Origin of the sequence: Prevotella sp. tc2-28 (assembly GCF_900107705.1) — a bacterium.
Taxonomy (GTDB): Bacteria; Bacteroidota; Bacteroidia; order Bacteroidales; family Bacteroidaceae; genus Prevotella.
This window is the reverse complement of record NZ_FNRE01000001.1, coordinates 115343-230685: the sequence shown is the minus strand read 5'-3', so window position 1 is coordinate 230685 and position 115343 is coordinate 115343. Positions and strand designations below refer to the sequence as shown.

At 47.9% G+C, this 115343-nt stretch carries 90 protein-coding genes and 1 tRNA gene (1 of these 91 cut by a window edge); 45 read left to right on the top strand and 46 right to left on the bottom strand.

Translation table 11 applies throughout. From position 1 onward, the window contains the following. Positions 1–83: 83 nt before the first annotated feature. The 3 genes from BLU47_RS00885 (at position 84) to BLU47_RS00875 (ending at position 4205) form a co-directional block, all read left to right on the top strand. Positions 84–1622, top strand: a complete 1539-nt coding sequence (locus BLU47_RS00885; protein ID WP_091957271.1) for a TonB-dependent receptor — start codon at positions 84–86, stop codon at positions 1620–1622. 791 nt (positions 1623–2413) lie between these two features. Continuing rightward, positions 2414–3664, top strand: coding sequence for an AAA family ATPase (locus BLU47_RS00880; RefSeq protein WP_091957270.1), 1251 nt, complete (start codon positions 2414–2416; stop codon positions 3662–3664). A 1-nt stretch (position 3665) separates the two neighbouring features. Next, the gene (locus tag BLU47_RS00875; protein WP_091957268.1) at positions 3666–4205 is read left to right on the top strand and encodes an RloB family protein; all 540 of its coding nucleotides are present in this window, start codon (positions 3666–3668) and stop codon (positions 4203–4205) included. A 57-nt stretch (positions 4206–4262) separates the two neighbouring features. Here BLU47_RS00875 and dnaK read toward each other — a convergent pair whose 3' ends face one another. Beyond that, positions 4263–6179: a molecular chaperone DnaK gene (gene dnaK / locus BLU47_RS00870; RefSeq protein WP_091957267.1), complete on the bottom strand. Its 1917-nt coding sequence runs from the start codon at positions 6177–6179 to the stop codon at positions 4263–4265. Between the two features lie 168 nt (positions 6180–6347). Here dnaK and BLU47_RS00865 point away from each other — a divergent pair, with 168 nt between their 5' ends. Then, positions 6348–7754 (top strand): hypothetical protein, encoded by a 1407-nt coding sequence (locus tag BLU47_RS00865; protein WP_091957265.1) that lies wholly within the window; start codon positions 6348–6350, stop codon positions 7752–7754. Positions 7755–7815: 61 nt separating this feature from the next. On the opposite strand, the gene recA is transcribed toward BLU47_RS00865, so the two are convergent. From recA to BLU47_RS00845, 4 genes are all read right to left on the bottom strand, one after another. Continuing rightward, positions 7816–8841 carry a recombinase RecA gene (recA, locus tag BLU47_RS00860; protein WP_091957263.1) on the bottom strand — a complete coding sequence of 342 codons (1026 nt, stop codon included), beginning with the start codon at positions 8839–8841 and terminating at the stop codon, positions 7816–7818. 50 nt (positions 8842–8891) lie between these two features. Further along, positions 8892–10130, bottom strand: coding sequence for a saccharopine dehydrogenase family protein (locus BLU47_RS00855; protein WP_091957262.1), 1239 nt, complete (start codon positions 10128–10130; stop codon positions 8892–8894). A 17-nt stretch (positions 10131–10147) separates the two neighbouring features. After that, positions 10148–10756: a DUF6621 family protein gene (locus BLU47_RS00850; protein ID WP_091957260.1), complete on the bottom strand. Its 609-nt coding sequence runs from the start codon at positions 10754–10756 to the stop codon at positions 10148–10150. A gap of 106 nt (positions 10757–10862) precedes the next feature. After that, positions 10863–12008 carry a hypothetical protein gene (locus BLU47_RS00845; RefSeq protein WP_143025414.1) on the bottom strand — a complete coding sequence of 382 codons (1146 nt, stop codon included), beginning with the start codon at positions 12006–12008 and terminating at the stop codon, positions 10863–10865. A 282-nt stretch (positions 12009–12290) separates the two neighbouring features. Between BLU47_RS00845 and BLU47_RS00840 the strand changes: the two genes are divergently transcribed. Next, entirely contained in the window at positions 12291–14969 is a 2679-nt protein-coding gene (locus BLU47_RS00840; protein ID WP_091957257.1) for a pectinesterase family protein, read from the top strand. A gap of 10 nt (positions 14970–14979) precedes the next feature. On the opposite strand, the gene mnmA is transcribed toward BLU47_RS00840, so the two are convergent. Continuing rightward, positions 14980–16089 carry a tRNA 2-thiouridine(34) synthase MnmA gene (gene mnmA / locus BLU47_RS00835; RefSeq protein WP_091957256.1) on the bottom strand — a complete coding sequence of 370 codons (1110 nt, stop codon included), beginning with the start codon at positions 16087–16089 and terminating at the stop codon, positions 14980–14982. A gap of 119 nt (positions 16090–16208) precedes the next feature. On the opposite strand from mnmA, the gene BLU47_RS00830 reads away from it, so the two are divergent. Genes BLU47_RS00830 through BLU47_RS00825 form a run of 3 tightly spaced genes read left to right on the top strand, consistent with a single transcriptional unit; the run spans position 16209 to position 18210 of the window. Continuing rightward, positions 16209–17165 (top strand): SPFH domain-containing protein, encoded by a 957-nt coding sequence (locus BLU47_RS00830; protein WP_091957254.1) that lies wholly within the window; start codon positions 16209–16211, stop codon positions 17163–17165. A 3-nt stretch (positions 17166–17168) separates the two neighbouring features. After that, the gene (locus BLU47_RS14455; RefSeq protein WP_143025413.1) at positions 17169–17333 is read left to right on the top strand and encodes a type II toxin-antitoxin system antitoxin; all 165 of its coding nucleotides are present in this window, start codon (positions 17169–17171) and stop codon (positions 17331–17333) included. Positions 17334–17355: 22 nt separating this feature from the next. Then, entirely contained in the window at positions 17356–18210 is an 855-nt protein-coding gene (locus tag BLU47_RS00825; protein ID WP_091957253.1) for an aldose 1-epimerase family protein, read from the top strand. A 22-nt stretch (positions 18211–18232) separates the two neighbouring features. Here the strand turns inward: BLU47_RS00825 and rsgA are convergent, their stop codons facing one another. Both rsgA and frr read right to left on the bottom strand, forming a co-directional pair. Beyond that, the gene (rsgA, locus tag BLU47_RS00820) at positions 18233–19156 is read right to left on the bottom strand and encodes a ribosome small subunit-dependent GTPase A (RefSeq protein ID WP_091957251.1); all 924 of its coding nucleotides are present in this window, start codon (positions 19154–19156) and stop codon (positions 18233–18235) included. Beyond that, a complete protein-coding gene (gene frr / locus BLU47_RS00815) occupies positions 19157–19717 on the bottom strand; it encodes a ribosome recycling factor (protein ID WP_091957249.1) in 561 nt (186 codons plus the stop codon). Positions 19718–19846: 129 nt separating this feature from the next. Between frr and BLU47_RS00810 the strand changes: the two genes are divergently transcribed. Together BLU47_RS00810 and BLU47_RS00805 are read left to right on the top strand one after the other, a co-directional pair. After that, positions 19847–21931, top strand: a complete 2085-nt coding sequence (locus BLU47_RS00810; RefSeq protein WP_091957248.1) for a PAS domain-containing sensor histidine kinase — start codon at positions 19847–19849, stop codon at positions 21929–21931. A gap of 10 nt (positions 21932–21941) precedes the next feature. Beyond that, the gene (locus BLU47_RS00805; RefSeq protein ID WP_091957246.1) at positions 21942–23963 is read left to right on the top strand and encodes a PAS domain-containing sensor histidine kinase; all 2022 of its coding nucleotides are present in this window, start codon (positions 21942–21944) and stop codon (positions 23961–23963) included. A 1-nt stretch (position 23964) separates the two neighbouring features. Here the strand turns inward: BLU47_RS00805 and BLU47_RS00800 are convergent, their stop codons facing one another. Continuing rightward, entirely contained in the window at positions 23965–25032 is a 1068-nt protein-coding gene (locus tag BLU47_RS00800; protein ID WP_091957244.1) for a GTP pyrophosphokinase, read from the bottom strand. Between the two features lie 29 nt (positions 25033–25061). Beyond that, positions 25062–26393, bottom strand: a complete 1332-nt coding sequence (nhaD, locus tag BLU47_RS00795) for a sodium:proton antiporter NhaD (protein WP_091957242.1) — start codon at positions 26391–26393, stop codon at positions 25062–25064. Between the two features lie 209 nt (positions 26394–26602). On the opposite strand from nhaD, the gene uxuA reads away from it, so the two are divergent. The 6 genes from uxuA to BLU47_RS00765 all read left to right on the top strand — a co-directional run bounded on the left by uxuA (position 26603) and on the right by BLU47_RS00765 (position 33690). Further along, a complete protein-coding gene (gene uxuA, locus BLU47_RS00790; protein WP_091957241.1) occupies positions 26603–27862 on the top strand; it encodes a mannonate dehydratase in 1260 nt (419 codons plus the stop codon). An 83-nt stretch (positions 27863–27945) separates the two neighbouring features. Next, the gene (locus BLU47_RS00785; protein WP_091957239.1) at positions 27946–29436 is read left to right on the top strand and encodes a rhamnulokinase; all 1491 of its coding nucleotides are present in this window, start codon (positions 27946–27948) and stop codon (positions 29434–29436) included. A gap of 25 nt (positions 29437–29461) precedes the next feature. Next, entirely contained in the window at positions 29462–30892 is a 1431-nt protein-coding gene (locus BLU47_RS00780) for an arabinose isomerase (RefSeq protein WP_091957237.1), read from the top strand. Between the two features lie 16 nt (positions 30893–30908). Continuing rightward, the gene (locus BLU47_RS00775) at positions 30909–32237 is read left to right on the top strand and encodes an MFS transporter (protein WP_091957236.1); all 1329 of its coding nucleotides are present in this window, start codon (positions 30909–30911) and stop codon (positions 32235–32237) included. 55 nt (positions 32238–32292) lie between these two features. Then, positions 32293–33114, top strand: a complete 822-nt coding sequence (gene rhaD, locus BLU47_RS00770; RefSeq protein ID WP_091957234.1) for a rhamnulose-1-phosphate aldolase — start codon at positions 32293–32295, stop codon at positions 33112–33114. Beyond that, positions 33115–33690 carry an epoxyqueuosine reductase QueH gene (locus tag BLU47_RS00765; RefSeq protein ID WP_255402036.1) on the top strand — a complete coding sequence of 192 codons (576 nt, stop codon included), beginning with the start codon at positions 33115–33117 and terminating at the stop codon, positions 33688–33690. It begins immediately after the preceding gene. Between the two features lie 79 nt (positions 33691–33769). Here the strand turns inward: BLU47_RS00765 and BLU47_RS00760 are convergent, their stop codons facing one another. The 8 genes from BLU47_RS00760 to BLU47_RS00725 form a co-directional block, all read right to left on the bottom strand. Continuing rightward, the gene (locus BLU47_RS00760; RefSeq protein ID WP_091957233.1) at positions 33770–34393 is read right to left on the bottom strand and encodes a polysaccharide deacetylase family protein; all 624 of its coding nucleotides are present in this window, start codon (positions 34391–34393) and stop codon (positions 33770–33772) included. A 35-nt stretch (positions 34394–34428) separates the two neighbouring features. Continuing rightward, a complete protein-coding gene (locus tag BLU47_RS00755; protein WP_091957231.1) occupies positions 34429–37821 on the bottom strand; it encodes a protein O-mannosyl-transferase family in 3393 nt (1130 codons plus the stop codon). A gap of 86 nt (positions 37822–37907) precedes the next feature. Then, a complete protein-coding gene (locus BLU47_RS00750; RefSeq protein ID WP_091957230.1) occupies positions 37908–38360 on the bottom strand; it encodes a YqaA family protein in 453 nt (150 codons plus the stop codon). After that, on the bottom strand, positions 38348–39277 hold the full coding sequence (locus tag BLU47_RS00745; protein ID WP_143025412.1) for a hypothetical protein: 930 nt from the start codon (positions 39275–39277) through the stop codon (positions 38348–38350). Before BLU47_RS00745 ends, BLU47_RS00750 begins: the two co-directional genes overlap by 13 nt. Beyond that, on the bottom strand, positions 39278–40546 hold the full coding sequence (gene purD / locus BLU47_RS00740; RefSeq protein WP_091957227.1) for a phosphoribosylamine--glycine ligase: 1269 nt from the start codon (positions 40544–40546) through the stop codon (positions 39278–39280). It lies immediately after the preceding gene. 15 nt (positions 40547–40561) lie between these two features. Further along, positions 40562–41791, bottom strand: a complete 1230-nt coding sequence (gene serB, locus BLU47_RS00735; protein WP_091957225.1) for a phosphoserine phosphatase SerB — start codon at positions 41789–41791, stop codon at positions 40562–40564. Between the two features lie 34 nt (positions 41792–41825). Further along, a complete protein-coding gene (locus tag BLU47_RS00730) occupies positions 41826–43931 on the bottom strand; it encodes a S9 family peptidase (RefSeq protein WP_369796947.1) in 2106 nt (701 codons plus the stop codon). Between the two features lie 25 nt (positions 43932–43956). After that, the gene (locus tag BLU47_RS00725) at positions 43957–45408 is read right to left on the bottom strand and encodes a THUMP domain-containing class I SAM-dependent RNA methyltransferase (protein ID WP_091957222.1); all 1452 of its coding nucleotides are present in this window, start codon (positions 45406–45408) and stop codon (positions 43957–43959) included. Positions 45409–45536: 128 nt separating this feature from the next. On the opposite strand from BLU47_RS00725, the gene BLU47_RS00720 reads away from it, so the two are divergent. The 5 genes from BLU47_RS00720 (at position 45537) to BLU47_RS00700 (ending at position 54472) form a co-directional block, all read left to right on the top strand. Continuing rightward, on the top strand, positions 45537–46796 hold the full coding sequence (locus BLU47_RS00720; protein WP_176780402.1) for a sensor histidine kinase: 1260 nt from the start codon (positions 45537–45539) through the stop codon (positions 46794–46796). An 81-nt stretch (positions 46797–46877) separates the two neighbouring features. Next, a complete protein-coding gene (locus BLU47_RS00715) occupies positions 46878–49385 on the top strand; it encodes a DUF5686 and carboxypeptidase-like regulatory domain-containing protein (RefSeq protein ID WP_369796943.1) in 2508 nt (835 codons plus the stop codon). A gap of 243 nt (positions 49386–49628) precedes the next feature. Further along, positions 49629–50651, top strand: a complete 1023-nt coding sequence (locus BLU47_RS00710) for a LacI family DNA-binding transcriptional regulator (protein ID WP_091957217.1) — start codon at positions 49629–49631, stop codon at positions 50649–50651. Between the two features lie 137 nt (positions 50652–50788). Further along, positions 50789–52405, top strand: coding sequence for a transporter substrate-binding domain-containing protein (locus tag BLU47_RS00705; RefSeq protein WP_176780401.1), 1617 nt, complete (start codon positions 50789–50791; stop codon positions 52403–52405). A gap of 3 nt (positions 52406–52408) precedes the next feature. After that, positions 52409–54472 (top strand): PP2C family protein-serine/threonine phosphatase, encoded by a 2064-nt coding sequence (locus BLU47_RS00700; protein ID WP_091957214.1) that lies wholly within the window; start codon positions 52409–52411, stop codon positions 54470–54472. A gap of 12 nt (positions 54473–54484) precedes the next feature. Here BLU47_RS00700 and BLU47_RS00695 read toward each other — a convergent pair whose 3' ends face one another. From BLU47_RS00695 to BLU47_RS00660, 8 genes are all read right to left on the bottom strand, one after another. Further along, positions 54485–57457: a TIM-barrel domain-containing protein gene (locus BLU47_RS00695; RefSeq protein WP_369796942.1), complete on the bottom strand. Its 2973-nt coding sequence runs from the start codon at positions 57455–57457 to the stop codon at positions 54485–54487. An 87-nt stretch (positions 57458–57544) separates the two neighbouring features. Then, positions 57545–60586, bottom strand: a complete 3042-nt coding sequence (locus BLU47_RS00690; protein WP_091957213.1) for an AraC family transcriptional regulator — start codon at positions 60584–60586, stop codon at positions 57545–57547. A 2-nt stretch (positions 60587–60588) separates the two neighbouring features. After that, positions 60589–63711, bottom strand: coding sequence for a ligand-binding sensor domain-containing protein (locus BLU47_RS00685; protein ID WP_091957211.1), 3123 nt, complete (start codon positions 63709–63711; stop codon positions 60589–60591). Positions 63712–63870: 159 nt separating this feature from the next. Beyond that, entirely contained in the window at positions 63871–65244 is a 1374-nt protein-coding gene (locus tag BLU47_RS00680; protein WP_091957209.1) for a glycoside hydrolase family 5 protein, read from the bottom strand. Further along, entirely contained in the window at positions 65241–67352 is a 2112-nt protein-coding gene (locus BLU47_RS00675) for a hypothetical protein (RefSeq protein WP_176780399.1), read from the bottom strand. Before BLU47_RS00675 ends, BLU47_RS00680 begins: the two co-directional genes overlap by 4 nt. Before the next feature lie 33 nt (positions 67353–67385). Beyond that, on the bottom strand, positions 67386–69221 hold the full coding sequence (locus BLU47_RS00670; protein ID WP_143025411.1) for a hypothetical protein: 1836 nt from the start codon (positions 69219–69221) through the stop codon (positions 67386–67388). Between the two features lie 27 nt (positions 69222–69248). Continuing rightward, on the bottom strand, positions 69249–70946 hold the full coding sequence (locus BLU47_RS00665; protein ID WP_091957206.1) for a RagB/SusD family nutrient uptake outer membrane protein: 1698 nt from the start codon (positions 70944–70946) through the stop codon (positions 69249–69251). A 12-nt stretch (positions 70947–70958) separates the two neighbouring features. Further along, positions 70959–74096: a SusC/RagA family TonB-linked outer membrane protein gene (locus BLU47_RS00660; RefSeq protein ID WP_255402034.1), complete on the bottom strand. Its 3138-nt coding sequence runs from the start codon at positions 74094–74096 to the stop codon at positions 70959–70961. Positions 74097–74381: 285 nt separating this feature from the next. Between BLU47_RS00660 and BLU47_RS00655 the strand changes: the two genes are divergently transcribed. The 5 genes from BLU47_RS00655 (at position 74382) to BLU47_RS00640 (ending at position 78446) form a co-directional block, all read left to right on the top strand. After that, positions 74382–75032: an HAD family hydrolase gene (locus BLU47_RS00655; RefSeq protein ID WP_091957205.1), complete on the top strand. Its 651-nt coding sequence runs from the start codon at positions 74382–74384 to the stop codon at positions 75030–75032. Between the two features lie 548 nt (positions 75033–75580). Next, the gene (locus BLU47_RS00650) at positions 75581–75946 is read left to right on the top strand and encodes a DNA-processing protein DprA (protein WP_091957203.1); all 366 of its coding nucleotides are present in this window, start codon (positions 75581–75583) and stop codon (positions 75944–75946) included. 115 nt (positions 75947–76061) lie between these two features. Continuing rightward, on the top strand, positions 76062–76229 hold the full coding sequence (locus BLU47_RS14945) for a hypothetical protein (RefSeq protein WP_218131524.1): 168 nt from the start codon (positions 76062–76064) through the stop codon (positions 76227–76229). A gap of 19 nt (positions 76230–76248) precedes the next feature. Beyond that, the gene (locus BLU47_RS00645) at positions 76249–77133 is read left to right on the top strand and encodes a hypothetical protein (protein WP_091957202.1); all 885 of its coding nucleotides are present in this window, start codon (positions 76249–76251) and stop codon (positions 77131–77133) included. Then, positions 77130–78446, top strand: a complete 1317-nt coding sequence (locus tag BLU47_RS00640) for an MBL fold metallo-hydrolase (RefSeq protein WP_091957200.1) — start codon at positions 77130–77132, stop codon at positions 78444–78446. Before BLU47_RS00645 ends, BLU47_RS00640 begins: the two co-directional genes overlap by 4 nt. 114 nt (positions 78447–78560) lie before the next feature. Here BLU47_RS00640 and BLU47_RS00635 read toward each other — a convergent pair whose 3' ends face one another. Then, positions 78561–78830, bottom strand: a complete 270-nt coding sequence (locus BLU47_RS00635; RefSeq protein ID WP_176780398.1) for a DUF2442 domain-containing protein — start codon at positions 78828–78830, stop codon at positions 78561–78563. 906 nt (positions 78831–79736) lie between these two features. On the opposite strand from BLU47_RS00635, the gene BLU47_RS00630 reads away from it, so the two are divergent. Continuing rightward, positions 79737–80390: a ParA family protein gene (locus BLU47_RS00630; RefSeq protein ID WP_091957197.1), complete on the top strand. Its 654-nt coding sequence runs from the start codon at positions 79737–79739 to the stop codon at positions 80388–80390. 12 nt (positions 80391–80402) lie between these two features. Further along, positions 80403–80741, top strand: a complete 339-nt coding sequence (locus BLU47_RS00625) for a hypothetical protein (RefSeq protein ID WP_091957196.1) — start codon at positions 80403–80405, stop codon at positions 80739–80741. 240 nt (positions 80742–80981) lie between these two features. Here BLU47_RS00625 and BLU47_RS00620 read toward each other — a convergent pair. From BLU47_RS00620 to BLU47_RS00605, 4 genes are all read right to left on the bottom strand, one after another. Continuing rightward, a tRNA-Ser gene (locus BLU47_RS00620) sits at positions 80982–81069 on the bottom strand. A gap of 27 nt (positions 81070–81096) precedes the next feature. Then, complete coding sequence (locus BLU47_RS00615; RefSeq protein ID WP_091957486.1) at positions 81097–81876, bottom strand: TatD family hydrolase; 780 nt, start codon at positions 81874–81876, stop codon at positions 81097–81099. Further along, complete coding sequence (locus BLU47_RS00610; protein ID WP_091957194.1) at positions 81876–82853, bottom strand: polyprenyl synthetase family protein; 978 nt, start codon at positions 82851–82853, stop codon at positions 81876–81878. Before BLU47_RS00610 ends, BLU47_RS00615 begins: the two co-directional genes overlap by 1 nt. A gap of 28 nt (positions 82854–82881) precedes the next feature. Next, positions 82882–83589, bottom strand: coding sequence for an energy transducer TonB (locus tag BLU47_RS00605; protein WP_091957193.1), 708 nt, complete (start codon positions 83587–83589; stop codon positions 82882–82884). A 93-nt stretch (positions 83590–83682) separates the two neighbouring features. On the opposite strand from BLU47_RS00605, the gene porQ reads away from it, so the two are divergent. From porQ to BLU47_RS00560, 9 genes are all read left to right on the top strand, one after another. Beyond that, entirely contained in the window at positions 83683–84627 is a 945-nt protein-coding gene (gene porQ / locus BLU47_RS00600; RefSeq protein ID WP_091957478.1) for a type IX secretion system protein PorQ, read from the top strand. Continuing rightward, positions 84624–85310, top strand: a complete 687-nt coding sequence (gene cmk / locus BLU47_RS00595) for a (d)CMP kinase (protein WP_091957191.1) — start codon at positions 84624–84626, stop codon at positions 85308–85310. The genes porQ and cmk overlap by 4 nt, the downstream gene beginning before the upstream one ends. 34 nt (positions 85311–85344) lie before the next feature. Further along, the gene (locus BLU47_RS00590; protein ID WP_091957476.1) at positions 85345–86424 is read left to right on the top strand and encodes an AI-2E family transporter; all 1080 of its coding nucleotides are present in this window, start codon (positions 85345–85347) and stop codon (positions 86422–86424) included. Beyond that, positions 86421–87518, top strand: a complete 1098-nt coding sequence (locus BLU47_RS00585) for a porin family protein (RefSeq protein WP_143025410.1) — start codon at positions 86421–86423, stop codon at positions 87516–87518. The genes BLU47_RS00590 and BLU47_RS00585 overlap by 4 nt, the downstream gene beginning before the upstream one ends. A gap of 14 nt (positions 87519–87532) precedes the next feature. Next, positions 87533–89050: a sodium:solute symporter family transporter gene (locus BLU47_RS00580; protein WP_091957188.1), complete on the top strand. Its 1518-nt coding sequence runs from the start codon at positions 87533–87535 to the stop codon at positions 89048–89050. Between the two features lie 102 nt (positions 89051–89152). Beyond that, positions 89153–90469: a uracil-xanthine permease family protein gene (locus BLU47_RS00575; protein ID WP_218131523.1), complete on the top strand. Its 1317-nt coding sequence runs from the start codon at positions 89153–89155 to the stop codon at positions 90467–90469. Between the two features lie 14 nt (positions 90470–90483). After that, on the top strand, positions 90484–91326 hold the full coding sequence (locus tag BLU47_RS00570) for a MotA/TolQ/ExbB proton channel family protein (RefSeq protein ID WP_091957184.1): 843 nt from the start codon (positions 90484–90486) through the stop codon (positions 91324–91326). Between the two features lie 116 nt (positions 91327–91442). Further along, the gene (locus BLU47_RS00565; protein ID WP_091957183.1) at positions 91443–91967 is read left to right on the top strand and encodes an ExbD/TolR family protein; all 525 of its coding nucleotides are present in this window, start codon (positions 91443–91445) and stop codon (positions 91965–91967) included. Continuing rightward, positions 91964–92443 carry an ExbD/TolR family protein gene (locus tag BLU47_RS00560; protein WP_091957181.1) on the top strand — a complete coding sequence of 160 codons (480 nt, stop codon included), beginning with the start codon at positions 91964–91966 and terminating at the stop codon, positions 92441–92443. Before BLU47_RS00565 ends, BLU47_RS00560 begins: the two co-directional genes overlap by 4 nt. Positions 92444–92452: 9 nt before the next feature. Here BLU47_RS00560 and BLU47_RS00555 read toward each other — a convergent pair whose 3' ends face one another. Further along, positions 92453–92932 (bottom strand): dihydrofolate reductase, encoded by a 480-nt coding sequence (locus BLU47_RS00555; protein ID WP_091957180.1) that lies wholly within the window; start codon positions 92930–92932, stop codon positions 92453–92455. A 153-nt stretch (positions 92933–93085) separates the two neighbouring features. Between BLU47_RS00555 and BLU47_RS00550 the strand changes: the two genes are divergently transcribed. After that, positions 93086–93775, top strand: a complete 690-nt coding sequence (locus tag BLU47_RS00550; RefSeq protein ID WP_091957178.1) for a queuosine precursor transporter — start codon at positions 93086–93088, stop codon at positions 93773–93775. Continuing rightward, on the top strand, positions 93772–94233 hold the full coding sequence (gene queF / locus BLU47_RS00545; protein WP_091957177.1) for a preQ(1) synthase: 462 nt from the start codon (positions 93772–93774) through the stop codon (positions 94231–94233). Before BLU47_RS00550 ends, queF begins: the two co-directional genes overlap by 4 nt. Positions 94234–94236: 3 nt before the next feature. On the opposite strand, the gene BLU47_RS00540 is transcribed toward queF, so the two are convergent. Next, complete coding sequence (locus BLU47_RS00540) at positions 94237–94926, bottom strand: porin family protein (RefSeq protein WP_091957175.1); 690 nt, start codon at positions 94924–94926, stop codon at positions 94237–94239. 35 nt (positions 94927–94961) lie between these two features. Next, entirely contained in the window at positions 94962–95717 is a 756-nt protein-coding gene (locus tag BLU47_RS00535; RefSeq protein WP_091957173.1) for a lipocalin-like domain-containing protein, read from the bottom strand. Positions 95718–95835: 118 nt separating this feature from the next. On the opposite strand from BLU47_RS00535, the gene BLU47_RS00530 reads away from it, so the two are divergent. Beyond that, positions 95836–97608: an oxaloacetate decarboxylase gene (locus BLU47_RS00530; protein WP_091957172.1), complete on the top strand. Its 1773-nt coding sequence runs from the start codon at positions 95836–95838 to the stop codon at positions 97606–97608. Here the strand turns inward: BLU47_RS00530 and BLU47_RS00525 are convergent, their stop codons facing one another. Further along, positions 97609–98547, bottom strand: a complete 939-nt coding sequence (locus tag BLU47_RS00525) for an esterase-like activity of phytase family protein (protein WP_255402031.1) — start codon at positions 98545–98547, stop codon at positions 97609–97611. It abuts the gene before it with no gap. A 152-nt stretch (positions 98548–98699) separates the two neighbouring features. Between BLU47_RS00525 and BLU47_RS00520 the strand changes: the two genes are divergently transcribed. Beyond that, on the top strand, positions 98700–99194 hold the full coding sequence (locus BLU47_RS00520; RefSeq protein ID WP_091957169.1) for an HD domain-containing protein: 495 nt from the start codon (positions 98700–98702) through the stop codon (positions 99192–99194). Between the two features lie 74 nt (positions 99195–99268). Further along, positions 99269–102121: a putative LPS assembly protein LptD gene (locus BLU47_RS00515; protein ID WP_091957167.1), complete on the top strand. Its 2853-nt coding sequence runs from the start codon at positions 99269–99271 to the stop codon at positions 102119–102121. Here the strand turns inward: BLU47_RS00515 and BLU47_RS00510 are convergent. The 6 genes from BLU47_RS00510 to BLU47_RS00485 form a co-directional block, all read right to left on the bottom strand. Further along, positions 102118–104376, bottom strand: a complete 2259-nt coding sequence (locus BLU47_RS00510) for a cation:proton antiporter (protein WP_091957166.1) — start codon at positions 104374–104376, stop codon at positions 102118–102120. The genes BLU47_RS00515 and BLU47_RS00510 overlap by 4 nt on opposite strands. 28 nt (positions 104377–104404) lie before the next feature. Further along, entirely contained in the window at positions 104405–105628 is a 1224-nt protein-coding gene (gene pepT, locus BLU47_RS00505; protein ID WP_091957164.1) for a peptidase T, read from the bottom strand. A gap of 88 nt (positions 105629–105716) precedes the next feature. Continuing rightward, positions 105717–107117 carry an aldo/keto reductase gene (locus tag BLU47_RS00500; protein ID WP_255402030.1) on the bottom strand — a complete coding sequence of 467 codons (1401 nt, stop codon included), beginning with the start codon at positions 107115–107117 and terminating at the stop codon, positions 105717–105719. A 4-nt stretch (positions 107118–107121) separates the two neighbouring features. Then, positions 107122–108600, bottom strand: coding sequence for a 4Fe-4S binding protein (locus BLU47_RS00495; RefSeq protein ID WP_091957162.1), 1479 nt, complete (start codon positions 108598–108600; stop codon positions 107122–107124). 11 nt (positions 108601–108611) lie between these two features. Then, complete coding sequence (tatC, locus tag BLU47_RS00490) at positions 108612–109358, bottom strand: twin-arginine translocase subunit TatC (RefSeq protein WP_091957160.1); 747 nt, start codon at positions 109356–109358, stop codon at positions 108612–108614. Continuing rightward, positions 109351–109518, bottom strand: a complete 168-nt coding sequence (locus BLU47_RS00485; protein WP_091957159.1) for a Sec-independent protein translocase subunit TatA/TatB — start codon at positions 109516–109518, stop codon at positions 109351–109353. Before BLU47_RS00485 ends, tatC begins: the two co-directional genes overlap by 8 nt. A gap of 82 nt (positions 109519–109600) precedes the next feature. On the opposite strand from BLU47_RS00485, the gene BLU47_RS00480 reads away from it, so the two are divergent. Continuing rightward, the gene (locus tag BLU47_RS00480; RefSeq protein ID WP_091957157.1) at positions 109601–110059 is read left to right on the top strand and encodes an MgtC/SapB family protein; all 459 of its coding nucleotides are present in this window, start codon (positions 109601–109603) and stop codon (positions 110057–110059) included. Here BLU47_RS00480 and coaW read toward each other — a convergent pair whose 3' ends face one another. From coaW to BLU47_RS00465, 3 genes are read right to left on the bottom strand one after another with little or no spacing between them, the layout of a single operon-like run. Beyond that, entirely contained in the window at positions 110060–110890 is an 831-nt protein-coding gene (gene coaW / locus BLU47_RS00475) for a type II pantothenate kinase (protein ID WP_091957156.1), read from the bottom strand. Positions 110891–110893: 3 nt separating this feature from the next. Beyond that, positions 110894–111364 carry a 6,7-dimethyl-8-ribityllumazine synthase gene (ribH, locus tag BLU47_RS00470; protein ID WP_091957154.1) on the bottom strand — a complete coding sequence of 157 codons (471 nt, stop codon included), beginning with the start codon at positions 111362–111364 and terminating at the stop codon, positions 110894–110896. 3 nt (positions 111365–111367) lie between these two features. After that, entirely contained in the window at positions 111368–112024 is a 657-nt protein-coding gene (locus BLU47_RS00465; protein ID WP_091957153.1) for a tetratricopeptide repeat protein, read from the bottom strand. Between the two features lie 190 nt (positions 112025–112214). Between BLU47_RS00465 and BLU47_RS00460 the strand changes: the two genes are divergently transcribed. Both BLU47_RS00460 and BLU47_RS00455 read left to right on the top strand, forming a co-directional pair. Then, positions 112215–113330 (top strand): DNA replication/repair protein RecF, encoded by a 1116-nt coding sequence (locus BLU47_RS00460; RefSeq protein ID WP_091957151.1) that lies wholly within the window; start codon positions 112215–112217, stop codon positions 113328–113330. Then, positions 113323–113613, top strand: a complete 291-nt coding sequence (locus BLU47_RS00455) for a DciA family protein (protein ID WP_091957149.1) — start codon at positions 113323–113325, stop codon at positions 113611–113613. Before BLU47_RS00460 ends, BLU47_RS00455 begins: the two co-directional genes overlap by 8 nt. On the opposite strand, the gene BLU47_RS00450 is transcribed toward BLU47_RS00455, so the two are convergent. Continuing rightward, on the bottom strand, positions 113600–114118 hold the full coding sequence (locus BLU47_RS00450) for a 5-formyltetrahydrofolate cyclo-ligase (RefSeq protein ID WP_091957148.1): 519 nt from the start codon (positions 114116–114118) through the stop codon (positions 113600–113602). The two genes, BLU47_RS00455 and BLU47_RS00450, sit on opposite strands and share 14 nt — an antisense overlap. Beyond that, positions 114115–115343, bottom strand: partial view of a S41 family peptidase gene (locus BLU47_RS00445; protein ID WP_091957147.1) — the 3' portion only. The gene runs 427 nt beyond the window's last position; the window shows 1229 of its 1656 coding nt (coding positions 428–1656); its start codon lies beyond the right edge, outside the window; it ends in the stop codon at positions 114115–114117. Before BLU47_RS00445 ends, BLU47_RS00450 begins: the two co-directional genes overlap by 4 nt.

The following is a 115343-nucleotide window of genomic DNA, read 5'->3' as shown; positions in this document are numbered from 1 at the left end:
CGTGTAATGTAATAGGTATGTTCAAAAATCGTATGCATCGACAATTTCTCATACTCATTAGCATTCTGCTCTGGTCAGTCCCCATGTCTGCAGAAGATAGTCTGCCCATCATTGAGATAAAAGCAGACAGGACAATCATTTATCCTCAGCGAATGGAACTGACAGGAGAAGAAACATTGATGGATATCCTCCAGATGATGCCGGAGATGATGATTGGCGGATACGAGGATGTCATAGCCAGCTATAACCTCCGCATTAACAACGTCCCAATGAATGGTGACATCAGGTTGATTCTAAGCCAGATGAAAGCCAAGGACATTGCCAAGATTCAGGTTTGTGACAATACGGGTGTTGCGAAGGGAACCATTGGAATAGCCAAGGTGTTGGATATCAACATGAAGATGCCTGACACGCTGAAAGGTTTCGTGGAAGGGCAGGGAGACTTCGGGAAGGACATTGCAGGTCTTGGCACCGTGAATGCCTTATACGGCAGTAAAAGTACTGATCTCTATGCCAATGTGTCTTATCGTCATCAGGAATGGAATGAGGAGTTTCTGACGCTTCACATGACGAATCGGTTTGATGACAAGAACAAGTTACTGACCTATTTCACCCAGCAATATCTTGACCAGCCTTTAAATATGTCACGAAGAGTCATGGGCAGGGCGCGATTCTTCCATACCTTCAATGAACAGGGCACCGAACTGCTCATTACGGGTGGTTACCAGTATAATAGTAATCCGCTCTTATCCAACAAGTTGCCATTGTATGTCGCTGAGCTGAATACGCCCTTGTTTTCTGAGCGACTGTCCATGATGCTGGGTGTTGAGGGCGATTTCCTGATGACCGAACAAAAGGTGACGGGCAGGAACTGGGATGTATTCAATCATGATGTCTATCTGCAGTTCACCTACTCCTTGCCTAAGTGGAAGTTGACAGTGGGCAACCGTGTGATGTTCTATCGCTATAAGTTAAGGGATTTTGGCATTACTCAAAAGCATTCTGACACCCGTTACAATACAAATGCCTGCGTCGTCTTTGTACCAGATAGCCGCAATCAGGTACAGCTGGGCTATTTTCGCAAATACTATAATCCTACCTACTTAGTTCTCTTTATGGAAACCAATACACCGTTCAGTGAGGAATGGGCGAGGGCTAAGGGTGTGCTGGATGAATGGGATATTCACCAGGTAAAGCTGGCTTATGCCTATAGTCGGCAGAAGTTGACTGTGCAGACGGAAGCCAGCTATTATGATATTGAAGATGGCGAGAATTTTACAGAACTGGATGTGTCGGCCTATTGGAAAACGAAAGGGTTGACACTGACTGGCGGGTCTAATCTCTATATAGCCAAGAGTGCTACCTTTGCCTCATTTAGATTTGTTCCGAAAGCCTATCTCCCTTACGACTGGCAAATTGGAATGCAAGTGATTTATTATACCAGGAATTCACCAACACGTGAGATGTTTGGCACCCCTGTCTATGGTTGCTTGTCCGTGAATAAACAATTTGGCAAGAGATGGAATCTGGGTGTTGACTGGCATGATATGTTTGATGCATTCTGTGGTGATGCGGAACTCAACAGACACGCCGCAAACATCAAGTTGCAGTATAGATTCTAACAATGGTACGTATCATCTGAAACAAAATGTGGTGCAGACGATAAATCTGCACCACATTTTGTTTTATGTTAATAAGTTACTTCACCTCCTCGAATGAGACATTCATTGATTTACAACTACTTGCGTGAGCTTGGTGTCAAAATGTTGCAAAATGCTTATAAGCATCCGTGTAGCAAACATCTAATAACCAGTGGCAAAGGTACGATTTTCTATCGAAACAGCCATAAGAAAACCAATAAAAGTTTGGAAAAGATCCAATTTTTAACAGAAAGCTTGTGTGATTCGGAAAGAATTCGTATCTTTGCATCGCTAGAACCCGCCAAGCCTCTCCGCTCGACTTAGGTCGCTTGCCTAAGCCAAGAACGATGCTCAAATGTGCGGGTCGTTTTATAATTTGTCGGTCATGACCGATGAAATTATTCTTATCTGTTACTATCCAATTCTTCCAGGACATCTTATAGGACATCTTTCTGTACATTTATTGAGTAAACTTTTCCGAAGTCTTTTCCGACATCTTTTCCGACATTAGCATTGTCATTGTCCTTGGTTCACGTACAATGACACTAAATGCTGTAACAAGATTGACATTGAACTCGGCAGCGGTACTTTGGTTCTCCTTTAATGCTATACTTGCTGTCGTACAACAGTAAGTAGACTATTCATGCCCATGGGACTGAGTAGTTACCTTGATTGATCTTTCATGTTAATTATGATTAAAAGATAAGATTGAAACTTGTGTTATTCTATTTTAATCACTATATTTGCAGAAATTTTGCAAAATTGAAGTCAAGATGGTATTACAAATTCGATTAAGTAACTTTTTCTCTATTAACGAAGAAGTGATTTTGGATATGCAGGCAGCGAGTCTTCAGACTAAAGAATCCAAGGACCTGTTGGGTAATACTTTCGTTTGCAATGACGAAAGGCTATTGAAGACTGTTGCTATCTATGGAGCTAATGCATCAGGAAAGAGCAACATTATCAAAGCGATAAGAGCTTGTGTGCAGATGATCTTCGAGTCGCATAATTATAATGAGAACACAATCTTTGCTTTTACTCCATTTAAATTCGGTGGGATAGGTAAGCCCAGTAAATTTTACATTCGATTCTTAATCGAGGGTGTTGAATACGAGTATAGTTTCTCCTTGACAAAAACTGAGATTATAACAGAGGAACTGTATTATTACCCTGTCGGTAGAAAAAAGTTGGTGTTTTCACGAGATGAACGCAAAGGCCCAGACAAGAAGGATATCTATGAGTTCCGTTCTGCTATTCGCAGACCTATGGACGTGGCTGGTAATACATCGAAAAAAACGCTCTTCGTATCTCGTGCCAGTCAGATGGATCGTGATGTAGCTAAGGATGTGTTCCGCTATTTTAATGAGCGTTTTATTTTGAACTATTTTGGCTATAATAGTTATTCCATAGAGTCGCTTTTGAATGAGAACAAGGACTTGATTTTGAGGGTGCTCAAGGCTGCAGATAGTGATATTATAGATATTCGCAGTCAGCACGAATTGAGGTCGCTGACTACTGCAGTGTTTGACCCTCTGAGTAACCAGTTACTTTCAAGGGATGATATACAAAAGCCTCAGTTGAAGATTACGACTTTCCATAGGAATAATCCGGAAGTCCCATTTGATTTTTATTCAGAGGAGTCGAGTGGTACTCAAGAGTTCTTCCACATGATGTTGACTATTCTGAATATCATCAAGGGCAACAAAGTTCTTCTGATTGATGAAATATCGATGGGACTACATGTGAATCTGGTGGAGTATATTCTTAATCTGTTCCATCAAAGTGAATCGGCTCAGCTCATATTCTCTACGCATAATACTAATCTGCTCAACATGAGAAAGTTGAGGAAAGACCAGGTGTATTTCGTTAACAAGCGTGATGACGGGTCTTCAGATTTGTATTCTCTCTTTGATTTTAAGGATTTCCGTGAGAATATGGATGCTGAAAAGGCATACCTTCAGGGTCGTTTTGATGCAATCCCCTATATTGACGAATCGTCGACAAACTTAAAACGACTTGGCTAAGATGGGAAGAAAAGTTCGTATATCTAAGGGAAAACAAATGAAGCCCAACTTCTTTGTTTTCTGTGAGGGTGAAACGGAGATCGCATATGTCAAATTCCTGCGTTCATTGTATCGGGCTCCCATTCAGGTCATAGTAAAGAAAGGCAAGTCGAATATTTCGGAAGACTATATTGAACGCTCCCAAAATGAATATGTAAGAACTGAGCAAGATAAAGTCTTCTTGATGTATGATTTGGACGTTGATGGGATGTTGGAACAACTGCAAAAGATACCTAATGCAGAACTGATAGTCTCTAACCCGTGTATAGAACTATGGTTCTTGTTGCATTATCAGGAGCAAAAATCTGAGATTTCGTCTGTTAAGTGTGTTCAGAAATATCAGAAGGTATCGAAAGGATACAAAAAGGGTGTCTTGTCTGAAGAAGAGAAGGCTGTGTTTACTAAAAATAGAGAGTCGGCTGTAGAAAGGGCAAAGAAACTTGCAACATTCCAAAATCCTTCTACAACGGTATTTAAACTATTGGAGGAATTGAAAGGATAGTAAAAAAATCCGTGTAATCGAAAGACTACACGGATTTTAATTAAGATTTTAAAATCCTTACTTCACCTCCTCGAAATCAGCATCCTGGATGTTGTCATCCTTGGGGGCTTCCTGCTGACCACCGGCCTGCTGACCATTGAATGGGTTGTCCTGACCAGGCTGAGCACCCTGGGCACCCTGATACATCTGCTGTGAGGCAGTCTGCCAAGCGGTGTTAAGAGCTGCCATTGCGGTGTCGATGGCATTGACGTCGCCAGCCTTGTGGGCATCCTTCAGCTGTTGCAGGGCCTGCTCGATGGCGGGCTTGTGCTGAGCAGGAATCTTGTCGCCGAGTTCTTGAAGCTGATTCTCGGTCTGGAAGATCATAGAGTCAGCCTGGTTCATCTTGTCAACGCGCTCGCGCTCCTTCTTATCGTTCTCAGCATTCTGCTCTGCCTCAGCCTTCATGCGGTTGATCTCGTCCTGTGACAAGCCAGATGAAGCCTCGATGCGGATGGCCTGCTCCTTGCCAGTAGCCTTATCCTTGGCAGATACCTTCAAAATACCGTTGGCATCGATGTCGAAGGTTACCTCAATCTGAGGAATACCACGACGGGCAGGTGCGATACCAGTCAGATTGAACTGTCCGATAGACTTGTTCTGTGAGGCCATAGGACGCTCACCCTGCAGTACGTGAATGGTAACCTCTGTCTGATTGTCAGCAGCGGTAGAGAAAGTCTCACTCTTCTTGCAAGGAATAGTCGTATTAGCATCAATCAGCTTGGTCATAACACCACCCATTGTCTCGATACCTAGCGTCAGCGGAGTAACGTCAAGCAGTACGATGTCGCCTACACCACCTTCCTTATTCAGGATGGCACCCTGGATAGAAGCACCAACGGCTACCACCTCGTCAGGGTTAACACCCTTTGAAGGCTCCTTACCGAAGTAGTTCTTTACCAACTCCTGTACGGCAGGGATACGGCTAGAACCACCTACGAGGATGACCTCGTCGATATCTGCAGTGCTCAGCTTGGCATCAGCAATAGCCTTCTGACAAGGAGCCAGACAAGCCTGGATGAGTCCGTGAGCCAACTGCTCGAACTTAGCACGGGTGAGGTTCTTTACCAAGTGCTTGGGCACACCAGCGACAGGCATGATGTAAGGCAGGTTGATCTCTGTGCTTGTGCTAGAAGACAGTTCAATCTTTGCCTTCTCAGCAGCCTCCTTCAGACGCTGCATAGCCATTGGGTCTTGTGTCAGGTCGGCACCCTCGTCGTTCTTGAACTCCTGTACCAGCCAGTCGATGATAACCTGGTCGAAGTCATCACCACCCAGGTGAGTATCACCATTGGTAGAGAGCACCTCGAACACACCGCCACCGAACTCAAGGATAGAGATATCGAACGTACCACCACCGAGGTCGAAGACAGCAATCTTCATATCCTTGTTGGCTTTGTCAACACCATATGCCAAAGCGGCAGCTGTAGGTTCGTTGACGATACGGCGTACGTTCAGGCCGGCAATCTGTCCGGCCTCCTTGGTAGCCTGACGCTGAGAGTCAGAGAAGTAGGCAGGTACGGTGATGACGGCGTCTGTCACCTCCTGTCCCAGGTAATCCTCGGCAGTCTTCTTCATCTTCTGCAGTACCATAGCAGAAATTTCCTGCGGTGTGTACTTGCGTCCGTCGATGTCGACGCGAGGATAGCCACCCTCGTTGACTACAGAATAAGGAACGCGAGAAATTTCTTTCTCCGTCTGCTGCCAGTTCTCACCCATGAAACGCTTGATAGAGTAAACCGTCTTCTTGGGGTTTGTGATAGCCTGACGCTTGGCAGGGTCGCCAATCTTGCGTTCACCATTCTCTACGAAGCCTACTACAGAAGGTGTAGTACGCTTACCTTCGCTGTTAGCGATAACAACTGGTTCGTTGCCTTCGAAAACGGCAACACAACTGTTAGTTGTTCCTAAGTCGATTCCAATAATCTTTCCCATAATTTATCTGTTTTTTAATTGTTAATAATCAAAATATGTCATCCGATATATAGCAAAGCACGTGCCAAAGTGATTTTTTTTGAATATTATGGTGACATTTTGGCACAAGTATGAAAAAAAAATCTTATCTTTGCACCCAGATATTGATCAACAGTAAAATTTCATGTCATGAAAAGAATCATTTTAATGATTGGAATCGCCTTCGCGATGCAGTCAGCCATAGCCCAGGACAACCCTTACATCGTCAAGACGAAGGGTGTGAAGAAATCTATTGTCAAGCCAGACCAGTTAGCTCCTGTGGAGCAGAATGCAGCGCCTGAGAATGAAGACTTCTTGAGTAAGAACTTCCGTTTCCAGAGTATGTGTGACTGGAAGGAAGGTATGCGTTTTATGGTGATACCCGAGAAATACGACTTGTTGGTAAACACATTCCGTGATGCCACAACGAATAAAGAGGTGAGCAGCGGAAAGTTGCGCCATTGTATCATGATTTATAAAGGTCATGAACTCTTGTCAAATGGACGTACCCATGTCAACTTCACTTGTGCAGATGACAACCGCAACTATTATTATGAGTTGCCTAACGGTACGTTTGAGGACTATTGTTTCGGTAAGTTAGGTGTTCCCACACTGGCTTACCTGGGTGATGTTGACAAGGCCCGCGAACTGTTGCTGGGTAAGCTGTTGCTGACCCGCACTCAGCATTTCCGTGTTGACACCGACTATGATGGCGATGGCTATCGTGAGGTGACGGAGGAGAAGAACAAGGTGGTTGAGGTAAAGGCCATTGGCGTCGGAACCCGTTCGTTCCCTGTAAAGATTATCGTTGAAGATGAGAATGGTCATCAGTTCTACCAGAACGTAGCAATGAGTAAGACCAACAGTGGTATGCGTGACGACGAGTTCATTGTTGACAACGAGAAATTCCTGTTTAAGGGATCTTTCGACTTCACGGATGACAATATGGCAGTATCTCAGGACATTAAGGAATATTTGGGTCAGACCGTATTCACCAAGATTAAGACCAGCATGAGCAGTAAGGGTTCTGGTAAGGTTCGCGATATTGTTGTACCTCGCTTCACTGGTTTCATCATCGACGAGATTACTCCTATCAAGGGCAATTTCTATACGCTGACCATGCGTGACACGGAAACCCGTCGTGTCTATTATAAGGATATCACTTTCTCACAAGTTGACGAGCAAGGTGGTCTCAACGACAAGAACGACGACTACTTCGGACGTGTGTTTGGCTTGGGTGAAGGTATGGCTCGTACCACTAGCAAGGAAACGCGTGCTGCTATCCGCGAAGGTCGTGTCATTCCCGGTATGACAAAGGACGAAGTCCTGATGGCTGTGGGTGAGCCTAACTCCAAGATTTCAGACAGCGAGGGTAATGACATGTGGCTGTATGCCCGTTCTAATGGTGTTATCCTCGATGTGAAGTTCAACGAGCAAGGATCCGTTGCTTCTGCCAAAGCCCGTCAGGGTTCCAAGAATGCAAAAGGCAAGCATTCAAGAAGAGGCGGTGGTATTGCTGGTGGAAAAATGAAAACAGGAACACCGATAAACGAATAAGTGATATCGCATAAAAAAGGGGCTCTTCTCGAGAAGAGCCCCTTTTTTATGCCTTATAGTGTTATTGTGCTTTGATAGCTTCCATAATCTTGGCTTCCAGTTCATCGCACAGCTCAGGATTGTCTTTTAACATATCCTTCACGGCATCGCGCCCCTGTCCAAGTTTTGTCTCGCCATACGAGAACCATGAGCCACTCTTCTTGATGATGTTATACTCAGTAGCCAGGTCGACGATTTCGCCAATCTTGCTGATACCCTCACCAAACATGATTTCAAACTCAGCCTTGCGGAAGGGAGGAGCCACCTTGTTCTTGACGACCTTGACGCGTACCTGGTTGCCAATGATGTTGTCACCATCCTTGACAGATGTCACCTTGCGGATGTCCAGACGTACAGAGGCATAGAACTTCAGGGCATTACCACCAGTGGTGGTCTCAGGATTTCCAAACATGACACCAATCTTCTCACGCAGTTGGTTGATGAAGATACAGGTTGTCTTGGTTTTGGAGATGGTACCTGTCAGCTTACGCAGAGCCTGTGACATCAGACGTGCATGCAGACCTACTGCTGAGTCGCCCATGTCGCCCTCAATCTCCTTCTTAGGAGTCAAGGCGGCTACAGAGTCGACAATCAGTAGGTCAACAGCGCTGGAGCGTATCAGCTGGTCGGCAATCTCCAATGCCTGTTCACCATTGTCGGGTTGTGAGATGTAAAGGTTGGCGATGTCGACACCTAACTTCTCTGCATAGAAGCGGTCGAAGGCGTGCTCTGCGTCGATGAAGGCTGCTACACCACCGGCTTTCTGAACCTCGGCAATAGCGTGGATAGCCAGAGTTGTCTTACCTGAAGACTCAGGACCATATATCTCGATAATTCGTCCCTTGGGGTAGCCACCAACACCCAGTGCGGCATTCAGACCGATGGAGCCAGTGGGTATAACCTCTACGTTTTCTATCTTCTCGTCGCCCATCTTCATGATAGCGCCCTTGCCGAAGTCCTTTTCAATCTTCGCCATTGCAGCCTGCAGGGCTTTCATTCTTTGTTCTTGTGGAGACAACTGCTCCTCTTCTTTTTCTTTCTTAGCCATATCTTAATATAAAATTTAACGATTTACTGTTGATAGGATCACCTCTTTTTTTATAACTCCAAGTCGCCATCGTGGATTTCGTGCCAAGGAAGCCCCTGTTTGTTGAGTTGTTCCATGAAGGGATCAGGATCGAATTCCTCAACGTTGTGGACACCAGGCTTCTTCCAAAGTCCCTTGCAGAACATCATGGCACCAATCATGGCAGGCACACCTGTTGTGTAGCTGACGCCCTGCATACCAGTCTCCTCGTAGGCTGCACGGTGTGAGCAGTTGTTATATACATAATAGGTATGTTCCTTGCCATCGTTTCCGATACCACGGATGCGACAACCGATAGAGGTCTCGCCCTCATAGTTCTCGCCCAGATCCTGAGGATTAGGCAGAACGGCCTTCAGGAACTGCAGGGGAACAATCTTCACTTTGGCAGTACCTGTGCCATCGGCTAGTGGCGCTTCGTATTCCACCTCATCAATACGGCTCATGCCGATGTTCTGTATCACCTCAAGGTGCTTCAGATACTGCTGACCGAAGGTCATCCAGAAGCGTGCACGCTTGATGGTGGGATAGTTGATGACGAGTGACTCGATTTCCTCGTGGTGCAGCAGGTAGCTGTCGCGCGGACCGATGTTGGGGTAGGTGAGGTCTTTGTGAATCTCCAGAGGTTCCGTTTCTACCCATTTCCCATTTTCCCAATAGAGTCCTTTCTGGGTAATCTCACGGATGTTAATCTCTGGGTTGAAGTTGGTGGCGAAAGCCTTGTGGTGGTCGCCTGCGTTGCAGTCGACGATATCGAGATACTGGATTTCCTTGAAGTGGTGCTTAGCAGCATAAGCCGTATAGATGCTGGTTACTCCTGGGTCGAAGCCGCATCCGAGGATGGCAGTCAGTCCGGCCTTCTCGAACTTCTCACGATAAGCCCATTGCCAAGAGTACTCGAAGTGAGCCTCGTCCTTGGGTTCGTAGTTGGCAGTGTCCAGATAAGAGCATCCACAGGCCAGACAGGCCTCCATGATGGTCAGGTCCTGGTAGGGCAGTGCGAGGTTGATAACCAGCTCGGGTTTGTAGTCGTTGAACAACGCCTTTAGCTGCTCCACATCGTCAGCATCCACCTGTGCCGTCTGGATGTTCAGCTTGTAGCCAGCCTTCTTGATGTCCTCTACTATCTTGTCGCATTTCGCTTTACGACGAGATGCAATCATGAACTCAGTAAACACGTCAGCATTCTGTGCTATCTTGAATGCTGCTACTGTTGCGACGCCACCGGCGCCAATCATTAGTACTCTACTCATTTGACTATTTTTCTATTTCACGATTTACTATTTATTTCGTCTGCACGGATGCCCAATGCTGCCATCAGCGAATAGCCCAGTATTTCCTGTCGGAAATTTCCTCCCTGCATAGGTTGCATGGTCAGTACTGTGATGTGTTTCTCTTCGTCAGCATGGCGAAGGCCCTCGCGTACATTATTATATATATGTTCTGCATCGGGCACCACGATGAGGCGCTTGACTTCTGCGGCATTGGCGATAATCTGCATTGAGTCGACGAAGAGGTCTTCCATTGTCGTCAGGTCCTCGACGGGTACACAGCTGATTTGGAATTCGCCCAGTGGACCTATGAATGCTTTTCCGTCCAGTTCGTCGAACGCGCCAGGAATAAAGTTCTTCATCTGCTGATGCTTGTGTAAAAGCACCACCTGAACATTTCTCTCACCTCTCACCTCTGGCCTCTCACCTCTGTCTATAGGTCTGAGTCCTCCGTCCAGTGCTACGCATTCCAACCATTTGGCCATATCTGCCTGTGGAATCCGTCGTCCTATCATGCGCTCGAAATTCACCGTCAGGCCGAATGCCACCTTGTCTACATAGTCGGCGTCAACAAGGATAACATGCTCGTTCCATTTGCTTTCTTTCATACTTTGCAAAGTTACGCAATTCCCTTCAATCCTCCAAACTTTTCAGAGAAAAAAGCGAGGCTGTCCGTTATGGGCAGCCTCGACAGTTATTTGTTAGAGAGTCGTATTACTTCTGAACCATCTTCTTACCGTTCTGGATTACTACGCCCTTGTAGCTCTTGTCAACCTGCTGACCAGCGAGGTTGTAGATAGGAGCGTTGGCATTCTGCTCAGCAGCCTTGATGGTGTTGATGCCAGAAGCGCTATTGGGGGTGAATGCAACACCAAACAGACCAAGTTGACTCTTAGGACTCATTGCCATATAAGTCACATTAGCTTTTACATTAAATGATACATAACCAAAGAAAGGACGATTAGTGCCACCATTATCAATATTAGCAGTTGTTATCAAATAATTATCAGTCAATGTCCAAGCAACCAAATTGGTTGTACCACGATCACTTTCTGTCTCAAAGGTATTTCCATTACGGAAACCACTAATAGTCAACTGGTCATTACCCAACAACTTATAACCTTCATCCTTTGTTGACTCATCAATAATATATAGTTTATTGGCATTAAGATTCTTGTTCAGGCAGATAGCAATCTTCAAAACTCCATCCTTTTTAGCAGTAAACTCATAGAAACATCCCTTTGCAGGAAGATCATGGCCGCCTGGTTTCCATTCAGGATCCAAAATACGATGGATGGGGTCACCATCATAATCCGGAATCAAATTGCCTTGCTCATCAACCATATCCTTATTTTCACTATCTTTCTTGGCAGGATACTCGTAGAAATCCTTATAAGCAGGACTGGGATTACCCGTCTTTGGCATGATATAATCAAAGTACTGGGGATCGCAACCATCTACACTCAGAGCTGGAGTCCCTTTATAGTCTTCCTTGGCACCGATTTTATACTGCCAAGCCTCTCCATTATCTGTTGCATCAGCATTTAAGGTCGAATTTGCTTTTAAAACCAAATTCTCTGTAGAAGCTTCCCATGGAAAGTTCTTAAGAGCAATTGGGGAACCGCCTGTTACAGCTTCATAATTGCCGTTCTGCCATGTGCCAACAGGAAATATCTTTTCTTCTTTTGTCACAAGGACGAACAATGGATTGCTCAATGTTTGAGGGTTGGCAATTGATGCCTCAATCTTTTCCTTAATTTTAGTGGAAGAAACATCTATCACCTCCTGATTAGAAGTCTCTTGTGCATTCACACTCATAACACAAAGTGCTACAGAAATAAGAGTAAAAATTTTCTTCATACGCTTTTTGTTTTAGTTTATAAATATGTTATTTGTTTTGTTTCTTGACACATAAGTCGGTGCAAATATAGGGCTTTTCCTTGAAAACGCCAAATATTTTTGCCGATTAGTTATAGAATAGACGCTTATTCGGACATTTTGTCATCAGAGACATAGCGAATCCATACTTTATGCGAGTGGGAACCTCGCGTGGTGATTTTTCTTATATAATAATGTGACAAACCCGACGCCGATTCGTCTATAAATTATAAACCGAACGAATTAAAACAAAACAAACTTGATATGAAAAGACAATTGATGATGCTGACAGCCATTGTTATGGCTTTAGGTGCTTGGGCACAGAAAACCTTAACAGTCAGCAAAGACGGAAGTGGTGACTATACTACCGTTCAGGCCGCTATAGACGCAGTGGCAGAAGGCGAGACGGCAACGATTATGGTGAAAGCCGGCACCTATGATGAAATGGTGAAGATAGGTAAGCGCTCGAAGCCTTCTACCAAGTGTATTTCGCTGATAGGCGAGGGTATGGATAAAACCATCATCACTGCAGCTAATGGTAAAAATAACATCGGAAGCGGAAAGGATGTGCGCGACTATGCTACACTGGGTGTCTTCGCACCGGACTTTTATGCTCAGGACATCTGTATTCAGAATACAGGCGGAAAGGCAGCTGGTCAGGCGTTGGCTCTGCATATGGATGGTGACTGTTCTACGTTCTACCATTGCAAGATAGCAGGCTATCAGGACACCCATCGTACGAAGAAAGGTGTGCGCAGCTACTACAAAGAGTGCGTCATAGAGGGCGCAACGGACTATATTTATGCTGGTGGCACCTGTTGGTTTGATCATTGTACGCTGAACTGCGTGGCTGGTGGCTATATTACTGCTCCTGAAGACATCACGGTTTATACCACTGCTGAGGATGGAACAAAGATTTGGTTGGGATTCATCTTCAACGAGTGTATGGTGACCAAAGCCAGTGGAGTCAGCGACAATAGCGTGTCACTGGGACGTTGCTGGGCTGAAGAGAAGTGTGGAAGCATGTTTCTGAACTGCCAGCTGAATAACGTCATCAAGACTGCAGGATGGGAGACGATGGGAGGAAACGACGGTACCAAGTCGTACTATGCTGAATATAAGAGCAAGAATGGCTCTGCATTGGCAGATGTATCGAGTCGTATCAGTTGGAGCCATCAGTTGACGGATGCCGACTACGACAAGGTGAACACCTGGGCAAAGGTGGATGCCGCCTATCGTGCCATCAATACCAGTGCCTCTGCCTTCGATCCGGAAAGCGTGATTGCAGCTCACAAGACTACAGACGACTATGCCCCACTTGAGAACAAATTGCTGGCTTTCCCCACGGCTCGCGGCTTTGGTAAATACGTCACGGGCGGACGAGGAGGCAAGGTCGTGGAGGTAACCAATCTGGAGGATGATCCTAAGAATCCTAGCGAGGGCTCTCTACGTTGGGCGTTGACTGTAGCTGGAAAGGAGAATGCCACCATCGTCTTCCGCGTGAGTGGTGTCATCAAGATACAACCCAATGCTCAGAAAGTGCGCGACCTGCGTGCCAACCTGAAGAATGTGACCATTGCTGGTCAGACGGCTCCAGGCGAGGGCATCCTGATTCGTGGAGGCAAGATGAACTTTGGAGGTTCTGACAATCTGATTATCCGTAACCTGCGTTTCCGTATTGGTGATATCGATGAGGCCGACCTGGCTAAACCTACTGACAGCCGCTTCATCAAAGGAGCAGGCTTTGGCTTGGAGAATGCCAAGAATGTCATTATCGACCACTGCTGTTTTGGTTGGAGTGGCGAGGAGAATATGACCATGTATGACAACCACTTCACTACCGTCCAGTGGTGTATCGTCCACGAGGGCCTTTACGACGCTGGTCACCAGAAGGGCGCTCGCAGCTATGCCAACCAGTGGGGTGGCTCGCCTGCTACCTATCACCACAACCTGCTGGCTCACAACTACAATCGCAGTTCGCGTCTGAATGGTGCCTCGAGTACGACGGAAGACCGTAATGTGTTCATGGAGTATTTCAATAATGTAAACTATAACTGGGGCAAGAAAAACTCCTGCTATGGTGGCGAGAACGAAGCAGGAACATATAGCTCGCATGAGTGCAATTTTGTAGGCAACTATTATAAGCCAGGTCCTTCAACACCTAGTGGAAGCTATTTCATGGAACTCTCAGCTGCTCGTAGTGGAAAGACGCTTAACCCTAACCCCTCACGCTGGTATTTTGCAGACAATGTTATGGAGGGGAGTAGCAGTGCCACTAATGATAACTGGAGTGCCATCCATAACAATACCTCCTATACGGTGGCTGGCATGAAGTCGGAAACGCTGGTGTATCCCTCTGCGGAGGTTACGCGTCTGGACAAATGTAAGTTTGAGGATTATGACTCCTACCGTACTCCCACGGAGAGTGCAGAGGAGGCTTACGAACATGTGTTGGATAAGGCAGGTACCATCAATCGTGACCAGACGGAAGTCCGTATCGTGAATGAAGTGCGCAATAAACAGGCTCTGTATAAGGGCACAACACTCAATAAAGCAGGTTTCATCGATTCGCCAGACGATGCGGAAGGCTGGTCCACTTATGCAGCAGCAACGCCTGTGGTGGACAATGACCATGACGGAATGGCTGATGAATGGGAAACTGCTCATGGACTGAATCCTGCAGACCCTGAGGATGGCAAGCTGGTGGCTTCGGCTGAGGGCTATACGGCTTTGGAAATTTATCTGAATAGTCTGATGGGTGAGTATATTTCAATGACACCAACAGCCATCCGAACGGTGAATGCAAGATCTTCGGAAGTTGTTGGCCGTCAGTATTTTACTATCGATGGACGCCAAGTTCAGCATTTGCAGCATGGGTTGAACATCGTTCGCGAGACATTGGCTGACGGTTCAGTCCGGACAACGAAAGTTATTGCTAAATAGAAAACAGTGTCTATAGATTTGTTGTAATCTCGCCACTGCCGTAGCAACGGTGGTGGCGATTGTCATATACGACGCAGAATTGACCTGGTGCAACACCATGTATGGGAGCTTCGGCATGTACCATATATCGGCCTTCGCCCATTGGTTCCAGTTTGGCAGGCAAATACTCGGGGGTGTGGCGAATCTTCAAGGTGATATCCGTAGGGGGCAACACACCATTGATGCTGTGGAAGTCGTGGATGGGGAAGTCTTGGGTGTAGGCATCTGCAGGGTCATAGCCGTGAGACACGTAGATGATGTTCTGCTCAATGTCTTTCTTGATGACAAACCACGGACCACCACCTAGTCCCATACCCTTGCGTTGTCCGATGGTGTGGAACCAATGGCCTTTGTGTTTGCCTATCTTCTTTCCGGTTTCTAATTCAATAACATCTCCAGGCAACTCACCCAGATAGCGGCGCAGATAGTCGTTATAGTTGATCTTTCCCAGGAAACAGATGCCCTGCGAGTCCTTACGCTTGGCATTCACCAGGTGTTCGCGCTCAGCAATCTCGCGTACCTCTTCTTTCATCATGTGACCTATGGGGAACAGGGCCTTCTCCAGTTGCCAGTCGTAGATTTGTGCCAAAAAGTCAGTCTGGTCCTTCACGGGGTCGGGACTGGTGCAGAGCCATTTCAATTTACGATTTGACAATTGACCATTTACTGTTTCTGAGATTTCTTCTTCCTCCGTCGTGGCGTAGTGCCCTGTGGCAATGAGGTCGTAGTCGTGTCCTCGCTTCTCGTGGAAGGCGCCAAACTTGATAAGGCGATTGCACATCACATCAGGGTTGGGGGTGAATCCTGCGCGTACCTTATCCATCGTGTATTTGGTCACTTGGTCCCAGTACTCCTTATGACAGTCAATGACCTCCAACTTGCAGCCATACTTATGACTGACAGCTGTAGCCATTTCCAGATCTTCCTCACTGGAACAATCCCATTCTTCTTCTTCCTCTGGACCAATCTTGATGTAGAAGCAGTCGGGCTGAAGTCCTTGACGTACCAGTTCGTAAAGGACTACACTGGAGTCAACACCTCCTGAAAGTAATACTGCAATGCGCTTATCTTGTAGATTCATGCTGCAAAAGTACTTAAATAATATTAAATATCCAAGCATTTCCATTGCTATTTCAAAAAGTCACCATATCTTTGCGATATCAAAATGATATCATAGAATAGATTAAATATTAAAGTGGTATGGAAACAAAAGAATTCAAATTTAAAGGTACAGTTCTGAACGGCTTTGTAATGCTGTTCTTGGTCTTGGCACTGTTATTTGCTGCTGTTGTAGGCATTGTCTTCGGAATTATCCAACTGGATGATAGCAATGGAACAAATGGCGTCTGGCTTCTGGTTGGTAGCATCCTGTTGTTGGTGCCGGATATCATCTGCATGTGCAGTTTCCTCCAGTTGGAGCCTAACGAGGCCAGAGTCATCACTTGGTTCGGCAAGTATTCGGGAACTTTCGGAGAAACAGGCTTTTATTGGATAAATCCTTTCTATGGCACCAAGAAGGTGAGTCTTCGTGCCCGCAATCTTGATGCAGAACCTATCAAGGTGAATGATAAGTCGGGTAACCCCATCATGATAGGACTGGTGCTGGTGTGGAAGTTGAAGGATACCTATAAGGCATTGTTTGAGGTTGACACCCAGACGATGGCTTCAAATCCCAGTACGGTAGGGACAGATGCCAAGGGACTGATGAATGCATTGGAAAAGTTTGTCCGTGTGCAGGGTGATGCTGCCCTCCGTCAAGTGGCTGGTCAGTATGCCTATGACAACGATACTGATGAACCCACCTTGCGTTCGAATGCTGATGAGATTAACGAGCAGTTGGAACAGAAACTCGACGAACGTCTGGCTCTGGCTGGCATTGAGGTCGTAGAGGCTCGTATCAACTATTTGGCATACGCCCCTGAGATTGCAGCCGTTATGTTGCGTCGTCAGCAGGCTGATGCTATCATTCAGGCTCGCGAGAAGATTGTCGAGGGCGCTGTATCCATGGTGAAGATGGCGCTCAACAAACTTTCCGACGAGGAAATTGTAGAACTTGACGACGATAAGAAGGCCGCTATGGTCAGCAATCTGCTTGTCGTGCTCTGTGGTGATGATAATGCTCAGCCAGTGGTAAACACAGGAACACTGAATCATTAATAAATGGCAGAAAAGACGACTAAGAGTTTTATCCTGCGCGTTGATGCTGACACCATGAATGCGATAGAGGCTTGGGCTGCGGATGAGTTCCGCAGCACCAACGGCCAGTTGCAGTGGATCATCACAGAAGCTCTGCGTAAGGCCAAGCGTCTGCCTAAAAAGGGATAAATAGCTAAACAAATATAATACTATGGTAGAACTAAAGAACGAACAGTTGACCATTCGTGTCGCTGAGAAAGGAGCAGAACTCCAGAGTGTGAAAGACAATGAGGGTAGGGAGTATATGTGGCAAGCCGGTCCAGAGTGGCCTCGCCATTCGCCTATCCTGTTTCCAATCGTGTGTAGCGTGAATGACCAGACCTATCGTGTGGATGGCAAGGAGTATCATCTGCCTCGTCATGGATTCGCACGCGATAAGGACTTTACGCTGATTTCGCAGACAGAGGACAAGGTGACCTTTGCCCTACATGATTCGGAAGAAACACTCGAGGTATATCCCTATCATTTCAACCTCGCCATCACCTATCGTTTGGAGGATAACAAGATTCATGTCATCTGGCATGTAGAGAACACGGACAACCAGGAGATTCACTTCCAGATAGGCGGACATCCTGCCTTCAATGTGCCTGGTGGAAAGTTAGATGGTATGATAAAACTGGACAACGAAGAGCCTATGGATGTGCTGAAGAGCTATGCTGACGGCTCACACGATATGGTGGACGTGCCTTTGGAGGCAGATATGGGAATTATGGAGATTAACAACAATTTCTTCCGTAACGACTCCGTGAAGATTCATAAGAGCCAGACCCATCGTGCCATGCTGATGGATATCAATGGCGAGCCAGCAATTACGGTGGACTATAAAACGCCTGTCTGTGCCTTCTGGAGTCCTTATGACAAGCAGGCTCCTTTCGTGTGCATCGAACCGTGGTACGGTATTGGCGATCCCCGTGGTTTCAATGGCGAGTTCAAAGATAAGCCCCTGATGAACCACTTGTTGCCAGGTGCCTCATTCATGTCAAAATATACGATAACGATAGGTTAATATAACAAGAAATCGCGAAGTCTTAGTAGGCTTCGCGATATTTGTTTTCATCCTTGTCTTCGAGCATGGAGAGATACGACTGATATCGGCTTTGAGCGATGTAGTGGTCCTCAACTGCTTTCAGTACGGCACAACCCGGCTCATGGGTATGGGTACAGTCACTAAAGCGGCATTGTTTGGAGAACTCAAATATCTCTTTGAAATAGCTGGTCAGTTCCTCACGCTCCATGTCGAAGGTGCCAAAGCCCTTGATTCCTGGGGTGTCAATGAGCCAACTATTGCTAGAGGTGAGAGGAATCATCTCTGAGAATGTCGTGGTGTGCATACCTGTCTGATGTGCCTCACTGATGTCTGCTACACGTTGGTTGGCATGAGGAACCAGTCTGTTGATGAGTGTCGACTTGCCTACGCCAGAGTTTCCACTGAGTAGCGTAATCTTACCTTCAAGTAGCGGACGCAGTTCTTCTACACCTACTCCCGTTGTTGCAGAGATAGCCCTGCACTCATAACCTATTGTCTCGTACAGGTTGATCATCATCTGCTGGTAGTGCAACTCGTCGTCGCTTAGCAGGTCTACCTTATTAAATATGAGGATAACAGGAACGCGATAGGCTTCTGCTGAGGCCAGGAAGCGGTCAATGAATGTCGTGGATGTCTCCGGTTTGCTGACGGTAATCACCAAGAAGGCTTGGTCGACATTAGCTGCCAGAATATGGCTCTGCTTGGAGAGGTTGATGGATTTGCGGATGATGTAGTTGCGACGATCTTCTATTTCTGTAATCCAATTGCCCTCACCAACGGTGACACGGTCACCTACAGCCAAAGGATTAGTAGACCGTATTCCCTTAATACGGAAATTACCCTTTATCTTACAATCTAGGAGCTGGTCATCGTCCGTAAGAACGGTGTACCAGCTTCCTGTATTCTTAATGACGAGTCCCTTCATTTAGACTGTCATAATCTCCTTGTTCTTGGCATCCATCAGCTCGTCGAGTTTCTTGATGTACTTGTCGTGAATTTTTTGCAACTCGTTCTCTGCATCCTTCTCGTTGTCCTCAGAAAGACCGTCCTTGATGGCTTTCTTCAGTTTGTCCTTGATATCTGCACGTACGTTGCGCACCTCCACCTTGGCCTTCTCGGCAATCTTATTGCACTGCTTCACCAGGTCACGACGACGTTCCTCAGTGGGCTGGGGAATGCCTAAACGGATAATCTCACCATTGTTCTCAGGCGTGATGCCCACGTCAGAGTCCATGATGGCTTTCTCAATGTCGCGAATCTGCTTCTTGTCCCATGGCTTGATAGCAATGGTACGGGCATCGGGAGTCGAGATGTTGGCAACTTGGTTCAAGGGGACCTTTGAACCGTAAGACTCAACGCGTACACCATCAAGAATGGCTACGTTGGCGCGTCCTGCACGAACACGGCTCAGTTCCTCTTCCAGGAACATGGCAGCCATCTCCATGCGCTCTTCTGCTTGAGCTAATGTCTGTTTTACGTCAATCATATTCGGATAATTAAAAGTATTTGCGTGCAAAGATACGAAAAATTTCTGAAAACGACCAAAAAATTTGGTGGTATGATTTAAGTTTTATATCTTTGCCCCTTAATAGTAACTACTAATTGCCTATAACATATGTCGTTATCCCTGTTGACAGCATTAATAGCACAAGTGACGCACATTGGAAGACCTTTGGATTTTGACCATGTCGTTTCTTATGTTGTGGCTATTATTCTGATAGGTGTATTCGTATTGTTCTTCTATAATCGTCTGTATGTCTACAAACGACAAGAAGCCAACAAAGAACGTAAGAGTCAGAATGCTCGTCTGGCTTTGGTGCTGAAGGCAGGCAAACTACGTATTTGGGTTTATGAGGTTGCCAAGCGTCATTACTCCTATCTAACCGATGAGGGGACCTATGGTAAGGATTTAAATCCCATTGAGTTTGCACAGCAGTTTGACCGTGACCAAATTGAACAGTTGCGTCAGGCTGTTTTTGATGTCTGTGATATGAAGAACTCAACATCTAAGGTAACGATACATGGCAGGTCTGATTATAATGGAGAACACCGATGCTACGAAATGAATATTTCTGTGGCTCGATATGATAAGTTTGGCTTTGTTTCCAAAGTGTTAGGCATACAACATGACATTACGGACGATGTGCGTAAAAAAGAGAAAGTGAACCAGTTGTTGATGCGTTATCATACGGTGTTCAACTCTTCCTTGCTGGATATGGCTTATTACGACAAAGATGGCGTTTTGCTGGACCTTAACGAAAAGGCCTGTCAAACTTTTGGCGTTACTGACAAGGAAATGATTATGGGAGAAAAGTTCAAGTTGCAGAACAACCCGATGTTCAGCGGTATCGATTTGCAGCAAATGGAAAATACACGTACATCGACGATTATTGATTTTTCTCAGTTCCAAGGACCCCATTATGACTTTGAACGGTTGGGGATGTCTGGCAAAATGTACTATGACTCCACCATCAACCCTATCCGAAATGCACAGGGTGAATTAGAGGGCGTGTATATGAGCGGATGTGACATCACGGAGATGGTAGAGTCTTTCCACCGCCAGCAGGAAGGTGCCGAGCGGCTACGCAAAGCTATCAAGAACATTGAAGAGTATGTACATAACATCAACTATGCCCTTCGGGTCAGTGGTGTGCGTTTTATGAACTACTATCCCAATCGTTTTACCTTCGAGATGTCAGATACGGTCAACGAGACGAAGTTACGCTTGTCGCAGTTGCGCTGCATTCGTCTGGGCTCTCCCCGTTTTCGTCGTACTATCTCCAGCGTGCTGAATCGTATGGACCATTTGTCGAAATATAATATCCAGGAGACCATTGAGACGGAAATTCGCGATGAAAAAGGTCGTCAGATATGGTTAATGTTTAACTTGGTGCCCATGCTCGACAAGGAAGGGCATGTAGAACGTTATTTCGGCATGTGCCGAAACATGACGGATATTGTTGAAACGGAACGCCGATTAGCTGTAGAAACCCAAAAAGCCCAAGAAACGGAGTTGTTGAAACAGTCGTTCCTGACCAATATGAGTTATGAGATTCGCACGCCATTAAACAATGTGGTTGGCTTTGCCGAATTGTTTGAGTCGGAACATGATGAAGCAGACGAGCCTTTCTTCGTAGAGCAGATTAAACAGAGCGCGAACACGTTGTTAAGGCTAATCAACGACATCTTGTTCCTTTCTCGACTAGATGCCAATATGATTGAATATACCAAGGCAGATATTGATTTCGCCCAGGTCTTTGAGAGTCATTGTCAGATAGGCTGGAGTGGAATGAATCCGAAGGTGAAGCCCATTATTGACAATCCATACGAGCGACTGGTTGTCAACATTGACGAGGGCAACCTCGGTAAGGTAATAGAGAAATTGTGTATGCTGAGCACCTATTTCACCGAGGAAGGTACGGTCAGTGCCCGCTATGAGTATCGCCGCGGTGAGCTGACGGTGGCTATAGAGGACTCTGGGGTCGGTATTGATGCGCAGACATTACCTCATGTCTTCGACCGTTTCGTGCGTAATCAAAAAGAAGAACTTTGTGGTACGGGTCTTGACCTGCCTATCGTTCAGTTGCTGGTCCAACAGATGGGTGGAACCATCGAGATGGAGTCAGAACTGGGCAAGGGCACAACCGTATGGGTGTCTATTCCCTGTGAGGCTAAAGTCATTGAGCGACGTGTAGTATAATTGGTGAGATATGATGATACTGTCTATAATATATAGCCTTCTATTGGCTCAGTTCATACCCATGGTGATGGTTATTTTGGTAATCATAGCAGCTGTTGTCATGATTATCATGAACCGACTTGTGAAACGACGAGTACTCCGTAGCGTCAATAGTACACTTGATATTCATGACATGATGGAGAAGACCCTCAAGATCAGTGCCTCGAATGTCATTATCTATGATGTTCACAAGGGGATTGTCAGTCAGTTGAGTGGTTATATGCTCAGTAAAGGAGACATCAATGTGGAGACATATAAGCAGCATGTGCATCCCGATGACCTAGACACGGTGCTTGAGAATATCCGCTCTTTGATACGAGGCGAAGGGACAAGTGTGGAGTTCGACTATAGGTGGAATTTTAACTTTGATGAAGGTGCTCCTCAGTGGGGATACCTCCATAATACCAGTGTGGCGGAGTATGTTGACGGAGTCCCCCAGCCGGTAACCATCATCAGTGCACTTGTAGACCAGACAAATTTGTATGAGCAGCAGGAGCAGGAAACCGCCTTGTCTAAGCGATATAAACAGATTTTTGAGAACTCCATCATCGGTTTGTCATTCTATTCGGCAGACGGATGGCTTATAGATGCTAACCGGCAGATGCGTGTTATCTGTAATTTCGATAGTGACGAAGGGGATTCCTACTTCTCCAATACGAATTTGTTTGACGTGGCTCCCTTTAACGAAGTCCTTGACCGTAATAACCTAGAAGATTATTGGGCGTGTTCGTTGAGTGTCGTTCCTGAGCGTAATATGTATGTGTATCTTGAAATACGTGTACACCCTATTCTCGATAGTCTGGGGCATGTGGTCTATTTGGCCGTGGCTGCCCGCGATATTTCTGAGGAACGAAAACTCTACCTGCAGCAAAAGCTCAATGATGAGCAGATACAGAAGGCCAAGGAAGCCATCCAGCTTTACGAGACCGAGCTCCGCTATATGATGGAGGGTTGTAAGATGGAGGCATGGCGCGCCATCATTGAGGAAGATCGTATTGAGTTTTATAGTGGACTAAGTACCATCGTGCGTAGTATTACAATGAATGAGATGAGGGAAATCTTTGTCAATAAAGATGATGAGTTCGTGCGTTCTCTGTCAGATCTTTATAAGGCTCTTGACCATCCATTAGTCTATGTCGGACAGATTTGTCCGAGACACTCTGAGTCTATCAACGGACCGCTTTGGGTGCAGATTAACAGTATTCCCGAATATGACGATAAGGGGCATTTGAAGGGTAGTTTTGGTATCTGGCGTAACATCAATGACATTATGCACAAGCAGGAACTGCTGAAACGCGAGACGGAGCGCGCCAAGGACTCCGGTCATCAGAAGAGTGTGTTCCTTGCTAATATGACACACGAGATACGTACTCCGTTGAATGCTATTGTGGGTTTTTCTGATTTGTTACAAGCCGTAGAGTCGCCTGAAGAGAAACACGAGATGATTCGTATCATCCATAATAACTGTGATATGTTGTTGCGTCTGATCAATGACATTCTGGTGCTCTCAAATGTAGATGCCAATGCTATGCAAATTCGACCTGAAATGGTTGATTTCGCTATTGAGTTTAATGATATTTGCAAGTCCCTTTCTGAACGTGTTCAGGAACCTTCTGTTGAGTTCCAGAGTGATAATCCTTGTGATACGTTGCTTGTCAGCATCGATAAGTCTCGTATCCAGCAGGTTATTACCAATTTTGTCACAAATGCTGTTAAATATACTCATCAAGGACACATCCGCGTGGGTTATCGATTAGAGGAGCGTGAAGGAAAACAAGGATTATATGTTTATTGCGAAGACACTGGTGCTGGTATCCCTGACGATCAACTGGGACGTGTCTTCGAACGTTTCGTCAAACTCAACGACTATATTCAGGGAACAGGTCTTGGCCTTTCTATCTGCAAAGCAATTGTTGACCGATGCAATGGTGACATTGGCGTAGAGAGTAAGTTCGGTGAAGGCTCTACCTTCTGGTTTTGGATACCAGTGTGAGTTATTTCTTTTCCTGCATGAACGACAGCGTTTTTGCTTGTTCTATCATGAGGTCTGCTAGCATCTCGTTAGTCTCGTTCTGGCCGTTGATGATGTCGTAGACCGACTTTAAACCTTCGCGTCCGCCATTGTGTTTCAGTACATGGACCAGACAGAGGTGCTGCAGGGCTGTGTTGGAAGCAAGGATGTCAAGGTCGGTGATGGCCAGTTGCGAGAGTGCCAGTTGATAGGCATCTTCACTATTCTCGTCAATGAAGCGTTGCACATCGCCAAGTGTCTCTAGTCCGAACGATTCAAGCACAGGCAGATAGGACATGACACTGACAGGATATATCTCGGCTTGGTTGACGGATGCGATGCGTCTGTTCAGCCGATCGAAGGGCTTCAGTTCAAGATATTTGCGGAATGAACCGAGCGACAGAGGTACGTCGTCCAAATGTCCGCTTTTCACTAAAGCCAAGGTATGACGGCGGTAGTCGGTAAGTACAAGACGTAGACGACTGAACTCATCGTCCATCAGTTCCATCATACCTGCCAGACGATTGAACTGTCGCATGTATTCGCGTGGAATCTTTACGTCACCCTTGTAGCCTGTATCGTGCTCGATAGTAGACCATACATGTTGTAGGGCTGTTCGCATTTGCAGTTCAAAGCGCGGTCCGCCTGTTTTAAGCCGACAGATATAGTGTAGCGAGTTATATCCGAAAGCATCCAGGTCGTGCAACATGCGCTTGTCGACACTCTCCTGCCAGTCAATGTCGAATATCCCTTGGGCGATGACCGCAACCTTGTCAACTTCATCAGTATAGAAGGTGATGATGCGCAGACCTACCAGGTCGGTGATGTCGTCGATGGTTTTGTATTTTGAACCTTTTATTTCCAACTTTCCAGCCAGAGACTTCTCCGTCTTTACACGGTGCTCGATGGCTGTGACGTAGATTCCCTGTTTTCGCAGTTCGTGACGTAATAAATCGTATGCTTCGCCCGACAACTTATCTAGTGTCGGGCGAAGCTCACGATACTGCTGAAGCAGTTCCTTACCGTGTTGGTCTAGTTTTACACCACTCATCTTCTTTGTTTAGTACCCTTTCTGAAAGTCTAGAATATGAATGTTTTTTCCAACCAATAAGTGAAGATGCCGGCGAGGTATCCCACAAAGACAATCCATGTTATCTTCTTCATATACCATCCGAAAGTGATTTTTTCAAGTCCCATGACAACGACACCGGCAGCCGAGCCTATAATCAGCATGGAACCACCGACGCCGGCACAATAGGCCAGTAGTTGCCAGAAGATTCCGTCTACGGCCAAGTCACCCGCAGCCTGTACGGGATACATGCCCATGCATCCTGCAACAAGAGGCACATTATCGACAATGCTTGAAAGTACACCAATGATACCCGTTACGAGATAGTGGTTACCCTCGAAAGTGGCATCGAGACCTTGTCCAAGCAACGTCAGTACACCCACTTCCTGCAATACGGCAACAGCCATCAGAATGCCCAAGAAGAACATGATCGTAGAAAGGTCAATTTTTGACATGATGTCACTTACACGCTTAGCCATCGTGTCGTCTTCTGCCGTGTTGTAATGGAATATCTCAGTGGTAGTCCATAATATACCAAGGACAAGGAGTATACCCATGAACGGAGGCAGGTGGGTGATAGTCTTAAATATAGGTACGAAGATAAGACCTCCTACACCCAGCCAGAAGATAATATCGCGTTGAACCTTGGTGAACTGGCTGACTTCAGCCTTTGGCAGGTTATTTTCCTTGTCAAACTTGCCGTTAAGATGCATACTGAGAATAGCTGCAGGAATAATCATCGACACGAGAGAAGGGATGAAAATCTCGCTAATCACACCCTGAGTGGTAATAACGCCCTTGATCCACAACATGATAGTCGTAACATCGCCGATGGGTGAGAAAGCGCCACCGGAGTTGGCAGAAATGATGACCAATGCGGCATAGATGAGTCGGTCACCACGACTCTGAACTAGTTTTCTCAGTACCATAATCATAACGATGGAAGTCGTTAGGTTGTCCAGGATGGCAGACAGGAAAAAGGTCATGAAAGCCACGCGCCAGAGTAGTTTCCGCTTGGAACGGGTCTTCATGGTATCACGGACGAAGTTAAATCCCCCATTAGAGTCGACAATCTCAACAATGGTCATTGCTCCCATCAGGAAGAAAAGAGTACCCGCAGCATCACCGAGATGATGTTCAATGACTTCGGCAATGTGATGTATCACACTATCGCCAGTTACTGCAGGGTAGAAACTTGCGGGGTCGACCATCAGGAGGGTCCAGCATACAACACACATCAGCAGGGCTATTGCGGCCTTGTTGACTCTAGTAAGGCTTTCAAGGGCTATACACAGATAACCTGTTATGAAAGCTACACAAATACAAATTGTTAATGTAGACATGTTTTTAGTAGATAGATTCAATGATGCAAAGGTAGGCATTATTTGTGTCACTGCCAAATCTTTTGAGCATTTTATTTTGTTTCTCGACTTTCGCAAGGTCTAAATGGTCTGTCCTATTTCTTTTTTGTGTTTTATCGCGCTTTTCCTTTGTTGTTTGGCAGAAAAGTTGTATCTTTGCAAAATTGAAATAACTAAAATGCAATAAAATTATGGAAAGAACATGGCGTTGGTTTGGCAAGAAGGATAAGATTACACTTGCCCAGTTGAGACAAATTGGTGTGGAAGGTATTGTGACCGCTTTGCACGATGTACCCCTTGGTGAAGTATGGACTCGTGAGAAGATTCACGACCTGCGCATGTATATCGAGAGCTTTGGAATGCGCTGGAGTGTGGTGGAGAGTCTTCCTGTGGTGGAAACCATCAAGTACGGAGGCCCAGACCGCGATCATCAGATAGAGGTGTATAAAGAGAGCCTTCGCAACTTGGCTGCTGAGGGCATCCACTGCATCTGCTACAACTTCATGCCCGTGCTGGACTGGGCGCGTACCGATTTGTTCCACGACAATCCCAACGGTGCTACCAACCTCTACTTCAACTATGCCGAGTTTGCCTATTTCGATATCTACATTCTGAAGCGTCCAGGCGCTCGTGAGGAATGGGCTAACTTCGAAATGAGAAATGAGAAAGGAGAAAAGATAAATAGAAATGTGTTGGCAGAGTGTGAAGAACTTGCCAAGACGATGACTCCTGAGAAGGACCACAAGTTGGTGGAAACCATTGTCATCAAGACGCAAGGCTTCGTGAGTGGTAATTTCAGTGAGAATGATGAGGCTCCCGTTCAGAAGTTCCGTGAGTTCCTCGACCTGTACAAGGGTATTGACAAGGCTCAGTTGCGTGAGAACATGAAGTATTTCCTCTCAGCCATCATGCCTGTTTGCGAAGAGTGTAACATGAATATGTGTGTGCATCCTGACGATCCTCCCATTGAGATTCTCGGACTTCCTCGCATCGTGCGTACTGAGGAGGATATCCAGTGGTTCTTGGATGCTGTTCCCAACAAGCACAATGGCTTGACGTTCTGTGCAGGATCGCTGTCGGCAGGTACCTATAATAATGTGGTTGACCTGGCTAAGAAGTTTGCTTCACGCACCCATTTCGTTCATTTGCGTTCGTGCCATATCTTCCCCAACGGCGACTTCACGGAAGCCTCACACCTGGGTGGTCGTGCCGATTTGATCGAACTGTGTCGCATTTTTGAAAAGGAGAATCCGCAATTGCCCATGCGTGTAGATCATGGTATGACGTTTACCGATGAGCCTGGTGGTGTGTTCGACGAGTCAAGTCATGGTCATAATGCTGGCTATACGCTCTTGGGCCGTATGTTTGCCCTCGGACAGGTGCAAGGCATCTTGGCAACCGTAGACCGCGAGTTGGGTATCGATTATAAACAACCCGGTTTCTTCGATTAACAGAATATAAATTTCTAAAAAGGCGAGGACGAATCCGCAGCGTCTTCGTCTTTTTATATAAAACAAACTACACATTATTATATATGGAAAACAAGAAATACTACTTTGCCGTTGACCTTGGCGCTACCAGTGGACGCACCATCTTGGGCACATTGGCTGACGGCAAGTTGGAGCAGGAGGAACTGACCCGCTTCCCTAATAACCTGATAGAGACTGGCGGGCATTTCTATTGGGACATCTATGCGCTTTATCTGGAGATGATCAAAGGCCTACAGGTGGTAGGAAAACGTGGACTGGACATCACCTCTATCGGCATTGATACGTGGGGTGTGGACTTTGTCTTCATTGGTGAAGATGACGCTATCCTGCGTAATCCGATGGCCTATCGTGACCCCCATACCTTTGCTGCCATTGACGATTATCTGGAGAACGTCTTGGACCGTAAGACCGTTTATGATATTACGGGTATTCAGTTCATGAACTTCAACTCGCTGTTTCAGTTGCATGCTATGCGTCAGGCGAACAATGTCGCCTTGCAGCATTGCAAGAAGGTTCTCTTTGTTCCTGATGCCTTAAGTTGGATGCTCACAGGTGAGGCAGTCTGCGAATACACCATAGCTTCGACCTCCCAGATGCTCGACCCCAGAACAGGTGACTTGTCTGAGAAACTCATTGAGAGTGTGGGTATGAAACGGAGCCAGTTCGGACGAATGGTGCAGCCAGGAACACAGATTGGCGTGCTGACGGAAGAGGTGCAGAAGATGACAGGTCTTGGGGCCGTTCCTGTGATAGCTGTCGCTGGTCACGATACGGGTTCTGCCGTTGCTGCCGTGCCTGCCAGGGACGAGCAGTTTGCTTACCTCAGCAGTGGCACGTGGAGCTTGATGGGTATCGAAACGAAAGAGGCGGTCATCAACGAGCGTAGCTATGAGCTGAACTTCACCAACGAGGGTGGTATAGAGGGAACTACCCGCTTCCTGAAGAATATCTGTGGCATGTGGCTCTATGAGCGTTGCCGCAAGGAGTGGCCTGAGGAGGTCCGAAAGCTGAGCCATCCGGAGTTACAAGGTTCTGCCATGAAGGTGGAGGCATTCCGCTCTATCATTAATCCTGACGACAAGGCCTTTGCTAATCCGCCTTCCATGATTGAGGCCATCCAACAGTATTGCCGTGAGACCGGACAGACCGTCCCAGAGACTCCTGCCGAGATATGCCGTTGCATCTTCGACTCGCTAGCACTTCGCTATCGTCAGGTGTTCCTGTGGCTCAAGGAATTTGCCACTTTCGACCTGAACGTGCTGCACATCATCGGAGGTGGTTCGCTGAATAAATTCCTGAATCAGTTTACAGCCGATGCGTTGGGCGTTGAGGTGCTGGCAGGTCCACAGGAGTGTACGGCTATTGGCAACATCATGCTGCAGGCGAAAGCCAGTGGCGACGTATCTGACATCTGGGCTATGCGTGCCATCATTGCCAACTCGGTAGAAATGGTGCCTTACCATCCTACTGGCGACAAGGCTGCATGGGATCAGGCTTACGAGAAATACATAAATATATTAAAGAACAATAATTAGATATTAAATATTAAAACAAATCATTATGGCAAAACCATTAGTTGAAACCAAAGCAAAGATAGGTGTGTTCAGCATTGCACTGCAGGCATACCTGCCACAGTTCCCTCAGCTCGTTCCTGAGTTCGAGGCTCAGTATGAAGCATTCAAGAAGACATTGCCTGACACCATCGAGATTATTGACGGTGGAATGGTAACCACCAAGGAGCAGTCAATGGCTGCAGGTGACAAGTTCCGTGCCGCTGATGTAGACTTGGTCATCCTGCAGATGCTGACTTATTGCACCTCTTATAATATGCTGCCTGCCGTTCGCGACCTCGATGTTCCCGTTGTCATCGTCAACGTGCAGAAGAAACTGGCTCCCGACTATGCCAAGACCGACATCCCCACCTGGTTGGGCGAACTCTATGCCTGTGGCGCTATCGGCGAGATGGTGGCCGACTTGAATCGTGCCGGCAAGCGCTCTGCCGTCATTACCGGTGTTGTAGAGGGTGGCGACCCTGAGGTAAAGGCTGAGATAGAGGACTGGTGTCGTGCAGCCCAGGTGCGTCGCCGTTTCCGCGATACCAATATCGCACAGATAGGCCGTCCGTATCCTGGCATGATGGACCTCTATATCGACGAGACCAATCTCTACCACCGTATGTTTGTCTATACCAAGCAGTTCGACTGGGAGCAGATGTGGGCTATTGCCGACAATGTCACTGACGAGGCTGCCATCCGTGCCAAGGCAGAGGATATTCTCGCAACTTTCGATATTGAGGGTGGCGGTACCGTAGAAAAGGTATGGGATATGGCGAAGTATGTCGTAGCCTTCGAGCAGTGGGTGAAGGATGAGCAGTTGGGCATGATAGCCTCACACTATGCAGGCTTTGCACAAGGTGTGGCAGGCAAACTTGACTCCATGCTGATTCCTGCCTTCTCGATGCTTATCAAGCAGCACACCGCCTGTGCCGTCGAGGGTGATATGAAGGTGGCAATGGCCATGTCCATCTTGAAGACAATCTCAGGTACCGGCACACTGGCAGAGATGTACAGCATTGACTTCCCCAAGGATATCTGTATCATCGGTCACTCAGGCTCTGGCGACTTCGACATCTCGCAAGCCAAGAAACCGACCATGAAAATCGTTCCCGTATTCCACGGAAAGACAGGTGGTGGCTATCTGACTCAGTTCTATCCCCCAACAGGTCCAGTAACCTATCTGGCTATTACGCAGGACAAGAACGGTGTGTTCAAGTTTGTCGTGGCTGAGGGTGTCAACGAGGAAGGTGAAATCTTCACCTTTGGCGATACCAATATGCGCACCAAGTTCTCGCTGCCCTGCCGCGAGTTCGTCAACAAGTGGAGCGAAGCTGGTCCTACCCACCACATGGCTGCTGCCGTTGGACATCACATTGACACCATCTTGAAGGTCGCCAAGATTTTCAATATCGAATGTGACGTAGTTTGTAGATAATGCATAATTCATAATTATGAGTAATACTGGAAGTTTGAAGAGTACCATTGCGGTTTCTCTCACTAATTATCTGGATGCAGGAGCTATCGTGGCTGGTGCCAGTGGCTTGACGCTGTGGCAGAACTACCTCGGACTTTCTGAGGTGCATCTAGGCTGGCTGAACTTCATCTCAGCCAATTGCCTTGGTGCTGCCATCGGTGCCATCATTGGCGGTTTTCTGGCAGACAAGTACGGTCGTAAGTTTATCTTCACTTATAACCTGCTGGTCTATATGATTGGTGTGCTGCTGGTGATGTTCAGTATGAATTTCCCCATGCTGCTGGCGGGATTCCTCGTAACGGGAATCTCCGTAGGTGTTGGCGTACCTGCCTCGTGGACGTACATCTCTGAGTCGTCAGAAGTCAACAACCGTGGACGTAATATCTGTATCTCACAAATGTCGTGGGGCTTCGGCCCAATGTGCATCCTCTTGTTTGGTATGCTCTTCGCCCCTGGTGGCTACCTCTTTGGTTGGGTTGAGTCCATAGCACATATCTTCGGAGGTTCTGACCTGTCTCAAGAGGCTGTCAATGTCTTCTCGTCGCGTATCGTATTCCTCACCTTGTTCATTGTGGCATTCATCGCCTGGAACCTGCAGCGTCAGTTGCAAGAGAGTGCGGAGTTTACGAAGTCTGAAGGCAAGAAGGCTGGACTGACCGACAATATCAAGGTGCTGTTCTCCAACAAGATTGCCGTTCGTACGGTCATCTTCCTAGCTACTATCTATCTGACTTGGAACCTGGTGGCTTCAGTTATGGGTTTCTTTCAACCGCATATATACGAGACAGCTGGCGGCGTCAGCAACGAGCAGGCAAACTGGATGAACTGTATCCAGTGGGCTATCATAGTGGGTGTGACATTTATCGTTTCAAAAATGATTGACAAGACGGCGCACAAGGTGATTTACACCTTCGGACTCCTGGTGGCCATTGCTGCTTGGCTGGTCATTGTCACCATTGGTGTCAATGGCATGGTCGGACTTTGGCTGTTTGCCATCCTGTGGGGTGTGCAGGGAGGTTCGTCGCCTCAGATATTTTATGCTTTGTGGGGTTCAGAACTATTCCCTGCCAAGTTCCGCGCTGGTGCCCAGGGCCTGATGTTCTTCATCGTTCGCGGCCTGTCGGCAGTATGGGGTCTTGTCTTTACCTATATCTATGGTGAGAACGGCGAGGGCTTTACTATTGCTGCTTTTTGCATGATTGCGTTGCTCAGCATCTCGCTTGTTGTCGGCTTTATCGGTGCCCCCAACACGCGTGGACGGGCTCTTGATGATATCACCAAGGAACGTTATGGCGAGGATTATTGATAAATCGATATGTCAATATGTTGAAAAAAGAAAAACAAAATAACAACAAACAATAATGAAAAGTATTTTAGAAGGCCGCGAGGGATTGAAAGCGGTAGTTTATCAGATTGCCGAGGTCACTGGATATCTTTGGCAGAAAGGATGGGCAGAACGAAACGGTGGTAACATCACCGTCAATGTTACCGAGTTTATGGACGATGAGTGCAAGGCCATGAAGGCTATCTCGGAGGTTAAGCAGATAGGCATGGTACTTCCCCAGTTGAAGGGCAAGTATTTCTATTGCAAGGGAACGGGTAAGCGCATGCGCGACTTGGCTAAGGAACCCATGCAGAACGGTAGCATTATCCGTATCTGTGACGATTGTGCCAGCTATGTAGTGATTGCTGACGAGCCTGTTGTGCCCACCAGCGAGCTGCCCACGCACCTAGCTTTGCAGAACTATCTACTGGAAACGGGTTCGTGCTACAAGGCAACGCTCCATACTCACCCCATCGAACTGGTGGCCATGAGTCATATCCAGCGTTTTCTGAAAGGTGACGAGATGACGCGCGTGCTGTGGTCGATGATTCCTGAGACGCTGGCCTTTGCTCCGCTGGGCATCGGCATCGTTCCCTACGCCCTGCCGTCGTCAGTTGATCTGGCAGAGGCTACCTTGGAAAAGATCAAGACGCATGATGTGGTGATGTGGGAGAAACACGGCACCGTTGCCGTAGGTCAGGACATCATGGATGCCTTCGACCAGACCGACGTGCTCTGCAAGGCTGCCAACATCTATATGTGTGCTCGTGCGATGGGGTCTGAGCCAGACGGTATGACGGAAGCCCAGATGAAGGAGGTGCAGGATGTGTTCAAACTGCCCAAGAAACGTCCTTGCTAAATGAGTAAGAAACCCAACGAAATTATGGTGCCGGCAGGTGTGCAGCAAGTGTTGCTGCATGCCTGTTGTGCTCCTTGTTCGTCTGCTATCGTTGAATGGATGCTGGCCCATGGCGTTCGTCCCACCATCTTTTATTTTAACCCCAATATCTATCCCCGCGAGGAATATGACATTCGTAAGGAGGAAAGTAAACGGCATGCAGAAAGCTTAGGACTTCAGTGGATTGACGGCGACTATGACCATCAATGCTGGCTTGAGGCAGTGCGAGGATTGGAGGGAGAGCCCGAGCGGGGCAGTCGTTGCCTCCAGTGCTTCTCCTATCGTTTAAAAGCAACAGCTCTACAAGCCAAAGAATTAGGTTTGGTTTATTTCACAACCACACTAGCCTCTTCCCGTTGGAAGAGTCTGGAGCAAATCACTGAGGCGGGTCTGCGCGCCCAGACAACCGTCGAAGGAACCGTGTTTTGGGCACAAAACTGGCGCAAGGGTGGCCTACAGGAGCGTCGCAACCAATTGCTCCGTGAGTATAATTTCTATAACCAGCAATACTGCGGCTGCGAATTTAGCCAACGATAATTCTGGTAGAAATAACCTTGCATTATTCAGCATTAACCCGTCCTTATCAACCAATACTGTCGGGTTAATAAAATAACAGTCATCTGTCATAACTGTCAAAGACTTTGAACTGGTAGCCTTGCTCTTGCAGCCATTCGATGGCAAGGGGGAGAGCCATGCGTAGTTTCTCGATACTTTTCACGGAGTCATGGAATGTGATGATGGAGCCATTGCGAGCGTAGTGCTTGACGTTGTAAAGCACGTCGGATGCTGTCATCCACTTGGAATAGTCGCGGGTGACGAGGTCCCACATGACAATCTTGTATTTCCGCGACAGCCACGCATACTGGCTGATACGCATCCATCCGTGGGGCGGTCGCACCAAGTTGGTGTGCAGATAGGCATTGGCCTTCTCGATGTTGTAGCTGTAATCGTGGATGGAGTGGCGGAAACCACTGATATGGTTGTGCGTGTGGTTGCCAATGCGGTGCCCCTCAGCCACCACACGCTCATAGAGTTCGGGATATTTCCTGACGTTATCACCCACCATGAAGAACGTAGCCTTGACACCGTATTTCTTCAATACGTTGAGCACGAAAGGCGTAGCCTCTGGTATAGGACCGTCGTCGAAGGTCAGATAGACAGCCTTTTCTCGACGATCCATGCGCCAAAGAGCCTTTGGATATAGCCAGCGCAGCCAGATGGATGGTTGTTCGATAAACATGTTTTATCCTTGCCGATAACGTTCAGTCGTTGTGTTTACTCGTAGCCGAGGTCACCGCCTTTTTCCTGATAGATAGTGCCGAGGATGGTCAGTTCCTTCATTTGCTTATCGGCCAACTTGGGGTCAATGATCTGCGTGAGGGCATTCACCTGTTGGAGGATGTAGAAATGCATAAGGCAGTCTTGCTTGGATGACTCGAAGCGGAAATCGGTCAGCGAGCAGTACCATTTCATGTACTGTACGGAGTTCTTCCAAAGGTCGTTGATGATAGTCTGCGCCTGCTTCTTCTGTCCCAGCGTGGTCCATGCGCGTGCCATATCGAGCGAGCCGGAGCTGTAGTTGTGGGGCACGTTGCAGGTGGGTATCATCTTCTCCGTGTATTTCAGCACCTCGGTGGCTTTCTTGTCTTTACCTTCGTTCAGCAGTTCGAGTGCCAGCTTGGCCATGGTGCGACGGTGGGTGTAGCACATGCGCATGACGGTCTCGTCGAGATACAGGCCGGGCTTGTCCAGTCCGCCAAACTTGAAGCGGTGCATCACGTTGTCGTAAGTGCGCTCGGTGTCGAAGTTCTTGACGCCGGGAACAGCCTTGCCGTTGACGCTTGTCGTGAATGGGGTGATGCGGTAGGCCAGTCCTTCTGTAATGGTGTTGTCGCCGAGGTTGATGTAGTTGTCGTCACCAACGGAGATGGCCACATAGATAGGACGTGTCCAGTTGCATCCAGCCAGCATTTCGAGAATCATCAGATCACCCTTGTAGAGGGCGCTCTTTCCTTTCAGCGAGATGGTCATGCGGTCGGGAATGGAGTCGCTGGCCATCATCATGCCGCTCTTGCGCACAGCTTCCTTGTCAATGGTCATGTAGAGCGTGTCGGTAGGAATCATGTGCAGGTCGGGATTCTTCGAGCGAACCCAGTATTTCAACACGTTCTTCAACTCAAACGGGTCGTCGCCAAACTGTTGGCGTGCCTCTTCGGGATTCTCGCGGTAGTGTTCGATGACAGCTTGCTTCATGTCAGGCTCCACACGGACATATTCGTTGGTGCCCGAGCAGTATTCTATTCGTTCCCATGAGATGGGAACGCTGGGCGAGTCGTAGGCAGGACGGCGCATCTGGTCGATATACCAGTCGGTTTGCAGATAACTGAGATTGCAGACACGGGCATCTGTGCGCACGCCTTCTACATCCTGATTGTACCAGAGCGGGAAGGTGTCGTTATCGCCGTTGGTATAGATGATGGGGTTATTCTCCTGTTGCAGTGACATGAGGTAGTTTTGGCCGAAGTCACGACAGGTGTAGCGACCCGAACGATCGTGGTCGTCCCAAGTCTGGGAAGCCATTTGAACGGGTACTAGGAGACAGGCTATGCTGACTATGGCGGTCATGGCGACAGCCATTTTTTCGCTCTTCACTTTAAGTTTTTCCATTAGAATCTCGATGATGGCTGCCACACCGATGCCACACCAGATGGCAAAAGCGTAAAACGATGCCGCATAGGCATAGTCGCGCTCACGAGGTTGCATGGGTGTCTGGTTCAGATAGATGACGATGGCCAGACCGGTCATGAAGAACAGGAAGAAGACTATCCAGAACTGGCGGATGCCCGTCTGGTCCTTGGCGTTTCCGTGGTGCTTGGCCAACGATTGCCAGAAGAGACCGATGAGTCCCAAGATGAGTGGCAACATGTAGAAGACGTTGTGTCCCTTGTTGTTCTTCAGCTCGTCAGGCAGGTTCTCCTGGTTGCCTAGGCGCCAGTCGTCGAGCCAGTCCCAGCCACTTATCCAGTTGCCGTGTTCCAGTTCGCCGTTGCCTTGCAGGTCGTTCTGGCGTCCGGCAAAGTTCCACATAAAGTAGCGCCAGTACATGAAGTTGCATTGGTAGGAGATGAAGAAACGGAGGTTCTCCAACTGCGACGGCATCTTGACAGTAACCATCTCTCCGCAGCGGTCGAAGGTCTCCTCGTGTCCGCTGATGTCGCCCATCCAACTCTCATAGGCACCCCGATGACTTGAACTGTACATGCGCGGGAAGAGCATGTTCTGGGCATATTTGTATTCGTCCTTGGTGCGGACAACGAAATATTCGTCTTTCTCGTCGGCAGAAGCCTTCTCCTTGCGCTGCCATATCGGGTCGCCGGTAGTCATAACGGGCTTGCAATACTCTCCTTCCTTCTCCAGCGCTACCTGTGAGGTATAGGCAGGACCATAGAACAGTGGGCGCTGTCCATACTGTTCGCGTCCCAGATACTCGCCCAGTGTGAAGATGTCCTCAGGTGAGTTCTGGTCCATTGGTGGGTTGGCTGACGATCGGATGACAATCAGTGCATAAGACGAATAGCCAATCATCAGCATGAGCATGCAGAGCAGCGAGGTGTTCTTGATGCGGGCTGAGACGAGGGCGATAGGCTGTTGGCCTTTCACCTTCTTCTTGTAGCCCAGTACATACCAGAGCACAGCCATGACGACAATACCTATCATCACGGCTCTCCATCCATGGCCATAGAAGGGAATGCCCAACATGGCGACAGACAGGATGAAGGCGATGTTCTGGCGCTTCTCGTTGACGTCACGATGAGTTTCGTAAATGGCCCAGATGATAATGCCGATTAGGAGGAAGATATAGATGATCTCTCCCGTGTTGAAAGGACAGCCTAGGATGTTGACGAACAAGAGCTCGAACCAGCCTCCCACCTGCACGATGCCTGGCACTACGCCATACAGCACGGCAGCCAAGATGACTACCGACAGAAAAAGGGCAAACAACGAGCCCTTCAGGTCGCGTTTCGGGTCGTCGGTAGGGAACTTGCGATAATAGTAGACCAACACGATAGCCGGAAGACACAACAAGTTCAGTAGGTGGACACCAATGCTGAGTCCGGTCATGTACATAATCAGTACCAGCCATCTGTCGGCATGGGGCTGGTCAGCCTGATCTTCCCATTTCAGGATCAGCCAGAAGACGACAGCCGTGAACGCAGAGGAATAGGCATACACCTCACCCTCGACAGCCGAGAACCAGAAGGTGTCGCTGAACGTGTAGATGAGGGCGCCAACCATTGCAGAACCCTCGATGGCTATCAGCTTGGCGGTTGTCAACTCGCTCCAATCCTTTATCAACAGTCGTCTGACAAGATGCGAGATGGTCCAGAACAGGAACAGAATGGTGGCTGCCGAGAGCAACGCGCTCATCATGTTGACCATGCGGGCAACCTGTGAGGGGTCTGATGCAAACTGTGAGAAAAGATTGGCTGTGAGCATGAAGAAAGGTGCACCTGGCGGGTGTCCTATTTCCAATTTATAGCCCGTAGAGATAAATTCTGGACAATCCCAGAAAGATGCTGTCGGCTCAATGGTGGAGCAGTACACGAAGGCAGCAATGGCAAACGTCAGCCAGCCTAAGATGTTGTCCACAAGTCTGTATTGTTTCATTTTTATTTGGTATAATTAATGCTATTCTGAGTTGCAAAGGTAATAAATAATACGAAGAGTGAGGGAGTAGTGGCGTGGAATTTAAATTATATTAGTAATTGTGCCCCGTAAATCAAGATGATATAACGTAGAAACTTGCCTATGGCAATGCTGCTTAGCGAGATGGGAATGTTGGCGCGCATGAGGCCTAGGACGATGGTTATCGCGCTTCCTAAGATGGGGACAAAGGCAAAAAAACCCATCCACGCGCCCCTTCCCGCCATGAAACGGCTGGCACGGTCGAGGTCTTTCTGCTTCACGTGAAGATAGCGTTCTATCCACTCCTTTTTCCCCATACGCCCTACGAAGTAGTTGAACATTCCGCCTGCTACGTTGCCTATGGTGCCGTAGATAATCAGTCCCCATGGGTCGAGTCCTGCAGCCAGCAGCCCGGTCATCACCGCTTCGCTAGAAAAGGGGAAGAACGAGCCTGCTACGAAGGCTGTGACGAACATACCCCAATAGCCATAGCTGATCAAGAGCGATATTATATAGTCCATAAATTATAGCCTGTGAGAAGTAATATCAGGACGGTCATCACATAGCAAAAAATGTCGTCGTGCTTGTGGGTGCTCAACGTAACATAATGGGCTGCAAGGGGTGCAATATTGACCGTCATGATGCGAATCAGCATGTTATAGTGCTGAGGCTGGATGAAAATGAACAGTCCCGTCAGCACTGCAACCCAGATGAATAGCGCATAATACATTCGGGTGCGAATACTGTCGTTGAAAATCTGACATATAAAATGAAAAGAGCTGATCAGCCAAATGATTAATAACAGGATGAGGTAGGACAGTTGACCAATGGAAAGCAACGAGAGGTCGAAGGATTTGGAGAAATCAGCCAACGGCAGGAAGTGTTGAGCGAAGACCTCCACTTTGTCTTGATAGAGTAGCCAGCAGGATGCAAACCAATAGGGGGTCAGGAATCCCAGCAGGGAAGCCCCCCAAGTTCGCACCGACCATGACATCAGATTCGTCTTCATCAGAATCCAGAACAGGGGAATGTAATAGAGCAGGTGGACATATCCGAAACTGGCAATACCAAGTGCTGCAAAGCCGTAGAAGATCTTCCCGACCGCATTCTCTTCTTGATAACTGGTGAAAAGGAAGAGGTAGCACAATACATATAAAAAGGTAACCGCCCATCCTGTCAGCGAGAATAATAGAAAACTGGCGCAGCAGGTCAGCAGAATAAAGATACAACTGACCATTCGTGAGTAAATGCGGATGAGTACACAGATATTGTTGAGTTGCATCAAGAGAATGGTAGTCAGCACAAAGCCGGCAAACTGGAGCCAGTATTGTTGATGCTGTATGAATCCACCCAGGAGACCTATGATGATAGCGTATAGCGCAGCCACCGGCAACGCTAGTCTGCTTGTAGCAATTCTGTTTTTTAGCGATTTTCTCATTTAAAGGTCTGCACCGATGTCGCGACGGAAATACTTGTCAGTAAACTGGATTTTCTGTGCTTCAATAAACGATTTCTGGAGTGCTTCAGCCTTGTCCTTACCATAGGAAGATACGGCAATAACGCGTCCTCCGGCTGTAACTACCTGACCGTCTTTCAGGACCGTTCCGCTATGGAATACGATACTTCCTTCCACCTGGTCGATGCCGCTGATGGGATAGCCCTTCTGATAAGCTTGTGGGTAACCTCCAGAAACCAGCATGACACAAACGGCTGCGCGCTCGTCGAAGACAATCTCCCGTTGGTTGAGGTCTCCTTTTGCAACACCTTCAAAAAGGTCTACGATGTCAGACTTCAGACGTAGCATGACGCTCTCGGTTTCGGGGTCGCCCATTCTGCAATTATACTCGATGACCATCGGTTCTCCCTTGACGTTGATTAGTCCAAAGAAGATAAATCCCTTGTAGTCAATCTGTTCGGACTTTAAGCCGTCGACAGTAGGACGGATAATGCGATCTTCCACTTTCTGCATCCACTCCTTGGTGGCAAAGGGAACTGGTGTGACAGACCCCATACCGCCTGTGTTCAAACCTGTGTCGTGTTCACCAATACGTTTGTAATCCTTTGCCTCAGGCAAAATCTTGTAGTGGTTGCCATCTGTGAGGACGAAGACGGAACACTCGATACCGCTGAGAAACTCCTCGATAACCACGCGGCTCGATGCGTTGCCGAACATGCCGCCTAGCATCTCTCTGAGTTCTTTCTTGGCTTCATCCAAAGTCGGCAGGATGAGTACTCCCTTGCCTGCGCAAAGACCGTCGGCCTTCAAGACATAGGGTGCTTCCAGCGTCTCTAGGAATGCAATGCCGTCTTCTACATGCTCACCGTCGAAGGTGGCATAGCGGGCTGTCGGAATGTTGTGACGCAGCATGAATGCCTTGGCAAAGTCTTTCGACCCTTCCAGTACGGCTCCCTGCTTGGAGGGACCGATAACGGGAATAGCTTTGGTGCGTTCGTCAGCCTTCAAGTCGTCGTATATGCCCTTGACCAACGGGTCCTCAGGACCTACCACCACCATATCGATATGCTCTTTTACGCAGAACTGCTTGATGGCTTCGAAATCGTCTGCCTTGATGGCGATGTTCTCTCCGGCATTTGCCGTACCTGCATTGCCTGGTGCGATAAAGAGTTTCTCACATTTCTCACTCTGTGCAATCTTCCATGCCAGGGCGTGTTCACGTCCGCCGCTGCCTAATAATAATATCTTCATGACTTTGTCAATTAATTATAGTTTCCCTTGTTCACCTAAATATGAGTCCTTGAATCCTAAGAAATAAAGCACACCATCTAGTCCGATGGTGTTGATGCTTTGCTCGGCGTTGGCCACCACGCGGGGTTTCGCATGGAAGGCAATACCCAAGCCTGCCTCTGATATCATGGGTAGGTCGTTGGCTCCGTCGCCTACAGCAATGGTCTGTGCCAGATTGACTTTCTCAACTTGGGCAATCAGCTTGAGCAGTTCTGCCTTGCGGTGTCCGTCGACAATTTCGCCTACGTAGCGTCCCGTCAACTTGCCATTTTCGTCAATCTCCAACTCATTGGCATAGACATAGTCGATGCCATATCGACGTTGTAGGTATTCGCCAAAGTAAGTGAATCCGCCGCTTAGTATGGCAATCTTGTAGCCGCACGTCTTCAAAATGTTCATCAGTCGGTCGACACCCTCGGTAATGGGCAGGTGTTCGGCAATGTCTTGCATTACGCTGACGTCCAGTCCTTTCAAGAGAGCGACTCGACGCGTAAAGCTCTCCTTGAAATCTATTTCGCCTCGCATGGCACTCTCGGTGATGGCTTTGACCTCGGCGCCAACGCCGTTGCGCTCAGCCAACTCGTCAATACACTCTGTCTGGATAAGTGTGGAGTCCATATCGAAGCAAATCAAACGGCGCATTCTACGGAACATGTCGTCGCGTTGGAAAGAGAAGTCTATCTCCATTTCTTGCGATAGCTTCATCAACTTCGACTGCATCTCCTGTCTGTTGATGGGCTCTCCACGGAGTGAGAACTGAATACAGGCTCTCACGTGTTTAGTGGAGTTGACGATGCTCTTACGACCTGTCAGTCGGAGAATGGAGTCAATATTCAGTCCCTGGTCAGCTAGGATGCGGGTGGCAGCCTCTATCTGTCGCGCCTCCAACTGTCGTCCTAGTACCATCAGGATATAGCGGTTCTTACCTTGGTGGTTTACCCAATCTTCATACTCTTCGTCGCTGATGGGTGAAAAGCCGATGTTCACACCTAGTTCCGTTGCCTTGAAGAGCAGTTCCTTCATGGCCAGTCCTGATTTCATTTCATCCATGCGGATGAGGATGCCCAGTGATAGGGTGGAGTGGATATCAGCTTGTCCGATGTCCAGTATTTGAGCATCGTAGTTGGCCAAGATACCCATGACTGAAGCTGTCAGTCCAGGGCGGTCCTGTCCTGTGATGCGGACGAGTATTTGTTCTTTTTTCATATTGGTAGTTATCTAGTCCTACAGCCTTACTAGTTTATTTTAAAAAGTCCTCGAAATACTGCGTGATACGCTCATGCAAGTGAACGCTAGCGTGGCCTCGCATGTTATGCTCCTCGCCTGGGTAGGCAAAGAAGTCTGGCTGGGTACCTGCTTTGACACAGGCGTCGAGGAACGACAGACAATGCTGGGGAACCACCGTGTTGTCATTGTATCCCGTGATAATCTGTAATTTGCCTTTCAGGTTCTTTGCTTTGTCGAGCAACGAGATCTTGGCATAGCCCTCTGGGTTGGTCTCTGGCGTGTCCATGTAACGTTCGCCATACATCACCTCATACCATTTCCAATCGATGACGGGACCGCCTGCCACACCCACCTTGAAAACGTCGGGATAGTTCAGCATGAGCGAGATAGTCATGAAACCGCCAAACGACCATCCATGAACGCCTAGGCGCTGCATGTCGATAAAGGGTAATGTCTTCAAGTATTCCACTCCTTTCATCTGGTCTCGCATCTCAATCTGCCCTAGTTGGCGGAATGTGGCTTGTTCAAAATCGCGTCCGCGATTCTCGGAACCTCTGTTGTCCAAGATAAAGACGATATAGCCTTTCTGAGCCATGTAGGTCTCCCACGAGCGACTGTACCAATGCCAGGCAGCTTCCACGTTATGGGCGTGTGGACCACCATAGACATAAACAACCGTAGGATATTTCTTGGTGATGTCGAAGTCGTGCGGCTTTACCATGCGATAGAATAGGTCGGTTGTGCCGTCGGCAGCCTTGATAGAACCACACTCAAAGATGGGTTGCACATAGTCTTTCCAAGGGTCTTCGGCGGTCAGTAAGCGGGTGCCCTTTCTTCCGTCCACGGGCAGCACGTTGAGGTTGAAGGGCTGCGTGGGAGCCGAGTGGCGGTCAATCACGAAACTACCTGATACTGACAATTCACCATGATGTACGCCATCGTCCGATGTCAGTTGCGTCATTTTTCCACTTCTGATATTGACACGATATAGCTGTCGGTGTAGCGGATGATACTTGTTGGCTTCGATGATGATGCTTTTTTGTTTGGCGTTAAACCCTAACACATTAAGGACTACCCAGGGACCACTCGTGAGTTGCTTTAGCAGTTGGCCATTTGTGTTGTACAGATAGATGTGGTTGTATCCGTCGCGTTGGCTTTGCATAATGAACTTGCTGTCGTCCCAGGGCAGGAACTGGATGGGATGCAGGGGTTCAACGTATTTCTCGCTGGTTTCGCGGTAAATCTCAGCCAACTTATTGCCGGTCTGGGCGTCATAACTGACCAGGCGGCAATCGTTCTGGTCGCGGTTCAGCTCGAACAGATAGATGGTCTTGGCATCGGTAGACCAGGCAATGTTTGTGAAATAGCGGTCCTTGGGGTCGCCGGCTTTAAGATAGACCGTTTTGTCTATATTCAAGTCATAAACGCCTATGGTGACCTCGTGACTGGTCATGCCCGCCATGGGATATTTGTCTGGCTCGTAGGTTGCCTCACGAGGGAAGATGTCCACCTGCGGATAGTCAGCAACCATCGACTGGTCCATGCGATAGAAAGCCAGACGCATTCCGTCAGGACTCCAAAAAGTCCCTTTCTGGATGCCGAACTCATTGCGATGAACACTCTGTCCATAGACAATTTCACGGCTGCCATCGGTAGTCAGCTGGTGCTCCGTTCCCTTGGCGTCAGCCACATATAGCTGATGGCCCTTGACGTAGGCTGTAGCCTTAGAAACCTCATTCCAGTCATTGGCGATCTGTCCGGAGATGCTGTCTTGCCAAACCACCTCGTGAGTTTTGAAGTTCAGCAATAGGAAAGACTTCTTGTTGCCCAAAGCGACAAGAGGCTGGTCAGGGTAGGGAAATGATGCGCTGGACAGCGCTCGTACATGGAACATGTCGTCGCTTTTGAGCCATCTATTCACCTCGTCAAGTGTGAAGAGCTTTGTCTCCTTGCCTGTCTTCTTGTCAACAAGATAGCATTCCTCTACGTCAGTCCGTATCAGTTCGTCGCCCCACCATGTCAGCCATTTGTTCTCATGCTGCAAGCGATGGTAGTCCTTACCGCCGAAGTTCAGTTCTTCCAAGGTGAATAGTTTGTCCTGTGCACTCATACTTGACATAAGGGACAATAGAAAAAGCAACAGCTTAATCCTCTTCATGGTCGAATCTCCTGTCTTTCTTGTTGAAATCGCGGTTTTTCTTGAAGGGTTTCTTACCTCCGCTACGGTCGAAACGCTCGTGACCACCCCAGTTGCGGTTCTCTTTACGAGGTTCCTTGGGACCTTTGCTGTCTTTACGTTCTAGAGAGCGGAACTTGAACGAACGAATGTCGGCCTCGGCATTTTCCTCCTGTTCGTCGAGCCGCTTTTTGAACTCACGGTTTTGCTTGAAACGGCGTTTCTCTGCCATTTGACGTTTCTCCTCTTCGGTCTTGACAATGCCACCTTCAGAGCGGAAGTCCTTCATCTTACCGTCGAAAATCTGGTATTTGCGGAACTCGCATTCTAGACTGCCGTTGAAGACGGGTATCTTGATGCTGGGCTTCAAGCCAATCTGGTCGAAACACTCTTCGCGATAGCTGAGAATCCAGGCGTCATTGTTCATGAACTGGTGCTTTAAGCGCTCTCCAATCATCTTATATGTCCCCAGCAGGTCAGGGGTTGAAATGCGCTCTCCATAGGGTGGGTTGGTCACCATGATACTCTTCTGATTGGGCTGTGTGAAGTTCTTGAAGTCCTTCTCTTCAATGGTGATGTCGCTGGTCAGTCCGGCAGCCTTCACGTTCAGACGAGCTGTGTTGACAGCCTTGATGTCAACGTCGTAGCCATAGATGTGATGATGGAACTCGCGTTCGTGTGAGTCGTCGTTATAGATCTCGTCGAAGAGGTCAGCGTCGAAATCGGCCCATTTCTCGAATGCAAACTCCTTGCGGAATAAGCCGGGAGCCATATTGCGGGCAATAAGTGCAGCCTCAATGAGCAGGGTTCCGCTGCCACACATAGGGTCGATGAAATCGGTCTCTCCCTGCCATCCCGTCATCAGAATCATACCTGCTGCCAGGACCTCGTTCAAGGGGGCTTCAACAGACTCCTGACGATAGCCTCTGCGATGAAGGCTCTCTCCGCTGGAGTCAAGTGACAGCGTGCATTTGTCTTCTGCAATGTGTATATTCAGTCGGATATCTGGATTGGCCACGCTGATATTAGGGCGCTTGCCAGTCTTCTCACGGAACTGGTCGACAATGGCGTCTTTCACCTTATAGGCAACGAATTTCGAATGTCGGAATTCTTCTGAGAATACAACGGAGTCGACGGCAAATGTCTGGTCAAGTCCGATATATTCTTCCCAATTGATATCTTGCACGCCTTCATAGACATCATCGGCAGACAATGCCTTGAAGTGTTTGATGGGTTTCAGAATACGAATAGCTGTATGTAATTGGAAATTGGCGCGGTAGAGCATCTCCTTGTCACCGGTGAACGAAACCATTCGACGGCCTATTTGCACGTCGTTAGCGCCCAATTGCGTCAGTTCTTTCGCCAAGACGGGTTCCAATCCCATAAAGGTCTTGGCGATGATCTCAAATTGTTGTGTCATTATGTAATCGTATGTGAAATATGGTGCAAAGTTAGTGTAATCCGCTCAAATCACAAAATAAATATGAATTTATTTTTGCTAATCCAAATCTTTTGTGTAACTTTGCGCACATTCTGATGATAAGACTCATGTTAGCAGTAAATGCCATATTCTTTTTTGATTGGAATATCTTTCAACGATTAGACATCTTGGCCTGGGTGATAGGAATCCCTGTCATCGTGGCTGCGCTTGTGTGGCTATATGTTCAGCGCAAGCAAACAGCCTTGTTGCGTGAGGATTTATCGCAGCTTACCAAAATCAAGCGCCACCCCATTGAGTATGAACTAGTGCTGAAGACGATGAAACTTGCAATCTGGCGAATGGATGTGGCTACGCGTGTCGTAACCTTTGATTGTGACTATCGTGATGCTACTGATTCCATCGTTTTTCCTTCAGGTGCAAAGCTTGATGATGTCGTCAACATGATGATGCCGGCTTATGTTGACCATTTCGTGAAGAGTGCGAACGAATTGATAACGGGCAGGACTGACCAAGTGCACGGACAATACGAGATGCGCATCCCCCATACTGATCGTGTTTATTGGAGCGAGACATATGCTGCCATTGAGAAACGCGATTTGAAAGGCAACCCTCTGACCGTTGTGGGTACTACGATTCGTATTGACAGGCAGAAACAAGCTGAGCGCGAGTTGATAGATGCCCGTAACCACGCGGAAGAGAGTGACCGTATGAAAACCGCTTTTCTGGCAAATATCAGCCATGAAGTGCGTACGCCGTTGAATGCCATTGTGGGTTTTAGCAATGTGCTACCAATGGTTAAAAATGAAGAAGAACGTGCTCAGTTGATTACGCTCATTCAAGAGAACAATGCCCAACTATTGCGCTTGTTCGATGACCTTGTCCACATGTCAAGGCTCGAGGCTGGTGGGGGGACCGTCAAAAAGACACGTTTCAAGGTCAAGACGCTATTGGCAGAAATCATGGAGGAATATTCGCAGCATGTGGATGCCAGTCATGTGACACTTTTCATCGCCCATACTGATTCGGCATTGGAGGTATTTACTGATCGCGACCGACTGGCAGAGATCCTCCGTCAGTATGTTGACAATGCTGTGAAGGCAACAACGGAGGGAGAGATCGTGATAGGCGCCGAGAAGCAAGAACTCATGTTGCATGTATGGGTGAAGGATACAGGAAAGGGTATTCCAGAAGAACACTTGAACGAGCATCTCTTCGAACGTTTCGTCAAAGTTGACGAATTCGTACCAGGAACAGGTATTGGACTGAGCATTTGTCGCAGTATGGCACTGAGTCTTGGAGGCAAGGTGGGCATGAAGTCAGCATTGGGCGAAGGTTCGCTATTCTGGGCTGACATTCCTATTGAGTGATAGTATTATTATAATATAAGGTACGCGAATGTACTTTAAGAAAAGATTGTGAAGACATTGAAAAGAATTGTATTTTTTATTTTGTTATTAGTTGCTGTCCTGCCCCTTCAGGCGCAGGATGTCATTCGTGGTCATATTGTTGATGAGGCTACTGGCGAGAACCTCGCTTTTGCCAGCGTGCAATATAAGCATAATAAGTTGGCTGCTATTTCCGACCTTCAAGGACGTTTTATTATCCGTAAGTTGAAAGGAGGGAAATTGGTAATCAGCGTAATGGGTTACAAGTCACGCACCATTGATGTGACCGATGATATCAAAAACCTCTTCATATCGCTGAAACAAGATACTAAGCAGTTGAAGGAGGTTACTGTTAAGGCGAAACGCTCGCGCTATCGTCGTAAAGGCAATCCCGCTGTTGAATTGATGCGGAAGGTGATAGAGAAAAAGAAACAGACAGACTTGGCCAATAAGGATTTCTATCAGTATACCAAATACCAGAAGTTGACGCTTGCATTAAACGATATCAATCCTGAGGCCCTGAAATCACCCAGATTCAAGAAGCACCAATGGCTGGCTGACCAGGTGGAGTTGAACGAGCAGACGGGAAAACTGATATTGCCTGCCAGCGTCGATGAGACGGTTTCACAGAAGATTTACCGACGGAAACCCTTCGATGAAAAAACGATTATCAAGGGACAAAAATCATCAGGTATTAACGATTTCTTTCAGACTGGTGACATTCTGAACGTCGTTTCGAAGGACGTCTTCACTGACGTTAACATCTACGATGATCAGGTGCGCCTCCTGCAACATCCTTTCACATCGCCCATCGGTAGCGGAGCCATCTCCTTCTATCGTTATTACATTGAAGACACGGTCGCCGTTAATCGTGACAGTTGTATCCACGTCCATTTCCTGCCCAACAACCAACAGGATTTCGGATTCCGTGGAGACCTGTATATCTTGAAAGACTCGTCCTATCAGGTCAAGAGGTGCGAATTGATACTGCCCAACCGTACCGACGTTAATTTCGTGGAGAACATGAAGTTAGTACAGGAGTTTACTAAGTTGCCTACTGGCGAATGGGTGCTCACCGTCGACGATATGATCGTTGAGTTGGTGCTCTTCGATTTCATTCAGAAAGGTGTTGCTATTCGTAGCACGCGCCTATCCGACTACTCCTTCGACGAAATACCTGACAGATTGTTCCGAGGAAAGGCTAAGACGGTTGTTGATCCCGATGCGCGCATGATGGATGAAGCCTTCTGGCAGAAAAGCCGTAAGGTGGAACTGACAAAAGGTGAAGGCAAGATGGACAGTTTCTTGAAGGGTATGAAGAGTATGGGAGGATTCAAATGGGCTCTATGGGCTTTGAAGTTATTGGTAGAAAACTACGTGGAAACGGCAGAGAAGAGCAAAATTGACATTGGTCCCATCAGCAGTATGATCAGTACCAACTTCATCGATGGGTTACGCACCCGTCTGAGTGCGCAGACTACAGCCAACCTTCATCCACACCTGTTTGTCAAAGGTTTCGTGGCACGTGGTTGGAAGAGCCATAATACCTATTATAGCGGAGAACTCACCTGGGCACTAAACAAGAAGAAATACTTGCCTGATGAGTTTCCCAAGCGAAACATCTCGTTTCTGTCAACCTACGACGTGATGTCGCCTTCTGACAAGTTCCTATCAGTAGACAAGGATAACTTGTTTACTGCCCTGAGATGGGCTAAGGTGGATGCCATGATGTTCTACAAGCGCCAGAAACTCACTTTCGAGCGTGAAGAAGACTGGGGTTTCCGCACCCTGCTAAGCATTAAGACGGAAGAGAATGAGGCCGCAGGAGCGATGCATTTCATTCCCCTCAGTCAGCAGAATGATATCTGCTTCCGGACTACCGAGTTACGTGCTGAGCTAGAATATCAGCCAGGAGCACTTTTTGTCAACACGAAACAGCGGCGATTGAAGGTTAACCGCGAGGCTCCGGTGCTAACGCTCAGCCACACGATGGGTATCAGTGGATTCCTTGGTGGCGACTACACCTATCATTATACCGAAGCAAGTATCTTTAAACGCATTTGGCTCAATAGTTGGGGACGCATTGATTTCTATACCCGTGGCGGTGTTCAATGGAGTCAAGTTCCTTTCCCTTTGCTATGTATGCCTGCTGCCAATATGTCGTATATCAGTCAGAAGCAGACATTTAACTTGTTGAAAAACATGGAGTTCCTTAACGACCGTTTTGTCAGCCTAGACCTAAGCTGGGACATGCAGGGCAAGATACTTAATCGTATTCCGCTTATTCGCAAGTTGCGTTGGCGCGAGTACATCGGTGTGCGCACTCTGTGGGGAACTCTGTCTGACAAGAATAATCCTTACGTTGCCGAGAATGCTAACAGTGACGTGTTGATGGCTTTCCCTGAGAACTCCTATCTGATGAACGGCAAGGTGCCCTATTGGGAGATCTCTTTGGGCGTTCGCAGCATCTTCCGCTTCTTTCAGGTTGAGTATGTACGCCGCATGAACTATAACGACCATTCGCATGGCCATAAGAATAGTGTTCGCTTTGGCTTTACCATGATGTTTTGAGAAAATAAAAAAAGCTAAGTATATCTCACGACATTCTTAGCTTCTGTTTTCTAACTAACTTATTATCAACTATTCATTACTCAATCAACTATTCATTACTCTTTTCTCAATTTTAACCTAAACGCGATGCAAAGATAAGTACTTTCCTTATATCTTCATACAAAAATGCGTAAAAAAACAACGTAAACGTTTGCGGTTTGTTACTTTTTTGCTATCTTTGCTCCCAATAAGTGATAGAAGAGTATGATTAACAAGAAGCATCATCGTACATCGCTCAAGGATTTGGCTAAGGAATTAGGTGTTAGCATTGCCACCGTTAGTCGAGCTCTTCGTGGCTCCTCCGAGATCGGGCAGGAGATGCAACAGCGTGTCAAGGATTTGGCTAAACGGATGAACTATCGGCCTAACCCCTTTGCCCAGAGTCTGCGCAAAGAGGCACCCAAAATTATTGGAGTCGTTGTGCCCAATTTGGTCACCCACTATTATGCTGCCGTACTGGATGGTATCGAGGACGAAGCCCGTCGCGAAGGATACAGCGTGATATGTGCCAATAGCCATGAGCATGTAGAAGACGAGCGTCAGGCTGTTGAAATGTTCATCAGCATGCACGTTGAAGGCATTATCGCATGTCTGGCACAAAACACTGTCGACTACAGTCATTTTGAGGAAATCTCCGATATGGGCATCCCTCTTGTTTTCTTTGGACGGACCTGTCTTACCGACCGCTTTTCTAGCGTGACAGCCAATGGCGACGAAGCGGCTCAGATGGCTACCCAGCATCTGATAGATACCGGCAGTAGGCACATCGCCTTTATCGGAGGCCCTAACCACCTTGATATGGTACGTCGACGTAAGCATGGCTATCTAGAAGCCTTGCGCGAGAACCATATTGAGATAGACCGCAATCTTGTGGTCTGTGACAAGATAGATTATGATATCGCTTTGCAGTCCGTTGAGCGCCTGCTCAGCCTGCACAATCCCCCAGATGCCATTCTTGCTTTCAATGATATCATTACCTTTGCCGCCTTCACCGCCATCAAGAATAAAGGACTGTGCATTCCTGCGGATGTCGCTCTAATTGGCTTTACCGATGATCGTCATGCCGCCTATGTAACCCCTCGTATGTCGGCCATCGAAGATCAGTCTCGTCTGATGGGTATTACCGCATGCCAGTTGCTGTTGAAGAACATTAATGGAGATTCCAAGGTCTGCAAGAAAATTGTTCCCCAGCAGCTCGTCATCCGCGAAACATCCGCGAAGAAGTGACCTCTTTTTGAAGAAAATGTTTGGATAATTTGTTGAATCGTTGTACCTTTGCAAACAATACGATGTCACCATGCATGCTTAGAGTGAAGATACAAAAGCTATGTTTTTCCGCATGCATTCTATTGTCATTGATACTGATGAGTGCATGCGGTGATTCGCTGAAGGAATTCTTTAATCCGTCAGACGACGATTTCGTTGTCAGTCCGTTAGCCGAGACATTGGGCTTTTCAAAGGAACGTCCGTTAGTAATGGGTATGAACACAAGTTACGCTCCCTTGCAATATGTTGATGGACGAGGCACTCCCAGTGGCTATGACGTTGAGTTCACAAAAAAACTATTGGAGCGCATGGGTATCCCATATACGTTCTCGCCGAACCATTGGGACAAAATGTCCCCAGGCATTATTGAAGGGAAATACGACATGGGTCTCTTAGTCTACTCTCCTTATCGTAAGGAGTTGACGAACTATTCGCAGGCCGTTTTCCGCATGTACTACCAGATTGTATATCGCAAGAATGATTATTCTACCTTTGACTTCCGTCACTTGAAAGACAAGGAGATTGCCTATATGAAATCCCGTCCCATTGGACTGATGCTCAAGGAAGAGCATGCTAAGGATGTGCCTATCACGGATCTGAGCAAGGCTTTCCGTGATTTGGCAGATGGAAAGTACGACGGAGTGATATGTTATAGGTTCCAGGCTCAATATAATATAGATTTGCTCAATCTGCGCGGTCAGTTACAAACAGAGGAACTCTCGCTCGAGCCCCGAGAATACTGCTATGCCAGCCATGACCCACGACTCATCAAGGCCATCAATGAAGAGCTGATTCGCATGGAGCGCGAGGGTGTCATCGACGAGGTGTATGGCGATAATGTCTTAACACAGTTTGGCGCAATCAAGATACCACGCTGGGTGTGGGTTTTGCTCATCCTGTTGGTTTTTCTCTTCCTCCTCATTTTCAGTATCAATCGGTATCGGTTCAGCAAACGATTGCAAAAGGCTTACGATGCATTGCTTGTTGCTAACGAACGCGCCAATGAGTCGACACGGATGAAAAGCCAGTTTATTAAGCAGATATCCCATGAAATACGCACGCCGTTGAATATCCTCAGCGGGTTCACTCAGCTCATCACCTCTTCTGGCATCCAATTGTCGGAGGCTGACCAGGACGAGGCTAGGACGGAGATAGTCAAGAGTACAGACCGTATCACTGGGTTAGTTAATAAAATGCTAGAACTGTCAGACATCAGCAGTCAGACCGTTTTGGAGCGGAAAGACCTCGTTAACGCCTTGCAGGTTGCCCAACAGGCTGCTAAAAATACCTCCATCACCGATGTTGCTCATGTGGAGTTCACCCTGAAACAAGAGGAGGGTGCCGATGTAACATTCGCTACCGACAAACGGGCTGCAGTTCGTATTTTGGAACTCTTGCTTGACAATGCCATCAAATTCACTTGTCCGACAAAGGTCGCCCTGTCAGAAGGAGGTTGTGTCAAACAACAAGTAACACTTGTCGTCGGTTCCGATGCCGATACCGTTCAGTTTGCCGTCGAAGATACTGGTATTGGTATTCCTGCCGACGAAGCTGAACATATCTTTGATGAGTTTGTACAATTGGATGAGTATTACAACGGCACAGGTATTGGACTGACCGTTGCCCGTAGTCTTGCCCGACGACTTGGGGGCGACGTCAAACTGGATACGACTTGCACTGACCGCACTCGCTTCGTAATTACTCTTTTAGCATAAAAAATGAAATCAGACAGCACAAAACTAACTACATGCATACTCCTTATTTGTCTGCTATGGGGGATATGCCAGCATACGGCAAAAGCCCAAGACATCGCCAATGCGCAGATTGAGCAACTAAAAAAGGAGATGTACCATCAATTCAATGTTGACGACTTTGAAGGACTAAGAAAAACTGTCAAACAACTGAAGGAGGAATGTACCAGCGTGGGCGACTACAAGACCTACTACAAAGCATGGGGCAACGAAATTATCAAAATCAAGTCACACATAGGGCGCCCACAGGCCATGAAGGAAATCAACGCACTGCGCGACTTTGCCATACAACACGATCACAAGTTCGGCCTTTATACAGCAACCTACACCACCGCATACATACTGGGACAGATTAACGACAGGCATGGGGCTTATGTCAATTATTTGAAAGCTGCAGACTATCTGAAACGATACTTTCCTGAAGAAAGCACCGCTCCCATATACGTCTCTCTGAGTACGCTCACCCTCTCAGAGAAAAAGGATACGACGGCCATCCGGTACGCTGAGGCTGCACTTAAAGACCCACAAATAACACCTACCCACCGCTATATGGCAAGATGCTGCATCTGTACTGCATGGGGATGGATCGGCAATGTGGGAAAGTTTGACGAGGCATATGCCAAGTTGAAAGCGATAAAGGCTCCTCCCAAGGAACATGCCAGAACGCTGATCGTAGAAATTTTCCGCGCCCATCTGCACGGACAACATGACGAGGCAATCAAGCTGGCACACCAATTCAAAAGTCGTCAAAACTATCTCCTGTATGTCTACAAAACGTACGAATGGGCTGGCGATTACAAAAAGACTTTTTATGCCTTTAAAGATTATAGATGGTACCTCGACTCTGTGAACCACAGGGATTTGAGGCAACAGGCACAGTTGTACCACTCGGAACTGGATGTTGCACGAGCAGAGAACGAATCGAAAGAGCTCCGACTGGCCAACAAACGGCTCAAATTGGAACACATGGCGCATGAGTTGGAAAATGAACGTCTGGAAGTGGAGGCTGCAAAGCTGAAACTGCAAAATACCAATATAGAATTATCGAATGCTGCCATCAAACTAAAGAACGACAGTTTGCAGCAGCAGACTCAACATGCCAAACTGAACGAAATCAAGTCGCGCATGGAAGCCCAACAGCAATCGGAACATGCCCACCACATCTTGATTGTTGCGGCCTCTATTATTGCACTCATAACAATTGCCTACCTGCTGTTCTTCCTCTACCGACGTCATCGTCAGATGAAGCGACTGGAAAGCATGAATGCTCAACTACAGACAGCATACGACCAACTGGAGAAGACTACTACGGCAAAGGAACGCATAGAAAGTGAACTACGCATTGCCCGTGATATCCAGATGAGTATGCTGCCACAGGTGTTCCCACATCGCAGCGACTTCCAACTGTATGCTCGTATGACACCGGCCAAGGCTGTAGGCGGCGATCTCTACGACTTCTTCCTGCAGGACAACCTGCTATACCTCTGCATCGGTGATGTATCGGGCAAGGGAGTGCCTGCGTCCATGTTCATGTCGGTAGCCGTCAAATTGTTCCGCACATTTGCTTTGGAAGGTTATTCCCCTGTTGAGGTGGCTACCAGGATGAATGAGAGTCTGGCTGCCGACAACGAGAACGGTATGTTCGTCACGATGTTCATTGCCACTGTCGACCTGAAGACGGGATGCATGAACTACTGCAATGCCGGTCACAACCCTCCGCTACTGGATGGCGAGTTCATGACTGTGGAACCGAATGCTCCCCTTGGATTATGGCGGGAGCTTGAGTTTGTCGGAGAGCATCAGAATTCCATCAAGGGCAGGAGTCTGTTTCTATACACCGATGGAATCACGGAAGCTGAGAATGAGCACAAGGATCAGTACGGTGAAGACAGAATGCAGGAGCTGTTGAAGAAGAACTTACACAGGAGTGCCCAGCAGACGATTGACTGCATCCATGAATCTGTATCACAATTCGTTGGAAAAGCAGAGCCCAGTGATGATATCACTAAACTCTGCTTGAAACTTATCTGAAAATATGTTCCTTTAGAGCTGAATGCTGACGGCTTTACCGTTGTACTGTACCAGTTTTCCTTCCGGATTCTCCATATTCAGCGCTTTTGGTTGCTCTCTCGTAATGAGCACCACGTTGAAGCGACGCTGCTTCAGCATACCATTGAACTGTCCGTTACGCTTGCCGAAGGTAATCGTCTTCGAAGAATCGTCATAGGTAATGTCAATCGTAGCATACTTGCCTTTCTCGTAGTTATAGTTCACCCCTTCATCCTCATATAGCATGAACTGTCCATCCTTGCCGGCATAGACGTAGAGGTTGATGAGCTCGGCAGGCTTCTCGTCACTATACTGTATCTCAGGTCCGAAGGGAATAATGCTGCCCTCGCGGACGAAGACAGGAATACGCTCGTAAGGAGCATCGACAATCAGTGACTGGCCTCCCTCAACGTATTCACCGGAATATAGGTTATACCACCCCGTCTGCTTGGGGAAGTAGACGCTGCGGTTGCGTGCCTTGTAATGTGCAACAGGACAAGCCATCAGGGCAGGACCGAACATCCATTGGTCCTTGATGTTGGTTACCTGCCAGTCACCATTGAAGTCCATAATCAGTCCACGCATCATCGTGTAGTCTTTCAGATGAACCCATCCAGCCATGGAATACAGGTATGGCATCAGCCGATAACGAAGTTTGTCGTAATACACGAACGACTGGTAGCAGGGATGATTCTCGGGAGCCAGGTTCCATATCTCACGCAAAGGCCATTGGCCATGCACGCGGAACAAGGGGATAAAGGTGCCAAACTGACTCCATCGTGCCTGTAACTCGCGCCACTCCTTCAAGTCCTCGTTCTCCACACCCGTTCGTTCATACTCACTCTGAGCCTGCATATAACGGTTCTCCACGCAGAAACCGCCTTGATCCATTCCCCAGAAAGGTAGTCCCGACATCGAATAGTTCAGGCCTGCTGTCATTTGTGCACGCATATCCTCCCACCGAGTACCGATATCACCGCTCCACGTTGCCGTAGAGTAACGCTGTTCACCGGCAAAACCGCTACGTGTCAACAGAAAAACACGTTGGTTGGGGTTGACAGAACGCTGGCCGTTGTAGATGGCGTCGGCATTGACTATCGAGTAGGCATTAAAATACTCCGTCGTTGTACCCAGCGCAGTTGGTCCGCTAAGCGCCTTGCGATACCACATGGGGGTGCAGTCACGAACGTTGGGTTCAGAGGCATCCATCCACCAAGCATCAATGTATTTACTATTTGACGATTTACTACTTGACGATTTGGATAAGCCGGTATAAAGGTTCTTGTCCATCTGTTGCCAGAAGAGCTTGCGTGCTCCAGCATCGTAAGCATCGTAGAACGAGCCGACATAGCCGGGACCAACCCAGTCGTGGATGTCGTCGACAACGGCCTGATGATACATCCAGCCCTTGGCATCCAAAGCCTTGTAATTCTCCGTGTTACAATAGAACTTTGGCCACACGCTGATCATGAAGTGACCACCCATCTGGTGAACAGAATCGATCATTGCTTGCGGATTCGGGAACCGTGACGCTTCAAACTGGTGTGAACCCCACTGGTCTTCTTTCCAGTAGTTCCAGTCCTGTACGATGTTGTCACAAGGTATTTGGCGTTTGCGGAACTCTGCGAGTGTGTTCTCTATCTCCTCAGAGGTCTTGTAGCGCTCACGACTCTGCCAGAAACCCAGCACCCACTTGGGATAGACGGGAGCCTTGCCTGTCAGTGTGCGGTAGCCCGAGATAATCTCGTCGGCATTCTCTCCGGCAATGAAGTAGTAGTCCATGTCCTTGGCCATCTCGCTCCATATCGAAATCTTATTCTGCTGCTTGTTGGGCTTTGCCACGCGCAGTCCACAGTACGACACATCGCCATCGGGTCGCCACTCAATGCGCAGCTGATAGCGCTTCCCCTTCTCCAAAACTTTGCGGAACTTATACGTATTTGGATTCCATGCCGTACGCCATCGCTCGGCAACCACCTCTTTGCCTCCGATATACACTTTGATGTATCCGGCATAGTAAAGGATGAAATGATATTGTTTGTCCTGAGGGGCCTCAATGAAGCCCTCATAAACCACCTGCGCACCATTCAACTTTATGTCTTTGGGCAGGTTCTTGATACCGCCGGATTCCGTCTGGTTGGCTAGTTGAGAGGTAGTAGGACAGTCGAACTCGTAATAGATGGAGTCCTCGTCACGTACAATCTGCTTGCCGTTCTTGTCAGTATATGTGCCTGTTAGGTGACCTTCTCTTCCCTGCTTGTCGTAAATCTTGAACGCTTTACCCAGTTGCACATACTCCTCCGGATTACCCCATCGACAGTAGCTGTAACTGTCCCACAGCAGACCGTAGTTTTTGCTAGAGAGGATAAAGGGCACGCTGACCTTGGTATTATACTGGAATAAGTCCTCATTTAGTCCTTTCATGTTCAGTTCCTCCGACTGGTGCTGTCCGAGTCCGTATATGGCCTCCTTCTTGCTATCGAACAACAGTCTCCACGACAGTCCGTTACGTTGAGCCTCCGGCACTTTTGCTACATCAACACCTATCTCACGGTCGGGCACGCGGAAGGGTTTAAACGTCTTGCCCTTCTTGGACTCTTTTAACAACACTTTGCCATTGGCATCATAAAAAGTGACACCACCTGTTTTCTTGTCCACACGAGCCTCCACCCTGGCAGCTTTCACACAAACCTCGTCACCATCCGTCACAGTGAACTTGGGTGCCTGGGTTTGTTTGACGATGATGAGACTCTGTTTCTCCGGCAACTTGTTCTCTGGCGTAGCCTGTACACGGATAATGTTGTCGTTAACCACTTGCAGTCTGACCACTTGGGCGCCGCCTTCCTTCGCTTCCTTCACGGGGATTGTAACATACTGACCGCTAACGGTATAGTCTGTTGCTGTCATGACAGTTGCCATAACTGATAGCAATGCCAACGAGATTGTTCTAAGTTTTATCATGAGCATTATTGTTTTTAGATTTTTGATGAGGCAAATTTACAAAGAATGCAGTAATGGCGATGCTTAAAATGTTATGATTCACTGCATACGATGTTATCCCACTGTGTTTTTGTACTCAGAGGGCATCATGCCGTACATTTCCTTAAAGTATTTCGAGAAGTAGCGTGGATTGTTAAAGCCCACGCGGTATGCCACCTCAGCCACCGTCAATTGACTCTTACGGAGCAGTTGCTCTGCATGTTGTAGGCGAATTTGTCGGATAAACTCCGACGGTGTCAGGTCAGTAAGCGAAGTCAGTTTCTTGTACAGGTGGACACGCGACATAGCTAGAGCCTCAGCCATTGTCTCCACACTGATATCCGCATTGTCTAGGTTATCTTCCACATAACAGGTGGCATCCTTCACCAACTGCTCGTCCAGACTGACAATTTCCAACTCCTGTATCTGCGGCTGCATCTTCTTTTTGGCCGCGTCATCTTCGAATAGCTTATTCACTTGTTCGAGCAATTGTTCCATCTGATTAAATAACAGTTGCTGCTGTTCGTATCGCTGCTCGTCAGTTTCACGCTGCATAATGCCGTTCAGACTGTCAAAGGCATTTTGGAACGGTTGGCGCAGTTCGTCACTTACAGTCTCGTAGAAATGCTGCTGCATCTCAGCCATCTGGTGACGGTTCTCTTGTTCCATCTTCATCCGTTCCAGTCGCAGCTTATCCTGACTACGGCGATAGAGCCATCCAACGAAAGCGGCTAATAGTAGGAAATAGAATCCTAACATCCACCATGAGCGATACCAGGGAGGTAGTACCTCAATACTCAACCGGTAGGGCTGCTCGTCCAACGTCCCGTCTTCTTGCAAAATACACAGTTCGAACGTGTAATTACCCGAGGGGAGTCCTGTATATGTCACAGTAGGTTGTGATACATCAGCGTATAGCCATTGGTTGTTAAAGCCCAATAGGCGGTAAGCAAATCGTGTTCGGTTGTGTGCCTCACCATTATCCGTTGCCAGTTGTAATGTAAACAGGTTGTCTGCATAGTCTATCTGCAATGGTCCCTCAATGTTTCTTACAGGCGCATCGACGATTTTTACGCCACTTACCTTTGGGTGTTCCCTAACCATGCCTACGCCAAGATCCTTGGGGTTGATGATGTCAAGGCCTTGATGTCCTCCCACCAATACGAAACCATTGGATGCTAATGCTGCCGACCGCTGGTTAAAGGGGCCTGTCTGCAGACCGTCACGACTGTTGTAGTTTCTAACGGTGAATGTCCAGTTCCCATCCGACTGCAACTGTGGTATCACGTTGGAGATACCATGCATCGTGATAATCCATATAGTATGCCGCGCATCCTCTATTAGTCCACCAGCCATTGAGTCTGATAGCCCGTTGTCTCTGTCAAATAGCCAGATGCGGTCCCGTTTTGTGTCGTAAATGGTAACTCCCGTCATCGTGGCTTGCCATAATAATCCTCTGCTATCTTGTAATATTTGATTGGTATAAGGCGTCGAAGGTATTCCGCCAATCTCTGCATCAAAGGTACAGTTGCGCACCGTCATCGTTTTGGGATCTACCCAGGAGTAGAAATTGGAGTGCCCAATCAGAAGTCTACCATCCTCTGTCAATTGGATAGACGACACGTAATTGCTAGCCAGTTTAGAGTTCTCACTGTTCAATGGAATACTGAATTTCCCAGTCTTTGGATCCAACCGTTGCAATCCACCGCCCAACGTTCCCAACCAGATGTAACCCCACTGATCTTCACATAATGCCCACACGCTGTTATGAGCTAAATCAGCTTTTTGACCTGTCATCTGATAATTTGTGAAATGACCATTCCGCCAGGCAATGAGTCCTCCGCCGTAAGTTCCGAACCACAATGAACCATCACTGGCAGCAAGACTGCTGACAATGACATTTGTGTTTATTGCGCTGTTTGACTTGTTAAAAACGGTTTGTTCGCCAGTTTTCCTATTATAATATATGATGCCATTGTCATTGCTGCCCATCCAGTAGTCGCCTTGTTGATCAATGCACACCGTGTTAATGTTTCCTGCCTCGATATTGCGGAAGTGAAAGAGATTCTCCGAATAGAAATTCACACCATTCATATAGGTGGCAATCCACATTCTGTCCAGTTGGTCTCGATAAATCTTCCGAAGCGTATTGTCTGAGATGGTTGTCTCGTCATTTCGCACTGTTAGGAATTGGCGTTTTTGACGTTCTGACAATGATACGACCCATAGCCCGAAATGGTCGGTGGCGAGCCATAACTGTTGGTGTTTGTCAGATGCAATGTCCCATATTTTCATATCAGAAGGGAAACCTTCAATACCCATTAGTTGCAATGCCTCTGTTGCTGATGATACCCATTTCCCTAATGAACGAACAAAAACAAAGGAACGTCCTTCTGTAAGTACCCAGATGTTCTTTTTGGCATCTGTGCGTATAGCATAGAATACATTGCGTAGATTGCTTAAAGTCTGAACTTTATTGCTTTTCCATGAAATACGCATAGTATGGGTGTTCAAACATACAATTTCCCCGTTATTTGAAATCATTAGCAGACTATTTCCACTCTCCCAGATGTCAGACACACCGAATTGAGGGTCTAACTGTTGGGCCTCATTTCCGAAGGTAAATTGGCGTGAAAGACCTTGACGTTTATTAAATACCCATAGTCCGTCATGATAGGTCTTTACCCAGTAATGCCCATGCCTGTCTATATGAATACGTTCAATGGAACCAGGAATACCTTGTTCATGCAACCATCTCTCTGGATGACGGTCAAAACGTTCCGTAACAGGATCCATCACAGAATAGTCTACACCGTCATAAATCCAAAGACGTCCCTCTATATCCTCCTGCACGTCGCTTACATTATTGCGAAGCATGCTGAGTGTGTCGTTTGCATGCGAGTAATACACTTTGAAACGATAACCGTCATAGCGGTCAAGTCCATAGGTCGTGCCTATCCACATAAATCCACGCGAGTCACGTCGTATGCAGTTGACCTGTGTGTTCTTCAGACCGTCTCGGGAGTCAAGTCGTCTGAATTTCATATCAGGAATTACAGCTGATACACATAAAGCAAGCATCAGCAGCCATCCTGAACAGTATAGTCGTTTCATCATGCCTATTGTCCTTCTTCTTCGTCCATTACTACTGCATCTTCCACCACGTCGGCTATCGGTAGTGTGATGAAGAAGATGGTACCGCCACCAGGGTTGTCTTCTAGTCGGATGTCACCATCATGGGCCACCACGATGTCCTTGACTTTAGCAAGTCCGATTTCTTCGATGTCGGGGTTATGGTCAAAAGCGGTTGCCTTAAATTCATCGTTGATACCCACGCCGTTGTCAGCCACTTGTATCTGTATTTTGTTATCATCCGTTCTTGCCACACCTATGCTGATTCGAGCTTCTCCAACGGAAAATCTTACAGCGTTGTCCATCAGGATATGGATAGCGCTAGTGAATTCTGTTATAGCGATGTCGGCATCCAGTTCCTTCGCAGCAGAGAGGAATGTTACCTTGGTTTTGTTTCGAGCGGTCTTCTGGTAGTCTTCACAGATATGGCGGAGTAGTGTTACTACGTCAGTTGTCTGTTTGACCATCTGCTGTTCCTTTGGTTCTTGAGGCGTCTTGATAGGCTCTTGGGCTTTTTCAGAAGCCATTTGTTGACGCATCTGTCCCATCCATTGCTTTTTCTCCAACTCATGGCGCATAGCTTCAACCTCTATGCGTAGTGCCTGACGTTTCATATATCTGCGACGCCACCAAGCGAGTCCTAATGCTATCAAAATGACGTAAACAAGAATTGCCCAACGTGTGAGCCACCATGCAGACTGGATGGTAATACTTAATTCTACTTCCTCGTCTCCGATTGTACCGTCGTCGTTGAGCATACGCACTAGAAGTGTGTAACTGCCTGCGCTTAGTGAGTTATAGGTGATGTTGGGATTCAGTTCAGATGTCCTTACCCAGTTGTCGTTGAATCCTTCCAGCTTATAGACAAAGCGTTTTCCGTTGCTAATGATGCCTGCATCACTTCCCAGCTGGATAGTGAACTGGTCATTATAGCGTAGCGTGATGCTTCGGCATTCATCCAGGGCTTCATCCAGTATGATTCGCCCGTCAATCTCTTGGCCTACAGGTACTATTTCATCGAAGAGTAACAGTCCGCTAAGGATAGGACGCTCCTTGCTTTTTGCGTCCGACAGAGCTTTCGGGTTGATGACGTCCAGTCCGCCTTGTCCGCCAATCAGTACCAGTCCGTTGTGAGTCAGACAGGCAGAACGTTGGTTGTAAACCTCCTGCTGGAGTCCGTCACGATTATTATAGCTACGCACAGTAAAACGCCACGAGCCGTCTTCCTGGTGCTGGGGGACAATCTTTGATACGCCGTGGTCGGTCACCACCCACATAGTATGTTCGAAGTCCTCAGTTATAGAGCAGACACTGGATCCAAACAAGCCCTTGGTCATATCCAATAACCATACGCCATTCGTTTTTTTATCCCATATGATAACGCCCGATGATGACCCCTGCCATATCAGTCCTCTTGAATCTTCCATCACGCAGACCGTAGAGCCTTGGTTGACAGGCAACTGCTCAAAGCCTGGAGGCACTCTGCTGGCTAACTTACCTGTAACGGGATTAATTAATGCCCAGAACCAACTCGTGCCCACCATCAACCAGCCTGGCTTTATCCACCACATACTCGTCATATAGTCACTTGGCAGAGATTTGTTATTCTGTTGGTTCCATGTACGGAACTTGTTCGTTTTCAGGTTGAGCATTTGTATGCCGCCCCCCAGTGTAGAAATCCATATACGTCCCCATTTATCTTCGGTTACACTCCACACGTTGTTACTGGACAATCCATCGGCAGACCCTGTGCTTTTCCAGTTTTGGATGGTAGCCTCATAAGGATTGCTTTTCGAGGGAATACAACGTGTCAGTCCGCCGTTATAGGAACCGAACCATATACTGCCATCCTTGGCGCGACACGAGCCCACCATTATATTTCCAAACAAAGGACTGTTAGCTGTGGTAAAGTGGTTCACCACTTCGCCTTTTTGAGGGTCGTAGACAATGATGCCGTCCGTATTGCTTCCAAGCCAGTAATTGCCATGTTGGTCCTCTGACACTGTGTTGATGTCGCCTAAGTCAAGATGCCTAATGCTAGCCATTCCTTCCTTGTATTGATTCACGCCATTCTTGTAGGTCGCAATCCAAACTGTTCCTACTTGGTCGAAGAACAACTGACGGGGAGAGTTCTCCGAGATGCTCGTCTCGTCGTATTTGTTGTTCAGGAACTGGCGCATCTGACGGTTTTTGAAATCTACGACAAAGAGGCCTTCGTGGTCGGTAGTCACCCATAGCCATCCCTTATTGTCCATTTTCAAATCCCATACCTGCATTTTCTCCGGAACGTTCTCAATGCCCTTAGCACGGAGCAACTCTGGTAGCGTAGAATACCAGCGCTTCTCCTTGTTGATATAACAAAAGGTGTACTCCTCTGCCATTACCCAGAAATTGCCGTTACGGTCTACTTGTAGCCTATGGTTCTGCGTTTGTTTGGCACCATGATCTTTTATCCATGTGTTTTCCCATTCTATCTTCCCCGTCTCACCGTTTAAGTATACCAACTCACCCGTGTAGGTCAGTATCACTACACCATTATGGCTATCAGTCATGGCTGCGATGGCATGGTGTGGCTTCAACTCGCCCACTTGATATCCGCGTGGAAATGCGAAACTCTTTTTCGTCGTCGGGTTATAATAGAAGATACTCTCTTCATAGAATTTTATCCAGAAGTTTTTCTTGCTGTCAATATAGACATACTCCACCGCATTGTGCGGACCGAGGAACTTCTCCACCTCCTTACTCACATTACGCTCAAATTTCTCCGTTACAGGGTCATATATACAATAGTTCATACCCTGCTTCAACCACAACCTGCCATCATAGGCCTCCATAATCATGTCGGTGTAGTTGTCTCGCATCGTCGTGGTGTCTCGCATGTTCGAGAAGAACGTTTTTACCCGATAGCCGTCATATCGGTTCAGACCGTATGCTGTACCAATCCATACGAAGCCACGTGAGTCACGGTACACACAGTTAACCTGTGAATTAGATAGTCCGTTGCGGGTGTCCAGTCTGCGGAATTTCATTTCGGGGATGGCTGCTGTTACAGCCATTGACCAAGCCATTCCTACCAATATGGCAAATAAAAGGATATTTTTTTTCATCATTGTTTCAGTTAGTATTGTACAAAGGTACGAAAAAAAATGTGACTACCAAACAAATTTTCCGTTTTTTGTTGATGAAGCCGGAAAATGGTTAAGGGGAAGGACAATTTGTCGTCCTTCCCCTTTCGAGATAATAATACTACTAATTATATCAAAAATGAGCTATCGCCTGACGTATTTCTTTCCACCGATAATCACCAGTCCTTTGGCATCAGGACTGACACGCTGGCCCAATATGTTAAAGGTTGCAGCGTCTTTACTATCGGCAGAACGGTCAAAAGGGACAGTACTAATACCCGATGTGGGACCGCCCCATGTAGTCGATGTCACACCTGCTGTGATGCCGTCCATAGCATAAGAGCAATAAACACTTTTGGCCGAACGATTAAGGACTGTCATGATGCCCTTGGTGCCACCCTGACTCTGCACATTGATGTCCCACACAAAAGGAACAATACCATTGGTAGGGCCTTGCTGATTAACCGTCTGGTGGAACAACTTGACGCTGGCGTTATGTCTGTTCTGTGCCACAGTATTGCCGACATTGCGCCACTGACAGCCATACTCTCCCAAGATAATGGGATAGCCCTTGTCGGCATACTTTGTCTTCATCTTCTTGAACTGGCTCTGAACATAGGACTCCTCATAGGAAGAGCTGGTATTTCGTACAGCCAATGTACCAGAAGGAACATGGTTGGCAGAACCCCAGAAATACCAGGCCTTGCCCCAGTCAGCATCCTCTTCCAGACCACAGAACTGCCAGGGTGAGTAGAAATGCACCTCCAGCATCAGACGGCCGGAACCTGCGGGGTCGGTGATGCCAGACATTTCGTAGAGATTATAGGTCTGGTCAATGTCTGTCGACGGACCCTGCACCACGAGTGTACGGGTAGCATTGTTGCCACCAGTGGCACGCACGGCATCGATGAAAGCCTGCTCGTACTTCTGCAGGGCAGCTACGTTCTCGGCCTTGAATGTCTTGTCCAAGCCAGGCTCATTCATGCCAGCCAGAAGCAGATGCTCATCATAGTCCTTGAAGGTAGTGGCAATCTGGGTCCAGATGGTTTTCATGGTAGCACAATTCTGGGTCACAGTAGCCTCACTGACATCCTCCAGTGTGTTTTGTACCCATCCGCCATCGTAGTGGTCGTTGAGCAGCACATATAGTCCGCTGCCAATGCAGTAGTCCACAATCTCCTTGACACGAGCCATCCACTGGGCATCGATGGTCACCGCAGAGGCATCGCTAATATGTCCGCACACCCAGTTGCAGGGTATGCGTACCGACCGGAAGCCCTGTGACTTGACAAAGTCGATGACCTCCTGCGTAGTCTTGGTAGACTGCCAAGCCGTCTCTCCCCCTAATCCTACATTGTTGGTAAAGTTCTGCCCACTATTGTTAGCCTCCATCGTGTTACCCAAGTTCCAGCCTGGATACATCTTGGCGGCTATGGTAGCTGCGTCGGGGAGTTGGGCAAAGCTGGCGGTGCACGACAGCACCGCCAGACCCATTAGTATGTTTCTGAGTTTCATCATTTCTTACCAGGTATTGTAATTTTGTCTACCGAAACCTGAATCTTGGACGTATCTACCAAATCCTTCCAGAGTCCATAGAGCTCAATGGTCCAGACAACGGTTCCGACACAGTCGCCCTTCAGGTAGGTATATACTTGATAGCTGCCGTCGCCCGTCACATTGGCAGAGCCATAGTTGGCACCTCCCCAGTAAGCGGGATCCCAGCTGGCTGCAGCATACGACAGCTCGGTCTTGTATGAGCCGGTAGCTCCGCTCTTCAGGTTATTGTCAATACCCTTGATGGTGAAGTCAACCACACAGAGTCCGCTGAACTGCATGCTGTTGTACCAGCCCTGGGCTTTGCTTCCACCATTGCCATACTCGTTATAGATTTCTATGCGGCCGTCGGTTTCGTTGCCGTCTTTGTTCTGGAACTCTACGATATTGCTGTTGACGGGTTCGTTGACGTCGGCATCCAGTTTGATGCTCAGCACTTCTGCCGTAATCTTGCTGGCGTCAACAGCATCCTTGGCAAGGTCCTTGATATCGATGCAGAAGACAACGGCTCCGCTGGCTGCTGCTGTTGTTTCCATCCATACGGTGTAGGTACCGTCGCCAGTAACGGCAGCTTCATACTTGCCCATGTCGAGACTAGACCAGTAACTTGGTCCCCATGTCGGGTCTGCGTATTCCAAACCGGCTACGTGGTAAGCGGGTGCGCCTTCCTTCATGTTACCGTCAATGCCGGCAATCTGGAAGGTGACTACCATGTTCTGCTTGAACTTAATGGCATTGGGGTCAACGGCGGGGTTATCCTTCGTATTGCCGTACTCGTTGTAAATCTCAATGCGGATGCGGCCGTTATTCTCCAAGTCGCCTACGACGACTTTACCCGGAGTAGGATTGATTACTGCATAAGGACGTACGGAGCGCAGTCCAAGGCCATAGGCCAGATTGGTGAGCTCGACGGATGGCTTAGCACCCATCTTGAGTGATTTGCCATAGACCTCGTTCACATCACTTACCGTACTGGTCCAGTAATAGCCAGTGGGGTCTTCTTGGAGGTCCTTGCCTACACGATAGCCGGTATAGGGCAGGAAGATGCTGTTGCCATTGGCTGCGGTGAAGCGTACACCAGCCACACCGTTCACTTCTTCAACGCTTTGGGTGGTTTTCTCAATCAGTTCCTGCATCTGGGCAGCTGAGGGGATGTAGCTCTTCATGGGTGAGTCGCCGTCGATGTGGAGGTTGTAGATGAAGTCTTCGTCGGTGGCCGTGATGCTCCAAGGGGTGTAGTCGTTAGGACTGGTTGACCGGTTGTAGAAGGTCTGGTCGCCGAATCCTACAAGTACGCCGTGCTCTGTCTCGCTCTCGGCTCCGATGTTATACTTGGCCCACAGCACGGAGAGTCCGAGGTCGACATACTCCATCTCTTGTGCCTCGGTGGTGAACGACTGAGTATTGCCGAAGATGCAACCGTCGCCAACCTTGACATATGCTTTATAATAATAGGTGGTAGCAGGCAGCAGACCGTAGGCCACGAATGCGAAGTTGGCTTCAGCCTTGTCCATTTGCAGGTCTTCTCCGTTCTCTACTTCAGCCTCGCTGGTGGCATACTTGAAGCCGACAACGGCTGATCCGAGGATGTCGTTGATGCCCTTGGCCTGACCGTTGAATGTGGCCTTGCACGACGAGATGTCAGTTGCTGCTGCGGTGGCTACGTCGGCATCGGTGGCTACGAACGACTTCACCTCACCGTATTTGGTAAGTGCGTTCTGCAGGGTGACATAGGTGGCGTAGTAGTAGGTAGTGCCTTCGCTGAGTCCGTTCAGCGTGGTGGTGACATTACCGTTCTCGTCGATGGTGCCCGACTGTCGGGTACCGCCGGCAGTTGGGTCTGAGCTGGTACTGTAGATGGTACCGACCTGATAGCGGTTAGAAGCCATGCTTGCGAGGTCATGCACGGTTCCGTAGGTAGTAGCAGAGATGGCTGTTACGGCAGCATCTCCTGTGGTGATTTCCGTGATGATGGATGAAGTCTGTACGGTGTAGTCGTCGTCGCTGCTACATGACGAGACGGCCATTCCGAGGGTCAGCAGAAATGCACCGATATAATATGTTGCTTTCATAACTTTCATTTTAATAGGATTCTACACATTTTGTTATTCGGCAGGATTCATGACGTTGCTACCGCAGTCATAGATGATCTGCACAGTTATCTCGAGTGTAGCGGTAAACGCATACTTCGGTGCATCGTCGGCTGTTTTGCCCCATGGGTTGACGATGTAACGACGGGCTGTAGACAGGTCACCGTCGGCTGTTCCGCGGTCGATGAGGGCATCGTCGAAGGTTACTTCCTTACCGTCGGCCTTGATGCTCTTGACGACGACGTCGCAGTTGTTGTGGTTCTTGTACAACTTGGGAATGTCGAGGAAGATACCATAGGGTGAGGCAGTGTTGGCCACACCGTCAGGAGTCAACGTAAACGTGTAGGTACCCTCGCCATTGATGGTCACCGTGGCATTAGGCAGGAAGGCCCAGCCAGTGTCGAAGAAACTCAGGCTGCCTACGTAGCGCTCTACCTGCTGTCCACCGGTCTGCTTCTTAAGGTGGTAGCCCAGGTATTCGATGGGCTTGCCCTGTGCGTCGTATTGCATAGAACCCAGCCAGAGGTCGGTGATGTCGCCTGAGTAGTCGTCCACTTCGTAGCCGAGAATCTGCAGCTCGTTCTGTTTTGAATCGAACTTGATGTCGGTATTGGTGGAAACGGCATAGATAGGCATCTCGGCAAACGAGAAGATACCGTTGTCGCTTAGTTTGAAGGTGCTCTTGTGCTCGTTCTCCTGCGGGTCGATGAAGGTCACCTCGCTCTTGCCGTCTTTGGTGTTGTAATAGAGCGTCATTCCTGCCGACTCGATGTTGGCAGCGGGTGGGAAGTTCTTGAGGTCACGGGTGATGGGTTTTCCGTCGAGGTCGAACCATGCGAAGGGCTCCTCACCGTCGAACTTATACTTGGTCTCGCGCTGGTTCATGGGCAGGATGTAGTCCATGAAGTCATCGGGCAGCGTGATCTTGTGTGTCTCTTCAACGTTGTAATTGTCGCGGTATTCCTTGGAGACGAAGTTCCATACATACCAGCACTCGCCTTCACCCGAGAGGGCAGGGTCGCGCTTGTTGGCAATCATGAGCTGGTTCTCGTCGAGGTGGAACACGTAGAAATTGTCGCTGAAGCTCTTTGACTTTCCGTCGGCCCAGTCGCCATGTACGAACTCAACACCGATGGCACTGACTGAGTGGTTGTCGGGGTCGAAGGCAAAGGAACCTTCAGATATCGAACCGTCAGCATTCTTGATGGTCAGCGTAGCACCGCCGCTCAGTCCGAAGGTCATCTCCTTGGCGAGATCGGCTTCTGTGATGCCTACGTCGGTGTTGGCAGGCTCCCACCAGGTGTAGCCATTGGCGTACCAGTTGTTCAGTCCCTCGTCGTGTGTCATGTCCTCAAAGCTTGCATTGGGGTCGAAGCACGAATAGGCACCCTGCTTCATGCCACACTTGCCGTTGTCCAGCACCCAGGTCTTGGAACCGCCGGCACCACCGGCCAGCTGCTGCCAAGCCTCGCCACTGACGAAGTCGGCACAGAAGCTGTTCACCTGGATGGTTACGGGGTCGCTGTAGACGATGCCGGCACGTGTGCTTACACCGTAGACAACGGTATATTCTCCAGCGAAGGCTATCTTCAGGTCAACGCTGGTTCCGTCGGAATGTCCTTTGCCCACTCCGGGGTGTGACCAGAACGCATTATAGTTAGGCAACAGACTCTTGAGGTGAATCAAGTTGGGATTCGCGGCATCTGGCGTGATGGTGAATCCTGTGCCTTGTGCCAGGTCAGCCTTCGTCAGACTGTTTCCGCCCATGTCGTAGCTATCGGGAGTACAACCGATGACGAGCATCATCGTCATGAGAGCCACGAGCGAATAGATATATTTTGTAACTTTCATAGTTTTCTTGTTTTTATCGTGATGACATTATTCCCATCCGGCATTCTGCTTGTAGACATGTCCCGAGAGCGTGATCTGACTATTGGGAATCTGGAAGAATCCACGCTTGGTGCGGATGTTGTTCTCTACGTAAGTGCCAGCGATGGTGGTTGGCACCTTGTTGTTGTAAATGGTAATCGGGTTGCCTGAGGCTTGTCCGTTGGCATTGGCCTGTCCCATCTGAGCGGCTACGAAGGCATCGAGGCCCTGGCGGCGCAGGTCGAAGTAGCGGACACCCTCGCCCATGAACTCGACGCGTCGCTCATTCCATATTTGCTCGCGGGTGGGGGCGGAGGTGATGTCGTGGACACCGGCTCCGTAGGCACGGTCGCGAACCTGGTTGAAATACTGCATGGCGTTGGCGCTGCCCAGTTCGGCAGCCATCAGCAGCACGTCAGCATAGCGGATGAGAATCCAGTTCTGATCCTGGTTGGTCTGCATGTTACCACCGTCAACGGTTGTCTCAGCAGCAGGCATGGATGTACCGTCGGTGAAGATGAGCGGACAGTACTTCTTGTTGACCAGTCCGGTGTAGTCCATACAGTCGGTAGTTATCTGTTCCTTGTAGGCACCGATGGCAGCACAGTCGATGACGGTGGCTGTCGAGCGGCTGTCGCCCGAGCGGAACAGACTGTTGGCATAGGGTGTTACCGGACAGGCTCCCCATCCGTTTCCGTAAGGTGCGAAACTGGTCACGTTGCGCAGTCCGAGGTTGATGATGAACTTGTTGCCGTTGATGTTGCTGTTGTTCCAGTTCTGGTCGTTGTTGAACTTCACCACCCACACAATCTCGTTGCTGTCCTCCACATAGGTAGACTTGCGACCTTCCGTCTTGGTGGTAGCTTCGGTGCTGGCAGCAGGCCACAGGTTCTTGAACTCAGGTTCCAGTGAGTATCGCTGCGACTTGATGACCTCCTCGCAATACTGCAGAGCCTGCTCCTTGGTCAGTCCGCCGGGCATTGCGCCTCCCTTGTTGTCGTTGTACACACCGTCGTAGAACAGGTATACGCGAGCCAGCATGGCAGCGGCGGCATACTTGGTGATGCGGCCCAGGTTGTTCGACTTGTCGGCATATTGTTCTTCGGGCATATTGTCAGCGGCAAACTTCAGGTCGGCAACAATCTGCTCGTAGACGGCATCCGGTTCCGACTGGGGCACTACCTCGGTGGTGGCTACAGTCAGCAGGGGCACGCGCTCGAACATACGAACCAGGTCGAAATACTCCAGTCCACGGATGGCACGAGTCTCACTCTCCACCACTTTGCGGGCTTCTTCCGAGGTCCATCCGATGTTGTCGAGCGATGCCAGCAGGAGGTTGCAGCGGTTGATGCCTTTGTAGTAGTCGTCCCAGAGACCATTGAAGAGGTCTATCTGGTCGGGCATGTAACTACGGTCGAAACGGTCCATCAGGCGGTCGGAACGGTCGTCGGGACCACCACCGCCCAGACAGTCGTCCGACATGGTTTCTACGGCTTGGAACAAACTGGGCCAGTTGCCGTTCGACACGGTGCGCTGATAGCCGTCATAGCAGCCTACCACCGCATACTCGGCCTGGACTTCCGTCTTGTAGAACGAGGTCGAGTTCAGTTCCGTCTTCGACGTTGTGTCCAGAAAACTTTCGGAGCAGCCGGTCATGGTGAGTGCGGCTACGCCTAAGGCTAATATGTTGATTTTCATTTTATTCATAACGCTTCTGATTTAGAATTTAAGATTAACACCTACGAGGAATGTACGTGCATGGGGATAGCTGCCGGTGTCGATACCCGACATCCATGCGTCCTGTCCGAATCCGACTTCAGGATCCATACCGTTGTACTTGGTGAAGGTATAGAGGTTCTGAATCTGGAAATAGAGACGGGCCTGAGAGAGCCACTTCTGGCTGATGAGCTTGGCAAAGTCATAGCCCAGCGTGATGTTGGCAATGCGCAGGTAGTCGCCCTTCTGCAGGTAGAGGTCGCTGAAGTTGGTCCAGCTGATGTCGCCGTTGACCAGACGGGGAACCTCGTTGGAAGTTCCTTCACCGGTCCAGCGCTGCAGGAAGTAGGTTGTGTAGTTGCCCTGATCGCCGTTACCCCAGTTGCGGTAACCTCCGTTGGCTACCTTGAAGCCGGCTGCTCCGCTCCATACGGTCGAGAAGTCGAACTCGCGGTAGTTGAAGCTCAGGTTGAAACCGAAGTTATACTTGGGAATACCGTTACCAAGGTCTACCTTGTCGGCATCGGTAATCTGTCCGTCGTGGTTCATATCGACAATCTTCACGTCGCCAGGAGCCACACCGTTGAGCACGCCGTTGCCGGCTGCAATCCAGTTGTCTATCTCCTGCTGGTTCTGGAACAGACCGTCTGTCCTGTATCCCCAGAAGTAACCCATGGCGTGACCGTTCTCACAGCGGTAGAACTCGGTCTGGTTGTTGAACATGATGTTCGTCGAACCGTGAATCATGCCGTCGATGGTGGGAATCTCGCCCACTTCGTTCTTGTTGTAGGCAAAGTTGGCGCCTACGTTGTATGAGAAGTCCTTGCCGATGTTGTCGCGCCAGGAGAGTCCCAGCTCGATACCCTTGTTGGTCACGTTACCGCCGTTGATGAAAGGTGCCTCGGCACCAGCTGTTGAGAGCACGGGAGCCTGTACGATCCAGTCTTTGGTCTTCTTGTAGTACCAGTCGAAGTTAACGTTCAGTCTGCCGTTCAGGAAGCGGGCGTCGAAACCTAAATCGGTCTGTTCAGAGGTCTCCCACTTCAAGTCGCTGTTGCCCAGACGGTTGGCGTAGGCACCTACGGTGTTCAGTTCGGCACCCTTGCCTGTTCCGAAGTTGTAGCCTGCTCCAATCAGAGTGACAGGAGCTGCGAAGAGGTAGTCGCCGATGGAGTTGTTACCCACCTGACCCCAGCTGGCGCGGATCTTGAAGAAGTCGAGCACGGGTTTCAGGGATTGCATGAATTTCTCCTCGGTGATGACCCAACCAGCACTGACTGAGGGGAACCAACCATAGCGATGACCGTCGGCAAAGCGTGAGGATCCGTCGCAACGCAGCGTGGCGTTCAACATGTACTTGTCTTGGTAGTTCCAGCCGATACGTCCGAAATAAGATACACGGCGATAGTCGTTGCTGGGATAGCCCTTCAACTCGCCGGTGTTCAGGTTGACGGCATTGTTCAGATAGGCGGTGCTCCACTGGTCGAAGATGTCGAGCAGCGTGTTGTTACCGCTCATGTTGTCGCCCTGGAATCGCTCTGATTCCATACCGATCATGGCGTTGAAGGCGTGATCCTTGATGTTCCAGTCGTAAGTGGCGGTGTTTGTCCAGGTCAGCGTCCAGCCTTTATACATGGACTGCGAAACCGTAGACACGTCCTGCTTCGAGTTGGTGGTCACGGTGTAGGCCGGTGTATAGCTGCGATAAGAGCTGCTGTTGTGGTTGAAACCCAGCTGCGTCTTGATTTTCAGGTTCTTGACGGGTTGCAGTTCGGCATAGACGTTAGCCACCCAGTTCTGGTTGTCGGAGAGGTTGCGGCTACGGTAGAGTCCTGAGACGGGGTTTCCGTCATACTGATACCAGTCGGTAGCCTCAGAGTATGCATAGCCGTTGTTCAGGTCAGGACGGGCAGGCTGCTCGTCGAGCCAGATGGCCTGCAGGGGTGATGTGCCATAGGCTCCGCGCAGGGCGTTGTTATACATGTTGCCCGTTCCGATGCCCTTGGTCTTGTTGTAGGCGAACGATACGTTCTCACCGACCTTCAGCAGGTCGTCGAAGAGCTTCTGCTCCATGTTGGCACGGAAGTTGTAGCGCTCGTAGTTCGAAGCCTGCTTGCCGCCTACGATACCTTCCTGACTGTAATAGCCCAGCGATACGGCATAGGTGTTGGTGGCTGAACCGCCGTTGACACCCAGTGTATAGCTCTGCGTCATAGCGTTGTCCTTGAACATCTCGTTAATCCAGTTGGTGTTGTTCAGCTCCCCGGTTTTCTGGTTGTAGATAGAGGGGTAGGCATCCCATTTGTAGGAGTCTGCACCTGAGTTGCGGGCCTGTTCGTCCATCAGTGCCATATACTGGCTTGCATTCAGCAGTTCAATCTTGCGAGCGGCACGTTCCCAACCCATATAGGCGTCGAAGGTGACCTGTGCGCGTCCTTCCTTACCACCGCGTGTGGTAACCAGCACGACACCATTTGCGGCCTGTGCGCCATAGATGGCAGCCGAAGCAGCATCCTTCAGCACGTCAATGCTCTGGATGTCGCTGGGGTTGATGTTCGTGATGTCTCCAGGAATACCGTCTATAATATAAAGAGGTGAGTTGGAGATGTTAGAACCCTGTCCGCGGATGATTACCTTCAGACCGGAACCCGGCTGACCTGACTCCGAGATGATGTTCACACCGGGAGTCTGTCCTTGCATGGCCTGTAGGGCGTTGTTGGTGTTCAGCTTGGCTACATCCTCACCTTTCAGTTGGACAGTAGCACCCGTCACGAGCTTCTTCTTCTGCACACCGTAACCGATGACCACCACCTCTTCCAGCGAAGCCTTGTCTTCATCCAGCGTGATGTTCAGTACGGAAGCCGCTCCGACTTTCACTTTCTTGGTGATGTATCCGATGTAAGATACGACTAAGGTCTGTCCTTCGTTAGCCTCGATCTTGAAGTTACCTTCAAAATCGGTAATCGTACCTCCCTGGGCACCGTCCACTTGTACGGTGGCACCGATGAGCGGTTCGTTGTCTGTTGACGACAGAACCGTTCCTGAGATAGACTTGGCACTAAGAGCAGCCCCGATTCCCATTGACTGCATCATGAGCACAGCCATGATGAGCACAATAAATTTCAGCGATTGTTTACTCATAGTTACTTGTTTTGGTTTGTAATAATAAAATTTTGTCGCAAAAGTAAACATTATTATTATTTAGCGATGTTCAAAATGTTATCAAACGGTGCACGTTTCGTTTTTATAGCCCGTTTTATCACGAAAGAAACCATTTAAAAGCACTGGTTTTCAGTGATAATAACTTTTGTTTTATTTCTGCTCTCGTTACTTCTTCGTTTCAGAAAAAATGTGTATCTTTGTACGCAGAAAACGAAAACGCAAACAGATTACGGCATCCTGCCGAGACAGATTTTTTAAGAGCATATGAAGGACCTGGAAAAGATAAAGAATATTGCATTTGATTTGGGGGGAGTGGTGCTGGCACTAAGTTTGGAGGGTGCTATCAGAAATTTTGAGAAGATAGGTTTAAGAGATGCACGGCAGCGACTGGATGCCTTTGTGCAACAAGGTGTATTTGCCGACCTGGAGGCAGGGCGTATTACGACGGAAGAGTTTAGGGCTGCGATGTGCCAGATGACTGGTCGCGATGTGACCTTGCAGGAATGTTTTGAGGCTTGGCACGGCTATGTCGACTATGTGCCACAACGGAACCTCGACTGCATCATGCGACTGAGAGCGAAGGGGTATAAGGTGTGCCTGCTCTCGAATACGAATCCGTTTATGATGATGTGGGCAGACAGTCCAGCGTTTGATGGCAATGGACATGCTATCAGTTTTTATTTCGATAAGCTGTATCTGAGTTACCAGTGTGGCGTGATGAAGCCCGATGAGAAGATTTTCCGCATGATGCTGGAAGGTCAGCAGGCAACGCCTGAGGAAACCTTGTTCGTGGACGATGGCGAGGCAAATATCAAAGCAGCCCAAGCCTTAGGCATGCAGACACTTTGTCCGCATAATAATGAAGACTGGACACTATTTCCGGAAATCAAACAACTCAGTGGGTCTATTTCGTAGATTTATACTTTTGTCGTGTATTTCACATACTCTACCCAAGGTGTACCCAAGGTGTAGCCAAGCTCAAAAGGCTGCCATCACCTTGGGTAGTCCCCAAGTACTACTTGGATAGGGTATGGGTAAAATAAAGGAATAAGTCTGTTAACAAAGAAGAAGGACTTTATCTATTCTGATGTGATTTATTTATGTTCCCACTCTGGCCAGAGGTGGTTCTTACTCTAATAAGGTATGGACGAAGGATGACGATAGGTTTGAGTTTTGAGGTTTGAGCTCTCTCGCCTTGGACCACAGGCGCAGCTCTAGGTGCATTGCCGTGACAACAAAATAACGGAGCGCAAAGGGAATCAATCCTTGCGCTCCTTTCCTATTCTCATCTTTGGGGAGCAGATCATGGTGTGTTTAAAAGTTATCCGATTGTTGTTTTTGCGGATTTATTATTTCATATCTATCAATGTTAATTAATCATAAATTCTTGATCTTAAATAATGAAATCGCATTTAGGTACGTGTAGTTCTTCGTATCAAATTATAACCAAATAGAGATTTGATATGGATAGTTTGAAAACAAAATTGGCAATAGTTGGTACAAGAAAACCAAGTCTAAGTTACAAGGAATGGGAGAAAATTCTTCTCCAGGAGGTATCTCCTAGCGATCTTTCACTTATTGTCTCTGGTGGTGCTACAGGCATCGATACTTATGCAAAACTCTTTGCTGGCCGTCATCACATTCCTCTGATGGAATTCCTGCCTGACAACGCAAAATATGGAATAAAAGCTCCTCTTCGTCGTAATACTCTGATAGTAAAGGAGGCTTCTAAGGTTGTTGCTTTCCCTTCTGCAGACTCTCGAGGCACTTTTCATTCAATATCTGAAGCACGCAGGCAAAAGAAACCTGTTGTCGTTATAAATATATAGTTCCTCAATTGTCTAAAAATGATTAAAAACTGATGAATAATCTATGATTATTCGTATATTTGCAAACATAGAAGTTGCGCACGGCACAAACTTAGTGTAGATATGTATGATAGGAATGGCAAAACAGCAAGGCACTAATGTCATGGTTTACAGCGAAACTGACAGTTTTATGTTCAATAAAACAGGTAATCTTATTGGTTATACATCGAATACTGTAACTGTGAAACAAGGTGCTACAACCTATGTCTATGGTGAACACGGGGAAGTCAAATTTACAAAATAGAAACAAAAATATATCATATATGAAAAAGAGCTATTTTAAATTGAACGAAGATGCGCCATTGTTTGTTCTTTTGTCAAAGAAACCTTTATGGTGGAGAAAGCTGATAGATGATAGTGATTTGTACTGCAATATCAGAAAGAATAATAGAATAAATGTTTATTACCGTGGAGCCTCTATTATGAGCCTCAGTTACAAAGACGGATCAATTGAAGCAGATATTCACAATTATTATCTTGGATATGAAAAAGCGTCATGTGATTTATTGAACATTAAATATGGCAATGTGACACTCAAGCCTGAGGAAATCCTTTGTAGAATTCAAACAATAAAGAAACGTGTAGAAGAAAACAAGAAGAATTTAGCATGCATTGCCGGTGAAGAGAAGAATGGGAAAAACTACTCAAGTGAAAAATATGTTCAATCTCAGATGTATCTAAACGACAAATTATATATAGATACTGAATTTGCATTAAGTTTAGATGACGGGACCGAAATAAGGATAGACTTGGTTAAGCTCTCAGAAGAAGGAATGATATGTTTTGAGGAACTTAAACTGATAGATGATTCCCGATTAAAACCGTCAGGTAATAAAAAGGCAGAGATTCTTAAACAGATGGATAGCTATGATAAGTTCCTTAAAGAAGCAGCAAAAATCAAGGGAGAAAAACTTCAACCTATATTAGTTGAATATTATAGTAAAGTACTTCGAATAATGAAGAAAATAGGAATTGCGCGCACAGAAATTATACCTTTATCCGTTTGTGATTATGTCTATTTGTCCATTGAACAAACATATACAAAGAAACATCAACGAAGGAATTCTGCTATTGAAGTTATTCAGGAAGTGTGTAAGGAATTACATTCTAACATTAAAGATGTCGTACAGAAATACGAAAGCTTATGATAATTAGAGTACATCGAGGCACACATCAAATTGGTGGGTGCGTTACAGAATACGAGTATAACGGCTACCGCTTATTCGTAGACTATGGCGAAGAATTGCCTGGAGGACAGAAGTCAGGCAATCTAGAGGTTGAAGGTCTTACAAAAGGTGACATCTCAAAGAGTGCACTGCTCATTACCCACTATCATGGTGACCATATAGGCTGTATTACGATGCTGCCAAAAGACTTACCGATATTTATGGGCAAGGTTGGAAGAGGCATTCAGATAGAACTGTCTGATTATCTCAAAACGGTTAATGGTGTTCATCAAGAGATGTTGGATCGTCTGCAGACAGTTAAGACCTTTGAGCCGGGCAAACCTTTTGAATGGGGAGATATGGAAATCATGCCTGTCACCGTTGACCATTCTGCATTTGATGCTTATGCTTTCAAGATTGGTATCAAGGGGCTGAGCGTCTTCCACACAGGTGATTTCCGTACTCATGGCTTCAGGAGTAGCAAATTGCCCGAAGTCATCAAAAAGTTTATTGGTGAAGTGGATTATGTAGTCTGCGAGGCTACCAACGTCGCTCGTCCTGATGCAGCAAGTCTGTCTGAACAAGACTTGCAGATGGAGTGTCAAGAATTGTTTGCCAAGAACAAAGGCAACGTTGTTTACGTTTCGTCGACGAACATTGACCGGCTATTCGGCCTTTACCATGCAGCAAGAAATGCGGGCCGTGTTTTCATCATAGATGAGTACCAAAAGCGTATGATGGATAAAGTGGCTCTGCGGGATCCAATCTGGGGGAAGTCAAAGCTGTATAAATTCAAGGAGACAGACAAGCCTTTTGTCCTTACCATCGAGAACGGAGAGTTTTGGATGAACGACAAATTCAAGGAATATATTGGCGACAAAGGCTATGTGCTGATAGCTCGTTCTAACCCTCGATTCGACAAGTTCATTGCCAACATTCCTGGAGAAAAGCAAACGTACCTGTCAATGTGGAAAGGATATGTTGACAAGAGCAAAGCTGCATACAACGAGAATCTAGCGAAGTCTCTTGGTGAAAGGTTCCTATATAAGCACACCAGTGGTCATTGCGACATGAATACTCTGCGAGAGGTCTTCCGTCTGCTACATCCCAAGGCAATTATACCTATCCATACGGACAACCCTGAAGGTTTTGCCCAGTTGTTCTGTGACGAGTGGCCCATTGTTGTGCTGAATGATGGTGACAGTATTTCACCAATATCATCGAGTGTTTCGGATTCTATAGGGACATTCCGAAAAAAGCAAGAATCAGGTGGAAATCTTTCGATTCCCACCTGATTGACAGCTATTCTGATGTAATGTGTTTTTTTCTCTCCACTCAGGCCGTAGACGGTTATTCTTGAGACGCAGGTACTGGTCCTGTTTCGCTTTTTTCATAAAGAGAAAAATAGCTTATGCATTTTCGTGGGAAAAATTCTGGTGGTTGCCCAAAATTTGCTCAATATGGATAACCTCAGAACAGGAATCCCACGTTACGCCTCCACCCATGAGATACCAGTGCTCACGTTCTTTGGCAGGCACCCTTTTCAAAGACGGGAAAGCAGAAATGGGCATCGTTACAGAACGTCCGTCTTGCAAGTCCACCTGAAATTTTCCACGTTTAGGAAATGATAACCTTTTGATCTTTGGCTTCACATCCCAATATCCTTCTTTCTTGTACATCTCTATTCTTACACAAATGCTCAGTTCCGCGTTTACCAACATGCACATGGGCACGATTCTCATTATAATCTGTGTTCCAGAACAGAAATTGCCAGATTATTTTTGCAGTGATATACAGCAGTATCTTAGGCATTGTCGATATTATAATTGCTCTTTACGCAGGCAAAGATAGGGATTATTTCCGAAAAAAGCAAGAAAAAGGTGGAAATCTTGCTTCTTGAGTTTCTCCGAAAGTAATTTCAATTACTCCGAATAGAAAATTAATTTCTCCAAAAGTAACGAAAATTACTTTCGGAGAAATAGGAATTGCGATTTTACCCTCCCTTCCTCCCGTCATCCCTCTCAAATGCCGATGTACAGGGCGTTTGAGGCACGGGAGGGGAAATGAATGTCCCTCCCGTTACCCTCCCTTTTTAGGGTTCGCTCCCTCCCATTTCGAAAACTTGGGACCCTGGACGGGAGGGAGACGGGAGGGATGTTTGTTTTCCCTCCCGTCCGTGAACCCCAGTAAATAAAGGGGTTCCGAGCGAAAAAGGGAGGAAGGGAGGGTAAAATTGAAAAACTATTTTTTTTTCTAGTGCGAATAAGGAACACTTATTAATCAATAAGGGATGCTTATTGCAAAATAACCCAAGGTTATGAGGGAACAAGTTTGGGTATTAATGGTAGCCAGGAGTCCGTAGGCTTCGGACTCTCAGTCCGAGCCGAGCGGACTGGCAGTCCGTCGGGACGGACTAAAAATTACATCAGGATAACGACTGACATACGTAATTATCTAAAAGATATTAAAATTACAAGGTAAAAGATTCGTAATTTGCAGAAAATCATTATATTTGCACTCGAGAATAGTATATTAATATATAATAGTTAGTTATAATATAAATATATAATTATATAATAGAAGTTATGAACAAATTTATCTTGTTCTCAAACATCAAGGGTGGGGTGGGGAAAACCACGTTGTGTGCTCATTTTACGGAATATCTGGCTGAGCAGGAATTCCCTGTGGCTGCTGTTGACGCTGACCTGCAGGCGTCGCTCTCGCGACATAGGGAGCGTGATGTGAAAGAGGACCCTGAGAGGCCTATTCCGTGGGAAGTGATCAAACTGAACACCTTTGAAAAAGATAAGGTGGAGTCGGTAGTGAAGAAACTGAAGAAGGTGGACGGTGTTATCGTGGTGGACTGTCCGGGTAACCTGAACGACAACAACCTGAGTGTGTTGTTTGAGGCTGCTGACCTCATTGTGGTACCTATGGCCTTCGATGTGGACACGATTGACGCCACGGGTATATTTACCAATGTAGTGAAAAAACGTAGCAAGGCAAAGTTGCTCTTCCTGCCTAACCGTATTAATGTGTCGGAAGGTAAGGCGAAAGAATTGGAGATGAGGGATAAAATTATCAAGGATCTGAATCGGATTGGTAAGGTGTTGCCCAGAATCAAGCAGAGTGTCATCATCAAACGATACACCACCATCTACCCGCTCGATATGTACCAATATATGGCACTGGAGGAACCCTTCAATGCAATCATAGCAGAAATAAAAAAGATAAAATAAAAATCATTAATTATGGCGAACGAAAAGAGAACACCCAAGAATCCGCTTATGGCTGGGACGACCGGAAAGACGCTGGCTGAAATGGTAGCGGAAGTGACTAGTGATAACGTAGATGAATTATCTGTTAAAAAGACCAAGAATGCCGGTACTTTTAAATCGTTCAAGGAGAACCTTGACAACTACACTGGCGTGAAGGGTCAGGGGCTCGCTATTTGGGTTCCTGCGGAAGTGAAGAAACAGGTTGAGATGCTTTGTGCAAAGGCAAAGACGAATGTTCCTATTAGGGCTATGGCAGCAGCAATGATTATGACCTTTATTGAGGAACATCGTCGGGAGTTGAATAACCTCTAAAGGTATTGAAAACATTGGAATCTATTATACTAAAATATAATAGAAGTATATTACATAAATATATTATATAAATATATAATTATATAATCAATTGTTGGAGTTTGTGAATCGTGTCATTCGTGAAATGAAGGCGAATGGCAAGCTTCGTCAGTTGCAAGAGAAATATTTTCTCATTCCTGCGGAGAGAACAGAAAAGCCCCGAGGTTTTACCTCGAAGCTTTGAACCTGTTCTTTTTCCTGCGGAGAGAACAGGATTCGAACCTGCGAACCGGTTTTGCCGGTTACACGCTTTCCAGGCGTGCCTCTTCAACCACTCGAGCACCTCTCCTTTTCTTTGCGGATGCAAAGGTACGAATTAAATTTGAATCCCAAAAACTTTTTTCACATTTTCATTCGCTTGCCTGCATATTTCTTGTTCGCTGACACCGTAAGCTTCAGCTAAACGGGTAATGATATGCTTGATAAAGGCAGACTCGTTGCGTTGTCCACGCAGAGGTACTGGTGCCATGTAAGGAGCGTCCGTCTCGAACACGATGCGGTTGAGTGGAACAGCAGCAGGCAGGTCCTCAGGCAGATGCGACTTCTTGAACGTCAGTGCACCGCCAATGCCCAGCATGAAACGGTCGAACTGCAACAGCTGACTGGCTTCCTGAGCATTGCCCGTAAAACAATGAAACACCCCTCCAGGCAAGTCGTTGGCATAGCGCTTGAGCAAGTTAACCATTTCGTTTTGCGCCTTTCGGCAATGTATCATCAGGGGTAATTGCAGTTCAATAGCCCACCGAACCTGTTCTTCGAACGCCAGTAGCTGTTCCTCCTGGAACTCACGACTCCAGTAATAGTCGAGCCCCACCTCGCCAATGGCAATCACGTCAGAGGAAGTCGAGAGGATGTCCTTGATGGCAGTCAGTTGGTCGCGCCAGTCGTCACGAACCTCCTCGGGATGTAGTCCGAGCATGGGATAGCAATAGCCAGGATATTGGTGACAAGTATCCAGAACGGTGTGGCACGAGGCAACATCGATAGCAGGCAAGAAGATAGCCTGACAACCAGCTTCGCGAGCCCTTTGTATAACAGCGTCGCGGTCGATTTTGAACTCCTCGCCGTCCAAGTGGCAATGTGTGTCTATGAACATCATTTCTGACGATGTAATAATTCGTTCATGTAGTTGCGGAGATGCTGCTTGCGCTCCTCCGGCACGTCCACCTTGGCAAGAGTCTGGCTGGCCTGTTCGAAATAATGGTTGATTTTCTGTTCACAGAGCTGACGGATACCTATCTCGTCATATAGGCGCGTGACAGCATCCACCTTCTCCTGCCGATTGAAGTCCTTGGCGTCAATCCATCGTTGCAGTTCGCTACGCTGTTCGGCATTAGCACGGTTGAAGGCATTGATGAGCATGTAGGTCTTTTTGTTGCTGGTGATGTCGCCACCAATCATCTTGCCGAAAACCTTGGGGTCGCCATAGACATCGAGCAGGTCGTCCTGCAACTGGAAGGCGAGTCCAACCTGTTCGCCCAGCTGGTACATCAGTTCGGCATCCTTCTGAGGTGCATCTCCTAAGATAGCACCCATCTTCAAGGCACAGGCCAACAGAACAGATGTCTTCAGGCGAATCATCTCGATATACTCATCCTCGGTGACGTCGTTACGGTTTTCGAAAGTCACGTCAAGTTCCTGTCCCTCGTCAATTTCAAGGGTGGTCACCGTGAAGAGATTGAACACCTCCTTCAGCTTGTCGGCAGGAACCTGAGCCACACGCTGGAATGCCAGTAGCAGCATGGTATCGCCTGAGAGAATGGCCTTGTTGGCATCCCAACGGCGATGAACGGTCTCGTGACCTCGGCGCATGTCGGCATTGTCCATCAGGTCGTCGTGCAAAAGTGTGAAGTTATGGTAAGTCTCCAAGCCGATGGCAGGAGTCAGGACGCTCTCCGGATTGTCGCCCCACATGTTGTAGGAGAGCAGGGTCAGCACAGGGCGGATACGCTTGCCACCGAGGGACAGCACATACTTGATAGGTTCGTAAAGCGAGGCCGGCTGGCGGTCGTAGGGTAGGCTAGCCAGACAGTCGTTTACCTTCTGCAGGATTTCGTTAGGTGTTAATAGCATATTATTTTAATTTACAAAGTTTCAGAATTTATATTTTAAAACAGATGGGTATGCATACCTTTGTCCGACAAGGTTTGTCGTTCTGGACGCCAGGTTTCCACTTAGGCATCATGCGAAGCACCCGAAGCGCCTCAGCGTCGCATTCGGGAGAGAGCGACTGGACGACATTGATACCTGTAACCGAACCGTCTTTCTCGACATAGAACACAGCCACCACCTTGCCTTGTTTCTTCTGGTCGACAGCATGCTTGGGGTATTTCAGGTTCTTCGTCAACCACTTCATAAACTCAACAGCACCACCAGGATATTGCGGCAAATCCTCGACAACGTGGAAGTTGAGCGGGTTGTTGGGGTCTACGTCAAGCGAAGCCAGCGCTTTGGGCTCTTCCTTGTCCATTTCAGCCAGCACGGTCTCGTCATCCTCGCCACCCTCGCCCTCAAGTTCTTTGTCAGGCTCTGCCAGTTCTACCTCATCGTCGACCACCCTCAGTTGCTCAGCCTTCTCAATCTGTTGCTTCTCACGTAGTTGGGTGACAGTTTCCTCGTTCGACATGGGCACCAGTTCGCTCTCGTGCATCAAGTCGCTTAGGTCCATCGTGTCTATTCCATCGTCAGCAGGCACAGAGTTCCATTCCATCGCCACGTAGAATAGCGACAGCACGAAAACGAGTCCCAGCAGGAAACCTGTGGTGCGACGTTGTTCAATGTCAGCCTGAGGTGTCTTTTTTTGTTCCATTGAGAGTGCAAAGATACGAAGAACTGTGTAATAATCCAAATTAAACGTATGGTTTTGCAATATTTTTTGTACCTTTGCCGTTGATTTAGAATGATGAGAATAGTCGTCATAGGAATTCTGTTGTGTCTGACAGCCTTGAGCACTCGGGCGCAGGAGAGCCAGGAGGTGTATAGCTTCCTGCGTCTGCCTGTCAGTGCCCACGTGGCTGCTCTGGGTGGTGACAACATTACTCTCACCGACGACGACCCCACGCTCATCTTCCATAATCCGGCACTCATCAATGGTGTCAGCGATAAGAGTATCAACCTCAACATGATGACCTATATGGAGGGAGCTGTAACCGCTTCGGCATCGTTTGTCAAAGCCTATAAGGAGCGAGCCACTTGGGGTGTCAGTGCCCAGTACATGAACTACGGCAACATCAGGCAAACCACCGTTGGCAACATCGAAACCGGTACGTTCTCGGCAAAGGATATCGCATTGGCAGGTACTTTTGCCTATATGCTTAGCAATGATTTCAGTGGTGGTATCACGGCCCGTTTCATCTCATCATCCATTGGCAGTTACAACTCAGCAGCCGTTGCCGTTGACCTCGGACTCAGTTTCGTCCACGAGGATACAGGATGGTCGTTGGCTGCTACAGCCAAGAACCTGGGAGGCCAGGTGAAGGCATATGACGACGAGTTCGAGCGCATCCCCCTGGATCTTCAGGTGGGAGTCAGCAAGCACCTCATCGGGTCGCCTCTGCGCTTTCATGCCACGCTAGCCCGTCTGAACCGTTGGGACGAGTCGTTTAGCAAGCATCTGGCTGTCGGTGTCGACTTGCTGCTGGGTGAGACCATCTATCTTGCCGGAGGCTACAATTTCCGCAGGAACAGTGAGATGAAGATATCAGATAACGACAAGGAAAGCAGTCATGGAGCAGGACTCTCCATTGGTGGAGGACTTCAATTGCAGCGTTTCAAGTTGCAGGTGGCCTATGCCAAATACCATGTGTCAGCGTCGTCGTTACTCATAAATGCAACCTATACATTATGAAAAAGATAACAATCGCAATTGACGGCCACTCTTCGTGTGGAAAGAGCACGATGGCCAAAGACTTGGCCCGCGAAGTGGGCTATGTGTATGTCGACACAGGAGCCATGTATCGTTGTGTCACCCTGTATGCTCTGCGCAACGGCCTGTTCACGGACAACGGCATCAATGAGGATGAGTTGCGTCGCCAGATGGATAACATCCACATCACGTTCCGGTTTAATGCCGAGGCAGGACGTCCAGACACCTACCTGAACGGAGAATTGGTCGAGCGGGAGATACGGACAATGGAAGTATCTAACCACGTCAGTCCCATTGCCACCCTCGGCTTTGTTCGCCAGGCAATGGTAGCCCAGCAACAGGAGATGGGACGTGGCGGTGGCGTCGTCATGGACGGACGCGATATCGGCACCGTTGTCTTCCCCCATGCCGAACTGAAAATCTTCGTCACCGCATCCGCTGAGGTTCGTGCCCAAAGACGCTATGACGAGTTGAGGCAGAAAGGCATGGAAGCCGACTATGCTGACATCCTGAAGAATGTGCAGGAGCGCGACTATATTGACTCGCACAGGGAAGTGTCACCCTTGCGTCAGGCTGACGACGCACTGCTGCTGGACAATTCGGAGATGACCATTGCTCAACAGAAGGAATGGCTCCTGGAACAGTTCCGGAAAGCCACCCTGTAACCCGATACGACAAAAACTAGCGAAGATGACAGATATGGAACAGAAGAAAATCACATTTGACAGTTTTGTGCGTGGCATGCTGACAGCTATTGCCATCGGAGGTATCATCATGCTGCTGAACTTTCTGAGCGGTGTCCTGTTGCCTTTCTTTCTGGCCTGGCTCATTGCCTACATTCTTTTTCCGCTGGTCAAATTTTTCCAGTATCGCTGTCACCTGAAATTCCGCGTTGTGGGCATCCTGTGTGCCTTCCTGACTGTCAGCGCCGTGCTGACCGGACTGTTTTTCCTGATGATACCACCGATGCTTGATGAGGGAGTGCGCGTGAAGGACCTGCTCATCAACTATGTGTCGAGGGATGCCTTCATGAGTAATATCCCCAACATGATAGAGGAATTTATTCATGAGAATGTGAGCGTTGAGGACGTCAAGGCATTCATCACCCAGGAAGGTTTCATTGACTCCATCAAGCAGGCTGTTCCCAAGGTGTGGGATGTCATCTCGCAGTCGTTCAACATCCTGACGAGCATGTTTACGGTGACGATGGTAATGCTCTATACCTTATTTATATTATTGGACTACGAGCAATTCTCCAATGGATGGGTAGAGATGTTGCCAGAGCGCTATCGTAAGTTTGCCGTACAACTGGTGGGCGATATAGAACAAGGCATGAACAAATATTTCCGTGGGCAGGGCATGGTGGCTTTCTGCGTAGGTGTGCTGTTCAGCATCGGTTTCCTGATTATCGACTTCCCGATGGCTATCGGTCTGGGGATGTTTATCGGTCTGCTCAACATGGTGCCCTACCTGCAGTTGCTGGGCTTCATACCCACCACGTTGCTGGCTGTCGTCAAGGCTGCCGACACGGGAGAAAGTTTCTGGATTATCATGTTGGGCGCACTGATCGTGTTCGCTGTCGTGCAAACCCTGCAAGATACCATCATCACCCCCAAGATTATGGGTAAAGTGATGGGACTCAACTCGGCCATCATCCTGCTCTCGCTCTCCGTCTGGGGCGCACTGCTAGGCATCATGGGCATGATTATAGCCCTGCCGATGACCACTCTGATGATTACTTACTACCAAAGATACATCGTTAAAAACAAAGAGAAATGAAACAGAACATTTTCATCAAGGCGACACTCGCTGTCGCAATGGCTGTTTTCAGCAGTACGGCCGCTATGGGACAACAACAGTCTGACACAAAAACAGACAAAACTATTGACTGGATGAAGGAAATTACTAGCCGCGTCACCTTCAACGGTTATGCACAGGGAGGCTACTCCTATAGCGATGCAGGCGGCAAGACCACAACCGACTTTAACCTCAAACGTACACTGCTCTGGGCGAAGGCCCGCATTACTGACCGATGGTCATTCTTGTTCATGCACGACTTTTCAAGTGTGGTACAAGAGTTTTACACCGACTTCCGCGTTACGAACAACAATGCGATGACTGTCCGACTCGGACAATTCAAACATTCCTACACCATGGAGAACCCGTTGTCTCCCACCATGCTCGAACTAGTCGACGTCTACTCGCAGGCTGTGCTTTTCCTGGCCGGTGAGGGACCCGACCCACTGCATGGTGTCAATTACGGACGAGACATGGGACTAATGGTCTTCGGCAACTTGTTCAACAATAAGATACACTACGAACTGGCCGTAATGAACGGACAGGGCATCAACCGTCGAGACGGCAATAGCGACAAGGATTACATTGTCAAACTAGAATATAAACCCATTTCAGAACTGCGACTGGTGGTCAGCGGACAGAAAGGCCGTGGACATGCCGTAAACAAAGACGTCGTGGCGTGGAATCCCACTATCCGTGAGGGCGATAACTATCGTCGCGATCGCTATAGTGTAGGTGCCGAGTGGAAGAGTGGCATGTATGCACCTGCCAAGTACAAGGAAGCTCGTCCTGTCAGCATCCGAGCCGAATGGCTGGGGGGTAAGGACGGCGAGGTAGGCAGTATGGGTGGCTATGTGACAACTGCCATTCCCGTCTACAAAGGAATAGACATTGTAGCCTCTGCCGACTACTACGATCGCAATACAGATATGAAATATCGCCAGACACAGGCTACTGCCGGGTTGCAATACTGGTTCTACAAGAAATGCCGACTGCAACTGCAGTATACCCGGACCTGGAGCGACTTCCAGAAAGACTATAACTGGATACAAGGACAAGTTCAAGTAGCATTCTAACCATATTAACCATTATGATTATCAAAGTATTGCTGACCCTCATCTTCCTGGCCGTGATGATTGGTGTCGGCGTTTATACCCGCAAACAGGCCAGCAGTGTCGACGGTTTCGTGTTGGGAGGACGCTCTGTGGGTCCGTGGCTCACCGCCTTTGCCTTCGGAACGAGTTACTTTTCTGCCGTAGTCTTCGTGGGCTATGCAGGCCAGTTCGGATGGCGATATGGTCTGTCCAGTACGTGGATAGGAGTGGGCAATGCCATCATCGGCTCCCTGTTGGCGTGGATTCTCCTAGGACGACGCACCAAACTGATGACACAGCATATCGAGAGTCGTACGATGCCCGACTTCTTCGGTACTCGCTATGCCGACCAGGGACTGCGTGTCGTTGCCTCTATTATAGCCTTCGTGTTCCTCATCCCCTACACGGCAGGTGTCTACAAAGGCATCTCCACCCTTTTTGAGATGGGCTTCGGTATTCCCTACGAATATTGCGTTATCATCATGGCTATTCTGACGGCTGTCTACGTCATCCTGGGCGGATATAAGGCAACAGCCATGAACGACTTTATACAAGGTATCATCATGCTCTTCGGCATTGTAGCCGTCATCATCGCCGTACTTGCTGCACAAGGAGGACTGTCCGAGGCTGTCGGCAAACTTGCTGCCCTGCCTGCTGATGCATCCCCCGAAACCAATGGAGGCTTTGCTACCTGGTTCGGTCCTGATCCCTCCGGACTGCTCGGTGTTGTCATCCTGACTTCACTCGGAACGATGGGACTGCCACAAATGGTGGGCAAGTTCTACTCTATCACCGACGAGAGTGCCATCAAGCGTGGAACAGTCATCTCTACCATCTTTGCCTTTATCGTGGCTGGAGGCTGCTATTTCCTTGGTGGTTTCGGACGACTCTACGAACCAGTAGTGGCAAACGGGAAGATAGCCTATGACTCCATTGTGCCTGCCATGCTTGTTACGTTGCCCGACGCACTCATCGCTCTTGTGGTACTACTGGTCTTATCGGCTTCTATGTCGACACTGGCGTCACTAGTGCTCACTTCGTCATCTACGATGACACTCGACCTCATCTACCGTGATAAGAAATCAGCTCCCGGCGAGGTGGAAGAAGGTACCATCGACGACATCGTTTCTGAAAAGATAGAACGTCGTAAGGTCGTCGTCATGCGTGTGCTCATCGTGTTCTTCATCGTCATCTCCCTGATGATAGCGCTCAATCCTCCTACGTTCATTGCCCAACTGATGGGTATTTCGTGGGGAGCACTTGCCGGTGCCTTCCTCGCCCCCTTCATGCTTGGACTTTATTGGCGAGGTGTCACTACGACCAGTGTATGGGCTTGCTTCATCTGGGGCGTAGGCATTACTGTGGTTAACATGCTTTTGGGCAATCCCATCAATCCCATCAACTGTGGAGCCATCGCCATGATAGGCGGATTCCCTGTTGTGTGGATAGCCAGTCTGTTGACGGAAAAGATGGACAAATCCACGGTAGACCAAATCTTCCAGTGCTACGAATAAACCAAGACGGGAAAAATAGGCGGAAGGCATACAATATGGAAGAAAAAGTTGGTCATGTCGTTGGAAATGTCTAACTTTGCACGCAAAAATAAAATAGAACACATGGATTCGGAAAATGTTATCTACGATGCACGCAAATTGGGCACACCACGTATGATGATACTTGGTGTGCAGCATATGTTTGCAATGTTTGGCGCGACTGTGCTGGTACCACTGATTACAGGACTAGATGTTTCTGTGACGCTGCTTTTCGCTGGTATTGGAACGTTACTGTTTCACTTTATCTCGAAGTGGGAGGTACCTGCCTTCCTTGGTTCATCATTCGCCTTCCTGGGAGGCTATGCCTCTGTCAAGGAGCTTGGAATGCAGCAAGGACTCTCAGAAACGCTTGCTTTGGACTATGCCTGTTTGGGTGTCGCCTGTGCAGGTCTGATGTATTTCCTGATGGCGGGACTGATAAAATGGTTTGGAGTGCATAAGATACTACACTTCTTCCCACCTGTGGTGACAGGTCCTGTGGTGATTGCTATCGGACTGGTTCTGTCGGGATCTGCCATCAGCAACTGTCAGACTAACTGGCCCCTTGCCATTCTTGCCATTGTCACGGTGATTGTATCATCGGTGTGGGGTAAGGGTATCGTGAAGATTATTCCCATCTTGTTGGGTGTTGTCGTGTCGTATGTTGCCGCAACCTTTATGGGTGAAGTGGACTTTACAAAACTTGGTGAGGCGGCATGGATAGGATTCCCCATCTCCAAGGAACGCACTATTCTTGCAGTCTTCGAAGACCGCAATGCCACGCTAATGTTGTCGACTATTCTGGCTGTTATGCCCATCGCCTTTGCCACCATTATGGAGCACATCGGTGACATGTTTGCCATCAGTTCAACGGTAGGCAAGGACTTCCTGTCGAATCCAGGACTGCATCGTACCTTGTCAGGCGATGGACTGGCAACCGCTTTGGCATCCATGTTCGGTGCTCCTGCCAATACGACGTATGGTGAGAACACGGGTGTGTTGAACCTGACAAAAGTGTTTGACCCACTGGTCATCCGTATTGCCGCCTGTCTGGCAATCCTGTTAGCCTTCTGTCCGAAGTTCGCCTGTTTGATACAGCTGATGCCTGCTGCCACGATAGGCGGTGTGAGCCTTATATTGTATGGTATGATATCAGCTGTTGGTGTGCGTAATCTGGTTGAGGAGAATGTCGACTTGAAAAGCTCTCGAAACGTGTTCGTAGCTGCCCTTATTATGGTGCTTGCTATCGGTGTGAAATACGGATCGAACGACGATATCGCATTTGGTCCTATCCACTTGTCAGGTCTGGCTATCGCCTCAATAGTAGGTATCTTCCTGAACGCTGTCATGCCTGGTAAACTGGGAATGAAAGTCAAATCATTCAAAGGTAAGGAAAAATAAACACCAGAAAAGTGATGAAAAAAATTATTGTATTTTGGATAATGGCTGGTGCCTTGACCTGTGTGCATCCTGTTGTGGCGCAGGAGAGGGACTCACGGCAGGATACCACCGAGATGGTCACACAAGATACCTTGACTGCTGACTCGGCAATGGCTACTATTGATGCCGACCTGTCAGGAGAGGACGCAGATGGCGCACTGGAGGGAGGTGGACTGCATAAGCAGTTGAAACGTAAATTTATCGAGGGATCGGCAAAATTCATGTCGTTGGTGGCTCTCGCCCTCATACTGGGATTGGCATTCTGCATAGAACGTATTATCTATCTGACGTTGGCAGAGGTTAAAACCAAGAAGTTGATGAAAGATATTGATGCCCGACTGGAGCAGGATGATGTGGAAGGTGCCAAGGACATTTGTCGAGCGACACGCGGTCCAGTAGCCAGCATCTGCTACCAGGGATTGCTACACATCAAGGAACCGCTGGAGCAGATTGATCGCCAGTTGACCAACTATGGCACTGTGCAGATAAATAATATGGAGAAGGGCTGTACCTGGATACGCTTGTTTATCGCCGTTGCTCCTTCGCTTGGCTTCCTCGGCACAGTTATTGGTATGGTGATGGCTTTTGACCGTATAGAGACGGCAGGTGACATCAGTCCAACCATCGTTGCCCAAGGAATGAAGGTGGCACTTATCACCACCATCTTTGGTATAGTGGTAGCCGTCATCCTCCAGTTCTTCTACAACTATATCCTCTCAAAGATAGAGCATCTCACCGCCCAAATGGAGGAGAGTGCTATCACATTCATGGATTCTGTTACTCAGTTTAAAGCGCGCAACAATGGAAGAAATGGGTAGTCTTGTCTTGGCTGAAGTGATGCTTTGGCTCATCTATATTGCTATGGGCGTCGCCCTGGTGGTAACTGTTGTATCTGCCATCCGTTCCTTCTGGCTCAACAAATGATGTAATCAGCATGATTAAGCACAGGCATAGGGCTATTCCCGAGCTGAACACCACATCAACCGCTGACATCTCATTTATGTTGCTGGTATTCTTCCTGGTTACTTCGTCGATGACTTCCGACAAAGGACTAGGACGTAAGTTGCCACCCATAGACGAACATCAGCAAGAGCAGCGTGACGTAAACCGAAGTAATGTGTTGGAGGTGAAACTGGATGCTAACGATATCTTGTATTGTGACGGTCAGCAAGTGAACCATCAGCAGTTGCAACAGCAGGTTGAAAACTTTGTGGCATCACGACAGACCAATCGTCACATCATAGCTGTAAAGACCGACCGCCATACAACGTATAATGCCTATTTCGAAATGCAGAATGCTATCGTGGGCGCTTATCGTAACCTGCGTAACAAAATGGCTCTGAAACAGTTTGGACATCCCTTTAACCAATGCAGTCAGACTGAGCATGACGCCATCGTTACGCGCTATCCGCAACGTATCAGCGAGGGAATACCCACAGAGGAAGGAGGTGAACCATGAGCCGTTTCCAACGCCGACAACACAAGGTGCCAGGACTTAACATGGCAGCAATGCCCGACTTGATATTTACTGTCCTTTTCTTCTTTATGATTGTTACGCATATGCGTGATGTCACTCCCAAGGTACACTCAGAACTACCGCAGGGAACGGAACTGGAAAAGACCTCTAACAAGGGGGGCTTAATCTATATATTCATCGGACAACCTCTCGATGATAGGGGAAATGAGATGAAAGGAGAAACTCGTATCCAACTGAATAATCGTTTTGTGACATTGGAGACATTGGGACAAGAAATTGTCCGCGAGCGTAATGAAATGTCGGAGAGCGACCGTCAGCACATGGTGGTTTCTCTTCGTGCTGACCGCTTTACTGAGATGGGGGTTATCAACGACGTGAAGCAGACCTTGCGTCGTGTCGGTGTGTTGAATGTGAACTATTCGGCAACGAGTAGGTCTGAGGAAAACAAAAAAAGGTAGAAAATCCGATTATCTTACATAGTCGACAAAAGCATAGGCGTAATCGTGACGATCGTCCTTTGGATGAAATTCCTGATATGCTATATGCCACTGGCTATAGTCGGGGAAGAAAGCATCTGCCTCAGCAGGAGTGTCATCAACCTCCGTCAGACAAAGCCTATCAGCCACCGCCATTGCCTGCTCGTAGACACGTGCTCCACCAATGATGTAGACTTGTTCATCGGCCTTGCAACTTTTTAGGGCATCATCCAGTGAAGCGTATACATCGCATCCTGGCACTTCGCTTAAAGTGGTGCTCAGCACAACATTCCTTCGGTTTGGCAAGGCTCCTTTGGGTAAGCTCAGATAGGTATTGCGCCCCATAATGATGGTGTGCCCCGTAGTGAGAGCCTTAAACCGTTTCAAGTCGTTCGGCAACCAGTAGATAAGTTTATTGTTCAAGCCGATGGCCCTGTTTTTGGCAACAGCTGCAATGATGTTGATGTTCATCGTTTCGTCCTTTACTATTTGATTCTCGTTGCAAAAGTACAAATATTTTTTTTTATTTCCTAAAAAAGTTGTACCTTTGCACCTGATTTTAACGATAGGGGTACTTGCAAACGTCTTTTCGAAGACAGACCCCCTTTAACAAAACAAGATTTTATGGAACAAGAAAACAAAAGAGTCAGTGTGCTTTTTATGCTTTTTGGCACCCTGTTCTGCGTTTGCCTCATTACGGCTAACGTGTTGGAAACAAAGCAATTGTCATTTGGACCTATTAACTTGACTGCAGGTATCATCGTGTTCCCTGTAAGCTACATTATCAATGATGTGGTTTGTGAGGTGTGGGGATATCAACGTACGCGTATGCTGATTTGGATGGGATTTGCGATGAACTTCTTGTTCGTCATCTTTGGAGCCATTGCTGACTGGATTCCGGGTGCTCACTACTGGAATGGCGAAGAGGGCTTTCACCAGATCTTTGGCCTTGCCCCACGTATCGCATTAGCCTCCTTTATAGCTTTCATTATTGGTTCGTTTGCCAATGCCTATGTGATGTCACGTATGAAACTGTCGTCGGAAGGACGCCATTTCTCTGCCCGTGCTATTCTGAGTACGATTGTGGGTGAAGGAGCAGATTCTATTATCTTCTTTCCGCTCGCCTTGGGTGGTGTCATACCCTGGGAAGAGATGCCATCACTGATGCTTTCGCAAGTTACTTTGAAGACCGTCTATGAGATCATCGTGTTGCCTATCACCATCCGTGTTGTCGAATTTACCAAGAAACATGACCATGAAGATGTATATGACAACGATATCAACTACAACATATTTAATATTCTGAAAATATGAATAGAGAACAAGACAACTTGCAGTCGCTTGGACGCAAGACGGAATATAAGATGGACTATGCACCCGAAGTACTGGAAACCTTCGAAAATCGTCACAAGGACAATGACTACTGGGTGCAGTTCAACTGTCCTGAGTTTACGAGCCTTTGTCCTATTACCGGGCAACCGGACTTTGCTGAAATCAAGATCTTGTATATCCCGGGTGAAAGAATGGTAGAGTCAAAGAGCTTGAAACTCTACTTATTCTCATTCCGTAATCATGGTGATTTCCATGAGGACTGCGTGAACACCATCATGAAGGATTTGGTGAAACTGATGCAACCTAAATATATAGAGGTGGTAGGACTGTTTACCCCTCGTGGAGGCATCTCCATCTATCCTTATGCCAATTATGGGCAGCCGGGAACAAAATACGCTGCCCTTGCAGAGCAGCGTATGATGAATAGGCAAATGGTGTGATGCTTAATCGTCACCAAGAGGAATTTTATAGCCTAGGGTGAACTGCCATACCATGTGCTTACTGCTTTCTGGGTCATCCTTCATCACCTTGGTCAGTCCGATATTATAACGGGCTTCCAAAACGAAATTGTACAACTCATAGCTGAGAGCTACGGGGATAGAGAAGTCTACCTTGTTGAACTGACGGGATAACTCGTTCTCTACGAGTACAGGGATAGGACGACCCCAGCGGTTGACGAGTATCTTACGGTCGAAGTCGGCATTGTATTCGATACCGTCAACCGTTAGTTTCTTGCGAGAAGCGAAACCCACTTGAACACCAGCCTTAACAGCTAGTCCTGCATTGGGGATGGGGTAGAAGTTCAGCATGAGGGGAATCTTGGCATAGTCCATTTTGATTTTGAACAGACCATCGTCAGTCTTGGCACCTTGCTTGGCATAGTTAAAACCAAAGGATAGACTCAGCTGATCGGCTAAAGCGTACTCCAAGTCGACACCTGCGGTGAATCCGGTTAGCGGATGAAGGGTTCCGTCGAAAGTACCCTCGGCCTTGGAGGGGTCGACGAGAGTACCTGTCATGTCTGCAACGCTAACACCTAATTTGGGAGTGATGTACCAATTACCCTCTTCAATCTGGGCATTGGCATGGATTGTTGCCATTATAGCAAAAATAGCTACAAATAATTTTTTCATAGTTTTTCTGTTTTGTTAATAATGTGAATAATGTATTATTGTTCTTTTCTATAAAAAGCTTGCTCGTGGTCTTGAAAGCGAAGAACCAAAGTGTCCTTTCGTAACATTTTGATCTCCACCGTATCAATGGTGGGCTTGTTGCCTTCCTGGGTAAATCCAGCAATGGTGTCAGCCTTCAAGATAAGGCGCCCGTTGTAAATGTACCACTCTGTATAACGTTTGATTGGCGGAAACTCAACAGGGCTCATGTCGTCAGTTGTTGTTTGGTGGTGTACACCACCCAATGCCATTGCCGTGTGGTCACGTTTCAGACGGAGTGAGTATTCGCGTGGCTTCAGCCATTGTTTTTTCAATGAATCGGGAATACGTTCCATCATATGGCGTTGCATGCGTTGTGTCATCTTATCGATGTTACGCAACTTGGGGTATGCTAAATAAGCCCAAGTGTTACGTAAGGCATCGAGGTTGATGATGGTTAACACCTCTAGGGTGTCCTCAGGGTTGACAATGATTGCCAGTTCATCACCGATGTGTGGGCGCCCAAAAATATGGCGCTGTTGGCGAGCGGTGATGATGTCAAAGGTGTCGAGACGGTCGCAGGACATAGGCATAAAAACCAAAATGGAGTCCGTACATCCATCACAAGCCATTCCGTAGCGTGTCGAGTCACCCGATAGGTTATAATAGGTGTTGCCGATCATGTCTTCTCCTTCATTGACATTGGGTTGTCGATTGCCACACGAATAGAGCAGTGTCATTGTCAGTATGAGGAGGAAAAATGCTTTTTTCATCGTTTTTTATTGAAATTTTGTGCAAATATAAAAAATAATTATGAATTATGAATCATGATTTGTGAATTATTTTATACCTTTGCAAAAATATAAACAGTTAATAGACCTTATTATCGTAATGAAAAAGAAAATCAAGTTTAGTCTTGTCTATCGCGACATGTGGCAGTCGTCAGGTAAATTCCAGCCACGTAAAGATCAGTTGGAACGCATTGCTCCTATCATCATTGAAATGGGTTGTTTCTCACGCGTAGAGACCAATGGAGGCGCTTTCGAACAAGTTAATTTGCTGGCTGGCGAGAACCCAAACGATGCGGTTCGTGCTTTCTGTAAGCCTTTCAATGAAGCCGGTATTCAGACGCACATGCTGGATCGTGGTTTGAATGCATTGCGTATGTATCCAGTTCCTGACGATGTTCGTCAGTTGATGTATAAGGTAAAAAAAGCACAAGGTGTTGATATCCCCCGTATTTTCTGTGGACTTAACGACACCCGTAATATAATCCCATCTATCAAATGGGCAAAGGAAGCAGGAATGATACCTCAGGCCACACTCTGTATTACCACTTCTCCTGTACATTCCGTCGAGTACTATAGTGCGATTGCCGATGAGGTGATAGCTGCCGGTGCAGAAGAAATCTGTCTGAAGGATATGGCTGGTATTGGACAACCTGCCCTGTTGGGTGCTTTGACTAAGAGCATCAAGACGAAACATCCTGATATCATCATCCAGTATCATGGACATTCAGGACCTGGCCTTTCGATGGCTTCTATCTTGGAGGTTTGCAACAATGGTGCTGATATCATTGACACCGCTATTGAACCTCTGTCATGGGGAAAGGTGCATCCCGACATTATCAGCGTACAATCCATGCTAAAGAACGAGGGCTTTGAAGTTGCTGATATTAATATGAATGCCTATATGCAGGCTCGTTCATTGACACAAGAATTTATTGACGAATGGTTGGGCTATTTTATCAATCCTGCCAACAAGCACATGTCTTCTCTTCTGCTTGGTTGTGGACTTCCTGGCGGCATGATGGGTTCGATGATGGCTGATCTGGGTGGAATTCATAGCGCTATCAACAAATTACGTGTCAAGAAAGGTGAGCCAGAACTGACCATCGACGACATGTTGGTGAACCTTTTCAATGAGGTGGAATATGTTTGGCCGCGAGTAGGTTATCCCCCATTGGTAACACCGTTCTCACAGTACACCAAGAATATTGCCTTGATGAACCTGCTGACTATTGAACAAGGCAAGGGGCGTTATGCCATGATGGATGACGCTATGTGGGGAATGATTTTGGGTAAGTCGGGTAAGATTCCTGGTGAGATAGCTCCTGAGCTGAAGGAACTGGCCAAGAAGCAGGGACGCGAATTCACCGACGTTGATCCGCATACCTTGTTGGAGAATGCACTGCCGGCTTTCCGTAAGGAGATGGATGAGAACGGATGGGACTATGGTAAGGACGATGAGGAGTTGTTCGAACTGGCTATGCACCCTGAGCAGTATCGTGTATACAAGAGTGGTATGGCTAAGAAGAATTTCCTCGCTGACCTGCAAAAACAGAAAGATGCTAAGTTGGGCACCACGCTCAATCCCGAAGAACTGGCTGCTTTCAAGCATGCCAAGGCAGATGCCCTGACAGCTCCCATCGCAGGACAGGTCTACTATGAGTTCTCTGGTGAGGGCGCATGCGAACCTTGTCTCGAACCATTTGTCGGTCAGCAATACAAGGAAGGTGACATTTTCTGCTATATTCAGGCTCCATGGGGCGAGATTGTGCCTATTCCTGCTGCCCTTGGTGGTAAACTGGTTGAGGTTGCAGCCAAACAAGGTAGCAAGGTTCGTCGTGGAGACAACCTCGGATGGATAGAACGTGAAGCGTAATCAGTGAGTATCTGCAAAGACGATGGTCTTGAACCAGTCCTTCAGATAACCTCGATATTGGTTTTGTGAGTCAGCGATGAGGACGAGCATTTGCCGTCCATCGCTGAGTCGCGGACCTACACAGATTCCTTCATAGTTGGCAAAACTGCGGTTTGTCAGATTTATCTTCGTTGAAAATTCCGCGACAAGATGTTTCTGCAAAAAATCGTCCCCCTGTTGCAGGGTCGGATTGACCATATAGAGCTTGACATGGACGAAGGAACCGATGTTCTTTTCTGCTCGGAACACCTCACGTTCCAGGACGACAATCCGTCCGTCGTCCAGGGCGGCGAGTCCACTTACCCCTAATGTGTTTTTCCCTTTTTTGCCTTCGACGGATGGCGAGTCCGTCTGATACCGATACTGTTCGCAAGGCTGCAGGTTGTCGTCAAAGCTCTGCAGGCGCAGCAGGTTGGGTATCTTCCGTGTAATGTTAGGCTTCTGCCCGTCAGCCTTCAGTGTATTCTCCGTTGTAGTCCAGAAGCGGTGGGTCGCCGCATTATATGTCAATGCCTCGAAACCACCGTTGCCACGTGCCGTGTTGAAGATGGGGGGAATGTTAAGTCGTCGTCCAGTCAGTTGTCCGTCGAGCCGGTATTCCAGGATTTGTCCGTCAACCTCACCACTGACAAACACCGTGTTTGCCTTGGGCACGTAGCAGATACCTTCTTCGTCACGGTTCGGGTGATTGCTGGTCACAAATGAATCGGCGCGTATCTCGAGGATGGAACCTGTAAGCGAATCGGTGGATATAGTCATTAAATGGAAGCCTGCCGTAGGTGCCTTGTCGTTGACAACAGCATAGCGCTCACCTCCAAGCCACGTGATGCCGCTATAGTTGCCAGCAGGTACGCTCTTGGGAAAATGTCGCTGTTTGTTGAGTGTGACTTGTTGAGCCATAGTCTGCATGCAGAGGAGCATCGATAGATAAGATAAAAGGTATTTCTTCATTTGCTTAGCGTTCTTTTTGGCGACAAATATACAAAATATTTGGTTTCTTCTTCTTATTCTCTCACATATTTTATAACTTTGCAAGCAAAATCAACAAAATAATGGATTATCTGTCTATCATATACAAATACTATCCTGACAACGATGAGCTACGCCAACTGCTATTGAAGCATAGTCGGCAGGTGGCTGATCGTTGTCTGCAAATTGCGGTGAAACACAAGGAACTCGCATTAGACGTACAGTTTTTGGAGGAAGCTGCTATGCTTCATGATATTGGCATTATCCGTTGTAATGCTCCTTCCATCAAGTGTTATGGCTCTGAACCATACATCCGTCATGGAGCAATAGGTGGCGAAATGCTGCGCCAGGAGGGCTATGAGCGTCATGCACGGGTATGTGAACGCCATACAGGGACAGGCCTGCCTGGTTATGAGCCGGAAACGTTGGAAGAGCAAGTCGTGTGTTATGCTGATAAATTCTATTCCAAGTCAAGTCCTGACCATGTGAGAACGATAGCAGAAACAGCACAGAGCTTGAAAAAGTTCGGAGAACCTGGTGTGTGTAAGTTCTTGGACTGGGCAGAACGATTTGAGTAGTCTATTCGTAATAATTTACGTTAAATGCATGAAAGGTCGGCATTTTTCCATATTTTATTCGTAATTTTGCAGCCGTGAAAAAAGAGACGCTTGTTTTTGTGCTGCTTTTCGTCATCCTTTTTGCGGTGGCAGAAATTCCGCGATTGCGCTTTCAGATAAAGGAGAGTGCTTCTGACTCTGTGCGTGTAGACTCTTTGCCTCTGGATTCGTTCAAGCGTAGCAAATTGTCATTAGATCCTCAAAAGCGTGACTCGATAGATAAAAACGACACAACTTTGATGGACTCGCTGCATAAGGCCATCTGGAAACATAATAAAGCCATTGACGACTCTTTGCGTGCAGACTCTATAAACCGTCAACGTAAGAATGGAATCGACGCCCCTGTACACTATACTGCAAATGACTCTATGACTTATGAAGGTGAGTCAGGTATCGCTCATCTCTATGGTAATGCCAGTGTGAAATATGAAGATATGGATTTGCAGAGTGACCAGATCTATATGTCGTTGGACTCTAGTCTCGTGCATGCTACGGGTTCACAGGATACGGCAGGTGTGAAGTTCGGAACACCTGTTTTTAAGATGGGTAAGGATACCTATGAAACAGATACGATGGCCTTCAATTTCAAGACCAAGAAGGGACTTATCAGTAATGTTTATACCGAACAGGACGATGGTTTTATGACATCAGAACTATCCAAGCGCAATTCAGAGGGAGAGATGTTCCTCTACCACGGACGATATACCACCTGCGACGAACCACATCCTGATTTCTATTTCGCTATGTCGCGTGCTAAGGTTCGGCCAGGAAAGAACGTCGTATTCGGTCCTACCTATCTAGTGGTTGCTGATGTGCCTTTACCCTTTGCTATCCCTTACGGATTCTTTCCCTTTACGAAAAGCTATTCCTCGGGTTTTATCATGCCTACCTATGGCGACGAGACCTCGCGTGGTTTCTATTTGCGAGATGGAGGATACTATTTTGCCATTAGTGACAAGATGGACCTGAAACTGATAGGAGAAATATACACCAAAGGATCATGGGGTGTTTCGGCAGCTTCTAACTATCGAAAGCGCTACCGTCATAGCGGATCTTTTTTGTTTAGCTATCAAAACTCAGTGGAAGGTGATAAGAACATTGATGAGAAAAAAACGACCAGTTTTAAGCTGCAGTGGAGTCATCGTCAAGATGCCAAGGCAAATCCCTATCGCACATTCTCGGCAAGTGTAAACTACGCATCCACGAGTTATGAACAGAACAACTTGACATCCATGTACAACCCACAGGCTCTCACACAGTCTACCAGAACATCGTCAGTTCGCTTTGGAACGGTATTTTCTAGTATCGGTATGAATCTCGACGCCACTGTGAATGCTAACCAGAATATGCGTGACTCCGTAGTCGACTTGACATTGCCACAGCTCAATATCTCCATATCACGTTTCTACCCCTTCAAGCGAAAGGAGGCTGTTGGCAAGGAACGATGGTATGAGAAATTGTCGTTGCAGTATACGGGTAATATCCAGAACACCATTCATACAAAGGAGGACAAACTGATGAAGTCTAGTCTGACCAAAGACTGGCGTAATGGTATTGAGCATAGAATACAAGCCAATGGTAACTTTACACTGTTTGGCTATCTAAATATTAATCCATCATTCTCGCTTACCGACCGTATGTACACACAAAAGTACAAACGCTCATGGGATGTCGATAATCAGAAGGAGATCGTTGACACATTGCAAGGTTTCTATAATAACTACAACTGGAATTTTAATGTTAGTGCGTCTACGAAGCTCTATGGCTTTTTTGTGCCTAACCGCAAGTTGTTTGGTGAAAAGATACAAGCAGTACGTCACGTATTCACTCCCTCGGTTAGTTTTAGTTATGCACCAGATTTCAGTGCCTCTCGCTACGGATTCTGGGATACCTATCAAAAGACAGATGCAAAGGGTAATGTGACGATGGTGGAGTACAGCCAGTATCAAGGTACTGTTTTCGGTGGCCCAGGAAAAGGAAAGACTGGAAGCATCTCGATGGATATTTCGAACAATATCGAGATGAAAATCAAGTCGGATGACGACTCGACAGGTTTCAAGAAGATAAGTATTATTGATGAGTTGGGGGCTTCGATGTCGTATAACATGGCAGCTGAGACACGTCCCTGGAGTGACTTGTCTACACGTTTGCGCTTGAAACTTTCGAAGAGCTACACGCTAAACTTGAATGCTGTTTTTGCTACCTATGCCTACGAGGCGGACTCTGTTGGTGCCACTCCGTATATTGGCAACCGCACGGAGTATAGTTATGGACGCTTTGGACGTTTTCAGGGCATGTCACAGAATTTGTCCTACACCTTTGATAATAAAAAGGTGGCTAATTTCTTCAAATGGTTGCGTGGTGAGAAAGTGAAGAAAAACGACAAGGATGATAATAAGAAGGAGTACGATACGGGTGTAGATACCAATCTTGATAATACAATGGAGGCTGGTAAGCACGGAGCCAAAAGAGATGACGCAGGAATGGCAGAGACAGATGAGGATGGCTATATGGCATTCTCGATACCTTGGTCGCTCAGTATCGGTTATGGTATTACGATGCGAGAGAATACTAGTGGCACTTTCAATTACGACCGTATGCGTTATCCTTATAAGTTTACGCAGAATCTTAATTTCAGTGGAAATGTCCGTATAGCAGAAGGGTGGAATATCTCCTTCTCGTCAGGTTATGATTTCGAGAATCAGAAGATATCTATGACTACAGCATCACTTTCTCGTGATTTGCACTGCTTTAATATGTCCTGTTCAGTGGTGTTGGCACCATACACAAGCTATAATTTCTCGTTCCGTTGTAATGCTGCTACGTTGACAGATGCCCTGAAGTACGATAAGCGAAGCTCATACTCAAATGCCGTCCAATGGTATTAGTGTTGTAGTAAAGTCTTGAGATTATCCTCTTCGCCGACAATCCAGATAATATCACCTTCCTGAAAGCGGCGCTTCGGATTGAAGGGTGACAGGTTCTCTTTTCCTTCCTCCAGTCCGACAACCATACAACTGTATGTGTCACGTATACCACTCTCCTCCAGTGTTTTTCCCACGAAGGGACTCTCATGTCCAATAATAAGTTGGCGTAATTTCATCTCGCGGTGTTCCAGATTGGGGTCTTCGCCTAGTACTTCTTCGTTGATGGCTTCGCCTAGCTTGGCCAGTTGCTCATCGCTTCCGATAACCTGTAGTTTGTCGCCAGGAAAGATGATGTAGTTGCCGTCAGGAATGTTTAGACGGTAGTTGGCACGTAGAATACTGGACACATGGACACCATATTTGCGTCCAAGGTCTAATTGACGTAGTGTATGCCCCATCCATCGTGAGTTCATAGGTACTGCGAAATCGGCTATGTGAATATCACGATCAAGTAGGCGCCCCTCATAAAGCGGTCGTTTCTTGCCGTGTACCTGTGCCTCTATCTCACGCGAGCGGAGATTCATGATGAAGAGCCTTTCCAATCGGATGCTGCGATTCTTGATGCTACGTGAGAAGATGATAGCGACAACAGCGACTACGCCGATTGTGATGAGTAAGGCGTTGGAGAATCGCGTCAAAAAATGACAGATATAGAAAATATAGGCTACAGCGATGGTGGCACGTACGAGAATGGTAAATAACAAGGGCAGGCGGTTACGGTTGCTCTCGGCCCATAATGCTCTCCACTCCTCCGACCGGTTCTTCTTCATCACCATAGCTCGCAGGAAGGGGGCTATGAGGAGGATGGTCAGCATACCTGTGATGGCATTAGCATATTTGTTCAGTTCAGAACCAGGTAGCAGGTGTCGCATGAAGGGCAGTACGAAGGTGAACATCAGTACAATCGTCGCCGACGACAGGATGGCATAAATCAAGGTGTTTACACTCATCTGCGTAAGCAACTTCTTCCATTTGTTTTCCTCATTTGAGTTTGGATGACTCATGCTTAAGTGGTTCATCATCTTGATGAGCCGGCTGGGAAGTCGTTTCTCCAGATGTGTATAGGCTGGTGTTGCCAACCTAATCATATACGGTGTTAGGAATGTCGTGATGACAGATACGGCAACGACGACAGGGTAGAGGAAATCGCTGATGACACCCAGTGACAGCCCTAAGGATGCAATGATGAATGAGAACTCACCAATCTGTGCCATTGAGAATCCACATCGCATGGCTGATTTCAGAGATTCACCGCCTAGCATAAACGAAATCGAACCGAAGATGCCTTGTCCGACGAGGATGGTCAGTACCAGCGCCATAATGGGGAGTGCATACTCCATGATGATATTAGGGTCAACAAGCATACCTACCGATACGAAGAAAATGGCACCGAACAGGTTCTTCACAGGCTCCACCAGTTTCTCAATATGCTCAGCTTCTACGGTTTCTGCAAGAATGCTACCCATGATAAACGCTCCGAAGGCAGACGAAAAACCTACTTTTGTTGAGAAGACAGCCATAGCGCAACACATGCCTAATGCCACAATGAGCATTACTTCGTCGTTAATGAGTTTGCGAACCCGCCGCAGAAACAAAGGGATGGCAAAGATGCCCACCACCAACCATAAAACGAGAAAGAAACCTATCTTGACGAGAGAGCCCAGCATTTGTCCTCCGTCAGGGTTGTTTCCTGAAGCAATGGCACTTAGCATGACCATCATGACGATAGCAAGGATGTCTTCTAGTATCAGAACGGACATCACCAGTCCTGCAAATTGCTGTTGGCGTAGTCCGAGGTCATCAAAGGCCTTATAAATAATGGTGGTTGATGACATGGCTAACATACCACCCAAAAAGATGCAGTCCATTTTAGGCCAATCGAAGATGTGTCCTACGAGTAACCCCAACATAGACATGCAGAAAATGATGGTAATTGTCGATATGATGGGCGAAGCCCCCATCTTTAGGATTTTCTTAAACGAGAAGTCGAGCCCCAGAGAAAACAGTAAGAACATCACGCCGATGTCCGCCCATAGGTGGACGTTTTCCGTGTCGAGCACGCTTGCCGTATAGGGCATGTGTGGAGACACAAGGAAACCAGCCACGATATAGCCTAACACAAGAGGTTGTTTCAGCCGCTTGAAGATTAAGGTGACAATGCCTGCTGATACAAGAATGTAGGCTAAGTCATTGATAAGTGCCGGGACGTCTGCCATGAATGAATTACAACTCCTCGATTACATATTAATCGTTGTAGCCTGCTGTCAGTTCGCAGATTTTGACAATGACCTGCATGGCTTTTTCCATAGACTGGATACTGACAAACTCGTAGGGACCGTGGAAATTGATACCGCCAGCGAAAATGTTGGGACAGGGAAGACCTTTGAATGAGAGTTGTGCTCCGTCCGTGCCTCCTCGAATGGGCTTCACCTTAGGTGACACACCCACTTCCTGCATGGCTCGTAGTACGAGGTCTATGACATGCATTTGCGGGTCAATCTTCTCTTTCATGTTATAATATTGGTCGTTGACAACACATTCCACAGTGCCCTCACCGTATTTTTTGTTCATCTGCTCAGCGCAACGCTGTATGAAGCGTTTCCGATCCTCAAACTTGTCTCGATCATGATCGCGGATGATATAACTCAACTTCGCCTGCTCGATGTTCGATGTGATGCCTAGTAAATGATAGAATCCCTGATACCCTTCCGTAGTCTCTGGTGTTTCATCTTCAGGGAGCATCTTTGCAAACTCGGCTGCAAGTGCGTTGGCATTTACCATCTTACCTTTGGCATATCCTGGATGTACACTGATTCCTTTGATGGAGACCTTGGCGGATGCTGCGTTGAAATTTTCAAACTCCAGTTCGCCGACATCACCGCCATCCATTGTGTAGGCCCATTCGCAACCAAATTTTTCTACATTAAAGTGGTGGGCTCCCATGCCTATCTCCTCATCGGGGTTGAAGGCAATGCGAATCTTACCGTGCTTAATCTCTTTGTGCTCCTGCAAATACACCATTGCCTGTACGATTTCTGCAATTCCTGCTTTGTCGTCAGCACCTAACAGTGTCTTGCCGTCTGTCACGATGAGGTCTTCGCCAACGTGTTGCATCAGTTCTGGAAACCGCTTAGGACTTGACACGATACCTTCTGACAGTAGGATGTCGTTTCCGTCATAGTGTCTTACGATTTGTGCTTTGATATCAGCTCCAGAACAGTCAGGACTCGTGTCGTAATGTGATATGAACCCAATGGTGGGCACTTGTTCCTTCGTGTTTGCCTTTAATGTAGCGTAAATGTACCCTTTGTCGTCCATTTCTACATCGTCCAATCCCTCATGTTCGAGTTCTTTTTTCAAGTATTCGGCGAAAATCAATTGTTTACTCGTGCTAGGTACTGTCTGGCTATCCTCTGCCGACTGCGTATCAAATTTCGTGTAATTAAGAAATCTCTCTGTAATATCCATGTTATTCACTTTGGTTTTCTATTTATCTTGCAAAGTTACGAATAAAAAATGAGACTGCCAAATTTTAACAATCTCATTTCCTTTTCTGTCATTTTGCTTCTGTTTCCTGTGGACGTGTAAGTGTGTCTTGTCGGAGGGCTTCTACGAAATCGCTGATCTTCCGTAGTTCTCTGGGAATATGAATGTTTTGCGGACAATGAGGTTCACACTGTCCACATCCGATACAATGGTCAGCTTGTCGTAACTTAGGTACCTTCCGGTCTTGCCCGATGAGGTAGGCACGACGCTGCTCTTGGTATTCCTTGTCACCACGGTCATGTGGTAACAGTCCTTCATTCTTACATTTGTTATAATGGATGAAAATGGCTGGAATATCGACGCCATAGGGACAGGGCATGCAATATTTGCAGTCATTGCATGGTATGTTTTCCAAACCGACAATCCGTTCTGCCACGTCGTGTTCCAAGTATTGCTGTTCAGCCTTGGTAAGTGGTTGTAGTGGACAATAGGAGAGCAGGTTGTCTTTAAGATGCTCCATATAGGTCATTCCACTGAGTACGGTGAGTACGCCTTGGGGCGTACCGGCATAGCGGAAGGCCCATGAAGCGACACTTCGTTCCGGATTCCGTGTTTTGAGTTCAGTAGCCAAATACTGAGGAAGGTTGGCAAGCCTTCCCCCCAACAATGGTTCCATGATGACTGCTGGGATATGGTATTTTTGTAACTCGTTATAGAGGTAGCTTGCATCAACGTTGCGGCTGTTTATCTCATTGGCAAAGTCCCAATCAAGGTAGTTCAGCTCTATCTGCACGAAATCCCAGTGGTATTTGTCGTTCATAGCAAGAATCTCGTCGAATACGCTTTTGTATCCGTGGAAAGAGAATCCGAGGTTACGAATGCGCCCGGCTTCTCGCTCTTTCATCAGAAAGTCAAGTATGCCGTTGTCAATATAGCGCCGATTGAACTCTTCGGTACCACCTCCGACAGAATGCAGCAGATAGTAGTCGATGTAGTCAACTTGCAATTCCTTCATCGAGTTCCTGTACATTTGGATACTGGCTTCGCGGCTTTGGGTAGAGGGGTGGAAATTGGATAGCTTGGTGGCTACGAAATATTCCGAACGCTTATGACGACTGAGGGCAATGCCAGTACACCCCTCCGACTTACCTTGGCAGTAGACGGGTGATGTGTCAAAGTAATTGACGCCATGCTCGATGGCATAGTCTACCTGACGGTTAATCATGTCCTGATCGTAGTCGTCTTTGTTTTCCGTCTTCGATGGCAGTCGCATCATGCCATAGCCCAGGAGAGAAACCTTGTCGCCTGAGATTGGGTTCGTTCGGTAGGTCATCTTGCCCACAGGAGGCTCCACCTGTTGCTTGTACTCTTCAACAGCACTGTTTTCTGTCTTCGACTTGCATCCCGTTAATACGGAAGCAGTGGCTACAGTACCACAACCAAATATCTTTAAGAATTTTCGTCTATCCATAATCTTATACTTCTTTATGTACTTCATGTCCCTCAACATAGATAGCTGAGAAAGGACGGGCAGGACATAGGTTCTCACAGGCGCCACAACCGATGCAGCGAGCTTCGTTGACAGCAGGTACAGAGGGTGACTCCTCGTCGTCAGGATCGCTCGGTACCATCTCGATAGCTCCTACAGGACAGTGGCGTGCACAGTTGCCACACTCTACACCGTCGGTCAGTGGAACACAGTTTTTCTTAATCCATACAGCATGTCCGATTTGTGTCGATGACTTGTCCTCTCGTTTGATAGGGAGAATGGCACCGGTAGGACATACCTCAGAGCATCGCGTACACTCAGGACGGCAATAGCCGCGTTCATACGACATGGTGGGCATCATGAGATGCATCAGGTCGCTGCTAGGTCTGAGAACCTCGTTAGGACATTCTGAAATGCATAGCTGACACCCCGTACAACGTTGCTCGAAATTCTGTTGAGAGTGTGAGCCAGGAGGTGTCAGAGGTGTTTGTCTGTCGGGGGCCACTTTGTCTTTGATATCTGCCAATCCACCATCCATAATCTTGTCTTTTTGCTGTGCCATTGTGGCGGTAGCAAGGAGGGCGGATGATAGTAAGAACGAACGACGGGAGTTGTCTGGATCATTCTGGGTGTTCTGGTGATGACGGACCGGCGAATATTTCAGGGCTCCGAACTTGCAACTCTCGATGCAGTCACCACAAGTTACGCAGCGGGTGTAGTCAACATGGTGTGTCTTGAAATCGATACACGAAGCTTTGCAGTTCTTGGTGCATAGTGAGCAATTCTTACACTTCTCCACGTCGAAGTGTACTTTCATCCAAGAGAACTTCGCGAAGAAGGACAGGAAGGTGCCTACTGGACAGATGGTGTTGCAAAAAGTGCGTCCGTTGCGCCAGGCTAAGACGGCAAGCGCCACGATTGCCACGATACTGATGATGAGTGATGGCAAGCTTCGCATCCAGATGTTGGAATGGTAGAAGGCGTAGCTGTCGTAGTGTTCGGCAATAGCCGCTAGCACATTGTTGCCAGCCTGCCAGATGGGTTGCAGCAGGTTAGTGGCTATGATCCCAAAGGTCGAGTAGGGGGCTAGAAGTTGGAAAAGCGTACCCACTCCCAGCAGACCGGAAACCACCAGTAGGAGCAGACATACTATACGCAACCCCCGCTTTGCTGCCGAATAGGTGTATCGGTTCTTCTTGGCGCGTTTTCCAAACCATCCGAAGATGTCCTGTAAAATACCTAACGGACAGACAACAGAGCAATAGATACGTCCGAAGATGAGTGTGATGACCAAGAGGATCAACACAACCGCTACGTTGAGGGCGAAGATGGCCTCCAGCAGTTGTATCTTTGGCAACCATGTGATGGGTACTATTCCGTGAGCAGTACCCGTGAAATCAACAAACAGCCATGTGATACAGATGATCATTAAAGCTGCCAGTGAAATCCTGATTTTTCTGAGCATATGATATTTGTTTAGTTCTTTTTTGTGATTCTTACGATTTGTATGCTGAGCTCATAGAGCAAATAGATAGGCAATGACACGACCATCAGGGTGAAGATGTCTGTGGTGGGAGTGATGATGGCGGCAACGACGAGGATGGCTACGATGGCGTGTCTTCTGTATGCTGTCATCATCCGATTGGTAATCAGCCCCATGCGCCCCATTACGGCACAGACTACAGGTAACTCGAAGACGACACCCATGATGAGGCTCATTCCCAGCAAAGTATCGATATACGATTGTAGTGTCAGCATGTTAGCTACGTCGGGTGACACCTGATAGGTTCCCAGAAAGTGAACCGTCATAGGGAATACAACGAAGTAGTTGACGAATGTTCCGATGATGAACATCAGATAAGCTGCTCCTACAATCCACACGGTATATCGCCGCTCGTTGGCATAGAGTCCTGGTGAGACGAATCGGAACAATTCATAAAGGATATAGGGTGATGCCAGAAGTACGCCGGCATAGAGTGCTGTCCGCACATGTATCATAAACTGTTCCGTCAGTCCGGTGTTCATTAAGTGTAGGGTAAAGACTTCTGCGCCTAGAAGTTGATAAGTGACGAAATGACTGGATCGGGGAGCCAACACAATGCTGAACAGGGTGTCTTTCATCAGGAAAGCAACAACCGTAAAGCCAGTCACCACAATAGCCATACGAATCAGTGACGCACGTAGCACGTCCAAATGATCCCAGAAAGTCTGTGGCTCAGTCATTCTTCTTCTCGTCGTCGGGGGTGATGTCCTTCATCCCGTCCTTGAAACTCTTGACACCTTTGCCCAGTCCATTCATCAGTTCGGGAATTTTCTTTCCACCGAACAGCAACAGCACAATCAGCGCGATGATGATGATTTCATTTAATCCTAGTCCAAACATCTTTTTTCCGTATTTATAGTAATAATCTTTGCAAAGATACAAAAAAAACATTATCTTTGCATGCAATAAACATCATTTAACTATGGAATACGAATTTATACTACGAATATTTTGTGCAGCATTGTTGGGAGGACTGATAGGACTGGAGCGTGAGTATCGTGCCAAAGAGGCAGGTTTCCGCACCCATTTTCTGGTGGCTCTGGGCTCTGCTTTGTTTATGATTGTGTCAGCCTACGGCTTTGAAGGAGCTATGAACAATGAATTGCAACGGTGGGACGTTTCGCGCGTAGCGGCTCAGGTGGTTAGCGGCATCGGTTTCATAGGCGCAGGTACCATTATCTTCCATAAGAGTGAGAATGCCGTCCGTGGACTGACAACAGCTGCAGGCGTGTGGGTGACGGCTGCTATCGGTCTGGCTTGCGGAGGTGGCCTGTATGTGCTCTCCATTGCCAGCACGTTGATGGTCTTGGCAGGTTTGGAAGCCTTCAATTACTTCCTGCACAAAATGGATCGTTTCCGCGATAACAACAACGAACAGTAATTATTTGTTTTTGGACTGTACGTAATAGAGAGCGGCACCAATGGCGGTGCAGAACTCGGAATACTTGGGGATGTGGAAACGGACGTTATAGAAATTTTCCAACATCGGGTAAATCTCCTTACATTGGGGTAGCAAAGTCAGGTTGCCGATGAGCACGAAGTCCTTGATACCTGTATTAAGTGCTGATAGGATGGCAGCAGAACCAATAGTCTGTAATACCATCACGATGATGCCTAATGCAATGTCTTCCTTGGGTGCGTCATATTGGGCTTTCGAGAAAAGGGAAGCCGTAGCATCCATGGGCAGTCCGGGGAGTGGATGGGTGGAGATGTCGCCTATCAGCAAGTTGATGTTGTGGATATTGCCTTGTGTCGCCAGGCTTTGTATCTGATTCCAGTCACGTGTGTTCAGCATGACGCGGCTCAGTCCTTGTAGCGTTCCTCCGCCAATACCAATACCTCCGATATGGCGAATGTCTTCACCGTCACATTGTACGAAACTGGTTCCAGTACCCATTGAGACGACGATGGCTTTTGAAAGTCCGCTCTCAAAGCGGGCACCAAGTCCGTCAGCGATAAACTCGTCCGTCTTGGCGGTAGGTAGTCCGTAGACTGGCTCGTCAATATAGGCGGAACCAACCCCTGTGACCATCACCTGCTCGACATCGTTAAGTTTGATGTTGTTGTCGTGGAGATATTTCCCGAAAGCTCCATACAGGGAGGTGACGGGGTCTGCAGCTGTAATGCGAATGGGGGAAACAACATGTCCCCCCCTTAATCCGACTATCTTTGTCGTAGAAATGCCTACGTCGATACCTATGATGATTCCCATGACTTAGAACTTAGCCATCTTGATGGCTACCACTGCACATTCGTCGCCTTTGTTGCCCAGTCGGCCTCCTGCGCGATCCAGTGCTTGTTGCATGTTCTCCGTTGTCAGCAATCCGTAGACGACGGGAATGTTGTTGGTTGCGTTCAGTCTGGCGATGCCAGCCGTTACACCTTGACAGATGTAGTCGAAATGAGGTGTCTCACCCCGGATGACACAGCCGAGAATGATAACGGCGTCGTAGCCGTCGTTGAGTGTCATCTGACGGGCACCGTAAATCAGTTCAAAGGAACCTGGTACCGTCTTGACATGTATATTCTCAGGGAGTGCTCCATGCTTTTCCAACGTGTTGACACATCCCTCCAGCATAGCTCCTGTAATCTCAGGATTCCACTCTGATACCACGATGCCGAATATCATATTCGATGCATCGGGTACTTTCTCGGTGTTGTATTCTGAAAGATTTTTGGTGGCCATTGCTTATTTCGCTGAAGCACGCTCAATGTACTTGTCGATGGTCTGATACTGCATAGACTGGAAGTACTTGTCCTTCACCTCCTGATACAGTTTCAGGGCCTCGTCCTTCTTACCTTGGCTCTCCAGAATCTCACCGGCTTGGATGAGGAATGTGGGAGACAACGAGTTGTTGTCAGCCATCTTGGCAGCCTTCTTCAAGTGCTCAACGGCCTTGTCGAGTTGTTTCAGGTTGGCATATGCATTGCCCAGGGCGCCCTCAGCGGCAGGACTAATCATCTGGTCGTCCTGTCCGTCGAAACTCTCTAAGGCGTTGACAGCCTCCTGCCACTTGCCCAGGTTAGCCTGACAGAGGCCGATATAAAGCTGAGCCAGGTTGCCTGCATCGGTAGAGCCATATTCGTTGGCTACCTTCTGGAAACCGGCGAGAGCCTTGTCATACTGTTGTGCGTCGAACAGCTCCTGGCTCTTGGCGAGTTCGGTGCTGGCCTCATTGGCACGAGGCTCCAGATAATAGTTGTTTACGAGGATAGCGCATACGACGATGGCTACGATGGCTACTACGCCACCAATGATGGCCTTCTTGTATTTCTCGAAGAAAGCCTCGGTCTTGTTGACCTGCTGCTCCTCAACAGGAGCTGCGTTAGGATTGTTGTTTGCCATTATTTTTATTGTTTTTTATTGTTTCATACACAAATCGGCTGCAAAGTTACGAAATAAGTGAGAGAAAAAAAAAGAAAAATGTGATTTTCTTGATTTTTCCGAGTGAAAAGTAACTTCGGTGAGCCAAAGTTACGAAATAAGTGAGAGAAAAAAAAAGAAAAATGGATTTTTTTCGTACCTTTGCACTCAAATGATATTAAGAAAGCTCTCTATACTCAACTACAAGAACATCGGCGAGGCTACGTTGGAGTTCTCTCCGAAGGTGAATTGTCTTATCGGGCGCAACGGAATGGGCAAGACCAACGTGTTGGATGCTGTTTACTACTTGTCGTTTTGCCGTTCTGCCAGCAATCCTGTAGATTCACAGGTTATTCGCCATGATGAACAATTCTTTATGTTGGAAGGGGAATATGAGAGGAATGAAAGGAGTGCAGGAAATGAGGATACCCTGCTTGTTTCCGTAGGCATGAAACGGGGCACGAAGAAGCATTTCAAGCGTAACAAGAAGGAGTATAAGCGACTCTCGGAACATATCGGACTGATTCCACTCGTTGTCGTCTCGCCCTCAGATACCCTGCTTATAGAAGGAGGTAGCGAGGAGCGCCGTCGACTGATGGATGTGGTTATCTCACAATATGACCGATCTTATATTGATTCTCTTTCGCGCTATAATAATGCCCATCAGCAACGCAACACGTTGTTGAAGATGGAAGATCAGGAACCCGATCCGTTGCTGATGCAGCTATGGGAAGAGCAGATGGCTGAGGCCGGTGAGGAATTGTTCCGCAAGCGTACAGCTTTCGTTGATGAACTGATTCCGATGTTTCAGTCGTATTACGAGAAGATATCGGGAGGACAGGAACAGGTGGGCATGCACTATGTGTCACACTGTCAGCGCGGTCCTTTGCTCGACGTCATCCAGCGTGACCGTATGAAAGACCGAGCCGTGGGCTATTCCCTTCATGGTGTGCATCGCGACGACTTGGAATTTACCTTGTCGGGCCATCCCATGCGCCGTGAGGGTTCTCAAGGACAGAACAAGACCTATGTCATTGCGTTGAAGCTCGCCCAGTTCGAGTTCTTGAAACGTACCTCCTCCCAGACAACTCCCTTGTTGCTACTCGACGACATCTTCGACAAGTTGGATGCCGACCGTGTCGAGCAGATTGTGCACTTGGTATCAAGCGACAACTTCGGACAGATATTCATCACCGATACCAATCGTGACCATCTTGACCAAATACTCAGCAACAGTCATCTTGACTATAAGATATTCCACGTAGAAAACGGAGAGATAGATGTTTAGACGAGACGTAAAATCGGTGAAGGAGCTCATCATGCGGACGTTGCGTGAACAGGGACTAGAAACGCCGCTTCAACAGAAGCGGTTGGTTGAGGCATGGCCTGATGTGGCTGGTGAGGCGATAGCTCGCTATACGCTGAATACGTATATCTATAACCAGACGCTTTATGTCCGTTTGTCCAATCCTGCTTTGCGTGCCGACTTGTCCATGCGCCGTCAGGAGTTCACACAGAAGTTGAACGATGTGGTAGGCGAACAGGTGATTACCGATGTCAGATTCGGATGATGCGGTCCATGCGGATGTCATGTTCGTCGCAAGGGATATGCGCTACCACTTGCCACGAGAAACACAACCCTATCTTATATAAATTAGGTACGCGAGCGAGGAACCTGTCGTAGTATCCTTTCCCGCGTCCCAGTCGGTGACCGGCTTCGTCGAAAGCCATACCCGGTATGATAGCTACGTCGATGGCGTCATAGTCGGTGAATACCTCACCTGTCGGCTCCATGATGCCATAAGCTCCTTGTCGCAAATCCTTGTTGCCAGCATATCGGCACAGTTCCATCTCCGTGTCGTTGATGACACGAGGCAACACCACCGTCTTGCCTTGTGCCACCAGTTCGTCCATGACCCCCTGTGTGGGAACTTCGTCAGGCAGTGCGCAATACAACATGACGACCTTGCATGCTGGCAGGTGTTCCGTCAGACGTACCTCACACGGCGTTGGTTCCCCGGTGAGATACTTGTTTTTCAGCGTTCTGATGTGTTTGCGCAGTTCCTGCTTGGTCATGCAGCCTTCTTTTGCTCGGAGGTTATCTTTTCCGGGGCTTGGGGGAATGCTCTTCCCTCCCGGAACACTTTCAGGGTTTCCATGATGGCGGGGTCGTCGCTGTTAAGGTATTCCATCCACGACTGTTCATTCTGCATGTTGTAGATGATGCGGCTATAGATGAATCGTTCCAACAGCTTGTGCGAACGCTGAATCATCAGATTGCGGCGTTTCAGTCCTTTATTCTCAGCATAGCTGGCGAATTTGTCCACCAAGTTCTGTTTCTTCAAATGCTCAGCCAGTTCCTGCATACCCTTATACTCCTTCAGTCTGCCACGGTTCTCGTCCGTATATTCAAAGGCATACTGAATAATCAGTCCGCTCATGGATGCCTGTTTGTAGTAGGAGGTGACATCGGTGGTGTCCTCTGCGATGAAGAGGTCGGGGGTGATACCTCCGCCACCGTATACTGGGCGTCCGATAGCCGTATGGTAGGCCGGTCCCTTGTGCTTGATGCTGTCTTGCGAGAAGAACTCGCCGTGTTGGTATCTGGCGAGCAGGTCTTCCTCGTAATCCTTGTTGTCGCCGGCAGTATAAGGCTTCTGGATGCAACGTCCCGAAGGCGAATAGTAGCGGGCTATCGTCAGACGAATCATCGACTGGTCGTTGAAGGCGATGGGTTGCTGGACGAGTCCCTTGCCGAAGGAACGGCGTCCGATGATGGTTCCTCTGTCGTTGTCTTGAATGGCGCCTGCCAGAATCTCAGAAGCTGAAGCAGAGCCCTCGTCAATCAGTACCACCATAGGGATGTGCTGGTACGAGCCGCGTCCGTCACTCCGGTAGTCCTGTCTTGCCGACTTGCGTCCCTGGGTGTAAACAATCAGTTTGTTCTTAGGCAGGAACTCGTTGGCTATCTGGACAGCCGACTGGAGATACCCTCCCGTATTGCCACGCAAGTCGATGGTCAGGTTCTGGAAGTTCTGTTGCGACAACTTAGCCAGTGCGATGAGCAGTTCCGGATAAGTGTTCTCACCGAAGTTCTTGATGCGTATATATCCCGTCTTGTCGTCCAGCATATAGGTGGCGGTGACACTCTTCGTGGGAATCTCGCCACGTGTCACGACGATGTTGCGTATCTTTTTCTCACCATATCGCAGGATGCCCAGTTTGACCTTTGTGTCCTTGGGACCTTTCAACGTGTGCATGGCCACCTCGTTAGTCAGTGTCTTACCCGTGAATGGCTTGT

Bases quoted from the DNA above. Each gene is read 5' to 3' on its own strand.
- pepT (WP_091957164.1), bottom strand. From the start codon at position 105,628: ATGGATATTACAGAGAGATTTCTTAATTACACGAAATTTGATACGCAG.
- BLU47_RS00775 (WP_091957236.1), top strand. From the start codon at position 30,909: ATGAGTAATACTGGAAGTTTGAAGAGTACCATTGCGGTTTCTCTCACT.
- serB (WP_091957225.1), bottom strand. From the start codon at position 41,791: ATGAAAAAAGAACAAATACTCGTCCGCATCACAGGACAGGACCGCCCT.
- BLU47_RS00645 (WP_091957202.1), top strand. From the start codon at position 76,249: ATGAAAAAGAGCTATTTTAAATTGAACGAAGATGCGCCATTGTTTGTT.
- frr (WP_091957249.1), bottom strand. From the start codon at position 19,717: ATGATTGACGTAAAACAGACATTAGCTCAAGCAGAAGAGCGCATGGAG.
- BLU47_RS00885 (WP_091957271.1), top strand. From the start codon at position 84: ATGTCTGCAGAAGATAGTCTGCCCATCATTGAGATAAAAGCAGACAGG.
- porQ (WP_091957478.1), top strand. From the start codon at position 83,683: ATGAGAATAGTCGTCATAGGAATTCTGTTGTGTCTGACAGCCTTGAGC.
- queF (WP_091957177.1), top strand. From the start codon at position 93,772: ATGAATAGAGAACAAGACAACTTGCAGTCGCTTGGACGCAAGACGGAA.
- BLU47_RS00570 (WP_091957184.1), top strand. From the start codon at position 90,484: ATGAAAAAAATTATTGTATTTTGGATAATGGCTGGTGCCTTGACCTGT.
- BLU47_RS00720 (WP_176780402.1), top strand. From the start codon at position 45,537: ATGTTAGCAGTAAATGCCATATTCTTTTTTGATTGGAATATCTTTCAA.
- BLU47_RS00565 (WP_091957183.1), top strand. From the start codon at position 91,443: ATGATTAAGCACAGGCATAGGGCTATTCCCGAGCTGAACACCACATCA.
- BLU47_RS00465 (WP_091957153.1), bottom strand. From the start codon at position 112,024: ATGGCAAACAACAATCCTAACGCAGCTCCTGTTGAGGAGCAGCAGGTC.
- purD (WP_091957227.1), bottom strand. From the start codon at position 40,546: ATGAAGATATTATTATTAGGCAGCGGCGGACGTGAACACGCCCTGGCA.
- BLU47_RS00495 (WP_091957162.1), bottom strand. From the start codon at position 108,600: ATGCTCAGAAAAATCAGGATTTCACTGGCAGCTTTAATGATCATCTGT.
- BLU47_RS00830 (WP_091957254.1), top strand. From the start codon at position 16,209: ATGGAAACAAAAGAATTCAAATTTAAAGGTACAGTTCTGAACGGCTTT.
- BLU47_RS00625 (WP_091957196.1), top strand. From the start codon at position 80,403: ATGGCGAACGAAAAGAGAACACCCAAGAATCCGCTTATGGCTGGGACG.
- BLU47_RS00705 (WP_176780401.1), top strand. From the start codon at position 50,789: ATGAGTGCATGCGGTGATTCGCTGAAGGAATTCTTTAATCCGTCAGAC.
- BLU47_RS00800 (WP_091957244.1), bottom strand. From the start codon at position 25,032: ATGAGTGGTGTAAAACTAGACCAACACGGTAAGGAACTGCTTCAGCAG.
- tatC (WP_091957160.1), bottom strand. From the start codon at position 109,358: ATGACTGAGCCACAGACTTTCTGGGATCATTTGGACGTGCTACGTGCG.
- BLU47_RS00805 (WP_091957246.1), top strand. From the start codon at position 21,942: ATGATGATACTGTCTATAATATATAGCCTTCTATTGGCTCAGTTCATA.
- BLU47_RS00520 (WP_091957169.1), top strand. From the start codon at position 98,700: ATGGATTATCTGTCTATCATATACAAATACTATCCTGACAACGATGAG.
- BLU47_RS00535 (WP_091957173.1), bottom strand. From the start codon at position 95,717: ATGAAAAAAGCATTTTTCCTCCTCATACTGACAATGACACTGCTCTAT.
- BLU47_RS00480 (WP_091957157.1), top strand. From the start codon at position 109,601: ATGGAATACGAATTTATACTACGAATATTTTGTGCAGCATTGTTGGGA.
- BLU47_RS00690 (WP_091957213.1), bottom strand. From the start codon at position 60,586: ATGATGAAACGACTATACTGTTCAGGATGGCTGCTGATGCTTGCTTTA.
- coaW (WP_091957156.1), bottom strand. From the start codon at position 110,890: ATGGGAATCATCATAGGTATCGACGTAGGCATTTCTACGACAAAGATA.
- uxuA (WP_091957241.1), top strand. From the start codon at position 26,603: ATGGAAAGAACATGGCGTTGGTTTGGCAAGAAGGATAAGATTACACTT.
- BLU47_RS00460 (WP_091957151.1), top strand. From the start codon at position 112,215: ATGATATTAAGAAAGCTCTCTATACTCAACTACAAGAACATCGGCGAG.
- BLU47_RS00500 (WP_255402030.1), bottom strand. From the start codon at position 107,117: ATGGATAGACGAAAATTCTTAAAGATATTTGGTTGTGGTACTGTAGCC.
- BLU47_RS00785 (WP_091957239.1), top strand. From the start codon at position 27,946: ATGGAAAACAAGAAATACTACTTTGCCGTTGACCTTGGCGCTACCAGT.
- BLU47_RS00560 (WP_091957181.1), top strand. From the start codon at position 91,964: ATGAGCCGTTTCCAACGCCGACAACACAAGGTGCCAGGACTTAACATG.
- BLU47_RS00455 (WP_091957149.1), top strand. From the start codon at position 113,323: ATGTTTAGACGAGACGTAAAATCGGTGAAGGAGCTCATCATGCGGACG.
- BLU47_RS00840 (WP_091957257.1), top strand. From the start codon at position 12,291: ATGAAAAGACAATTGATGATGCTGACAGCCATTGTTATGGCTTTAGGT.
- BLU47_RS00695 (WP_369796942.1), bottom strand. From the start codon at position 57,457: ATGCTCATGATAAAACTTAGAACAATCTCGTTGGCATTGCTATCAGTT.
- BLU47_RS00450 (WP_091957148.1), bottom strand. From the start codon at position 114,118: ATGACCAAGCAGGAACTGCGCAAACACATCAGAACGCTGAAAAACAAG.
- BLU47_RS00630 (WP_091957197.1), top strand. From the start codon at position 79,737: ATGAACAAATTTATCTTGTTCTCAAACATCAAGGGTGGGGTGGGGAAA.
- rsgA (WP_091957251.1), bottom strand. From the start codon at position 19,156: ATGAAGGGACTCGTCATTAAGAATACAGGAAGCTGGTACACCGTTCTT.
- BLU47_RS00485 (WP_091957159.1), bottom strand. From the start codon at position 109,518: ATGTTTGGACTAGGATTAAATGAAATCATCATCATCGCGCTGATTGTG.
- BLU47_RS00725 (WP_091957222.1), bottom strand. From the start codon at position 45,408: ATGACACAACAATTTGAGATCATCGCCAAGACCTTTATGGGATTGGAA.
- BLU47_RS00590 (WP_091957476.1), top strand. From the start codon at position 85,345: ATGGAACAGAAGAAAATCACATTTGACAGTTTTGTGCGTGGCATGCTG.
- BLU47_RS00670 (WP_143025411.1), bottom strand. From the start codon at position 69,221: ATGAAAGTTACAAAATATATCTATTCGCTCGTGGCTCTCATGACGATG.
- BLU47_RS00610 (WP_091957194.1), bottom strand. From the start codon at position 82,853: ATGCTATTAACACCTAACGAAATCCTGCAGAAGGTAAACGACTGTCTG.
- BLU47_RS00615 (WP_091957486.1), bottom strand. From the start codon at position 81,876: ATGTTCATAGACACACATTGCCACTTGGACGGCGAGGAGTTCAAAATC.
- BLU47_RS00585 (WP_143025410.1), top strand. From the start codon at position 86,421: ATGAAACAGAACATTTTCATCAAGGCGACACTCGCTGTCGCAATGGCT.
- BLU47_RS00760 (WP_091957233.1), bottom strand. From the start codon at position 34,393: ATGTTTATCGAACAACCATCCATCTGGCTGCGCTGGCTATATCCAAAG.
- BLU47_RS14455 (WP_143025413.1), top strand. From the start codon at position 17,169: ATGGCAGAAAAGACGACTAAGAGTTTTATCCTGCGCGTTGATGCTGAC.
- BLU47_RS00710 (WP_091957217.1), top strand. From the start codon at position 49,629: ATGATTAACAAGAAGCATCATCGTACATCGCTCAAGGATTTGGCTAAG.
- ribH (WP_091957154.1), bottom strand. From the start codon at position 111,364: ATGGCCACCAAAAATCTTTCAGAATACAACACCGAGAAAGTACCCGAT.
- BLU47_RS00655 (WP_091957205.1), top strand. From the start codon at position 74,382: ATGAAGGACCTGGAAAAGATAAAGAATATTGCATTTGATTTGGGGGGA.
- BLU47_RS00530 (WP_091957172.1), top strand. From the start codon at position 95,836: ATGAAAAAGAAAATCAAGTTTAGTCTTGTCTATCGCGACATGTGGCAG.
- BLU47_RS00685 (WP_091957211.1), bottom strand. From the start codon at position 63,711: ATGATGAAAAAAAATATCCTTTTATTTGCCATATTGGTAGGAATGGCT.
- BLU47_RS00640 (WP_091957200.1), top strand. From the start codon at position 77,130: ATGATAATTAGAGTACATCGAGGCACACATCAAATTGGTGGGTGCGTT.
- BLU47_RS00810 (WP_091957248.1), top strand. From the start codon at position 19,847: ATGTCGTTATCCCTGTTGACAGCATTAATAGCACAAGTGACGCACATT.
- BLU47_RS00780 (WP_091957237.1), top strand. From the start codon at position 29,462: ATGGCAAAACCATTAGTTGAAACCAAAGCAAAGATAGGTGTGTTCAGC.
- BLU47_RS00745 (WP_143025412.1), bottom strand. From the start codon at position 39,277: ATGAGAAAATCGCTAAAAAACAGAATTGCTACAAGCAGACTAGCGTTG.
- BLU47_RS00825 (WP_091957253.1), top strand. From the start codon at position 17,356: ATGGTAGAACTAAAGAACGAACAGTTGACCATTCGTGTCGCTGAGAAA.
- cmk (WP_091957191.1), top strand. From the start codon at position 84,624: ATGAAAAAGATAACAATCGCAATTGACGGCCACTCTTCGTGTGGAAAG.
- BLU47_RS00755 (WP_091957231.1), bottom strand. From the start codon at position 37,821: ATGAAACAATACAGACTTGTGGACAACATCTTAGGCTGGCTGACGTTT.
- BLU47_RS00680 (WP_091957209.1), bottom strand. From the start codon at position 65,244: ATGATGAAACTCAGAAACATACTAATGGGTCTGGCGGTGCTGTCGTGC.
- recA (WP_091957263.1), bottom strand. From the start codon at position 8,841: ATGGCTAAGAAAGAAAAAGAAGAGGAGCAGTTGTCTCCACAAGAACAA.
- BLU47_RS00575 (WP_218131523.1), top strand. From the start codon at position 89,153: ATGGATTCGGAAAATGTTATCTACGATGCACGCAAATTGGGCACACCA.
- BLU47_RS00765 (WP_255402036.1), top strand. From the start codon at position 33,115: ATGAGTAAGAAACCCAACGAAATTATGGTGCCGGCAGGTGTGCAGCAA.
- BLU47_RS00635 (WP_176780398.1), bottom strand. From the start codon at position 78,830: ATGTACAAGAAAGAAGGATATTGGGATGTGAAGCCAAAGATCAAAAGG.
- BLU47_RS00555 (WP_091957180.1), bottom strand. From the start codon at position 92,932: ATGAACATCAACATCATTGCAGCTGTTGCCAAAAACAGGGCCATCGGC.
- nhaD (WP_091957242.1), bottom strand. From the start codon at position 26,393: ATGTCTACATTAACAATTTGTATTTGTGTAGCTTTCATAACAGGTTAT.
- BLU47_RS00845 (WP_143025414.1), bottom strand. From the start codon at position 12,008: ATGAAGAAAATTTTTACTCTTATTTCTGTAGCACTTTGTGTTATGAGT.
- BLU47_RS00510 (WP_091957166.1), bottom strand. From the start codon at position 104,376: ATGGCAGACGTCCCGGCACTTATCAATGACTTAGCCTACATTCTTGTA.
- dnaK (WP_091957267.1), bottom strand. From the start codon at position 6,179: ATGGGAAAGATTATTGGAATCGACTTAGGAACAACTAACAGTTGTGTT.
- BLU47_RS00580 (WP_091957188.1), top strand. From the start codon at position 87,533: ATGATTATCAAAGTATTGCTGACCCTCATCTTCCTGGCCGTGATGATT.
- rhaD (WP_091957234.1), top strand. From the start codon at position 32,293: ATGAAAAGTATTTTAGAAGGCCGCGAGGGATTGAAAGCGGTAGTTTAT.
- BLU47_RS00730 (WP_369796947.1), bottom strand. From the start codon at position 43,931: ATGTCAAGTATGAGTGCACAGGACAAACTATTCACCTTGGAAGAACTG.
- BLU47_RS00850 (WP_091957260.1), bottom strand. From the start codon at position 10,756: ATGAAAGAAAGCAAATGGAACGAGCATGTTATCCTTGTTGACGCCGAC.
- BLU47_RS00865 (WP_091957265.1), top strand. From the start codon at position 6,348: ATGAAAAGAATCATTTTAATGATTGGAATCGCCTTCGCGATGCAGTCA.
- BLU47_RS00660 (WP_255402034.1), bottom strand. From the start codon at position 74,096: ATGAGTAAACAATCGCTGAAATTTATTGTGCTCATCATGGCTGTGCTC.
- mnmA (WP_091957256.1), bottom strand. From the start codon at position 16,089: ATGAATCTACAAGATAAGCGCATTGCAGTATTACTTTCAGGAGGTGTT.
- BLU47_RS00855 (WP_091957262.1), bottom strand. From the start codon at position 10,130: ATGAGTAGAGTACTAATGATTGGCGCCGGTGGCGTCGCAACAGTAGCA.
- BLU47_RS00675 (WP_176780399.1), bottom strand. From the start codon at position 67,352: ATGAAAGCAACATATTATATCGGTGCATTTCTGCTGACCCTCGGAATG.
- BLU47_RS00540 (WP_091957175.1), bottom strand. From the start codon at position 94,926: ATGAAAAAATTATTTGTAGCTATTTTTGCTATAATGGCAACAATCCAT.
- BLU47_RS00880 (WP_091957270.1), top strand. From the start codon at position 2,414: ATGGTATTACAAATTCGATTAAGTAACTTTTTCTCTATTAACGAAGAA.
- BLU47_RS14945 (WP_218131524.1), top strand. From the start codon at position 76,062: ATGGCAAAACAGCAAGGCACTAATGTCATGGTTTACAGCGAAACTGAC.
- BLU47_RS00550 (WP_091957178.1), top strand. From the start codon at position 93,086: ATGGAACAAGAAAACAAAAGAGTCAGTGTGCTTTTTATGCTTTTTGGC.
- BLU47_RS00665 (WP_091957206.1), bottom strand. From the start codon at position 70,946: ATGAATAAAATGAAAATCAACATATTAGCCTTAGGCGTAGCCGCACTC.
- BLU47_RS00875 (WP_091957268.1), top strand. From the start codon at position 3,666: ATGGGAAGAAAAGTTCGTATATCTAAGGGAAAACAAATGAAGCCCAAC.
- BLU47_RS00525 (WP_255402031.1), bottom strand. From the start codon at position 98,547: ATGGCTCAACAAGTCACACTCAACAAACAGCGACATTTTCCCAAGAGC.
- BLU47_RS00605 (WP_091957193.1), bottom strand. From the start codon at position 83,589: ATGGAACAAAAAAAGACACCTCAGGCTGACATTGAACAACGTCGCACC.
- BLU47_RS00750 (WP_091957230.1), bottom strand. From the start codon at position 38,360: ATGGACTATATAATATCGCTCTTGATCAGCTATGGCTATTGGGGTATG.
- BLU47_RS00650 (WP_091957203.1), top strand. From the start codon at position 75,581: ATGGATAGTTTGAAAACAAAATTGGCAATAGTTGGTACAAGAAAACCA.
- BLU47_RS00700 (WP_091957214.1), top strand. From the start codon at position 52,409: ATGAAATCAGACAGCACAAAACTAACTACATGCATACTCCTTATTTGT.